At 45.5% G+C, this 115,343-nt stretch carries 91 protein-coding genes (1 of these 91 running past the window's edge); 43 read left to right on the top strand and 48 right to left on the bottom strand.

The genetic code is table 11. The annotated features are described in order from the left end of the window. On the top strand, positions 1-1,158 hold the 3' portion of the coding sequence (locus H6F98_RS11185; RefSeq protein WP_192218760.1) for an ATP-binding protein. The gene continues 2,151 nt to the left of window position 1, outside the view; the window shows 1,158 of its 3,309 coding nt (coding positions 2,152-3,309); the start codon falls outside the window, past its left edge; the stop codon is at positions 1,156-1,158. Between the two features lie 6 nt (positions 1,159-1,164). Here the strand turns inward: H6F98_RS11185 and H6F98_RS11180 are convergent, their stop codons facing one another. Genes H6F98_RS11180 through plsX form a run of 3 tightly spaced genes read right to left on the bottom strand, consistent with a single transcriptional unit; the run spans position 1,165 to position 3,342 of the window. Beyond that, on the bottom strand, positions 1,165-2,163 hold the full coding sequence (locus H6F98_RS11180; RefSeq protein WP_199348419.1) for a beta-ketoacyl-ACP synthase III: 999 nt from the start codon (positions 2,161-2,163) through the stop codon (positions 1,165-1,167). Continuing rightward, entirely contained in the window at positions 2,160-2,303 is a 144-nt protein-coding gene (locus tag H6F98_RS11175; RefSeq protein WP_192218758.1) for a hypothetical protein, read from the bottom strand. Before H6F98_RS11175 ends, H6F98_RS11180 begins: the two co-directional genes overlap by 4 nt. Then, positions 2,293-3,342 (bottom strand): phosphate acyltransferase PlsX, encoded by a 1,050-nt coding sequence (plsX, locus tag H6F98_RS11170; protein WP_192218757.1) that lies wholly within the window; start codon positions 3,340-3,342, stop codon positions 2,293-2,295. Before plsX ends, H6F98_RS11175 begins: the two co-directional genes overlap by 11 nt. A gap of 160 nt (positions 3,343-3,502) precedes the next feature. On the opposite strand from plsX, the gene H6F98_RS11165 reads away from it, so the two are divergent. Beyond that, entirely contained in the window at positions 3,503-4,822 is a 1,320-nt protein-coding gene (locus tag H6F98_RS11165) for a D-alanyl-D-alanine carboxypeptidase (RefSeq protein WP_192218756.1), read from the top strand. Between the two features lie 52 nt (positions 4,823-4,874). Here H6F98_RS11165 and lptC read toward each other — a convergent pair whose 3' ends face one another. The 3 genes from lptC to metG all read right to left on the bottom strand — a co-directional run bounded on the left by lptC (position 4,875) and on the right by metG (position 8,415). Beyond that, entirely contained in the window at positions 4,875-6,014 is a 1,140-nt protein-coding gene (lptC, locus tag H6F98_RS11160; protein ID WP_192218755.1) for an LPS export ABC transporter periplasmic protein LptC, read from the bottom strand. Between the two features lie 95 nt (positions 6,015-6,109). Beyond that, complete coding sequence (locus H6F98_RS11155) at positions 6,110-6,712, bottom strand: NYN domain-containing protein (RefSeq protein WP_192218754.1); 603 nt, start codon at positions 6,710-6,712, stop codon at positions 6,110-6,112. 110 nt (positions 6,713-6,822) lie between these two features. Then, on the bottom strand, positions 6,823-8,415 hold the full coding sequence (metG, locus tag H6F98_RS11150; protein WP_192218753.1) for a methionine--tRNA ligase: 1,593 nt from the start codon (positions 8,413-8,415) through the stop codon (positions 6,823-6,825). 425 nt (positions 8,416-8,840) lie between these two features. Between metG and H6F98_RS11145 the strand changes: the two genes are divergently transcribed. After that, a complete protein-coding gene (locus H6F98_RS11145; RefSeq protein WP_192218752.1) occupies positions 8,841-9,566 on the top strand; it encodes a 1-acyl-sn-glycerol-3-phosphate acyltransferase in 726 nt (241 codons plus the stop codon). Between the two features lie 140 nt (positions 9,567-9,706). Continuing rightward, a complete protein-coding gene (locus H6F98_RS11140) occupies positions 9,707-10,540 on the top strand; it encodes an alpha/beta fold hydrolase (protein ID WP_192218751.1) in 834 nt (277 codons plus the stop codon). A gap of 101 nt (positions 10,541-10,641) precedes the next feature. Here the strand turns inward: H6F98_RS11140 and H6F98_RS11135 are convergent, their stop codons facing one another. The 8 genes from H6F98_RS11135 to H6F98_RS11100 form a co-directional block, all read right to left on the bottom strand. Beyond that, positions 10,642-11,547, bottom strand: coding sequence for a COP23 domain-containing protein (locus tag H6F98_RS11135; protein WP_242058484.1), 906 nt, complete (start codon positions 11,545-11,547; stop codon positions 10,642-10,644). A gap of 217 nt (positions 11,548-11,764) precedes the next feature. Continuing rightward, positions 11,765-12,268: a gamma-glutamylcyclotransferase gene (locus H6F98_RS11130; protein ID WP_192218750.1), complete on the bottom strand. Its 504-nt coding sequence runs from the start codon at positions 12,266-12,268 to the stop codon at positions 11,765-11,767. A gap of 643 nt (positions 12,269-12,911) precedes the next feature. Beyond that, complete coding sequence (locus tag H6F98_RS11125; protein WP_192218749.1) at positions 12,912-14,582, bottom strand: hypothetical protein; 1,671 nt, start codon at positions 14,580-14,582, stop codon at positions 12,912-12,914. 319 nt (positions 14,583-14,901) lie between these two features. Beyond that, positions 14,902-15,363 carry a D-aminoacyl-tRNA deacylase gene (gene dtd / locus H6F98_RS11120; RefSeq protein ID WP_192218748.1) on the bottom strand — a complete coding sequence of 154 codons (462 nt, stop codon included), beginning with the start codon at positions 15,361-15,363 and terminating at the stop codon, positions 14,902-14,904. A 103-nt stretch (positions 15,364-15,466) separates the two neighbouring features. Further along, a complete protein-coding gene (locus tag H6F98_RS11115; RefSeq protein ID WP_192218747.1) occupies positions 15,467-16,102 on the bottom strand; it encodes a YqiA/YcfP family alpha/beta fold hydrolase in 636 nt (211 codons plus the stop codon). A 15-nt stretch (positions 16,103-16,117) separates the two neighbouring features. Then, on the bottom strand, positions 16,118-16,585 hold the full coding sequence (locus tag H6F98_RS11110; protein ID WP_192218746.1) for a Spy/CpxP family protein refolding chaperone: 468 nt from the start codon (positions 16,583-16,585) through the stop codon (positions 16,118-16,120). A gap of 287 nt (positions 16,586-16,872) precedes the next feature. Beyond that, on the bottom strand, positions 16,873-17,226 hold the full coding sequence (locus H6F98_RS11105; protein WP_192218745.1) for a hypothetical protein: 354 nt from the start codon (positions 17,224-17,226) through the stop codon (positions 16,873-16,875). Continuing rightward, a complete protein-coding gene (locus H6F98_RS11100; protein WP_192218744.1) occupies positions 17,223-17,831 on the bottom strand; it encodes a sigma-70 family RNA polymerase sigma factor in 609 nt (202 codons plus the stop codon). Before H6F98_RS11100 ends, H6F98_RS11105 begins: the two co-directional genes overlap by 4 nt. Positions 17,832-18,403: 572 nt before the next feature. Here H6F98_RS11100 and H6F98_RS11095 point away from each other — a divergent pair. After that, positions 18,404-18,901: a DUF4112 domain-containing protein gene (locus H6F98_RS11095; RefSeq protein WP_192218743.1), complete on the top strand. Its 498-nt coding sequence runs from the start codon at positions 18,404-18,406 to the stop codon at positions 18,899-18,901. 77 nt (positions 18,902-18,978) lie between these two features. On the opposite strand, the gene H6F98_RS11090 is transcribed toward H6F98_RS11095, so the two are convergent. Next, positions 18,979-21,927, bottom strand: a complete 2,949-nt coding sequence (locus H6F98_RS11090) for a methyl-accepting chemotaxis protein (RefSeq protein ID WP_192218742.1) — start codon at positions 21,925-21,927, stop codon at positions 18,979-18,981. Positions 21,928-22,757: 830 nt separating this feature from the next. Between H6F98_RS11090 and H6F98_RS11085 the strand changes: the two genes are divergently transcribed. The 3 genes from H6F98_RS11085 to H6F98_RS11075 all read left to right on the top strand — a co-directional run bounded on the left by H6F98_RS11085 (position 22,758) and on the right by H6F98_RS11075 (position 26,856). After that, entirely contained in the window at positions 22,758-23,957 is a 1,200-nt protein-coding gene (locus H6F98_RS11085; protein WP_192218741.1) for an aminotransferase class V-fold PLP-dependent enzyme, read from the top strand. A 281-nt stretch (positions 23,958-24,238) separates the two neighbouring features. Further along, positions 24,239-25,051, top strand: a complete 813-nt coding sequence (locus tag H6F98_RS11080) for a creatininase family protein (protein WP_192218795.1) — start codon at positions 24,239-24,241, stop codon at positions 25,049-25,051. Positions 25,052-25,119: 68 nt separating this feature from the next. Continuing rightward, on the top strand, positions 25,120-26,856 hold the full coding sequence (locus H6F98_RS11075) for a pentapeptide repeat-containing protein (RefSeq protein ID WP_192218740.1): 1,737 nt from the start codon (positions 25,120-25,122) through the stop codon (positions 26,854-26,856). A 222-nt stretch (positions 26,857-27,078) separates the two neighbouring features. Here H6F98_RS11075 and H6F98_RS11070 read toward each other — a convergent pair whose 3' ends face one another. Together H6F98_RS11070 and H6F98_RS11065 are read right to left on the bottom strand one after the other, a co-directional pair. Continuing rightward, on the bottom strand, positions 27,079-28,596 hold the full coding sequence (locus H6F98_RS11070) for an NAD(P)/FAD-dependent oxidoreductase (protein WP_192218739.1): 1,518 nt from the start codon (positions 28,594-28,596) through the stop codon (positions 27,079-27,081). Between the two features lie 168 nt (positions 28,597-28,764). Continuing rightward, entirely contained in the window at positions 28,765-29,484 is a 720-nt protein-coding gene (locus H6F98_RS11065; RefSeq protein ID WP_192218738.1) for a pentapeptide repeat-containing protein, read from the bottom strand. Here H6F98_RS11065 and H6F98_RS11060 point away from each other — a divergent pair. Then, positions 29,474-29,617, top strand: a complete 144-nt coding sequence (locus H6F98_RS11060; protein ID WP_192218737.1) for a hypothetical protein — start codon at positions 29,474-29,476, stop codon at positions 29,615-29,617. The genes H6F98_RS11065 and H6F98_RS11060 overlap by 11 nt on opposite strands. Before the next feature lie 233 nt (positions 29,618-29,850). Continuing rightward, positions 29,851-30,030, top strand: a complete 180-nt coding sequence (locus H6F98_RS11055) for a hypothetical protein (protein WP_192218736.1) — start codon at positions 29,851-29,853, stop codon at positions 30,028-30,030. 139 nt (positions 30,031-30,169) lie between these two features. On the opposite strand, the gene ribBA is transcribed toward H6F98_RS11055, so the two are convergent. Next, positions 30,170-31,840 carry a bifunctional 3,4-dihydroxy-2-butanone-4-phosphate synthase/GTP cyclohydrolase II gene (ribBA, locus tag H6F98_RS11050; protein ID WP_192218735.1) on the bottom strand — a complete coding sequence of 557 codons (1,671 nt, stop codon included), beginning with the start codon at positions 31,838-31,840 and terminating at the stop codon, positions 30,170-30,172. Positions 31,841-32,053: 213 nt separating this feature from the next. On the opposite strand from ribBA, the gene argC reads away from it, so the two are divergent. Further along, entirely contained in the window at positions 32,054-33,112 is a 1,059-nt protein-coding gene (argC, locus tag H6F98_RS11045) for an N-acetyl-gamma-glutamyl-phosphate reductase (RefSeq protein ID WP_192218794.1), read from the top strand. 236 nt (positions 33,113-33,348) lie between these two features. Here argC and H6F98_RS11040 read toward each other — a convergent pair whose 3' ends face one another. From H6F98_RS11040 to H6F98_RS34430, 6 genes are all read right to left on the bottom strand, one after another. Beyond that, positions 33,349-33,573, bottom strand: coding sequence for a hypothetical protein (locus H6F98_RS11040; protein WP_192218734.1), 225 nt, complete (start codon positions 33,571-33,573; stop codon positions 33,349-33,351). Continuing rightward, entirely contained in the window at positions 33,570-33,884 is a 315-nt protein-coding gene (locus tag H6F98_RS11035; protein WP_192218733.1) for a hypothetical protein, read from the bottom strand. The genes H6F98_RS11040 and H6F98_RS11035 overlap by 4 nt, the downstream gene beginning before the upstream one ends. A 118-nt stretch (positions 33,885-34,002) precedes the next feature. Then, the gene (locus H6F98_RS33480) at positions 34,003-35,130 is read right to left on the bottom strand and encodes a hypothetical protein (protein WP_242058483.1); all 1,128 of its coding nucleotides are present in this window, start codon (positions 35,128-35,130) and stop codon (positions 34,003-34,005) included. Between the two features lie 157 nt (positions 35,131-35,287). Beyond that, positions 35,288-35,716: a peptidylprolyl isomerase gene (locus tag H6F98_RS11025; RefSeq protein WP_192218732.1), complete on the bottom strand. Its 429-nt coding sequence runs from the start codon at positions 35,714-35,716 to the stop codon at positions 35,288-35,290. Positions 35,717-35,846: 130 nt separating this feature from the next. Then, entirely contained in the window at positions 35,847-36,893 is a 1,047-nt protein-coding gene (locus tag H6F98_RS11020; protein WP_192218731.1) for an adenosine deaminase, read from the bottom strand. A gap of 93 nt (positions 36,894-36,986) precedes the next feature. Next, positions 36,987-37,781: a GNAT family N-acetyltransferase gene (locus H6F98_RS34430; RefSeq protein WP_192218730.1), complete on the bottom strand. Its 795-nt coding sequence runs from the start codon at positions 37,779-37,781 to the stop codon at positions 36,987-36,989. Between the two features lie 187 nt (positions 37,782-37,968). Between H6F98_RS34430 and H6F98_RS11010 the strand changes: the two genes are divergently transcribed. The 8 genes from H6F98_RS11010 to H6F98_RS10975 all read left to right on the top strand — a co-directional run bounded on the left by H6F98_RS11010 (position 37,969) and on the right by H6F98_RS10975 (position 49,525). Then, positions 37,969-39,309 (top strand): adenylosuccinate synthase, encoded by a 1,341-nt coding sequence (locus H6F98_RS11010; RefSeq protein ID WP_192218729.1) that lies wholly within the window; start codon positions 37,969-37,971, stop codon positions 39,307-39,309. Positions 39,310-39,429: 120 nt separating this feature from the next. Then, entirely contained in the window at positions 39,430-40,053 is a 624-nt protein-coding gene (locus tag H6F98_RS11005) for a 50S ribosomal protein L25/general stress protein Ctc (RefSeq protein WP_192218728.1), read from the top strand. A 106-nt stretch (positions 40,054-40,159) separates the two neighbouring features. Further along, the gene (locus H6F98_RS11000) at positions 40,160-41,731 is read left to right on the top strand and encodes an AAA family ATPase (protein ID WP_192218727.1); all 1,572 of its coding nucleotides are present in this window, start codon (positions 40,160-40,162) and stop codon (positions 41,729-41,731) included. Positions 41,732-41,841: 110 nt separating this feature from the next. Next, a complete protein-coding gene (locus tag H6F98_RS10995; protein ID WP_192218726.1) occupies positions 41,842-42,465 on the top strand; it encodes an N-acetyltransferase in 624 nt (207 codons plus the stop codon). Positions 42,466-42,842: 377 nt separating this feature from the next. Then, entirely contained in the window at positions 42,843-44,750 is a 1,908-nt protein-coding gene (locus H6F98_RS10990; RefSeq protein ID WP_192218725.1) for a response regulator, read from the top strand. Positions 44,751-45,184: 434 nt separating this feature from the next. Then, positions 45,185-45,538 (top strand): FHA domain-containing protein, encoded by a 354-nt coding sequence (locus H6F98_RS10985; RefSeq protein ID WP_192218724.1) that lies wholly within the window; start codon positions 45,185-45,187, stop codon positions 45,536-45,538. Between the two features lie 378 nt (positions 45,539-45,916). After that, entirely contained in the window at positions 45,917-49,114 is a 3,198-nt protein-coding gene (locus tag H6F98_RS33470) for a PAS domain S-box protein (protein ID WP_242058482.1), read from the top strand. 33 nt (positions 49,115-49,147) lie between these two features. Next, positions 49,148-49,525 carry a response regulator gene (locus H6F98_RS10975; protein WP_192218723.1) on the top strand — a complete coding sequence of 126 codons (378 nt, stop codon included), beginning with the start codon at positions 49,148-49,150 and terminating at the stop codon, positions 49,523-49,525. 13 nt (positions 49,526-49,538) lie between these two features. On the opposite strand, the gene H6F98_RS10970 is transcribed toward H6F98_RS10975, so the two are convergent. Beyond that, complete coding sequence (locus H6F98_RS10970; protein ID WP_192218722.1) at positions 49,539-50,969, bottom strand: MFS transporter; 1,431 nt, start codon at positions 50,967-50,969, stop codon at positions 49,539-49,541. Between the two features lie 309 nt (positions 50,970-51,278). Between H6F98_RS10970 and H6F98_RS10965 the strand changes: the two genes are divergently transcribed. From H6F98_RS10965 to H6F98_RS10950, 4 genes are all read left to right on the top strand, one after another. Beyond that, on the top strand, positions 51,279-51,683 hold the full coding sequence (locus tag H6F98_RS10965; protein ID WP_192218721.1) for a hypothetical protein: 405 nt from the start codon (positions 51,279-51,281) through the stop codon (positions 51,681-51,683). Positions 51,684-52,033: 350 nt separating this feature from the next. Next, complete coding sequence (locus tag H6F98_RS10960; protein ID WP_242058481.1) at positions 52,034-52,429, top strand: response regulator; 396 nt, start codon at positions 52,034-52,036, stop codon at positions 52,427-52,429. A gap of 108 nt (positions 52,430-52,537) precedes the next feature. Further along, positions 52,538-58,045 (top strand): AAA family ATPase, encoded by a 5,508-nt coding sequence (locus tag H6F98_RS10955; protein ID WP_192218791.1) that lies wholly within the window; start codon positions 52,538-52,540, stop codon positions 58,043-58,045. 142 nt (positions 58,046-58,187) lie between these two features. After that, positions 58,188-58,487 (top strand): ferredoxin, encoded by a 300-nt coding sequence (locus H6F98_RS10950; protein ID WP_192218720.1) that lies wholly within the window; start codon positions 58,188-58,190, stop codon positions 58,485-58,487. Positions 58,488-58,615: 128 nt separating this feature from the next. Here H6F98_RS10950 and H6F98_RS10945 read toward each other — a convergent pair whose 3' ends face one another. Genes H6F98_RS10945 through H6F98_RS10935 form a run of 3 tightly spaced genes read right to left on the bottom strand, consistent with a single transcriptional unit; the run spans position 58,616 to position 61,499 of the window. Next, positions 58,616-59,524, bottom strand: a complete 909-nt coding sequence (locus tag H6F98_RS10945; RefSeq protein WP_192218719.1) for an Npun_R2821/Npun_R2822 family protein — start codon at positions 59,522-59,524, stop codon at positions 58,616-58,618. 10 nt (positions 59,525-59,534) lie between these two features. Then, on the bottom strand, positions 59,535-60,530 hold the full coding sequence (locus tag H6F98_RS10940; RefSeq protein WP_192218718.1) for an Npun_R2821/Npun_R2822 family protein: 996 nt from the start codon (positions 60,528-60,530) through the stop codon (positions 59,535-59,537). Between the two features lie 3 nt (positions 60,531-60,533). Further along, on the bottom strand, positions 60,534-61,499 hold the full coding sequence (locus tag H6F98_RS10935; RefSeq protein ID WP_192218717.1) for a glycosyltransferase family 10 domain-containing protein: 966 nt from the start codon (positions 61,497-61,499) through the stop codon (positions 60,534-60,536). A 1,412-nt stretch (positions 61,500-62,911) separates the two neighbouring features. On the opposite strand from H6F98_RS10935, the gene glgP reads away from it, so the two are divergent. Next, positions 62,912-65,107, top strand: a complete 2,196-nt coding sequence (gene glgP / locus H6F98_RS10930; RefSeq protein ID WP_192218716.1) for an alpha-glucan family phosphorylase — start codon at positions 62,912-62,914, stop codon at positions 65,105-65,107. Between the two features lie 68 nt (positions 65,108-65,175). Here the strand turns inward: glgP and H6F98_RS10925 are convergent, their stop codons facing one another. Both H6F98_RS10925 and H6F98_RS10920 read right to left on the bottom strand, forming a co-directional pair. Next, a complete protein-coding gene (locus tag H6F98_RS10925) occupies positions 65,176-65,739 on the bottom strand; it encodes a phycobiliprotein lyase (protein ID WP_192218715.1) in 564 nt (187 codons plus the stop codon). Positions 65,740-65,845: 106 nt separating this feature from the next. Next, positions 65,846-66,520: a HEAT repeat domain-containing protein gene (locus H6F98_RS10920; RefSeq protein WP_192218714.1), complete on the bottom strand. Its 675-nt coding sequence runs from the start codon at positions 66,518-66,520 to the stop codon at positions 65,846-65,848. A gap of 177 nt (positions 66,521-66,697) precedes the next feature. Between H6F98_RS10920 and rlmN the strand changes: the two genes are divergently transcribed. After that, on the top strand, positions 66,698-67,837 hold the full coding sequence (gene rlmN / locus H6F98_RS10915) for a 23S rRNA (adenine(2503)-C(2))-methyltransferase RlmN (RefSeq protein WP_192218713.1): 1,140 nt from the start codon (positions 66,698-66,700) through the stop codon (positions 67,835-67,837). 13 nt (positions 67,838-67,850) lie between these two features. Here the strand turns inward: rlmN and H6F98_RS10910 are convergent, their stop codons facing one another. From H6F98_RS10910 to H6F98_RS10900, 3 genes are all read right to left on the bottom strand, one after another. Further along, entirely contained in the window at positions 67,851-69,206 is a 1,356-nt protein-coding gene (locus H6F98_RS10910; protein ID WP_192218712.1) for a cytochrome P450, read from the bottom strand. A gap of 343 nt (positions 69,207-69,549) precedes the next feature. Beyond that, a complete protein-coding gene (locus H6F98_RS10905; RefSeq protein ID WP_192218711.1) occupies positions 69,550-70,353 on the bottom strand; it encodes an SDR family oxidoreductase in 804 nt (267 codons plus the stop codon). 303 nt (positions 70,354-70,656) lie between these two features. After that, positions 70,657-71,670 carry a hypothetical protein gene (locus H6F98_RS10900; RefSeq protein ID WP_192218710.1) on the bottom strand — a complete coding sequence of 338 codons (1,014 nt, stop codon included), beginning with the start codon at positions 71,668-71,670 and terminating at the stop codon, positions 70,657-70,659. 299 nt (positions 71,671-71,969) lie between these two features. Here H6F98_RS10900 and H6F98_RS10895 point away from each other — a divergent pair, with 299 nt between their 5' ends. Continuing rightward, the gene (locus H6F98_RS10895; RefSeq protein ID WP_192218709.1) at positions 71,970-72,806 is read left to right on the top strand and encodes an SDR family oxidoreductase; all 837 of its coding nucleotides are present in this window, start codon (positions 71,970-71,972) and stop codon (positions 72,804-72,806) included. A 7-nt stretch (positions 72,807-72,813) separates the two neighbouring features. On the opposite strand, the gene H6F98_RS10890 is transcribed toward H6F98_RS10895, so the two are convergent. The 5 genes from H6F98_RS10890 to H6F98_RS10870 form a co-directional block, all read right to left on the bottom strand. Then, the gene (locus H6F98_RS10890; protein ID WP_199348413.1) at positions 72,814-73,449 is read right to left on the bottom strand and encodes a hypothetical protein; all 636 of its coding nucleotides are present in this window, start codon (positions 73,447-73,449) and stop codon (positions 72,814-72,816) included. 141 nt (positions 73,450-73,590) lie between these two features. Next, entirely contained in the window at positions 73,591-75,303 is a 1,713-nt protein-coding gene (gene hflX, locus H6F98_RS10885) for a GTPase HflX (protein WP_242058479.1), read from the bottom strand. 219 nt (positions 75,304-75,522) lie between these two features. Further along, a complete protein-coding gene (locus tag H6F98_RS10880; RefSeq protein WP_192218707.1) occupies positions 75,523-76,254 on the bottom strand; it encodes a hypothetical protein in 732 nt (243 codons plus the stop codon). A 276-nt stretch (positions 76,255-76,530) separates the two neighbouring features. Further along, positions 76,531-77,148: a hypothetical protein gene (locus H6F98_RS10875; protein ID WP_192218706.1), complete on the bottom strand. Its 618-nt coding sequence runs from the start codon at positions 77,146-77,148 to the stop codon at positions 76,531-76,533. A 153-nt stretch (positions 77,149-77,301) separates the two neighbouring features. Next, on the bottom strand, positions 77,302-79,380 hold the full coding sequence (locus H6F98_RS10870) for an S-layer homology domain-containing protein (RefSeq protein ID WP_192218705.1): 2,079 nt from the start codon (positions 79,378-79,380) through the stop codon (positions 77,302-77,304). Between the two features lie 423 nt (positions 79,381-79,803). On the opposite strand from H6F98_RS10870, the gene H6F98_RS10865 reads away from it, so the two are divergent. From H6F98_RS10865 to H6F98_RS10850, 4 genes are all read left to right on the top strand, one after another. Then, positions 79,804-80,862 (top strand): ABC transporter ATP-binding protein, encoded by a 1,059-nt coding sequence (locus tag H6F98_RS10865; RefSeq protein ID WP_192218704.1) that lies wholly within the window; start codon positions 79,804-79,806, stop codon positions 80,860-80,862. Beyond that, the gene (locus H6F98_RS10860; RefSeq protein WP_192218703.1) at positions 80,863-81,663 is read left to right on the top strand and encodes an ABC transporter permease; all 801 of its coding nucleotides are present in this window, start codon (positions 80,863-80,865) and stop codon (positions 81,661-81,663) included. It begins immediately after the preceding gene. A 153-nt stretch (positions 81,664-81,816) separates the two neighbouring features. Continuing rightward, a complete protein-coding gene (locus tag H6F98_RS10855) occupies positions 81,817-83,574 on the top strand; it encodes a Gldg family protein (RefSeq protein WP_242058478.1) in 1,758 nt (585 codons plus the stop codon). A gap of 10 nt (positions 83,575-83,584) precedes the next feature. Then, positions 83,585-84,469 (top strand): DUF4340 domain-containing protein, encoded by an 885-nt coding sequence (locus H6F98_RS10850; RefSeq protein WP_192218701.1) that lies wholly within the window; start codon positions 83,585-83,587, stop codon positions 84,467-84,469. A 140-nt stretch (positions 84,470-84,609) separates the two neighbouring features. On the opposite strand, the gene H6F98_RS10845 is transcribed toward H6F98_RS10850, so the two are convergent. Continuing rightward, on the bottom strand, positions 84,610-84,846 hold the full coding sequence (locus H6F98_RS10845) for a hypothetical protein (RefSeq protein WP_192218700.1): 237 nt from the start codon (positions 84,844-84,846) through the stop codon (positions 84,610-84,612). A 489-nt stretch (positions 84,847-85,335) separates the two neighbouring features. Here H6F98_RS10845 and H6F98_RS10840 point away from each other — a divergent pair, with 489 nt between their 5' ends. The 3 genes from H6F98_RS10840 to H6F98_RS10830 all read left to right on the top strand — a co-directional run bounded on the left by H6F98_RS10840 (position 85,336) and on the right by H6F98_RS10830 (position 88,407). After that, positions 85,336-85,884: an SRPBCC family protein gene (locus H6F98_RS10840; protein WP_192218699.1), complete on the top strand. Its 549-nt coding sequence runs from the start codon at positions 85,336-85,338 to the stop codon at positions 85,882-85,884. 222 nt (positions 85,885-86,106) lie between these two features. Then, the gene (psbA, locus tag H6F98_RS10835; RefSeq protein WP_192218698.1) at positions 86,107-87,189 is read left to right on the top strand and encodes a photosystem II q(b) protein; all 1,083 of its coding nucleotides are present in this window, start codon (positions 86,107-86,109) and stop codon (positions 87,187-87,189) included. A gap of 357 nt (positions 87,190-87,546) precedes the next feature. Further along, entirely contained in the window at positions 87,547-88,407 is an 861-nt protein-coding gene (locus tag H6F98_RS10830) for an SPFH domain-containing protein (RefSeq protein ID WP_192218697.1), read from the top strand. Between the two features lie 65 nt (positions 88,408-88,472). On the opposite strand, the gene folP is transcribed toward H6F98_RS10830, so the two are convergent. Further along, entirely contained in the window at positions 88,473-89,333 is an 861-nt protein-coding gene (gene folP, locus H6F98_RS10825) for a dihydropteroate synthase (RefSeq protein WP_192218696.1), read from the bottom strand. Positions 89,334-89,528: 195 nt separating this feature from the next. After that, positions 89,529-90,254: a triose-phosphate isomerase gene (gene tpiA, locus H6F98_RS10820; protein WP_192218695.1), complete on the bottom strand. Its 726-nt coding sequence runs from the start codon at positions 90,252-90,254 to the stop codon at positions 89,529-89,531. Between the two features lie 296 nt (positions 90,255-90,550). Between tpiA and H6F98_RS10815 the strand changes: the two genes are divergently transcribed. The 3 genes from H6F98_RS10815 (at position 90,551) to H6F98_RS10805 (ending at position 94,939) form a co-directional block, all read left to right on the top strand. Further along, positions 90,551-93,346 (top strand): WD40 repeat domain-containing protein, encoded by a 2,796-nt coding sequence (locus H6F98_RS10815; RefSeq protein WP_192218694.1) that lies wholly within the window; start codon positions 90,551-90,553, stop codon positions 93,344-93,346. An 875-nt stretch (positions 93,347-94,221) separates the two neighbouring features. After that, a complete protein-coding gene (locus H6F98_RS10810; protein WP_192218693.1) occupies positions 94,222-94,551 on the top strand; it encodes a hypothetical protein in 330 nt (109 codons plus the stop codon). Beyond that, positions 94,538-94,939 (top strand): type II toxin-antitoxin system death-on-curing family toxin, encoded by a 402-nt coding sequence (locus H6F98_RS10805; RefSeq protein WP_192218692.1) that lies wholly within the window; start codon positions 94,538-94,540, stop codon positions 94,937-94,939. Before H6F98_RS10810 ends, H6F98_RS10805 begins: the two co-directional genes overlap by 14 nt. A gap of 368 nt (positions 94,940-95,307) precedes the next feature. Here the strand turns inward: H6F98_RS10805 and H6F98_RS10800 are convergent, their stop codons facing one another. Then, a complete protein-coding gene (locus tag H6F98_RS10800) occupies positions 95,308-96,402 on the bottom strand; it encodes an endo-1,4-beta-xylanase (RefSeq protein ID WP_192218691.1) in 1,095 nt (364 codons plus the stop codon). 626 nt (positions 96,403-97,028) lie between these two features. Beyond that, a complete protein-coding gene (locus tag H6F98_RS10795; protein WP_192218690.1) occupies positions 97,029-99,176 on the bottom strand; it encodes a polyribonucleotide nucleotidyltransferase in 2,148 nt (715 codons plus the stop codon). 184 nt (positions 99,177-99,360) lie between these two features. Here H6F98_RS10795 and H6F98_RS10790 point away from each other — a divergent pair, with 184 nt between their 5' ends. The 5 genes from H6F98_RS10790 to H6F98_RS10770 all read left to right on the top strand — a co-directional run bounded on the left by H6F98_RS10790 (position 99,361) and on the right by H6F98_RS10770 (position 107,617). Further along, on the top strand, positions 99,361-102,603 hold the full coding sequence (locus tag H6F98_RS10790) for a DEAD/DEAH box helicase (RefSeq protein ID WP_192218689.1): 3,243 nt from the start codon (positions 99,361-99,363) through the stop codon (positions 102,601-102,603). A gap of 27 nt (positions 102,604-102,630) precedes the next feature. Further along, positions 102,631-103,461, top strand: a complete 831-nt coding sequence (locus H6F98_RS10785; RefSeq protein ID WP_192218688.1) for an SWIM zinc finger family protein — start codon at positions 102,631-102,633, stop codon at positions 103,459-103,461. A 153-nt stretch (positions 103,462-103,614) separates the two neighbouring features. Next, positions 103,615-104,028: a thioesterase family protein gene (locus H6F98_RS10780; RefSeq protein WP_192218687.1), complete on the top strand. Its 414-nt coding sequence runs from the start codon at positions 103,615-103,617 to the stop codon at positions 104,026-104,028. 127 nt (positions 104,029-104,155) lie between these two features. Next, positions 104,156-106,195, top strand: a complete 2,040-nt coding sequence (locus H6F98_RS10775; protein WP_192218686.1) for a protein kinase domain-containing protein — start codon at positions 104,156-104,158, stop codon at positions 106,193-106,195. 138 nt (positions 106,196-106,333) lie between these two features. Next, positions 106,334-107,617, top strand: coding sequence for a serine/threonine-protein kinase (locus H6F98_RS10770; protein ID WP_192218685.1), 1,284 nt, complete (start codon positions 106,334-106,336; stop codon positions 107,615-107,617). Here the strand turns inward: H6F98_RS10770 and H6F98_RS10765 are convergent. The 4 genes from H6F98_RS10765 to menA all read right to left on the bottom strand — a co-directional run bounded on the left by H6F98_RS10765 (position 107,603) and on the right by menA (position 111,858). Further along, entirely contained in the window at positions 107,603-108,196 is a 594-nt protein-coding gene (locus H6F98_RS10765; protein ID WP_192218684.1) for a type IV pilin-like G/H family protein, read from the bottom strand. The genes H6F98_RS10770 and H6F98_RS10765 overlap by 15 nt on opposite strands. A 202-nt stretch (positions 108,197-108,398) precedes the next feature. Then, entirely contained in the window at positions 108,399-109,817 is a 1,419-nt protein-coding gene (locus tag H6F98_RS10760) for a 2-succinylbenzoate--CoA ligase (RefSeq protein WP_192218683.1), read from the bottom strand. Beyond that, entirely contained in the window at positions 109,802-110,950 is a 1,149-nt protein-coding gene (locus H6F98_RS10755) for an o-succinylbenzoate synthase (protein WP_242058477.1), read from the bottom strand. The genes H6F98_RS10760 and H6F98_RS10755 overlap by 16 nt, the downstream gene beginning before the upstream one ends. 8 nt (positions 110,951-110,958) lie before the next feature. After that, positions 110,959-111,858: a 2-carboxy-1,4-naphthoquinone phytyltransferase gene (gene menA / locus H6F98_RS10750; RefSeq protein ID WP_192218682.1), complete on the bottom strand. Its 900-nt coding sequence runs from the start codon at positions 111,856-111,858 to the stop codon at positions 110,959-110,961. A gap of 415 nt (positions 111,859-112,273) precedes the next feature. On the opposite strand from menA, the gene H6F98_RS10745 reads away from it, so the two are divergent. After that, on the top strand, positions 112,274-113,695 hold the full coding sequence (locus H6F98_RS10745) for an isochorismate synthase MenF (RefSeq protein WP_192218681.1): 1,422 nt from the start codon (positions 112,274-112,276) through the stop codon (positions 113,693-113,695). Positions 113,696-113,871: 176 nt separating this feature from the next. Here the strand turns inward: H6F98_RS10745 and H6F98_RS10740 are convergent, their stop codons facing one another. Beyond that, on the bottom strand, positions 113,872-114,186 hold the full coding sequence (locus H6F98_RS10740) for an antibiotic biosynthesis monooxygenase (RefSeq protein WP_192218680.1): 315 nt from the start codon (positions 114,184-114,186) through the stop codon (positions 113,872-113,874). A gap of 87 nt (positions 114,187-114,273) precedes the next feature. Between H6F98_RS10740 and H6F98_RS10735 the strand changes: the two genes are divergently transcribed. Then, positions 114,274-115,260 carry a mechanosensitive ion channel family protein gene (locus tag H6F98_RS10735; RefSeq protein ID WP_192218679.1) on the top strand — a complete coding sequence of 329 codons (987 nt, stop codon included), beginning with the start codon at positions 114,274-114,276 and terminating at the stop codon, positions 115,258-115,260. The last annotated feature ends 83 nt before the right edge of the window (positions 115,261-115,343 follow it).

Below are 115,343 nucleotides of genomic sequence, written 5' to 3'. Positions count from 1 at the left end.
CAAGCAGAGACAGCTAATCGCCTCAAGGACGAGTTTCTGGCGGTTCTCTCCCATGAATTGAGGACTCCGCTCAATCCAATCTTAGGTTGGTCAAAACTCCTGCGAACGCGCAAATGTGATGAAGCAACGACAACAAAAGCTTTAGAAACGATTGAGCGCAATGCCAAGTTACAAACTCAACTGATTGAGGACTTGTTGGATGTCTCTCGAATTCTACGCGGTAAGCTGACGCTAAATATTGCTTCCGTTGACTTGGTACCCACGATTGAAGCTGCTATTGAGACAGTACGGTTGGCAGCGCAAGCCAAGGCGATTCAAATTCAAACAGTGTTTGATCATCATGCAGGGCAAGTTGCAGGGGATGCCAACCGCTTACAGCAAGTCTTTTGGAATCTGCTCTCGAATGCAGTGAAGTTCACGCCCCAAGGGGGACAGGTGGAAATCCGGCTACAGAGGGTTGGGACGGAGGCTCAAATCCAAGTGAGTGATACAGGTAAGGGTATCAGTCCTGAGTTTTTACCCTATGTCTTTGATTACTTCCGTCAAGCCGATAGTACAACAACAAGAGTCTTCGGTGGGCTGGGTCTTGGTCTAGCGATTGTTCGCCAGTTGGTAGAACTGCACGGTGGAACTGTCTGGGCAGAAAGCGCTGGTGTTGGTTGTGGTGCAACGTTTACGGTGAGGCTTCCACTGATGGCTGTTGAGTCAGATAGTAGCCAGGAAAATGAGTTAATGAGCAGTTCTCCCAATCTTGAAGGGGTACGGGTTCTTGTTGTGGATGATGAGGTAGACACCCTTGAGTTGCTGGTCTTTATGCTGAAAGAGTATGGGGCACAAGTGCGTGGTGTTACGGAAGCTAGCGAAGCACTGTTGTTGATTTCCGAGTGGCAGCCAGATTTGCTATTGAGTGATATTGGGATGCCGAATGTCGATGGCTATAGGCTGATTCAGCAAATCAGAGAATTGGAGTCAAAGTTAGGAAGACAAATTCCTGCGATCGCACTTACTGCCTACGCTGGAGAGACTGACCATCAACAGATACTCGCTTCTGGGTTCCAGAAACACGTTACGAAGCCAGTAGAGCCAGCTAAGTTGGTAAATGCGATCGCTAGCTTAGTTGAACACCAGCAGGGTAAGGAGCGATTCTATTCACCCTAGAACTGATCACCTACCCCATTGAAAGATAGTAGCGCCCCACGTTAACCCCGCACCGAAGCCAGCAGCCGCAATAACATCACCCGATTGAATCTGACCCGCCCGCACCGCTTCATCCAATGCCAGGGGGATAGAAGCTGCCGAGGTATTGCCGTAGTGGGCAAGATTACTCAGAACTTTCTCTGCCGGAATATTCAGACGTTGGGCAACAGCATCGAGAATCCGTTGATTCGCTTGGTGCAAGAGCAGCCAGTCTACTTCATCGGTGCTAAGGTTTGCCCGGAACAGCGCTTTTTCTATCACTTCCGGCACCTTTTGCACGGCAAAACGATAAATTTCCTTGCCGTTCATGCTAATGGGCTGATAATTGCCTTGGCTAACTGTAACGCCCTCGACAAGTTCTCTTGTTTGTGCTTTGAAGGCTAACTGGAGAGATTTATTTAGGGTGCCATCGCTGCGGAGTTCAAACCCCAAAAAGCGATCGCTTTCATTCACCTGCATTACTATCGCCCCAGCACCATCACCAAATAATATACAGGTACCTCTGTCTGTCCAATCGACCCAGCGTGAGAGAATATCTGCCCCGATCAGCAAGACGTTTTGGTAAACCCCCGTGCGAATAAACTGAGCGGCTGTCACCATCCCAAAAACAAACCCAGAGCAAGCGGCTGTCATATCAAACGAAACCGCTTGAGGTGCCCCTAGAAGGTGCTGAATTTGGGTTGCTGTACCAAATAAATCATCCGGCGTTGAAGTTGCCAGGATAATCAAATCCAAGTCGGTTGGCGCAATCCCTGCCATTGCGATCGCCTTTTGAGCGGCTGTAGATGCGATCGCACTTAGACATCCTTGAGCATCAACCAAATGCCGTTCCCGAATTCCCGTCCGAGCCGTAATCCACTCATCAGACGTCTCAACCATTCGCTCAAGTTGATGATTATCGAGAGCAACTTCTGGTGTCGCCGAACCGCTCCCCGTAATGGCAATACCTAGCCCTAATTGATTCAACACTGCTCTCCATTAGTTGCTGAACGATGCACACACTCAAGGTTGAGTCGGTAAACAGCAAGGATTAATAAACCAGCCGCGAGTAATCCTGCTACCAAAAAGCAACTACCCAAGCGGCATTCTAGCTGCTTACTCCTCACTTCCCTGAGCCTTAGCTGCTGGTTGCTCTTCACTCTTGAAATCTTTAGACTGAATTCGCTCCAGTACCTGATTATCAATCGCTTCTTTCGCCAAGCGAATCGAATTAAAAATCGCTGGCGCTTGGGAGCTACCGTGACTAATAATACAAATTCCTGCAACCCCTAGAAGTAATCCTCCCCCATGTTCCGCATGATCGATGCGCTGCTTAATCCGCTTGAGGTTAGGTTTTAGAAGCGCTGTACCCAATTGACCTGATAATCCTTGGGGCAGTTCCTCTCGGAGGATTTGCAGCACTATCTCACCTACCGCTTCGGCAAACTTGAGTAAGACATTGCCGACAAAGCCATCGCAGACAATCACATCAAAATTTCCGGAGAGAACATCTCTACCCTCAGCATTGCCGATAAAGGCGACTCTCGGATTCTCTTGCAACAGTTGATGCGTGCGAATCGCTAAATCATTCCCCTTACAGCTTTCCTCACCAATATTCAGCAGCCCGACCTTGGGTTCATTAATCCCCAGCACATACTGGCTGTATATCGAACCCATTATTGCAAACTGCTCTAGATACTTAGGACGACAATCGACATTCGCCCCCACATCTAGGACAATCACGGGTTTACCCGCCACCATTGTTGGAAATACTGCCCCAATTGCCGGACGGTCAATCCCTTTTAAGCGCCCGATGCGTAGTAATGCCGCCGCCATTGCTGCCCCAGAGTGCCCAGCAGAAACCACAGCATCAGCTCGTTTCTGCTTAACCAAATCCATTGCCACATTAATCGAAGCCTTGGGCTTGCGCTTCAAGCTCACCAATGGCTCCTCATTCATCTCAACGACTCCCTCAGCCGGAACAATTTCCAGCTTGTACGAATCAGTGTGTTGCTTGAGGGAGGATTCAATGGCTTGAGGATCGCCCACTAACAAAACCTCTACGCCTAACTCCTCCTGTGCCCTAATAGCGCCAGCAACGATTTCGGCGGGGGCATGATCCCCTCCCATAGCGTCAATTGCGATCCGTGCGCGAGTCGATGCCATTACTCAAAATGATAGAAACCTTCACGCATTCTACCAGAAGCCCTCCACGCAACATTAAACCTGATGTGATCTGCCTGACATTGAATAAAACTCAGTAAAGAAAACTTTTCAGGATTGCCATCGACTCTTTAAAATAAAGCACCGGGGAGGAAGGATAGTGATGTTACAACGATTTGGCTCTGGATTACTTGCATCAGGATTTGTGGCTCTACTGCTCAAGGTCGTGGGACTCTCACCTGCGGCGCTCAAGCCCGTCCAACTGCTGGAGTGGCAAGATCTACCTGTCTTTGCCTTACCAAGTGAGCCAGACCCAGTTGCTGAGGTAGCGATGCGCCAATCGCTTAAAGATTGGAGTATTAAGGGCCCAACAGCGAGCCAAGGGGTGTGGATGCAGTCAGGGATGACAAGATTGGCAAATCATCAAGGGACTGTTCCTCTTCCTGCCGCTTCGCTAACCAAAATTGCCACAACCTTGGCAGCCTTGGATAAGTGGGGGCCGGCTCATCAGTTTGAGACTGTCGTTAGTACAACGGGAGTGGTCAAGGACGGGGTAGTTCAAGGAGATTTGGTGATTACGGGCAGTGGCGACCCCTTCTTTGTTTGGGAAGAAGCGATCGCCTTGGGAAATAGCCTTAATCAGCTCGGTATTCGCCGCGTTACAGGGAATTTAGTGGTTACTGGCGAGTTTTACATGAACTACCGCGAGGAACCAGTAATATCGGGTCAGCTACTCCAGCAAGCCCTCAACTCCAGCCTTTGGACACCCGCAATTGCCACTCAACACGCTGTGATGCCAAAAGGGACAGCAAAACCCCAAGTTGCGATCGCAGGTACAGTGAAAGTCGCAACCATTCCTCTACCCAAAAAATTCCTAATCTTGCGTCACCGTTCAGTGTCTCTGACTCAAATCCTTAAGGAGATGAACATCTACAGCAACAATGTCATGGCTGAGATCTTGGCAAAATCAGTCGGCGGGGCAAAAGTAACCGCTCAACTAGCCGCAAACTCTGCTGGTGTCCCCCTTGAGGAGATTCAATTGGTTAATGGTTCTGGGTTGGGTGTCGATAATCGAATTTCGCCTCGTGCAACCTCTGCCATGTTGATGGCGGTTCAACGCTTTTTGCAACCTCACCAACTTGATATTGCTGATATTTTCCCGGTTGCGGGACGCGATAAGCGGGGAACCATGCAAGCGCGAAACTTTCCCATTGGTACTGCCATCAAAACCGGAACTCTGCGAGATGTAAGTGCCCTAGCAGGTGTCATGCCAACACGCGATCGCGGTGAGGTTTGGTTTGCGATCATTAATCGAGGTGGTGATGTCGATGGCTTTCGGAGGCAGCAGGACGAACTGCTAGGACGCCTGTCAAAGCAATGGGGTACCTCACCCACCGTTAACGCTAGTACAACGACCGCACCCGCGCTTCTCGGCGATCCCAAGCGTAATGAAAAGATTTCTGGATTCCAAACCCAGCTTTAGACCAGAAACTTTAATCCGGAATTGCCTATCGTCCAGTCCCTAACCCTGCCAGTTAGGGGATAATCTCCGTCACCACTCTATTGCCAGTCGCACCAGTAACAACAACGCTTTGATCTTGAAGTTTCCCCACTGCCACAGGACCCGATGTATTAAAGGGTGGGTTAACTTGTTCGTAAATCACATTACCCGTCGCCTGAACGTTCTGAGTTGGGATATCCCACCGTAATTGATTGGCGTAGAGTTTAGCTTGATTCCGGCTACCAACACCTTGAACTCCACCTGTCAAATTTGCCACTTTTCTCGCTAAATCTATCTGACCTTGATTAGCCGTGAGAATGACATTTTCTTTCTGGTGGACAATCCTAACTGGCTGATCGGAGAGTACCGTTTCAGTTTTTAAGTTCCAAATCGCTGAATTGCTGGACATCAAAAGTGGCGGGTCTATTGATGTCAGTTGGATATTCTGCTTGAGTATTGCTACCTTGGTTTTCAGGTTAACCTCAGACTTGTCCGCCTCCACTCGGTCAGTAACAATTTTGGCTTTGTACCGTTCCATCTGGGTGCGCTTATCGCTACTTACCTTCTGTGCTTGGATTTGCCAGAGCAATTGCTCTGTTTTCATTTGCAAGTCTGGGTCTTTTGCAATCGCAGCAACTTGACCCAGTAATTCCACCTGCTGCTTTCGAGTGAAGTATCGCCCTTCTTTTGCTGTCGCCTGTAGTTGGGGATGGATACCCTTCAAGTTGTTGCGGACAACTAGCAAATCTTCCTTTGGACGCCACTCCAATTCATCACCTTTGAACACTGCGCCATTGCGGGTATCGATAGCTGTAATTTGTCCTTTGAGAAAGACTAGCTGACCATCCTCTCGGATTTCCCCGGTATCGGCTGACACCTGCAAGACAACTTTTCCATCCTGGTACAAATCGCCACTAGGATTATCGATCCGACCCAGTTTTTTATCTTTAGTGTAGGTAGCTTGCTTTGCCTTAACTTTCCAGAGAGGACGCCCTTTTTCATCCGCCTGATCTAGCGTGACATTTTTAAAGACAAGGCTTCCTTCGATTTCTGTTGCAGCGGTATCCTGCTTAATTTTCTGTTCTGTGCGGCTTTTCCCCTCACAAGCAGATAATGAAGCACACGTTACAAGGCAAAAGGTAAAAGCAAGAAATCGCTTTGATCTGAAAAACATTCGTCAGTTGCTAATGGCTAATAGCTAATAGTTAATGACTAACAGTTAATGGTCAATTAGCGACTAGCAATTAGCAATGACTAATGACCATTTTGTTATTCTTCCTGCTCGTCCATCAGCCCAATGCCGGACAATGGACGGTAGGTATAGTTTTGTCGTGGTGTTTTTTGGATACTTTCTTTGATGTGGTCTAGGTCAATATAGCGATCAGCAACATTGATGAGACTATCACTCGTCATCGATCGCAAGCTTACCACCTCAACCCTCACGCCTCGATAGCTGACAGCATCCACCGCATAGGCGAGATCACCATCACCACTAACAAGAACCGCTGTATCGTAGGAACCAACCAGCGCCATCATGTCTACGGCAATCTCGACATCGAGATTTGCTTTTTTTGAGCCATCTGGCAGTTGCACTAAATCTTTGGCAATCACTCGATAGCCATTACGGCGCATCCACAATAAAAATCCCTGTTGCTTTTCGTTAGTGCGGTCAACACCTGTATAAAAAAAGGAGCGTAGTAGTCTGGAACCTGCTGTCAAACGAACGAGTAGCTTAGTGTAGTCGATTTCAATTCCTAATTGCAGGGCGGCATAAAATAAATTTGAACCGTCGATAAAAATGGCGACTCGACCACGATTTTCTAAAACTTGCTCAGGTGTAAAAACAGGATCGGTACTAAAGTTATTCAACATGTTATTAAACCTCGGTTTTGTATGTAATAAAAAAGCTGATGCCTCCTTCCCTATAATCTGCATTTTGGTTAGCCGCCGATCAACCTGATGGTCAAGACGACGGAACAAAATCACGCTTGTTCCAGTCGTACAAAGACTGGTCTAGGCTCCCCCAATTGCTGCTGAGCGGGTAAGGTTCCCCAGGTGGCGTGAGTATCATAGGTTACAGAATCGTTAATGAGGGTTTTTTCGTTAAAGTTGAGAGAAAAGCCTAGTTGCTGATAAATATCGGTACTGATGCTCGGAATAATCGGTGATAACAGATAGGCAGAAAGTCTAACTGATTCCAACACGGCGTACAATACTTGTTCAACCGCTGCTGAATTTCCTTGCTTGTACAAGCTCCAGGGAGCTTGCTCATCAATGAATTTGTTACAGGATCGAACTAAAGTAAAGATTTCCCGACAGGCTTCACTAAAGGCGAGTGCTTCGTAAGCTACGCTTGTGCGATCGCTTAATCCCAAACCGATTGCCTTTAGAGGGTGATCTGCAGGAATATCTTCACCGTTGACATTAGGGACAAGAGCATTGCAATACTTCTGCACCATTTTTAATGTCCGGTTGAGCAGATTGCCCAAGTCATTTGCCAAGTCAGCGTTGACAATATCGACAAAACGGGTTTCACTAAAATCCCCATCCTTCCCAAATTCTATTTCTTTGAGAAAGTAATAGCGAATCGCATCAGCACCATAGCGATCGACTAACTCAACTGGATCTAGGGTATTGCCAAGGCTTTTCCCCATCTTTTGACCATCCTTGGTAAGAAAGCCATGCCCAAACACATGACCTGAGACTGGTAGCCCTGCTGACATTAGCATGGCAGGCCAGTAAACAGCATGAAAGCGCAGAATGTCTTTACCAATCAGATGTAAATTGATCGGCCACCACTTCTCTAATGCCTTCTCCAGTGATGGATCACTATCCGGATCGAGTAGGGCAGTAACATAGCCAAGGAGAGCATCGAACCAAACATAAATAGTGTGGTTCGGGTCAACTGGCACCGGGAACCCCCAATCCAGATTAACTCGCGAAATGGAGAAATCCTGAAGTCCTTGAGCAACAAAGCTTAAAACTTCATTACGGCGGCTTTCGGGTTGGATGAAATCAGGACGCTCCTGGTAAAGCGCTTCTAACTGGCTTTGATACTTAGACAAAGCAAAAAAATAGTTTTGCTCATCTCGCCACTCCGCTTCTTTATTCGGATGAATTGAACAACGGTGCCCTTGTAGGAGTTCGCGTTCTTCTTTGAATTCCTCGCAGGAGACGCAGTACCAACCTTTTTGTTGACCGAGGTAGATGTCACCCTTGTCCCAAACACGCCCAAAAAACTCTTTGACAATCGCTTCGTGGCGAGGGGATGTTGTCCGGCTGAAGCGATCATACTGAATATTTAGCTTTTGCCAAAGGGCATCAAACCCTGCCGCAATTTTGTCACAGTGTTCTTGAGGCTGTAAGCCGTTACTTTCAGCGGTGCGCTGAATTTTCTGTCCATGTTCATCTGTGCCAGTAATCATCAGCACAGCTTTTCCCCGTAGCCGTTCAAACCGAGCGACTGCATCAGCCGCCATTGTTGTGTAAGCACTACCGATGTGGGGTAAGTCGTTTACATAGTAAAGCGGTGTTGTTATCGCAAAGGTCTTTCTAACGGTATCGGTATAGGTCATGTAAGTGTAAAAAACGCCCTAACATAAATTACTTTGAATTTCTAGCGTATGGCCACTGAGTATTTATTTTAGTTGTTACTTTATCTAGTCAGCATCTAGTCAGCTTCACGGAGGGCTTTTACTGTAAAAAGTATCTCCTGTTACCATTGATTAATCAATATTGCTTAAGTTATTGAGCATTTTATAAAGCAAAACGCAAGGAAAAATTTATTGTTCAGTACGCGATCGCTTATTGTGATCTAGTTGACAAATAGTATCCTTTGCTCAGTTGTTGTAAAAATCTGCAAAAGAAGTACTAGTGGAAACAGACAACCCTTAGTTGTGTTGGCTGTAGGGTTTTCTGCCCTAAGGCGTTTGTCAAAAAGCGACCTTAATGAGTATTGTTAAGAAAGATTAAAAAATGGTGACGGTGATGGCTTTAATCCATGTTTTTCAATAGTCCGCTACAAAATTCTCGTTCACTGCTGGCAGCAATGGGAACGCAGATGTTTATATATCATGAGGATCGCATCCCCACTGATTCCGCCGTTGTGGTAGTGAGCAACCATCGCAGCTTTATGGATGCCCCCCTGCTGATGGCAGGACTGGGGCATTCTATCCGTATTGCTTGTCATCATTACATGGGGCAAGTCCCAGTGATGCAGGAAATTATCAAGCAATTGGGTTGTTTTCCTTTAGAAAAACCAGAATACAGGCAGCAGGCTTTCTTACAACAAGCAACTAGGTTACTTACAACCCATCAATGGGTTGGAGTATTTCCAGAAGGTGCCCAACCGATGGTGCAGTTGACGAAGCCTCATGAAGTGGGTAGGTTTCAGCGGGGCTTTGCTCACCTCGCTTTGCGGGCACCAGTAAAAGATTTAGCAATCTTACCCGTGGCGATCGCATCCCTTGAAGAAACCGTAAACTCTACCGTTCCCTTGAGACTTTTGCGTCTGTTTGACCCCTCAGAACCCCTATTTGAGCAACCGGGTCGGCATCCAATGGTTCTCCATCACCGTGTCTCGGTATTAGTGGGGCATCCCTATTGGATTACGCCAAAGCATCGAGAACAATACCAGGGGAAACAGGCAAAAAAGGTTGTCGCGCATGTGGCTGATACCTGTCGTGACGAAATTGCCAAATTACTGCATCAGAGTTTTAGTGGTTAGAAGAGTCAAGTTCCTTAACTGCTGACTGACTTCAGAAGACATTGAATGAGTTGCAAACAGACGTATAACAACCAACAACTAATCACTAAAAACTGTTTTAAAACTGAGTTGAAATCCTCGTGAGGGAATGGAATTGAGCAATGCCAGACGTTAAGAGTCGTCCTTGTTTTTTAACGCCAGTACGTATTAATCGCAATTATCCACTGTTTGTGTTTTTGCCAGGAATGGATGGAACAGGTCATCTTCTGCGATCGCAAACCCAAGGTTTAGAAAAAGCGTTTGATGTCCGCTGTTTCGCCATTCCTCCGAATGACTCAACGAATTGGGAAGACCTAGCAGAAGCTGTCATTCACTTAATCGAAGCAGAACTAGTCAATACACCCTCTCGTTCTATTTATCTATGTGGTGAGTCGTTCGGAGGCTGTCTGGCAGTCAAGGTGGCGCTGCGATCGCCTGAGCTTTTTGACCGGATTATTCTGATTAACCCAGCGACTTCCTTCAATCAACGACCTTTGCTGCGCTGGGGATCGCAATTGGGTCGTTGGGTACCAGACTACTTTTACGAAATATCTGCCTTTGCTCTTTTACCCTTTTTATCCGCTTTATCAAGAACATCCCCTAATGATCGCCGTGCCCTTTTGGAGGCGATGCACTCTGTTCCTCCAAAAACGGTTAACTGGCGATTAGAAATGGTGACTGAATTTGAAATTGATGAAACCCAACTCCGGCAGCTTACCCAACCTGTCCTAGTCATTGCTGGTGCTGCTGACCGATTGCTGCCCTCCGTTCTTGAAGCTGAACGTTTGGCTAGCCTGCTGCCAAATGCCAAGAAGGTCGTGCTACCAGAGTCGGGTCACACCTGTCTGTTGGAAATAAACGTTAATCTTTTTGAGATTTTGAAAAGCCAAAACTTCCTAGACGACTCGGTTCCCAACACAGACGTTGACTCGGCTTTGATGCCGATGGTTGAGTAGTTAGTTGTTGGTTATTGGGTGTTGGTTATTAGTTGTTAGGCATCTGGATCGCTTATTGCTAAAGCTTTTGTCGTTGGTATTAGTAATGACTAAAAGCTTAGTTAACGAAACCTGTTTGGATTTAAGCGTGGGTTTGAGCGCATTGGGATGCCGCCTTGTAGCTGGGTGCCAGTACCACCGTCAGTTCGGTCTAAGAACGGTCGCAGGTTGATGTTTCTGGAACTAGAACGTCTTGTCGGCTTATTATCAATGCCTAATACAGACAATCCTTGGTTGATTACCTGATTGAGCAATTGGGAGTCCCTATCTCCATCAACAAAAGTATTGACAGCATCGGTTGTCTGACCACTGTCAGCAACGGTTAAGTTTTCAAATACGCGATCGCGTGTTAACTGCGCGTCTTGACCCGGAGGCACTGTTAGCACAATGCGACAGGCTGGGTCTTGTTGAGTTGTAACGCAAACGATATCCAGATTATTTTCTACAGACGTTTGCATCTCTAGTAAGCCGTCAGGTCGGTAAAGTTCTAAGCGTCGGCTAATCTCATCACAACGTCGCTCAGAAGTCCAGCCACCACCTAAAGCAGTAGGAGTAGCCCAAGCGTACGCTTGACTCGGTTGACTTTCTGGGTGATACATTACCGTGTACTCACCATCCACTAACTCACAGCTAAACCGAGGTTCTTCTGACGCATCAACGTCACCTTGAGATGATTGGGGTTCTGTTTTTCCTTCAATATCAGCCGCCAACGTTGTGTTTTGAAGCCGTGGTTTTTGAAGAGTTGCTGGTTCGGGATGGGGGTTGAAGGCAAGCGCACCACTACTTGCGATTAAGATTGCTACGCCAGTGGATAAACTAACACTCTTAAACACCAAAGACATCAGACCTGAATGATGATTCAACTGCCTTAGCGTCATTGCCTTTATCCTCCAAAGTTTGACTACAGCCGCTGTTGTTGTTGAGTTAAAAAGAGCTTTTGCGATCGCACCCTGACTAAGGACTTGCAACAACGAGTGCAAATACTATCGACATCTACATTGGCATCATAACCTTTTCGGCTCAAGAACACACAGTCCACAAACTTAAGAATTCTTGCTGTTGTTGAAATATTTAATTCTTAAGGTTCATAACGGAATTTGAGTTCTCAACATATATTTTAAAGTAAATAGCCGTAGATAAACCTCCATTAAATAACATACCTTCCTGAATCTTACAGTTCTTATATTAAGCCGAGCGTAGTGTCTGCCATTGAGGTTTTTGTATCTGTTGTAACTGACGGATGTGATTAAACAATTTCCAATAATACTGCTCTGGTAGTCCACAAGTCACGGCTCCTCGTAGGACAACATTGGAATACCATTCGTTAGGAGCCAGTTCTTCAGTTAATTTGTGTACTACCACGTAAGTCCGAACATTCTTGTAGACCATACCCTTACACTGAACTTCTATCATTTCATGGCGGTAAACATTAAGAGGAACTTCTTCCCGCTCATCAAGGGCATTACTTAACCGATTGGGCAAGCGATATAAGACTCCTTCAACTGAAGCTGTTGGATCTGGAACTACATCCAGTACTCCACATTTGCGAAGTTGAGATTGCCAGTAAAAACCTAATTTATAACTTTTAAGTGTTGCGGGTCCAATGACATAGTTATGTGTGTTTTCACCCAGCGATCGCTTTAAATCTACTGGGCACATGCAGGAGCCGTAAGCGAAGTAGTAGAACATAAATTTTCAAAGATTTAGTGGATTAATAACGTTGAAGCCTTAGTCAAAACGAAAGGAAAGTCTCTATCTTTGATAAGATAATCTGATTGTTAACAATCCATTGGCTTGATGGATTTAAAATACTCTGCCTTCATCTAGCCTTTTATTGCCTAATTCTAGGTTTGGCAAAACTCTAATCAGAGTAAAATTGGTTTAGTTTTATACATAATTAAAGGTTCTAATCTTCATCTTGAGTATGAATTTTAGCAAAAGTACCTAACCAATGCAACAAATGTCGATAAAGAAACCGTAGATTTAAAATAGTGGAAGTGCTAGAGCAGGATTCACTAATCCCACGAAGCAGTGTTGTCAAGGGCTAGGAGCCAAATGAAACAGAGATTGACAAGATGTCTTCTTGTCAATCTCTTGATCAGCCTACACTTAGAACGTAGTGGCGTGGATTCTTTTCAGGTGGGGTCACAATCCCCATCAGCCAAAGCATTCTGAACTCCTGAACTCCTCCGTTCTCCCCTCCTTTCAAGGCGTGACTTTTGATTTCTGCATAGCGATACTAGTGCAACGGGGCAGAAATAAGTGACGAGTCAATAATCTCCCCATATCCCCATCCCCCTGCGAAGTGGTCAGAAACTTTTGCCTTGACGCACTAGCTACCACTAGCAATTTGATTCCAGGCTTTAACAACTTCTTGCAATGGCAGAGGGAGACGGTTTGCAGCAATATCTACATACCTGGTTGTACCCGCTTTGCCAGTAAGGGTGATGGTAATGTAGTCAGCACCTCTGGAAACTGGGTAACTTAGCTGATCGAACTGAGAAAATTCTGTTCGCTCTAGAAGCTGCTGAAACTTTTGCACATCTTGGCGAGAAATACGAGAAACCTGCATTGGTGCCATTAGACCATTGCGTATCACTTGCAATCGAATCACTTGTCCGTCATCCTGGAGGCGGGTTTCAGTGGTTTGACCTGCGATGCCACCACTTGCGATCGCACGGAAGATTGTGTTACTTGGCAAGGGGGGTGGTAACTCGCTTCTGGGAATTGGAACAGCACCACTCCCTGCATAAGTCCCTGGTTTGTCGAGTTTAACTACAGAACCAGAGTCATTCGTGCGATAGACCAAACGGCTGTCTCCAGCTTCTACAGTCACTCGCCAACCTGGTACGATCGCCATTGTGCAGAGAACATTCGGTTCATACAAACCCAAGCAGCCATCCGGCCAGCTTTGCTTATCTGCCTGGACGATCCGCAGATTAGAGGTGCGTAACCCAGTTTCTTGGGAAGCACTCTGCAAAACCCGATCAGAAACAGATTTTGGTAAGTTGCGATCGCTAATTGTGCTAGCCGCTTCATTCAGCCTGACCTGGGAACCGTTGGCATCAGAGCGATAAACTAAGCGTTGTTGTCCAGCTTCTACAGTTACCTCCCAAGCTTGCAGGGCAATCCTGGTGCAAGCTTCCCCAGGACGCGGCAGACCGAGACAGCCGTCAGTCGTAATCTGTTGAGATTTAACAATGCGTAACTCAGACGTGCGTAACCCGGTACGCTGGGAGGCAGCTTGCAAAATGGCATTGCTAGCCGCTTGAGGCAAGGTACTACTACCCATATTGCTTGCCTGTTCATCCAACCTGACGAAAGAGCCATTGCGATCGGTGCGATAGACCAAGCGTTGTTGCTTCGTTTCAACGGTCACTCGCCAACCTGGTGTAATTGCACCAGTACACCGCTCATTGTCACGGGCTAGACCCAGACAACCATCTGGCCAATTCTCCCGTTCCGATTGGGTAATGCGTAGTTGGGATGTTGAGATGTTCAACTGCTCAGACGCAGCTCGTAAAACCCCATTAGCAACAGAATCTGGCAAGCTTCCACTCGGAGGGGTTTGTTGACCTTCTAGGCGCAATAGACGACCCGTGCCATCCGTGCGATACGTCCAATTTTGCTCTCCGTCAGACATGACAATCCGCCAGCCATTCTCGATGAAGATTTCCCCACAAGCTTCACGCGGTCTACCCAAACCCAAACAGCTATTCGGCCAGCTTTCTTGACTGAAACTAGTCACTCTTAATTGACCAGGGGGAACTCTGAACTCACGCGCAATCTCACGGCGAACGGCATTGACAACGGGACGCGGTAGCTGACGGTCGTTTTGCTTTGGAGTAGTAACCGCTTCACTGCGGTTTTTCAGTGTGGAATTAACAGAACCTAAGGAGGGTTCTACAGCATTAGCGGCAACACTTAAGGACAAAATACTGGTTAATGTCAGAGCAGCAAGCATCTGCTGCCTTTGACGAGTTTTTTGGCGGAAACGTTTCATATTATTACCTAGGACGCGATACGTTGCGCTATTTAATACAGATTGCGAACGTATAGGGATATACAGCTATTTGGACGCATATCTGATACTTATAAGTTCCGTAGTCGCGTCATTACGATCTTCGTTGTGGACTACTTTCCAGGCTAAGAGCAGCGCATGGAATACGACCTCGCCTTATCGATTCACCTAACTGGGTGATTTTTGAGCAAAAATAGCAGAAAGCCGTCAGCTATCAGCTATCAGCTTTTTTGTTTTCCTTGTTCTGTCTAGGTTTGACAGATCTAAGCTATACTTCATGTTTCCCGGAAACCGCTATGGATCATATTGACCCCTTCTCTCGCTCTAGCAGTAGCGTTACGGGTCCATCATTTTCAATTGAGACTTGCATCATTGCGCCAAACTGACCCGTTTCCACGCGCAAACCACTTTGCCGTAACTTCTCGACAAATAGTTCGTATAGCTGTTGTGCTGGTTCTGGTGCGGCTGATTGAGAAAAAGATGGGCGGCGTCCTTTGCGACAGTCACCGTAGAGGGTAAACTGGCTGACGACTAATAGTTCACCACCAATTTCCTGAACAGATTTTTCCCATCGATCAGTGCCAGTTTCATGACCTGGAAATAGGCGTAAGTCTAAGCACTTTCGTGCCATCCAGTCCAATTCGGCTTCGGTATCAGTATTGGCAATCCCTACTAAGAGATTGAGTCCTTGTCCAATTTTGCCAACAACAACACCTGCCACCTCAACCTGAGAAGATTTGACTCGCTGGATGACAACACGCATAAGCGGCTAAACACTTTGGCAACTGGGAAAAATTTCCAAAAATTGGTCGAGGTTGAAGCCCCTTCCCTAATTTTTCGATTGTAAACCCAATCCCCAGTCTCCTTCACGATAGCTGGCAAAATGATTGAGTTGCCTGCCAAATCTCTAGCATTACGTCAGTCAAGGCATGGTCACTGTCGAGTTCAATTAGTTGCACCCAAGGACGCTCACGAGCATAGTCGCGTGTCGATTCAATTGGGATTACTTCATCCTTGCGTCCGTGAAAAATCAGTGTCGGTACTGATCGCAATAGCTGCGAGTCTTGATACTGATGGGCATCTTCTACAAACTGATAATGCAAGGGAAGCGATCGCCCTTCTGTGTAGTGGTAAACCTGAAGATATCCTAATGTCTGCCACTGTTGTAATTGTTCTGCTCCAAGTTTAGGCAACCAATGCGAGAGAAAGCCAAATGCAGGAGCGAACAAGACAAGTCGTTGAACTTGGGAGTGCCGTTGCCCTAGCCAAGCAGACGTTAAACCACCCAAACTTGAACCGATTAGCGTTACAGGTGTCTCGGCGTTCGCCAACATTGCCTCTACTTGAGTAAGCTGGCGCGTAATCGTCAAGTGGGAGAAGTCACCTTGGTTGAGGTCAGGAACTTCTAAAGAAATGCCAAGTTTTGTGAAGCGATCGCATAGATAGATTGCCTTCGCTGACTCAGGACTCGAAGCAAAACCGTGGAGGTAAATAAACCTCACTCCTCTAACCCTCTTCTAGTTTCGTGCGTCAGTGCGGAAATTTCCTTTTTGCTGTTGCATCAGTCGAGCAAATTGCCGACGTTGCTGTGGGGTCAGGATTTCTCGTATCGCTAACATACTTTCTAAGTGTAATTCTCCCTTCTGCTGCCGCAATACATTTACCTCACGATACTTGTCACGGATTTGCCCTTGTGAGGCTGTCCCTGCCATCAACCCACTTAATTCTTGCTGAGCTTGCTGCAATTCTTGGCGCTGTTGAGCCATCTGATCTTTATACTCTTGCTGAATAGCTTTCAGTTGCTGATCTTGCTGTGGGGTAAGATTGAGTTCTTCCACAAGGCTTTGGCCCTCCTGATTCGGACGGGCTTGACCCATAACGTTTTGCTCAATTTGTGAGGTCAACGGCTTAGGATTGACAAGAGCAACAACGCCCCCAATCGCAAGCAGGAGAACTGACCAAATAGAAACACGACGTAACAACATGGAAATAGCCTATGATTTGTTTGGAGTTGAGAAAATTACTGGAAATTTAGAGTCAAAGATTTTGACAAGGAACAAGGGAAGAAAAGGACTTTTTTCCAATCTCCGGCTCTATCCCATCCCGCTTCTTTTCACGGCACTCCTAATATTGATGATAGCGAAACCCTAGTTCAGCCCTATCTGTAGAGTCGAGCTTTCCTCTCTCCCTTCTCGTTTAACCTGTCAACTCTCAACGTTCCAAGTTCAACTCAAATACTGGATTGTTAACGTTTCATTCTTGACAAAATAGCTTATGGTGCTGTTTTGGCATATACCATCCAATCAGTTTGTGTATTATTGCTTTGCGAATACGTTGAGGTTTCTCCGACAACACCTTCCCAATTGTTCTCTAAGAAAGCTTCCAAGCTTGCTGAATTAGATAACTCTGGAAAAGGAATCAGAGTACGGTAGCCACTCCACGCCATCAGTAAACTAGCGGCAATTACGGGTGGTACTGCCCACAACTGCCGACTGACGGGCGATTGAGACTTCTCAACCGCGTTCATTAGCTGCTCCTCTAAATCAGCCTTAGCTGGAGGTGGTGTGGAACGATGTTGGCGCAGGAACTCTTGCCATTGTTTCTCATCGTCTGGACACTGAGTCATAGCGTTTCTCCTTGTTGCTGGATATATTGGCGCAGAGACATTCGAGCATGAAACAGGCGAGACTTAACTGTGCCAACGGCTATGCCCAAAATTTGTGCCACCTCCTTTTGCGGTATATCCTCCAAGTCATGCAGCACCAACACAGCACGATGTTCAAAACTCAACTGCTGTAGTCCTCGCTGTATGATGTCTTGATAGTGCAAGTGCATCAAGTCAGGCGCTTGGGATTTTGAGTTTTGTAAAGACAAGCTATCTGTTTCGGCTTTGAGCTTTGAGTTGAAGGAACGTTGCCTTTGCAAATTGCGCCGCTGATCAGAGGCAACATTCCAGCAGATGCGATAAATCCACGTAGAAAATTGGGCAGCCTGCCGCAGTTGGGGCAAACCTTTCCAGGCTCGTAAGAAAACCTCCTGTACTAAATCATCTAGAGCCTCAGCACCACAAAGCTGGTAAAGCGTTGACCTCACTCGCGAAGAATAACGTCGGTACAGTTGGCGAAAGCTATGCTGGTTGCCTTGTTGGCACTGGAGTACCAACTCAGTATCAGATTCAGACTGGTTATCAGCAAGGTCATTGTTTGACGCCTCGGCAGGTATGACTGACACCTGTGGGTTCCCCCTCACCGGTTTATTTTCTTGAGCCTTTAGACTGAAACTGGAAAAGAAAGGTTCAAGAGGAAGTATCTGTTTTTTGTTTGGAAGTTTCTTCCTTAACCTCGTAAGTGCTGCCAAACACTCTAAAACGTAAATATACTCATATCTAGGGGAACAGAACTCTTCCACAGGATTTAGGGCAAAAGAGAGAGGGCTTGAGCCACGTCTGAAGACAATATAAGCTTTATAACCTCTACTTAAGTTTTAGAACTGGCATCTTTAGAAATGTCTCAAAGTTATAGATTCCATCAGTTTATTCTCCTTGTCTTTTGTGCAGTTTTTGGGGTAGGTTTGATTTTTCTGGGATATTCCTTTGCTTTACCAACTGCCTAATTCAAAAATTTTGTTTCTTAAAATTAATAGTTGAAGGAAATTAAGGTTGGCTTTTGGGTAAGCTGAATTGAAAAGTTGGTGTGCAGCGGAATTAGATATTAGATGTCACGATTAACTATGTATGTACGGGTAGGTGTACAATCAGCAACTAATTATCAATCTGCTTCTATCTAGTCACTCTTAACTGTGTAATGTCCCAGCCTTCTCGTCAGCCAATTGATGCCCATACCCCTGCTGTTCAGCGTCTACGTCGGTTGAGCTATGTGCTTGATAATGCGATCGCCATTCCAGGCACACGTTATCGTGTAGGTCTTGACCCCTTACTCGGTCTATTACCGGGAGCTGGTGATTTTGTCGGAGCGGGTCTTTCAGCCTACATTGTTCTGGAAGCTGCACGGCTGGGTATTCCACGCTCACTGATGGTGCAAATGGTGACAAATATCCTGTTTGAGACAGTGGCAGGTTCTGTACCTGTGGTAGGAGATTTAGTGGATGTAACCTGGAAGGCTAATGCGAAAAACATTGCTTTGCTGGAAGAACACCTAGAGATTCCTCGACAAAGACAACGACGAGTAGATTGGTTGTTTCTCGCTCTATTGCTGGGAGTATTGCTGTTGATTGTGATGGCTATGGCTGCAATCAGCGTCATGATCCTAAGATGGCTGATAACAGTGATAACAGGCGGATAGCCTATCTACAATTAACAAGCTACTTGTGGCTACATCCCCCTGCTCCTTCTACTCCGCTGCTATTTCAAAGAGGACTCTCAATTCTGTTCTTCACTGCCAACCTTAAAGCGACCAACAGACATTTGTAATTTCTCGGCTACTTCTACTGTTTGTCGTAAAGAGCTAGAGACTTTACGAGAGGAGTCGGACGTGAGTTTAGAAGTTTCGGCAATCTCTTGAATCAAATCAGTAACGCCTTCAGATATTTGAGCTTGAGCTATAGTTGCATCGGAAATTGATTGTACTAACTCGTCAATCTCACGCGAAACTTCAAAAATCTGCTCTAGACTCTGCTTCGCATCGACAACCTGATTGGTACTATCAATGACTTGAGTTCTACCTTCTTCCATTGCCTCCACCACTTCTTTTGTACCTAGCTGAATCGTTTCAATCACCTGTTCGATTTCTTTAATTGCGTTAGTTGATTGAGTTGCTAGTGCGCCAACCTGTGCGGCAACGACTCGGAATCCTTCCCCTTCCTCACCCGCACGGTTCGCCTCAATACCAGCGTTTACAGCCAATAAGTTGGTTTGCAAGGCGATTTGCTGAACTAAGGAAACTACCTTGGCAATCTGCTGGGAGGAATCACCGAGAAGCCTTACCTTGTCAGCCGTTTTTACTACCGTTGTTTGTAAATTCACGATTTTATTTACTGTGCTATCAATGGCTGCTCCACTAGTTTCTGCGGCTGTGGCGGCAGTATGAGCGACAGCCGCCGCTTTGCGGGCATTGTCGGCTACGGTTTGAATTGAATACATCATCTGCTCAACAGAGTTTAAGATGCGGGTAACCTCTGAACTCTGCTTGAGTGCTGCAAGGGAGAGTTGCTCAACAGCCTGTTTATCTTCTTCAAGTGAGGTATTAACTTGAGCCGAGGCTTGTTTTACCTGCACGACAATCTCCCGCAGATTCTCAATCAACAGGTTGAAAAAGTCAGCGACTGTACCAAGTTGACTTTCGCCCACATCAGCCCGAACTGTAAGGTCACCTTGAGCTGTTGCTTCAATATCATCAAGGAGAGCAAGTACTTGGTGCTGAAGTGCTTCTTTTTGCTGGCGTTGCTCAAGGGAATTTAACTCTGCAAGTTGACAGGCTTGTTCGACTTGCTTGGAGACTGATTCCGCTTCCTGACGTGCTAATTCTGCTTCCTGACGCGATCGCTTTAGCTGTTCAAGTAAACTTGCATGGTTGAGGGCAAACCCAATCTGAGCTGCCAATTGCTTTAATAAAGCAGTTTCCTCATACGTCCAGTTTCGGGTGGCCGAGCATTGGTGAGCGCACAACAAAGCTACGAGTTCGCCACCTTGCAAAATTGGCGCAACCATGTTGGCTTTGACTTCTAAGCTTTCTAGAATTTCACAATGACACTGTGAGAAGCCCGCTTCATTAATGTTATTGCAAACGGAGACACGCTGATTTTTGTACCTGTCAATCGATTCTTTTGTGAATGGGTCATAAATGACTTGCCCAATCGCTGAACGCCAGCCAAGTACAACTGATTCTGCCGAGACTATCCCAGTATGTCTATCTTCATAGAAGCGATAGATAACCATGCGATCGGTTTGCAAAACTTTTCGGATTTCGTCAACGGCGATACTGAAGATAGCCTCTGTATTCAAAGATTTATAAATGCGGCTGGTAAATTCTGCAAGTACCAAGGAACGCTCAGCTTGGGCTTTTTGGATGTCCCTCTGTTGTACAAGAATTCTTTCAGAGGCAACGATATTGTCTGCCATTTCATTAAACGTTTGAGCCAGTTGTCCAAGTTCATCGTTGCACAGCGCTTCTGCACGGACTTGGCGATCGCCATTAGCAAATTTTTGAGTGGCTTGTTGTAGTTTTTTGATGGGTTGAGCAATTGTTTTATTTAGCAACTTCACCAAGAGTATTTCTGCTACTAATGCCAAGATGGCAATAACTAGCTGTAGCAATAAGCTTTCTCGGATCAGTGCATTGAGGGCAATTTCTGGAGTTCCTCTCACTAAAACACCAACAGGCTCACCCTTAAAATCAAGCAAGGCTTTGGCAGCCATGGTGTAAGTTTGTACTCCCGGTTGATGAACTCGTCTTGTGACTACCTGTCCGGGAGCAGCTACAGCTTGCTTTAGCAGTGTAGTGTCGTGCAAGGGGCGATGGATTTGTACTTCTGTAGAGTTATCTTGCTTGTTTTGGTTTAAAGAAGTGGCTAGGACAAATTCCCCCGTCGGTTTATGCAGATAAATGCCACTGTAGCCGCTACCGAAAGCCTTTAATGTTTCCTCGACAATTGGCAACTTGTTGTTCACAATATCTCCGGAAACCAAAGCACCAAGAACAGTACCACTCACTGGGTCTTTTATTGGTGTAACTGTATAACGAATGAGTGCATCTTGCTTCACAAAATCTTGAGACAAGGATGGTGACTCTTTAGCTAAGTCATTCCAACTGATAAGACCACTTGCTTTGATTTGCTCTGGCTTCTTAAAAACTTGACTAACTAGATTATTTGGATCGAATGTTTCTCCAATTCTATTACCATGAGCATTAACAATAATGTGCTTATCCTTGCCGACTAGAGTGGCATATTCAATATTACGAGCTTTAATTTCATTTTGGAGAATCTGTTTAACTTGCTCTTGTAGCTCTGGTGTTAGGGATTTGCCTTCAGTATTATAAGTTGCGGATGCAACAATAGCCGGATTATCAGATTGACCCCGGAAGCCAAACCCCATTTGGTTGACTTTGATGTTGTAATTAATTTCAGTAACCGCTAGTTCCGCTTTTGCTTGGTTAACTAACTGAGTACGTCCTGCTGTTATAACTATCAAAGCTCCCACACCCACAAATCCAAAGATAGAGATAAATTGAGAGGTGTAGAGCCGAGTAATTTGCTTACTCTGAATCGGTAAGTTGTAATACCATTGCAAGGGTGAGAATCGACGTTTCTTGGGGCGAGTTATGTAAGGTTGGTCTACTGACTGTTCCTTGGGCAATTTGAGTTCAATCATTCTGTAAGTTTCCGAGACTAACTAATAAATTGATAATAGTTACCACTACAATGGAAGCCCTTAATTCTAGTATCGAATAAGTGCGCGTTCTTTTCCGCTCTTAATTTGACTCCTAGATTTCCCAAGACTCTAACCTCGGAAAATCACCAGAGCGTCGAATTTATTGCCTTTGAACTTTAATAGAGGAATGGTCAGAATTACCTACTTCTTTACTGACCCTAAAGTTTTACCGACTTAAGTAGCAAGTACATTGAACAATGGGGAGATGCACTCAAGTTATACTGCAAGCATTTGTCGGCTTCCTTGACATCCTATTTTAGGTCACTTCTACTATATCTGAGTTATATCGAGTGCGTGACATTACAGTTCTTTTACAAAGGACTAGTAATTAACCGACTGGATACCAGAAATTTCACCTTGATGACCCAACCCCTATTTAAAAGGGAACTAAGAAAACTCCAAGGAATGAAAAAAACATTTTTTCCTCAGCATCTTCTACAGTAGCTCAAGATTTAAAAAGATTAATTAGGTAAAATAGCTGAATAACTTACGCATAAAAGCTTAGAAGCAGTAATTTAATTTAAGTTTTGCTTTAAAATTATTCTTGACTTCATTAACCTAAAAATTACGTAAATTCTAATTGAAAGTAGAATAATTATTACACTTTAGAAAGTAAATATTCGTTGCAAAAAGATAATAGAGAAGGGTATCAGGATTACAACAAAAGCGATCGCACGCTAAATTTCTGGTAGAACTGGCAAGCTTGTCTTGACGGTTGCGAGAGAAGCAGAACGATAAAATGAAAGGTCTTGTCCTCTCTGAATCGTTCTATGACTGGCATCTATCCGGCAACAACACAGCTCGAACGCCATCGGCAGCAATTTCCTGCCCTAGCCAACAAAGCTTATTTTAATTTCGGGGGTCAAGGCACATTGCCACAAGCCTCGCTGGAGGCGATCCAACAAGCCTATGCGTATATCCAGCACAATGGACCCTTTTCAGTAGGGGTCAATGCTTGGATTATGGAAGAAGGGAACCAAACACGAAAAGCGATCGCATCAGAGTTTGGCGCACCTGTAGAAACAATTACCCTTACTGAAGATGTCACAGTCGGCTGCAATATTCCCATGTGGGGAATTGACTGGCAAGCAGGTGACCATATGCTTCTCACCGATTGTGAACATCCCGGCATTATTGCCACGGCTCAAGAAATTGCACGTCGCTTTAAGGTAGAAGTCTCTACCTGCCCAATCATGGCAACCCTGAATGAGGGAAACCCAACAGAGGTCATTGCTCAACACCTACAACCTCGCACAAGGTTGGTGGTACTGAGTCATCTGCTTTGGAATACAGGTCAAGTCTTACCCGTTACCGAGATTGTTGAAGTTTGTCGTAACTATTCTGCGAGTACCCAATTAATCAGAGTTCTAGTTGATGCCGCACAGTCAGCGGGTTCCCTACCTTTGAATTTGACAGAACTAGGAGCAGACTTTTATGCCTTTACAGGTCATAAGTGGTTGTGTGGGCCAGAGGGTATTGGTGGCTTATATATACGACCGGATGCCTTGGAAAGCATTAGCCCCACGTTTAGTGGTTGGCGGGGAATTGTTATGGATGAAGCAGGTAAACCCGTAGGCTGGAAGCCAGATGCACGGCGGTTTGAAGTCGCAACCTCAGCTTACCCACTGTATGCAGGACTACGAGAAGCGATCGCAACTCATCAACAATGGGGAACACCTCAAGAACGTTATGAGCAAATTTGCAAAAGAAGTGAGTACCTCTGGCAGCGCTTATCGGAGTTAGATAACGTTCGCACTCTTGCTACCTCACCCCCAAAAGCGGGTTTGGTTTCCTTTGTCTTAACTAATGGACAATCCCACAAACAACTGGTAAATTCTCTCGAACAGCAGGGTTTCATGCTCCGAACTATCCTTGACCCCGATTGTGTTCGCGCTTGTGTCCACTACTTTACCCACCCCACCGAGATTGACCAGTTAATTGAGGCGATTAAGTTACAACCTAATATCTAGACAAAACACACTAAGAGGTGATTTATAAAGTAAATATTAAGAGCTTGCCTTGCTGTCTTATGTGGCGATCCCCCCCAGCCCCCCTTTTAAGGGGGGAGAATGAGTGTCAAAGTCCCCCTCTTTTTAAGGGGGATTTAGGGGGATCAGAATCTCACGGGGAAGGTAAGAAAACACGCCATAACCCTGCTTTTGAAGGGCGTTGGAGAGCAGATTTTCTTTATAAATGACCTCTAAGACAGGAAGACAAAATAGACGAACTACTCTAAATTTTGAAGCCAATGATGCACAGTTATATTCCACCTGATCGCTTTTTTCCTTATCTGACTTGGACTGATATTCAAGCGATGCCGGATAAGGAAAATGTCGTAATTATTCAGCCTGTTGGGGCAATTGAGCAACATGGGCCACATTTACCGATTATTGTAGATAGTGCGATCGCCGTTTCCGTCCTTGGCAAGGCTTTAGCGAAGCTCGATTCATCGGTACCCGCTTATGCGTTGCCACCTTTGTACTATGGCAAATCAAATGAACACTGGCACTTTCCCGGCACGATTACCTTAAGCGCACAAACGCTTTTGACTGTACTGGTAGAAATGGCTGAAAGCATCTATCGCTCTGGGTTCCGGAAGTTGGTGCTGATGAACGCCCACGGCGGACAGCCTCAGGTGATGGAAATTGCTGCACGGGATATTCATCAGAAGTATGAGGATTTCCTGGTTTTCCCGTTATTTACTTGGCGAGTACCGCACATTGGTAAGGAGTTGCTGTCACCGAAAGAGTTGGAATTGGGTATCCATGCTGGCGATGCAGAAACGAGTTTATTGCTCTCGATTTTGCCAGAACAGGTGAAGATGGAAAGAGCGGTAGCTGAGTATCCTCATGGTTTACCGGAAGACAGTTTGCTGAGTATGGAAGGTAAATTGCCCTTTGCTTGGGTGACGCGAGACTTAACCCAGAGTGGGGTGTTGGGTGATGCAACCGTGGCGACGAAGGAAAAAGGCGATCGCTTGCTAGAATCTGTCTCTGATGGTTGGGTACAGGCGATTCAAGATGTTTACAAATTCCGTCAGCCTCAAGCCTATAAATCTCAGTGATTTACCGGATTTGGGAGAGGGTGCGATTCGCACAAAATGGGAATAACCTTCCCTGGATATCAAAGAATATGCCTGACACAGAACTAGATATAACGTCTCTGCTTGCGAGGATTTCACAACTCGAAGAGCGGCAAAATATCGTGTCGAAATATATGGTAGGGCTGAAACGCCAGTTTGACGGAATGACTGAGGCGTTGCAGCAGATAGAACCTTTGAGGGAACAGGTTTCGGAGTTACAACAGCGTTTCAATCAACTACCAACTTCGAGCAACAGCTTGGACGATGCCGAAACTGCTAGCGGTGCGACTGAATCTGTGAGTGTTGATGATGCCGAAACTGAGGAGCTGTCTTTTGAACAGGTTGAACAGCAACAGCATCAAGAATTGGTAGCGTCAACAGAATCAGTGGTACATCATGCTGAAGTCGGAGTGAATGCTGAAACGGCTGAAGCTGAAAAAGATGAGGAGATTGATGCAGTTGTAGAAGAGCAAAATCCTACAGCTTTCAATGATGAGGAATTTAAGACAGAGAGAATAATGTGGCTGCTCAACAGAATTTATGCGGTTAAGGAAGAGAGCCAAGAAACACCTATCAGTGCTGAAGAATTTTTGAAGCGGTGTAAACAGGGAGAACAAGATTTTACTGAGATTAATCTCGCTGGAGTAAATCTAAGTGAACAATACCTCAATGGGAACTTGAGTAAAGCGAACCTGAGTAGAGCAAATCTCAGTTGTGTAAAGCGGGGTACGCTTAACCTGAGCGGTGCAAAGTTGAAAGAAGCTGAACTGTGTGAGGCAGAGTTAAGCACGGTAAATTTCGGTGAGGCAAACCTAAATGCTGCAAACCTTCATAAAGCAAGACTTTATGGGGCAAAGCTAGCAAAAGCAACACTTATCAAGGCAAACCTCAGCGAAGCTAATCTTCAACAAACAGATCTGAGTGAAACTAATTTGACTCAGGCAAACCTCAGTGGAGCAAATCTATCGCTACAGGCAAATTTGAGTAGCGCAAACCTTAGTGCAGCCAACTTGAGTAGGTCAAACTTGAGAAAGGCAAACTTCAGCAGAGCTAATCTGAGTAATGCCAATCTGAGTAAAGCAAACTTGTTGGATGCAAACCTTGAAGGAGCAAATCTTCAAGGAGTCAATCTTCAGCAAGCAATTTACAATGCAGCCACTATCCTTCCTCCAGGTTTTAATCCTGCCAAAGTAGGTGCTTACTTCATCGCTCCAGAGGCATTACTGATAAAGGCAAACCTAGCTGGTGCTGACCTAAGTCAAGTCAATCTGACCATGGCAAAGCTACAAGGGGCAAATCTGATCAAGACAAATTTTGCTAATGCAAAACTCCTTCAGGCAAATTTGAGTGGTGCTAACTTAAGTGAGGCAAAGTTAGAGGGAGACTTTACTGCGGCAAACCTGAGTGGCGCTAACTTAATGACGACCAGCTTGAGTGGTAACTTTACTGCGGTTGACCTGAGTAATACGAATCTGCAAAACGCAAACTTGTCTCAGCCAAATTTTAGCGGAGCTAATCTGACTGGGGCTAATCTGGTTGGTCTAAATCTTCAGTACATGAACCTGAATGGGGCGAACTTAAGCGGGGCAAACCTCTGTGGTGCTGTCCTCTATGGAATCAAGCTGAGTGGGGCAAACCTCACTTGCGCTGACCTTCGTGGTGCCGATCTAAGAGGAGCAAACTTGGAGAGGGCAAACTTGAAAGGAGCAAACATAAGTGGGGCAGACTTTGGGCAAAAAGCAAACCTCACTGGTACTATCATGCCTGATGGCACAGTTCATGAGTAGACTTTGCTGATGTTCTGAATTAGCTGGGTACGCAAAAGAGTTATGCCTTTGGTAGGCTTCGCCAACGTTTTTTGAGCTAAATTATGGTATTTTTCAAGTCAATGAAGTACAGATTGCTGGTAGGGGCGCACGGTTGTGTGCCCTTAACTGTATTGCACTGAATCGAAAATTGCTGTAAAAAGCGATCGCACTTTCTTCCTCTCGTTAACAATTGGTACTTCGTCAATTTTTACCGAGGTGTTCCAACAACTCCAATGTCTGCTGCGGTGTAACTAAAGTATTAGCGCAGAGGATGCCAGAAGCCGCAACTGCCGGAACTCCAATTCCTGGCATAGTGCTGTCACCAACACGGTATAAACCAGAAATCGGTGTTTGTGAACCGGGAAACATCCCTTTACCAGCCGCTATAGCAGGGCCATAGGTTCCTTGATAGCGGCGTAGATAATGGGAATGAGTTAGGGGTGTACCAATCAGTTCAAGCACAATGCGATCGCGTATATCCGGAATCACTCGTTCTAGAGCCTTAAATAAAGGTTGCGATCGCGTTTTTTTCTTCTCCTCATACCCCTCATCCCGATGCCAGCCTTCGTAAGGTTCCAACGTGTAAGCATGAACAACATGATGCCCCTCTGGTGCAAGACTTGCATCCCATACAGAAGGAATGGAAATCATACAGGTATTACCAGGCTCTGTAATATTTTTACTCGCATCGTGAACAACCACATGATGCCCTGTTAGATTCTCTAACCCCTCCGCCCGGATACCCAGGTGTAAGTGCATAAAGCTTTCAACGGCTGGTGTTTTTAGAGAAGATTCTCGATAAGACGGAGGTAAGTCTTCTTTGAGTAGCAACGTGTTATAGGTATCCCAAATCGTTGCATTGGAGATGACTACAGGCGCTTTGATAATTTCACCTTGCCGCAACCGGACACCAACAGCTTTACCCGATTCCACCAGAATTTGCTCGACATGAGCATTCAACCGTAATTCACCACCCCAGCGCTTCAAGCCACGCACCAAAGCTTCAACAATTGCACCACTTCCCCCCACTGGATACTCAACACCAGCACGAGTACGTTCGCCCAACATGAACGCTACCTCTGGGGCGATTGTGCCATGCGCTTTCAGTCCAGAAAGGAGAAAGCATTCTAAATCAATCAATCGCCGTACCCATGAGTCATGCACCTCTTTGTCCATGACATCACCAACAGAACCCTGGATGACACCAAGTTGCGGCAACATTTTTAACACCGAGGGGAAATAGCGTCCTAGTAAGACAGAAATAAGCTGCCAATCTGCTCTCAGGGCAATCGTTGGAACATCCCGTAAGGCTTCATAAAGCGGTAACAGGCGTTTTTCAAATTGTTCCAGTTCCCTTGCTCCAGTAGGAGTAATTTCTGCGACAGCTTCCCGGTAGTGTTCGGCGTTGCTGTAAACCGGAAACGTACCTTCTGGAAAATGGTAATGTCCCATCGGGTCATAGGGAACAACTTCGATCGATTCTCCCAGAACGTCTAGCACTTGTCGTAAAGGGTTGAGACTGGGGCGTTGCTTACCCAAACCACAGTAGAACGAAGGCCCAGAATCAAACTCAAAGCCTCGTCTATGAAAACTATGAGCGGCACCACCTGCGATCGCATGACTCTCGCACACCAGCACAGCTTTCCCATAACGAGCCAGCAAGGCACCTGCCGTTAACCCGCCAATGCCGCTACCAATAACAATCACATCAAGGCTCATATTAAGTGTTGTTGGTTGTTTGTTGTTAGTTGTTTGTTGTTATAGCGGTTGTCAGTTGGATGAGGTACAGCTAAAAGCCGTGAAACTGCGCTACTAGTCAGGAAAACAAAAAAGCTGATGGCTGATAGCTGATAGCTGATAGCTGATAGCTGATAGCTGACTGCTATATCACTCAGGCTTACCCGTTGGCGGAGTTGTCTGGTAGGTTCCTGCACCTTCTGTTCTAGTAGGTCGCCCAATGTCAGTAGGTGGTTGATACTCACTACCTCCCCTAGTCCCTCCCCGACGAGAAGGACTACCAACAGGATTGGGCGAACTTTCTCCCGTAGTTGGTTCTGAGTCAGAGCCAAGTGTAGGGTTCATCGGCAAAAGCGGCAACGATAGCCCCAAAGCACCGACTAAGTTAGCACCAAGTACCTTTGCACCTGTTAAGTCGGCTGTACTTAAGTCAACTCCGGCAAGATTTGCTGCACTAAGGTCAGCACCGCTTAGCTTAGTACCGTCCAGATTAACGTTGACTAGATTGGTATATTTCAAATCAGCCTCACTCAAGTTGGTATTGCTGAGATTGGCTTCAACCAAATTGGCACCCGTGAGATTAGCGCGGCTCAAGTTCGTACTGAGGAAATTCACCCCAGCGAGGTTGCTACTCGATAGATTTGCCTCACTGAGATTGGCATTTTCTAAGTTAGCGCCAACTAAATTCGCTCCACTCAAATCAGCACCCACTAGGTTAGCGTTCTTGAGGTCAGTACCACTCAAGTCACATCTTCGACAAGTATTGGTTGTTTGTAATTGTCTAACGTGGTCAGGGTTTGCCGCCAACGCTGGTGCAGTCAAGCAAACTGATAGGAACAAAGTAGCGAGTGAATAAGGTTTGAGTTTCATCTTTTTTACAGAGAACAATGCCTGTGATGCAGGCTGTTTCGGTTTTGGCGTAGATGTGTCCCTGAGCGAAATTAAGAACTTAAGCGATCGCTTCCAGTCGTACACAAGCGCGATCGCAACTTGCAACATTTAGGAGAAAGTCAGACTAAAAGCATCAGCCATAAACGACAAAACCCTTGCCTTGGCTTTACTTCAGAGCCAAGGCATCTGACTTTTAACTCCAAAGCTATCAAGTATACCAATCGGATGAGTAGTTGCTCGGCCTTCAGAAATGCGTCCCATGACATAAGCAGGTAGACAGAAGTAGTCATTCCTAAATTTTGCTTTCTTTTAGAAAGGATCGCATAGGATTTGGGGGAAGTTCAGATGGCAAAAGAGGTACCAGACCAAGTAGCTTATGCTGCTGGAGGCTTTTTCAGTTTTGCGATTACTTGCATTCTGATGGCTTTTCTAATAGGGGTTGGCATGGGTATCGGCGCTCGGCAGTTTTATTCGACCATATACAGCCCAGATGCAGTTTTGCCACAAGCTAATGAAAATGAATAATAAGCTGCTCTAACAGTCAGAAAAGGGCAAAGTTGAAGAAGGCAGAGGGTTCGTTGCCATTCCCTCTGCCTCCTGCCTTATGCCTTTCTGGGTCAAAGAAAATCCTTTTCTCCTTGCCTTGCGATTTACCTGTAGTCGCTTAATTGGCAAAACTATAGATTTTTTGAGTTGTTAAATTGTTGCAGATCGAGGAAGGTCGCTCAGTTAAGGGGAAGGTTTGCCGATCTAGCTGGACTTGTAAGCTAGTGAGTGGGTCAGTACCGGAGGACACAAGGAATTCCATGCGTCCTAGTTGCTGCCATTCACTCAAATTATCCAAAATTTGAGCGATCGCTTGCACGTAGGGATGGCGTTCTGATTTGAACCAATCTGGTGCAGCTAGATGGGCTTGGTCAAAGCCTAAGTGAACAATTAAGGACGGTTTGCTAAATAAAGCGATCGCAACAGGTCTTGCTTCCTCTTGCAATAACAGGTGTTGGCTATGGACTAGATGCCTTAATTTCTCCAAACGCTCGTAACGTTCGGTTATAGGTTGCGGTGCATCTTGCCACTGAATTGCGACAGTGACTAAATACGTCTGCAACAGCATATGACCCAATTTTTGAGCCTTGGTTGCAAGATAAGTTGTGTTGTAGTCGTTTGATTCAATCAGCAGTGGCACACGATCAATGACCTCAATCCCGTAGCCTTTTAAACCAGCAATTTTTCGGGGATTATTCGTAATCAAGCGAATTTTTTTGACACCGAGGTCATTGAGCATTTGCGCTCCCATGCCATAGTCCCGCAAGTCTGCTGGAAATCCTAAGCGTTCATTGGCTTCAACGGTATCTAGTCCCATATCCTGTAGCGAATATGCCTTTAACTTGTTAACTAGACCAATCCCTCGCCCTTCTTGTCGCAGATAGACAACGACACCTTGTCCAGCACTTTCAATCATTTTCAGCGCTGCTTGCAACTGCATCCGGCAATCACAGCGCAGCGAACCCAAAGCATCACCCGTTAAGCATTCAGAGTGCATCCGCACCATGACAGCATTGTCTTCAAACTCAGCCAGGTTTCCCTTGACAATTGCCACATGTTCTGAACTATCTAAGGTGTTGCGATAAGCGTAAATCTGGAAACTACCAAAGTTACTAGGTAATTCGGCGATCGTCTCTCGATAGACAAAGCGATCGTACTTGAGGCGGTAACTAATTAAGTCAGCAATGCTGATAATTTTTAGTTGATGCTCTCTAGCGTACTGAATCAACTGGGGTAGACGCGCCATTGAGCCATCTGGATTTTGGATTTCACAGATGACACCTGCGGGATAAAGTCCGGCTAGCCTGGGGAGATCAACTGCGGCTTCTGTATGACCTGCCCGTTTTAAAACACCTCCCTCTCGTGCCCGGATCGGGAAAATGTGACCAGGACGGCGCAAATCATCCGGTTTTGTTTCTGGATTGATAGTCACCTGGATTGTTCGTGCCCTGTCTTCTGCGGAGATGCCAGTTGTAACACCCAAGTGTGGAGACGCATCAATACTTACCGTAAAGGCAGTCTGGTTACTATCGGTGTTTTTGGTAACCATTAAGGGGAGATCCAGGGCATCAAGGCGATCGCCCATCATGGCTAAACAAATCAGCCCCCGTGCTTCGACCGCCATAAAATTAATCATGTCGGGCGTTGCAAACTGCGCGGCGCAGATTAAGTCCCCTTCATTTTCACGGGATTCGTCATCAACCACCACCAAAGCACGACCTGCTTTCAGGTCTGCCAAAGCCGCATCAATCGAGTCAAATTCAAACGAAACAGTTTGAGACGCTTCCACTGCAAGTGTACGAGTTGAGCAACCCGTAAAGATTTCTAAAGTTTGGTTCTAATTTGATTGTATCCCGTTTGTTTAAGCAAAGGCATTGAGGATGTTGCTCTTGAAAATTCTCGAAAAATCCCTCAAATTTATACCACCAAAGTTCACTTTTGATACTAGAATGCAGCAAATGTTAAACCCTATTCAATCTCAGCTTCTTAGGAAAAAAATATGATGGGTGATTTAAAACGCCTACCCGTAGGAATCATTGGCGCTTCAGGTTATGGTGGCGTGCAACTTGTGCGACTGTTGATGGATCACCCTGGAGTGGAAGTGGTTTATTTGGGAGGAGATAGTAGTGCTGGCAAGCCATTTGCTGAACTCTACCCCCACTTAGCCCATCGCGTTGATCTGATAATTGAGCCGATTGATCTCGATGAAATTGCTAGCCGTTGTCAAGCGGTATTTATCTCATTGCCAAATGGTTTAGCCTACCAGATGGCACCAACCCTAATCTCAAAGGGATGCAAGGTTCTCGATCTCTCCGCCGACTATCGGTTCAGTAACCTGGAGACTTATAAAAGCTGGTATGGTGGAGAGCGACAAGACCAGGAAATTGCAGCAACGGCAGTTTATGGATTACCGGAACTATACCGCGATCGCATTACTGACGCTCAGTTAGTAGGTTGTCCTGGTTGCTATGTCACGACGAGTCTACTGGCGCTCGCACCACTTCTCAAGCAAGGCTTAATCATCCCAGAAACAGCAATTATTGACGGAAAATCTGGGACATCAGGTGGAGGACGAGCCGCAAAAACCAATCTTTTACTCTCAGAAGCCGACAACTCCCTAGCGGCATACGGCGTTGCTCATCACCGCCATACCCCAGAAATTGAGCAAATTTGCAGTGATTTAGCAGGGCATGATGTCACGGTACAGTTTACGCCTCACCTAATTCCAATGGTGCGAGGCTTACATGCTACCGTTTATGCAACTATGCGCGATCCAGGACTAGTTAGAGAAGATTTACTAACAATTTATACCGCATTCTACCGAGCCTGTCCGTTCATTAAGGTGCTACCTGGTGGTATCTATCCCCAAACGAAGTGGGCTTGTGGTACCAACCTGTGTTACATCGGCGTTGAAGTCGATCGCCGGACTGATCGAGTAATTGTTATGTCAGTCACTGACAACTTGATAAAAGGTCAAGCAGGACAAGCCATACAGTGTCTGAATGTGATGATGGGTTGGGAAGAAACTATGGGATTACCGCAGTTGAGTTTTTATCCCTAGATATTCGCAGCGAAATCCCACCAGTTCTGAAAGCAGGGGAAGCAGAGGGAGAGTTTTTGCTGGTGGGTTATTTCTACCAATTCTGTCTGGTAACCAACGCAGTCCTTACCAACCAATAACCAATAACTAACAACAAAAAACCCTCAGCGTGAACTGAGGGCAGTCATCAGGGTGCATCTACTGTTTCTTAATCCGGCATCACTCCTGCGGTGTCCGGAAAAATTAAAATCCTAATATCAAATTTCTTCTGGCACTGAGCGATCGCTTATCTTACTGTTATCCTCCGGCTCTGGCATTGGATCAAAAACAATCGTGTAAGGGACTGAGGGGACAAGCCTGCCAACCACTTGCACAAGCGACTCCGCATCACTGCGACGACGACAGCGTGCGACAACAAGTCGTTGCAAATTAGGTAAGGGGCGGATAACACACCACGGATGCAGTTTTTCAAAATAAGTCATGACACTCTCCCTGCTCTACCTGTAGATTGCTGAACTAATGCACGTTGAATAACTGTTTCAAGACTATGGCGTTCAGTCTTGCCGTTCTCCTTCAAACAGTCACTATCCTCGTTTTGTGGGTGAAGTACCCAACTGCTAATTGGAGCAGGTTGATAGGTCAGCATATAAAAATTGTCATCAGTAACGTAGATGCTCCAAGAGGCTTGCTTCGGGCGCTTGCGAAGATGGTAGCCACGTTTCTTCAGTGCTGTACGAATGGCAGCAACCTCTTGGGCGACACGCAGAGCTTCGGTCGCTTTTGATTTCCTCATACCTGGTTTAATTGGGACTGTCGCCACATTAGTAGAAGATAGCTAGCTAAAAAAGTGACAGGTGAATTTGACATTATGACGTTTATGTGCTGGCTAAAATTATGCCTCCTCGGCTTCTTCACTGACCCAAATTGGCACTATATAGTAAATTTCGTAAGTTAGAAGGAATCTCCTCAAAATGTTCTAGGAGAAAGTCCATAAGAGCGAGATGACGCAAATCAGTGCGAGTCGGACGGCGATGGTTGCTACCTTTCATAAACCAGCGTCGGACTGTCGAAATTGAGCGATCGCAAATTGAGGCAAGATGCTCGTAACTCACAAACCATTTGGAATAAAATCTCCTGGGTGCCATTCCCAATTGACATTGGCTATAGAGTTCAATCAGATTTTGCTCTCGCTGAGTCAGCATCCTAGGATTGTTTCTATCCCGTCGTCCAGGATTATAGGTTCCGGGGGGTAGACGTAGATGTAGGGATTTGGGGATGAGGGGATGGGCTAATGAGCGTAAAAGCGTTGTAGAACTCTCAGATTTAGGGGGATGTTGTTCAGGGAAGAGAGGTAAGACAAGTTGCTTGCCTTCGAGACTAGGTAAAGAATTCTCTCCTTTGGTAAAGTCAGTATCGCTACTTGCGATCGCTTCTATATCTTCTTCCCACGCCGTATCAGTAACAGTCCAAGCTGCACTAGGGGAATCTTTATCCAACCGGATGAGGTAGCATATTCCCCAATCACACCGATGTTGGGCGTAGGTGTAATAGCGTCCAATTACAATTCCCCAATCTGTATTCTCACCGAGAGCTTGCCACCTAACGCGATCGCCTTCTTTATAGCTCGGCGTAACGCCATTCGGAAAGTTCACTGGTAGCTCAATTGTTGGTAAAGGAAGTTCTAAATGGCTTGGGTCACACAGCACATCCGAGTCACCGTGGCGGATAGCATTTAAATAACTGGCAATCTGCTTACCTTTCAAGCTACTCATTAACCGTTGGATTAGAGTTGCAGCTAAGCAATCGAGTTCATGCTCATTCAGATTCATCAACGCTGCATCAAAATCTTCATCAACGTAGCTGCTCAAATGTGACAGCAACTGATTGATGCAAAATGTCTCTAAAACTTGCTGTTCGGTTTGAGAGCGATAGCCTTTACAGGTCGCTGAGGCTAACGGTTCCTCCCCTTGCTGCATCGCTAACCTTACCTCCTCTGATGCAGTTTTGTTAACACTCTTTCCGCTTACGGGTTTCACCATGGTTAGAGTCTCCTGATACTGGGGAGTTAGAATAATGCATTCAGACCTTAAGATTTGCTTCAAAAATAACTACTAACCCCCTTTCCCTCGCTTTTTAAGGGGAAATGGGGGTTAAGTTTATCTTCGGTTTATTTACGCTCTGTATTTAACAAAACTTTCAAGCAATTTCGACCAACTGAATATCAAACGTCAAGTCTTCTCCAGCCAGAGGATGATTAGCATCTAACGTCACTTTGGACTCCGTTACCTCTGTAACAAACACTGGGATAGTTTGCCCATTCTCTTGCTGAACTTGTAATTGCTGACCAACTTCGGGTTCCAATTCTGGTGGGATCTGCTGTCTGCTAATCTCCAGAACCATTTCATCACGATGCGGGCCATACGCTTGATCCATCGGAATCTTTTGGGTTTTTGATTCCCCAGGACTCATTCCTAGTACCGCTTCGTCAAAGCCAGGAATGACTTGTCCTCCACTGAGAGTAAATTCTAAAGGCTCACGGTTAACCGAGGAGTCAAATACTGTGCCATCGTCTAATTTGCCTGTGTAGTGAATTTTTACGATATCACCAGGTTTTGCTTGTACCATGCTTATTTCCCTTAAATTTTGTCAACACCTACTAGGTTACCAACTGCCTCCGAAATGGTTACTTCCAATCTGAAAATAGGTGTTAGGTGGTAGGGAACCCCATTCCCCATTCCCGACTTTCAATATAGGTCTACTGATTGTTGACACCAACAGGCTGCTTCGCCCCATTTTGTAGTAATCCTGTTAACAGCGAGGTAGGACGCTGAGGATGGGGCCAAGCAAAGGCATGGTGGAATGCCGCATCTTGGCAAGCTTGCAACTGTTCAAAACCAATAATGTCGTAAGTGAGTAAGTTTTCATACTCAAATTGCAGACGGACATTGTGCAACCCGGCATTGTCTGTACAGATTGCAATATCTACACCAGCCTCAAAACAGCGGTCAAATACTACTTTTAACTGATGGATATCATCGAGAGTACCTGTTTTTAAGTACGTTGTGGGACAAACTTCTAAACATTGCCCCAGCTCTCGCACTTCTTTTAATAACTCTGGATGCTTTAAGGGAATCTGAATTCCATGACCAATTCGCATCAGGTAAGGGAGGAGTTCCGGGTAACAGCCATCAGTAGTTTCGTAGAGATGACCTGTTGTTTTTAGACCTAGCGATCGCGCATATTTGTACAATCCAACAAACTCATCTAAACGCTCTGCATAATGAGCGTCTCCTCCAGCCAAATCTACTGCACAAACATATTCTTTCGAGCCAGCCGCGAGGTCAACAATTGCCTTGTTTACCTCATACGGTAATCGCGAGTGCATACACAATATTTGGCTGGTTACAATCGGATACTCATTGACTCGACTGGCTTTACCAACAATCTCCACAATCTTCGCCATCTGGTCAATCCGTTCTGATTGACTCAACTCTTCAGATGTTCGTAGGTATGGGGTGTAACGCAATTCCAAATACGCCATATTTTCAAAAATATGAGCGCCACGAATTAGCCGATAGATGAAATAGGGTAATGTTTCTATTGTTTGAACGCTTTCTACCAGCGTGTGCAATTCTAGATATTCATCCAGAGTCTTACGCGATCGCGTGTAAAATCCCTCAAATTCTGGATATTCTGGAAACCGCTTGGCTAACTCAGGGTTTTGGCGATGGAAATAGCGCCAGAGAATCCGAGGAACGACTGAACCTCCCAAATGGCGGTGTAAATCAGCGTATAAAGTCACAATAAATTCTCCAAATAAGTTTAGGTTTGTTAAAGGTAAGCTGTTGTCGGCAAATTAGATAAGAGTAGGGGAGACAAGTTGTTCTGTGGCTCCCTAAGTGTCAATGTAATTGAGTCGTGCATCGACTAAGTAAAAGCCGATACGCTCATAAATGGCTTGTGCGATCGCATCACCTGCTGCTAGCCAAACTAGCTCACCTCCTGTCTGAAAATGGTCTTTGATTAAAGTGCTGCATAACGTTTTGGCTACACCCCGGCGCCGTTGCGCGGGTAAGGTGGCAACACCAACAAGTTCACTAATTCCCAACATCGGCAGGGTGAAACCTACACCAGCAGGTATCCCGTTAATGTAAGCTAGCGCCCCCTGCATCATCCCTTTATAAATCTGCTCTTTCAACTCATTAATTTCCTGAGTTGTCGGAGCTTGGGCAGTATTATGCAAGCTAAAGCATTGCTTTGGAATCGTCACACAGGCTGCCAGAATATCAGGATGAGCGTCTGGGGTAAGCAGTTGGACTTGTACAGCAGGCGCTTGATAAGGCTGAAAGTCAGTTGGTGTACACAGCATCATCGGGTGACGTACCTCTCTTGTGAGTCCAGCATCCTCCAAAGCGGTTGGGAGTGTAGACCACAGGGATTCGGTAAACTCAAAGCGGAGAATGCGATCGCGTTCTCTAAAAACATGACGCAGTTCGACAAGTGCTTGCGCTACCTCAGCACTAGTTCCCAAAGGCGCAATCGGCACTGCGTAATTTAGCCACGTCATATCTGTTGTTGGGTTAATCATTGCTTGAAATGACCCAACGATTATGACTTCCCGTTGTTTTGCCGTCACCTGAGTATTCGCCGCTTCAATACGACGTAACAGAGTTTTTAGTAATTCCTCCACACCTCCACCTTTTATCGTCCTACAAGCTATCAGCTATCAGCTATAAGCCTCCAAACTAATTGTTTAGAAATGTTTTTCGGCTCAAAGCTGACGGCTGACGGCTGACGGCTGACCGCTGGTTGACATTGGTTAAACCTAATGCTAATAATTATAGTTTGTGAAAACTTAAACACTATAAAAAAAACCCTTGGCTAACGTCGTTGTAATCGGTGCCCAGTGGGGCGATGAAGGAAAAGGAAAAATCACTGACTTACTAAGTCGCTCAGCAGATGTCGTCGTCCGTTACCAGGGGGGAGTCAATGCAGGGCATACCGTTGTTGTTCAGGGTCAAACCTTCAAACTGCACTTAATTCCCTCTGGAATTCTGTATCCCGATACCGAGTGCATTATTGCCTCTGGCACGGTCATTGACCCACAAGTACTTATTGCCGAACTCGATCAAATCGAAGCGTTAGGCATTTCCACCAAAAACCTACTGATTTCCGAAACGGCTCACGTTACGATGCCTTACCATCGGTTAATTGACCAGGCATCAGAAGAGCGTCGAGGTAGCCATAAGATTGGCACAACAGGTCGTGGCATTGGGCCAACGTATGCCGATAAATCAGAGCGCACTGGGATTCGGATGTTGGATCTGATGGACCCAGACATACTAAGAAAACAACTAAACTGGACAATTAACTACAAAAACGTCATTCTCGAAAAGCTCTACGATTTGCCGCCTTTAGATCCGGCGACCGTGATTGAGCAGTATCTAGAGTATGCCGAACGGCTACGTCCCCATGTTGTTGATTGCTCATTGAAGATTTACGAGGCAATTCAGCGACGGAGTAATATTCTGTTTGAAGGCGCTCAAGGGACGCTGTTAGATTTAGATCATGGTACCTACCCCTATGTGACTTCCTCGAATCCGGTTGCGGGTGGGGCGTGTGTGGGTGCGGGTGTCGGGCCAACCATGATCGACCGCGTGATTGGTGTGGCGAAAGCCTACACAACTCGCGTGGGAGAAGGGCCATTTCCGACAGAACTTGATGGTGAACTCGGAGATTTATTATGCGATCGCGGTGCAGAATTTGGAACAACGACAGGGCGCCGTCGTCGCTGTGGCTGGTTTGATGCCGTCATCGGTCGTTATGCGGTTCGGATCAATGGCATCGACTGTCTGGCAATCACCAAACTGGATGTTCTTGACACCCTAGACGAAATCAAAGTCTGTGTGGCATACGAAATCGAAGGTCAGCACTGCCATGACTTTCCTAGCAGCGCTCGCCTGTTTGCTCGATGCAAACCGATCTATAAAACTCTGCCCGGTTGGAAACAATCAACAGATCATTGTCGATCTTTAGAAGACTTACCCACAGAAGCGCTGAATTATCTCAAATTCTTGGCAGAGTTGATGGCTGTTCCAATTGCGCTCGTCTCCCTAGGTGCTAGCCGAGATCAAACCATTATCGTGGAAGACCCAATCCACGGACCCAAGCGGGCACTGTTACACGCCAACGGCACACCAGTAACATCAGGAGTCTAGGATTGAGATTTTAGATTTGAGATGTTGGATTTGAGTCCAACCCATCATCTTGGGTATCAGCAATCTAAAATCAAAGATCGGGCTATCGCTAAAACTTGAAAACCTATACAAGCTACTGAAATGGAAGTTACAGTTGAATGTCAAAAGCGGCCAGAAGGCAGCAAACCCAAAGCGCTGCGTCGGTCTGGTCTAATCCCTACTGTCCTCTACGGTCATAAAGGTACAGAATCTATTGCCCTGACCATCGGTGCCAAAGACGCAGAAACTTTACTCAAAAAAGCCACTGTCAATAACACCCTGGTTCAGGTCAAAATTCCTGACCTTCCCTGGAGTGGTAAAGCCCTAATCCGGGAAGTGCAGACTCATCCCTGGAAGAGAAGTTCAATCTACCACCTCAGCTTTTTCTCCGTAGCTGCTCAAGAAAGCCTTGAGGTAGCTGTGCCATTGCACTTCGTCGGAGAAGCGGCGGGTGTTAAAGAAGGAGGAGTCCTCGACCCTGTATTTACGGAACTTCAGGTACAATGTGCCCCTGAGAACATCCCAGAGTCAATTGAGATTGATGTTTCTAATCTTCAGGCTGGGGATAGCCTACGTGTCCAAGACCTTGTTTTGCCAGAGGGAGTCACGGCACTGAGTGAACCGGAGAATACAGTTGTTGCGATTGCTGCACCGCTCTCAGTTACACAGACAGAGGACGACGAGGTAGAAGCTACGGCAGCCGGAGAAGCTACCGAATCTACCTGAGGTTTGCTCTCATGAGATAGTTAGACCAGGGGCAATTGTCCCTGGCTTTTTTATAGGTATCTTTTGACACAACTGACTAAGCATATTTACGGACATTTGCACTGAGATGACTCAAACCGCTCTTCCTGCCTTGATTCAGCAAATGATGGAGCCAGGATTTTATCCCCACCCTGTTAAAGAACCAATTGAGCTGAAGCAGACTCACGTTTCATATGTATTTCTTACAGGTGATTATGCTTACAAAGTCAAAAAACCAGTAAACTTTGGCTTTTTGGATTTCTCCACCTTGGAGGCTCGTAAGCACTTCTGCTTAGAAGAAATCCGGATGAATCAACCCATTGCACCGGAGATTTACCTAGACGTGTTGCCAGTGACGGAAAATGGCGATCGCTTCGAGCTAAATGGGGCAGGTCAGCCAGTAGAATATGCGCTAAAAATGCGGGAGTTTCCCCAAGATGACTTGTTTATTTGCCTATTTGAGCAAGGCAAGCTGACGGAAGCTCACATGGAGGAGTTAGGGCGAATTGTTGCTCAATTCCATGCCAAAGCGGAAACAAGCGACTATATCCGCTCGTTCGGTGAAGTCTCCCAAGTCCGTCAGGCAATTGATGAGAATTACGAGCAAACACAAAAATACGTGGGTGGACCTCAGACTAGCCAGCAGTTTGAAGAAACTCAGCGGGCTACTGATGCTTTCTTTGCCACTAGGTCAGCGCTTTTTGAAAGCCGCATCCAAGATAATCAGATTCGAGAATGTCATGGGGATTTACACCTGAGAAATATTTGCCTATGGCAAGGCGAAATTCGGCTATTTGACCGTATCGAATTTAATGAGCCATTCCGCTTCGTTGATGTTATGTACGACATTGGGTTTGCGGTGATGGATTTGGAGGCACGGGGGCGTAAAGACTTAGGCAACGCCTTTTTGAATACCTATGTGGAGCAAACTGGCGATTGGGAAGGGCTAAGGGTGCTGCCCTTGTACTTGAGTCGGCAAGCCTATGTGCGAGCGAAGGTGACTTCTTTTTTGTTGGATGACCCTGGTGTGCCAGATGATGTGAAGCAAGAAGCAATGTTAACAGCCGCACAGTATTACCAGTTGGCTTGGGAGTATATGCACTTACCAAGCGTTGATGCTGCTTCTTCTCAACAAGGACGCTTAATTTTGATGTCTGGTTTGTCGGGTTCTGGTAAAACGACAGTAGCACGACATCTAGCACGACACATCGGAGCGATTCATATCCGCTCTGATGCAGTACGTAAACACCTTGCTGGTATTCCTTTGGAACAGACAGGAGGCGCCCAACTCTATACAGCAGCGATGAATGAGAAAACTTACGATCGCTTGTTAGAGTTGGGCATTAAGCTCGCAAACGAGGGATTTACTGTGATTTTGGATGCGAAGTATGACCGACAGGTGTTCAGAGAAAAAGCGATCGCTAGAGGCCAGCATCACCAACTACCAATACAGATTCTTCACTGTATTGCTCCAGAATCCGTTTTGCGCGATCGGCTAACAGCACGCACGGATGATGTTTCTGATGCGACAGCTGAGCTACTGACTCAGCAACAAGCCACGGCCGAATTCTTCACGGATACAGAACAATCTCTCGTCACCACATTAGACACGACACAAGACTGGACATCACAGTTAACAGGATGGGCAAGTGTTTCTTAGCCTCCTTGTACCAGTTCACGAAAGGCTTGATCAAATAGTTGATAAAGGAAAAGGAGAAGAGGGAAAGGCGAATTTTTCTTTAACCTTATAAGGCTACGATACACAAACCGATGCCTCCTCATCAGGCTAATGCTCATAAATTAGATGCCTCCCAGGTTGATGAAATTGCACAACTGCTGGTTCTTGCATTTGAGAATGGCTCTGGTCTTAGCCAAATTTGCAAGGCAGAAGGTGAAGAACTTCAGCGCCGACTGCACTTCTTGTTTCGGGCTGGACTCGCACTGCAAGCCGCTGCGAACCAACGGGTGTTGAGTGTCACGCAGGATGATCTCGTAACAGGTGTTGCTGTCATGCAGGAACCAGAGAGTTGCTTTCCTCTTTGGCTACAGATTCATTGGTTACTACAAGTAAGCTTTGGTATAAGCCCGGTTGTAGCTTGGCACCTATGGCAAAGCTTGAGGATTTTAGAACGGCACCATCCTCCAGAGCCTCATTACTACCTGATGCTCTTGGGCGTACACCCAAATTTTCAAAAGAAAGGATACGCTCGCGCTCTGCTTGAGGCACTTCATTCACGTTCAGAAGCACATCCTACTTCAATTGGTGTGTATCTCGAAACAGCGAAAGAGCAAAATGTAGCATTTTACAAATACTTTGGATATCAGCTAATAACGCAAGTTAATATCAATGGGGTGGAAAACTTTATTATGTTCCGTCCAAATTTTAGAGAATAAAAATAAAATTCTAAAGCTGATTTGAGCTATTCCTACGCTCTAGAAGTTTGAGAGAAAGAACAACAGAAAAAACACCAAGATGTCCTCAGGCTTTCGCTATGAGGATTTAGGGGAATAGCATCGGGAGAATGATTTATTGGGGAAAATTGCAACTAGAGTGAGCCAAACCTAGCACAACTTCTCCATCTGCTTCTAAACCATCCCGTCACTGTATTGCACTGACGTTTGTGTTAAAACCCTGGATACCCACAACGCGATCGCATTAGCGTTTGCGTAGCATGGTGCGCTAGCAGCAAAGCGCGGCGTTAGCAAGAGAGCTGCTGATCTTCAGATCGCGCACTTGTTTGTTGGCAAAAAAACTAGGGGGAATAATCACCGTGAAAATTCTGCTGGTGGAGGATGATGAGCTTATCGGTTCGGCACTTTTTGAAGCTCTCGTTGCTCATCATTACACGGTCGATGTGGCGGCAGACGGACAAGCTGGTCTAGAACTGGCGACAACCTTTGAGTATGATCTGATTTTATTGGATTGGCTCATTCCCAAACTGGACGGCATCAGCGTTTGCCGCCAACTCCGTGCAACGGGGTATCAAAAAGCCATCCTCTTGCTGACTGCCAAAGACTCCAACAGCGATATTGTCCAAGGGTTAGACGCAGGAGCAGATGACTACATAGTCAAGCCCTATGAATTATCGGCATTGATGGCACGCATTCGGGCTTTGCTGCGTCGGGGAAATTCTCCTGTCACGAGCGTTCTGGCTTGGGGAAACCTCTGTTTGAATCCGGTTTCGGGCGAGGTTACTTTTGGAGAACAACTTCTCTCTCTAACCCCCAAAGAATACAGTTTGCTGGAGCTTTTCCTGCGAAATCCTCAACGGGTTTTCAGCCGGAGTGCGATTATCGATCGCCTCTGGTCTTTGGGTGGCTCACCTGCCGAAAGTGCGGTTACAGTCCACATCAAAGAATTGCGACAAAAGCTGAAGACAGGGGGAATGACTGAAGAAATTATCGAGACAGTCTATGGCTTGGGCTATCGGCTCAAGTCTCCTCCTGAAGAGAAGGCGTTGGGCGAGAGTGGTGCGGGAGGGGGAAGCGAGGAAATAGCAACGGGGGACAAGGGGGAAAGGAGCCAGTCGAAATTGAAAGGTCTGGCTTCAATCAGCAATGTGTTGGAACGGTTCAGAGATACGTTTGCACAGCAGGTTACCGTACTGGAGCAAGCAAAGATAGCACTGATCGAAGGCAATTTGAGCGAAGTTCTGCGGCAGAGTGCAAGGCAGGAAGCCCACAAGTTAGCGGGTGCAATGGGAACGTTTGGTTATCCGGAAGGCTCGAATCTGGCACGGGCGATCGAACATATGCTGATGGATGACAAGGCTTTGGGACGGGAGGAAGTCTTACGACTCGATCGCCTGGTTACTGACCTTCAACAAGAACTGACGAAACCTCCCACCTCGCTCATTGCAGAACCAACACCTCCTGCTCAAACTCCTTTGGTGCTGGTCGTTGATGACGATAGGGTACTAACTGAGCAACTGAAAGTAGAAGCCACCGTCTGGGAAATGCGAATTGAGACGGCTCCCGATTTGACGACTGCCAGACAGAAGGTTGCCCAAACTCCTCCCGATGTCATCTTGCTAGAGCTTACCTTTCCCGATTCAGCCGAAAATGGACTAACGCTGCTGCGGGAACTAGCGGAGCAATCTTCTACAATTCCAGTTCTGGCACTCACCGGACGAGACAGATTGGAAGACCGGGTTGCTGTGTCTCGCTTGGGAGGGCGTGGATTCCTACACAAACCTGTTTTACCAGAGCAGATTTTCAAAGCGATTGCGCGAAGCGCACCAGCAAAGCTGATCGCTCGCATCCTCCCCCAAACTCAGTCAGTAGAAGCAAAGGTTCTGGTCGTGGATGACGATTCTGCAACGCTGGCAGCATTGAGCAGCCTGCTGCGACCTTGGGGATTTCAGGTGACGAACCTCAATGAGCCTCAGCGCTTCTGGGAAGTGCTGACGGCAACTACTCCAGATCTGCTGGTTTTAGATCTGGAGATGCCTACTTTCAGCGGAATCGACCTGTGTCAGGTCGTGCGCCAAGACCCGCAGTGGGGGGATTTGCCGATTCTGGTTGTGACGGCTCACACAGATGCCGAGTCAATCCAACGGGTGTTTGCGGCTGGAGCGGATGACTTTATTAATAAACCAGTGGTGGGGCCGGAGTTGGTCACGCGAGTGACAAGCCACATTGAGCGAGTTCGGTTACGACAGAAGTTAAAACAAACATAAGTTCATGGTTCATTGTCTTCTCAATCAACAATGAACTATAGCGGTTCTCCTGTGGATGAGGTACAAATTTCTAGGTTTTCGGGAATTGGGTGACGCTGGCATCCGGAGGCTCTCTCCGGATGAGGAAGCGCACCCCAAGGGAATTGGGAATTGGCAAGAAAGTTAGATGTACCTGCCTGATACGAGAATTGCTATATAAATAAAAGCAATGATTTTAGTATATTTAATCTGTCAAATATTGAAGTTATACACAAAACAAACATTAGACAAACATAATAATAATCATTGCTGTTGCAAGCATAATTCTCCACGCATTTAACAAATAAATTCATTGAATCTTTATCGAGTCTTGATGCCTAAAATAAACTTCTCAAAAAACTTTAGTTTAGTCTAAGAGTATACAAATTGAAACCAGGAACTTCGCTACTAGCGCTATGCAAACAACTCGTTTTGTGACTCAAAATGCGATCGAGCTGCGTCATACACAAACTTGCACATCTATTGAATTATCGAGAAATCTCCTTGTTATTCACATGGGTAAATTGAATGGACGGATTCCCCTAGATGTTGATTTATCAAATTTTCCAAACTCAGATATGGTTTCTCGCCTTCAGGTAAGGATTCAGAAAGAGGGAAACATCTACTTCATTGAAGACATGAGAAGTGCAAAAGGCACATATCTCAATCAGAAACGATTGGCGACAGGACAGCGTTACCGATTATATGCAGGTGACAAAATGTCCTTTGGTGAAGGCGATTTAATCTCATTTGTTTTTGGATTTTTCTAGAGATTTATTTAGAGTTTAGGAAAATTGATATGAGTTCAGTGCTACTGGTAGATGATGACCGAGTCCAATAGCTAGTCATATCAAAAATTCTATTGTTTAATGGCTTAAATGTAATTGTCGCTAATGATGGCATTGAGGCGCTCGAAACTGTTAATCAGCTTTTACTAACCATTAACGATAATGAGTCGTGCGAAAGATACCGAAATGCGATCTCCGTGAGCTTCGGCTTCTAAGTTGATTTTCAGCTCAAATTCTTGGCAACTGAAGCAGCGGTTCCTAGCAGTATTGCTCGTGATGGAGGCAAACTAGATTTAAGGCTTGCGGAGTTTGGCATCCTCCTTTGCATAGTCTTTTTTGAGAGTTTTTAAGATAGTCAGTATGGTAATAGCGGAATTTTTTATCCCCCACGGACATTGCTATCTCTGGAAGCCAGGTTTAGTAGGGTTACACATCGTATCAGATGCCTTGACGGCGCTGGCTTATTACTCAATTCCGCTAACGCTAAGCTATTTTGTCGCTAAGAGACGAGATGTACCCTTCAACTGGATTTTCCTGTTGTTTGGTGCCTTCATCATTTCCTGTGGCACGACTCACATCATGGAAATTTGGACGCTTTGGCATCCTAACTATTGGCTGTCGGGTTTGATCAAGGCGTTTACTGCTGTTGTCTCCTTGTATACGGCTAGCGAACTAGTCTCGTTACTGCCCCAAGCTTTGGCAATTCCCAGCACTGCACAACTTGAAAAGGAAATTAAAGAACGCCAAAAAGCAGAAGCTGCACTGTTGAAGGAGAAAACTCACCTCGCCCAAGCTCAAAAGGTCGCTCATGTAGGGAGTTGGGAATTCGATGTAGCTACCGAAGAAATCGCTTGGTCAGATGAAACCTTCCGCATTTACGGGCTTGCTCCAGGCCAAGCTACGCCGACCCTTACTGAACATTTGCACAAGATTCATCCAGACGACAAAACGTTATGGGATACAACGGTTAACCAGATTGCTGGAGGAAAATCTTGCCAATTAGAGTTTCGGATTGTACGACCCGACGGTTCTGTACGGCATCTGTTTGGTCAGGGAGAACCAATTTTTAACGGGGACGGTCAGATCGAGAAGTTATTTGGGACGGTACGGGATATTACCGATCGCGTAGCAGCACAGGCAAGGGAACGGTTATTCGGAGCCATTGCTCTCTCAGTTCATCAGTCCCTAGAACTCGATGAAATTCTCAACACCACCGTTACAGAAGTTCGACAACTCCTTCAGACTGACCGTGTGCTGATTTACCGCTTCAATTCCGACTTTAGTGGGCAAATTGTCGTGGAGTCCGTCTGTGCTGACTTTCCAGCAGTTCTGGACACAACCATTTACGACCCTTGCTTTAGCAAAGACTACGCTCAACTGTATCTGCAAGGTCGAGTCACAGCGATCGCAAATATCCACACCGTAGGTCTAAAACCCTGCTACCTGGAATTACTCGCACCGTTCCAAGTTACTGCCAACTTAATCGTCCCCATTCTTGCAGGTGGAAAGGTTTGGGGACTGTTGATCGTCCATCACTGTCGGGGTGAAAGGCACTGGCAGTCTTATGAGATAGAGCTATTGAAACAGTTAGCAACGCAGGTAGCGATCGCTCTTCAGCAGTCGGAACTCTATTCTAGGGTGCAGGCGGAACTGATTGAGCGCCAACGCATAGAGCAAGAGCTACGAGTCAGTGAAGAGCGTTACCGTTCTGTTGTCACGGTAATGTCTGAGGGAATTGTACTCCAGCAGGCTGACGGTCAAATTACTGCCTGTAATGCCAGTGCTGAAAGCATCCTGGGACTAACCGCCCAACAAATGCAAGGACTTACCTCAGTTGACCGTCGTTGGCAGGCGATTTACGAAGATGGCTCACCTTTCCCTGGCGAACTGCATCCGGCGATGGTTACTTTACGGACGGGAAAACCCCAGTCTAACGTCATTATGGGCATCCACAAACCGGATGGGTCGCTCACCTGGATTTCCATTAATTCCCAACCGCTGATTCACCCCGGAGAAACTAGAGCTTACGCAGCCGTTACCTCATTTTCTGACATCACCGAACGCAGGGAAGCTGAGGAAAAACTCCGCAAAAGTGAAGCCAATCTTGCAACAGCTCAAAGAGTTGCCCATGTTGGTAACTGGGAATTTGACGTACTGACTCAGGAAATCACCTGGTCAGAGGAACTATTCCGCATCTTTGGTCTTGACCCAACCGAACCCGAACCAACCTTCGACGAACACCTCCAGCAGATTCATCTCGATGACCGAGCCTTGTGGCAAGAAGTTGTCGGGCAAGCGCTTGCGTCGGGAAACTCCTACAAATTTGACTTTCGGATTGTGCGTCCCAATAGCGCAGCGGTAGCGACACCAGGAGCGTCTGGTCAAGTCCGGTACATTGAGGCAAGAGGAGAGGCTGTTTTTAACGAGCAAGGGCAAGTTGTTAAACTCTTCGGAACGTCACTGGATATTACCGATCGCAAGCGCACAGAAGCGACCCTGCAAGAAGCCGAACGACGGTGGCGATCGCTCTTGGAGAACGTGCAACTCCTGGTGGTAGGCTTAGATTCAAGGGGAAATGTGGAGTATGTTAACCCCTTCTTCCTCAGCCTCACTGGATATACCCAAGCAGAAGTTTTGGGCAAGAACTGGTTTGAAAATTTTCTTCCTCCATCCCATCAACAGCAGGTCAACACGGTTTTTCATGAAGTCTTGGAAGACAACCTTCACACCCACTACATCAACCCAATTCTGACCAAATCGGGTGAAGAACGATTCATTGCCTGGAACAACACCGTCCTGCAAGATGCAGAAGGGAACATCATCGGAACCACGAGCATTGGCGAAGATATCACCCAGCGTCAAACCGTTGAGCGGATAAAAAATGAGTTTATTTCCATCGTCAGCCACGAACTGCGGACTCCACTGACTGGCATTCGAGGTTCCCTCGGCTTACTGGCAATGGGAATCTATGACAATAAACCCGAAAAAGCGAAACGCATGGTCGAGATTGCCCTGACTGATAGCGAACGCTTGGTGCGGTTAGTTAATGACATCCTGGATTTGGAACGGTTAGATTCGGGCAAAGTGGTGTTGGTGAAGGAAGTTTGTGATGCCACGGCTTTGATACAGCAATCGGTGGATGCCATGCAAGCTCTTGCTGATTCCGCAGCGATCGCTCTGTGTGTTTCTCCTGTATCGGCTCAAGTGTGGGTTGCCCCTGATTCGATTATCCAAACCCTCACTAATTTATTGAGTAACGCCATCAAGTTCTCACCCTCCAATACCACAATTACCCTGACTGCCCAACTCCAGTCAGACCATGTCCTGTTCCAAGTTAAAGACCAGGGGCGAGGTATTCCAGTGGATAAACTGGAAGCAATTTTCGGGCGATTTCAGCAGGTTGATGCCTCGGATTCTCGCTCCAAAGGAGGTACAGGTTTGGGTTTAGCTATCTGCCAAAGTATCGTGCAGCAGCACGGTGGACGTATCTGGGCTGAAAGTACTCTAGGTGAAGGCAGCAGCTTTTATTTCACCTTGCCAGTACCACCAGCGCGATAACATACTTCATCCTTGAACCACAAACAATGAACCATGAACAAGCGAATTTTAGTGATTGACGATGAAGAACGCATCCGAGAAGTGGTTCGGGCTTGCCTGGAAGACTTGGGAGGCTGGGAAGCGATCGCAGCTACTTCAGCTCAGGAAGGGTTGCTTTTAGCACAAGCTCAAAGCCTCGATGCTATTCTTCTCGATGTATCTATGCCGGACATGGACGGCTTCGTTTTCTTTGAAAAGCTTCAGCAAAATCCCGCTACTCAATCCATTCCTGTCATTCTACTGACTGCCAAAGTACTACCAGATGACCGAGCGCGGTTTGCAAAGATGGGCGTAGCTGGGGTCATTACCAAACCCTTTAACCCTGTAACCATTTCTGAAGAGGTCGCTGAAATTTTAGATTGGAGCCTGTAGAGTCTAGTTTAGTCTAGAGGTGTTTGGAGCTATTCCTACGCTCTAGTAGTTTTAGTAGAATTTCCCCATGCACGGAGCGAGTAATTGGATAGAAGTAGGCGCAAACCAAACCAAAAACTAACACTAACGCTGGTACGGGACCGATAAGCCAACGGATTGCCAAGAGAGCTGATTCAGGTTGAGAAGGAAGCGATTGTCCGGGAGTTGTGGGTATGAATCCAGCCCAGTCTAAGATTTTGCCTACCAGGAAAAGTGCGATCGCCAAAGCCGTTTTTTGGAACTGCACAACCAAGCCACAAAAAATCCCCTCTCGCCGCTGTCCTGTATTGAGTTCATCCAAATCCAGCACATCTGGCAGCATCGACCAAGGTACCAAGTAAGCTGTGGACAAACCAACCCCTGTCATCACGGCTAAGACGTACATCAGCCCCACTTGACCCGGTTGAAGGAAACACAGCCCAACCAAAGCGCATATTGTCAAGGGAATCCCCATCCCGTAGATGGCTCTTTTTCCCAATCGAGTCGCGACGGCACTCCAGAAAAACATCATCGTTAAGGCTGTACCTTGGACGGCGATTGCTGTCTGGGTAAAGTAATGGTCTGGCAGTCTCATCCAGTTAATCACAAAGTAGGGCAAGATTGCTGCCGTTACCTGTAGACCTAACCAGGAACACAGATAAATACCAATGACGCACAAAAAAGGGAAATTGCTTAAGGCAATCTGAAGCTGTTGCCTGATTGGTAGGGATGAGGAGAGAGAAACTGGAATTCGTTGCGCTTGGATTGCCTGATAGCGTTTGTAGGTACCCCAAACACATACGCAAACCGCAGACATGGCGATAATTCCACACACGCCTCCTAGAATCAAATACTTCTTGGAAGGGTCAGCAATCTTGGCAAAGATTACCTGAGCTAAAGTCAGGGAGAGGATACTAGCGCCAATGCTAAAAGCTGCTTTAAAGCTAACCAGGCTCGTGCGTTCGTCATAACCAGTAGTTAGTTCGGCAGCGAGGGTACTATGAGGAACGGCAACGGCCGTAAAGGCTGTATAAAACAGCAGAGCTATCCCACTATAGTACGCAAACAGTAGCCATTGATTCGTAGTGGGTGGAACGAACCACTGCAAGCAGAAGCACACTCCCAAGGGAATAGCACCTGCAAGCATCCAGGGGTAGCGCCTGCCTAGAGGGGAACGGGTGCGATCGCTTAAGATTCCAATCAAGGGGTCGTTGACAGCATCCCAAACCTTACTGATTAGCAAGACGCTGCCAGCTAGGGTGGGATTTAACCCGGCCACTGAGGTGAGAAAAAACAACAGGAAAAACACCAAAATATTGTTAGGAATCTCCCCTCCGAGTTCTCCAACTCCATAGGCAAGTTTGGTTCTCAAACTCAGGCTTTCGCTACGAGGCTTTAGGGGAATAGCATCGGGAGAATGATTCATTCGGGAAGATTGCAACTAGACCGAGCCAAACCTAGCACAACTTCTCCATCCTAAATCCTTCAGGACAGGCGGGATGCCTACTCCAGAAGAATCATCCGTACAATGTGCAATACCTACTGGAAAATTGCCATGAACCATGAACGATAAACATCTTTATAAGTTCCTTATTTTTTAGGTTTAGTCTTAAAGACGAGGCAACCTCAGCACCACGGCAAGTGAGAAACTTTCGCCACGCAGATCTAAAGTGCCTTCTTGGAAGACACCCAGCATATTTAATTTACTGTTTACATTAAATCAGGGAAACGACTGATGACTGTTGATTTTAGAGATCTAGAGGCTTTAGCTTTTCAAAATCTTGACTTGCCGCTGTTTAAGGTTCTGGCGGGTCGGCAAGAGCAATATCAGGATGTAACCTCAGCAGAAATTCTTGATTTGCTTGAGGAAGCCGCACAAACCTACGCGATTGTGGCTTCGACACTCCCCTCATGCCTGCAAAAGACCGCTAGAAAAGAAATTACGTTTTTTCTTGAACTCTATGTTGACAGCCTGATAAATTCTCGGATTACACAAAATCCGCAGCCTCCTGAGAATAGGCTGATGCTGAAGTTAGCAAATGACCCAGCGTGGTTTGCACGCGGTGCGTCTACCCCGGTCACGACTAAGTCCGTTAACCCGGTGACTATTTCTGAACAGGTCGCTGAGATTTTGGCTTGAAGCCTGTAGGCAACCACTGCCAATTTATTTGGACAAAATCTTTCCGTCCTTATAAGTTCCTTATTTTCTTTTTTTAGCCTTGAGACATAGCAACCTCAGCACACTACCTGAACGACGGGGAGATCGTTAGAGTTGCTGGTTAACGATCGCAGACTAAAGACCATGAATACAGGACACTGGAAGTCTCCACAACACTGGAGCGATTGAGCAAATTCCATGCAAGGGGCACTCACTACTTTGTTGGAAAGCTGTTACCAGTCCACCATTTGGCTTAAAAGCTTTGCAACTTTCAGCTAGCCAGTACAGAAATTTAGATTCAAACCCAAAGTGAGTGAGGTTAAGGGAAGTGTATGAGCGTACTGGAGGTGGCGATGAACACCAAACTCGTTTTGCTGGTTGATAACGAAGCTAATGTTCGGGAGATAGTACAAGCCTGCTTACAAGATTTGGGCGGTTGGGATGTGCATTCAGTTGCATCTACCCAGGAAGGGTTGGACAAGGCAGTGGCAGTGCAACCGGATGCCATTGTTTTAGACATCTCCATGCTAGAAATAGACGGCTTGACGTTTCTCCAAAAGCTAAGAGCCAATCCGGTTACGCAACTTATTCCAGTCGTGTTGTTGACGGCAAAAGCGCGTTGGTTCAATCAACACCAGCTCCAATCGTTTGGTGTGGCAGGGGCGATCGCTAAACCTTTCAATCCTATTTCGCTGACTCACGAGATAACCAACGCTCTCGGCTGGTAAGCGGTAAAACTACGCACTGACTTGATGAGTGAAAGCTTTTTCGAGTTATCGATTCTAAAGAAGGGCGCATCTTAATCAGCTCAAAAGATACCTTAAAGAGTCAGAATGATGAGCGCCCTACTAGGCTACCAGATTATTGTCCAAATCTATGAAAGTACCAATTCTTTAGTCTATCGGGGTATCCGAGAGGAAGATAATAAAGCGGTTATCCTCAAGTTTCTGAAGGAAGACTACCCCACGCCGGAAGAAATCCTCAGATGCAAACAAGAGTATGAAATCACTCACAGGCTTAGTATTGAAGGCGTTGTCAGAGCTTATGGGTTAGAAAAGTATCAAAATACTCTGGTAATAATCTTTGAGGATTTTGGCGGCGAATCCTTAAAGATCTTGATGAATAACTCAGCATTCGCGCTCAAAGAATTTCTCTTCCTTGGCATAAAGCTTACTGAGATTCTAGGAGAAGTTCACAGTCGCCATATTATCCATAAAGACATCAACCCGTCTAATATTGTCTTCAACCCATATACAAAGCAGCTTAAAATCATCGACTTTGGCATTTCCACCGTCTTATCTCGCGAAAACCCGACAATCAAAAATCCGAATATTTTAGAGGGAACTTTAGCTTATATCTCACCGGAACAAACGGGTAGAATGAACCGTTTGCTGGATTACCGGACGGATTTTTACTCCCTTGGTGTTACTTTTTATGAACTACTAACTTGTCAACTTCCTTTTGATAGCACTGATGCGATGGAGTTAGTCCATTGTCATATCGCTCAACAACCCGTGCCACCCCACGAACTCAATCCAGACATTCCCAAAGCTGTTTCCGAGATTGTCATGAAGTTGCTAGCGAAAACGGCAGAGGAGCGCTATCAAAGTGCTTGGGGAATTAAAGCAGATTTAGAAGAATGTCTTTTTCAGTTAGAAAATAAAAGCAAGATTTCAAAATTTCCTCTTGGTCTTTACGATATTTCTGACAAGTTTCAAATCCCGCAAAAACTTTATGGACGTGAGGCGGAAGTAGAAACTCTCCTAGCGGCATTTGAGCGAGTTAATGGTCAGAAACAACCAACAACTAACAAAAGCGAAATGATGCTGGTATCGGGTTATTCTGGTATCGGAAAGTCAGCGTTGGTGCAGGAAATTTATAAACCCATTACTAAGTGTAGAGGGTATTTTATATCGGGGAAGTTTGACCAGTTTCAGCGCAATATACCCTACTCAGCTATTGTCAGCGCCTTCTCGAATTTAGTACGGCAACTTTTAACCGAACCTGAAGCATCTCTTGCCCAATGGCGAGAAAAGCTTTTAGCTGCCTTTGGTGCCAATGGTCAAGTGATTATTGATGTGATTCCTGAAGTGGAACTGATTGTAGGCAAGCAACCGGAGGTGCCAGATTTAGCAATAGCTGAGGCTCAAAACCGCTTCAATCTCGTCTTTCAAAACTTTATCTGGGTGTTTACCCAACCCGAACATCCCTTAGTGATGTTTATCGATGATTTGCAGTGGGCAGATGTCGCTTCACTAAAGCTGATTAAGTTGCTGATGAGTGCGCCCGATAGCCAATATTTGTTCTTCATTGGTGCCTACCGTGATAACGAAGTAAATACAGCTCATCCATTGATCTTAACTGTTGACGAGATAAGAGGAGCTGGGGTAAAAATCGAGCATATTTTCCTTTCCCCTCTGGACTTGTCCAACATCAATCAGGTAATTTCGGATACTCTAAAATACACTCCAGAGAAGACAATTCCTCTGGCTGAATTGGTATTATCAAAAACAGGTGGTAATCCTTTCTTCCTTCAGGAGTTTTTGAAATCCCTTTATGCCGAAAAACTGATAAAGTTTGACTTGAAGCCCCTTAGTCAGGGGGGTAGTCAAGGGCAGTGGCAGTGGGATTTAGAGCAGATTAAAGCGCAGAGCATCACCAATAATGTTGTGGAGCTAATGGCTAGCAAGATTCAAAGGTTGAATGCTTCTACACAACGGGTATTACAGCTAGCTGCGGCAATAGGAAATCAGTTTGACCTCGAAACGCTGGCGATTGTTTATGAAAAGTCTCAAAAAGATACAGCAGCCGACCTGCAAAAAGCGATCGCAACTAATCTGATCATACCTCTTAGCGATGCCTACAAGTCAATTGATCTAGATATCATCAGTCACTCGTTATTAGAAATAAACCAAGAACCAGCAACTATTGAATACAAGTTTGCTCATGACCGGATACAGCAAGCCGCATATTCTCTAATTCCCCCAGAAGACAAGCAAGCTATTCACTGGAAAGTTGGGCAACTTCTGTTACAAAATACTCTGCAACAGGTACGAGAACAAAAGATTTTTGATATCGTCAATCAGTTAAACTTTGGTATTGAGTTAATCGCTGTTGATTCAGAACGAAATCAGCTAGCTCAATTAAATCTCCTTGCTGGCAAAAAAGCTAAGGCATCAGCCGCTTATGAATCAGCATGGAATTACTTAAAAGTTGGCATAAATTGCCTCAGTACAGATAGCTGGCAAAGCCAGTATGACCTCACCCTAGCACTGTATGTGGAAGCAGTAGAGGTAGCTATCTTGAGGGGTAGCTTTGAGGAAATGGATAGATTTGCTTCTGTTGTACTGCAACAAGCTAAAACGCTGTTGGACAAAGTGAAGATCTATGAAATCAAAATCCAAGGCTATACGGCGCATAATCAACCCTTGGATGCAGTTAAGACTGCACTATCAGTATTGACAATGTTGGGAATTCGCTTTCCCAAAAAGTCCAATAAATTAGATATTATCTCTGAACTGGTGAGAACAAAGGTCAGGCTAGCAGGGAAACGCATCGAGGATTTAATCGATTTGTCAGAAATGAGCGATCCTTACAAGCTAGCTGCCATGCGTATTCTATCGGGTGTAGCTTCTGCTGCGTATTTCGCAGCGTCGGAACTGTTTCCATTAATTGTATTGAAGCAGGTCAATTTATCAATCAAATACGGGAATACTCCTGTGTCCTCTTATGCCTATGCTACCTACGGGCTAATTCTTTCTGGGGAAGTCGTAGGAGACGTTGAGTCCGGTTATCAATTTGGTCAACTTGCTCTCCGTTTACTCGATAAGTTTAATGCTAAAGAACTTAAAGCTAGGACACTCTTTATTGTTAATTACTTTATCAGACATTGGAAGGAGCATCTTAGGGAAAGCTTATCTCCTTTACTAGATGCTTACTTGATTGGGCTGGAAACTGGAGATTTAGAATATGCAACTTATTCAGCCGGTGCCTACTGCTACTATTCCCTTGTAATGGGCAAGGACTTGACACGGCTGGAATGCGAGATGGCAATGTACAGTAACGCTTTCAGGCAACTCAATCAAGAAACACTCTTTTATTACAATCAACTCAATCGACAAGTCGTATTGAACTTGATGGATCGGGCTGAAGATAAGTGCCGTTTAATCGGTGAAAGCTATGATGAAATAAAAATGCTGCCCATTCATTTGGCTGCAAATACTACAAATATTTGTCATTCAATCTATTTTTTCAAATTATACCTCGGCTATCTTTTTGAAGACTATCAGCAAGCCCTTGAAAATGCCGCATTAGTGGAAAAAAATATAAAGAGTGCTGTAGGATCTATTCCTCTTTCTCATTTCTACAATTCTCTTGTTCATCTTGCTATATATTCTGACGCTTCTAAGTCCGAGCAAAAAAGAATCCTGAAAAAGGTTGAACTCAACCAAAAAAAGATAAAAAAATGGGCGAATTCTGCTCCGATGACTCACCTCCATAAGTTTTATTTGGTGGAAGCAGAGCGACACCGAGTTCTTGGTCATAAGGATAAGGCAATAGACTGTTATGATCGCGCTATCGAACTGGCGAAAGAACATGAATACATTAATGATGAAGCGCTAGCTCATGAACTAGCAGCAAAGTTTTATCTAGCTTTAGGTAAAACAAAAATTGCACAAGTCTATATGCTGGATGCTCGTCATTGCTATCGCCAATGGGGAGCAATTGCTAAAGTCAAGGATTTGGAAGCGCGGTATCCACAGTTGCTTTTTAAAAAGTCTGATAGCATTACCACTCTCTCAAGAGTGACGGAAAGTGGCACTGAAAGTTCAAAAGTACTGGATTTAGCCACCATGATGAAAGCCAGCCAAGTAATTTCTGGTGAAATTATGCTAGATAAATTACTGGCAAAATTGATGAAGATTTTAATTGAGAATGCTGGGGCGCAAAAAGGCTTCTTGATTTTGGCACAAGCGGGTAAGCTGCTGATTGAAGCAGAAGGTGCAGCAAAGGAAGATAGCGTCACCGTATTGCAGTCAATTCCAATTGAACCTTTAGCCGTGTATAGCTCAACTCCCCTACTGTCATCAGCAATTATCAACTATGTTGCCCGCACAAAGGAAAGCGTAGTCTTAAATGATGCTACTCGTGAGGGGCAATTTACCAAAGAGACCTACATCACCCAAAATAAACCCAAGTCAGTTCTTTGTGTTCCTCTGATTAATCAAGACAAACTAATCAGTATTGTTTACTTGGAAAATAATCTTACCACAGGAGCTTTTACTCCCGATAGATTGGAAGTTATAAAACTTTTATCCGCCCAAGCCGCAATTGCGATCGCAAATGCTAAACTCTACTCGGAAGTCAAGGAAAGTGAGAGCAAGCTGACTCAGTTCAATGAAGCTTCCTCACGTTTTATCCCCTGTCAATTTCTCCAGTTTTTGGAAAAGGAAAGCATTGTCGATGTCAAATTAGGTGACTCGGTGCAGAAAGAGATGTCAGTGCTATTTGCCGATATTCGGGATTTCACTACTCTATCGGAAAGCATCACTCCAGAGGACAATTTTAAATTTATTAATGCCTATCTCACTCGCATGGAGCCTGTGATCGTCGCTCATCAAGGCTTTATTGATAAATATATCGGTGATGCGATTATGGCTCTATTTAGCGGGAATGCTGATGATGCGCTGAAAGCAGGAATTGCCATGCTGCACCGACTTGCTGAATACAATCAGTATCGCGTTAATTCTGGCTACGTGCCGATTCAGATTGGTATTGGCATCAATACAGGTTCTTTGATGTTGGGTACAGTTGGAGGACAAAATCGAATGGATACCACCGTCATCAGTGATGCCGTCAATTTAGCCTCTCGCCTTGAAGGATTGACGAAAAAGTATGGGGTATCGATGTTAATTTCTCACTGGACTTTTGCTCAATTAGAAGATGTAAATCAATATGCCTTTCGCATCATCGACCGAGTTCAGGTTAAGGGAAAATCAGCCGATGTGAGTGTTTATGAGGTATTTGATGCCGATCCACCTAAACTCCGAGAGGGCAAGTTAATCACGAAAACGGCATTTGAGGAAGCCTTATTGCATTACAATCTGCATTCGTTTACCTGTGCAGCAAGACTGTTTGAAGAAGTCTTGAGGCTTAACCCAGAAGATAGAGTCGCTCAAATCTATCTCAAACGCTGTCAAGGTATTCACTTGGTGGACATCAATAACTATACGAGTGTTCTTCAGACTCCTTCTGTTGGGAAGCCATGCTGTTCTCTGCCTATGGGACCCTCGAACCGCATTGACGTTTTGAACAGTTCAAAGCGCCCGTCAGCCGCATATTGAACCTGAGCTGACGTGTGCGATCGCTACCAATATCAAGATGCATCAGTGGTACCAATAAATTTTGTCTATTCGTCCATGATTGACTAAGTATATTTACTTAGATTAAGCTATAACAGAATGTTAAGGAATTTAAGAAACGCTAATGGCAACTTACAAGGTAAGGTTGGTCAACGAAGCCGAAGGGCTGGACACTACAATTGAAGTTCCCGACGACGAGTACATTCTCGACGCGGCGGAGGAACAAGGCTTTGACTTACCCTATTCCTGTCGGGCAGGTGCTTGCTCAAGCTGCACTGGTAAAATTACTGCGGGTGAGATTGACCAGTCTGATCAGAGCTTCTTGGATGATGACCAAATCAATGATGGGTTTGTGCTGACCTGTGTTGCTTATCCTAAATCTGATTGCACAATTCAAACTCACCAAGAGGATGCACTAGGTTGATGATGTCGATGCATCTGTAGCGATCGCACACTCAATCAATATCCTCTGCATATCTCTTTTAGATACAAGAAGCACCCATTTGTGGGTGCTTTCTGTATTGGCTGCTAAGCTTGTCTCAATTCGTATGATCAAAGTCTTTTTACTTTATCCACAAGCGAATCCCAGAAACTTTTAGGAGTTTGTTGAAACGAATCATCATTTGGTAAGGGTTCATTCAAATAGCGGTAATATTTCCAGATATCCCAATAAGGACAACCGGGTTCAATGCGAATGCCTGCCCAATGTAGATATTGCAAAGGTTGATTAACGTTTGGGTCAATGAGTTGATTCCCTTGAATTCGGAAATGTTTGCTGCCTGCCCAACTTCCTGGCGCCCCACCAGGTCTACGAACAATGTTAAATCGGCGTGGTATGTGCTTTAAAACCATGTAATTAATAATTGGCTGGTCTGAAGTTTTTTGAGAGAAGTCAAAGTATTCAGGATGAGCCGCACACTCGGTAAAGGTATCGTATAGAGTTTTCTCAGAGATTAGATTTTTCTTGGAACCCCAAAATCCTCCATTAAAAATATCCTGAATCTCATAGTTGCTAAAAACATTTTCTTCAATGACTTGAGACGTGAAAACATTCTTGATTCCACCCTTGTGTTGATAGTCGCAGCAGATGAAGTCATGGTCATTTAGGTGGTTCAGGCTATTGCTTAGCTTCTCAAAAACAACAATATCAGTATCTATATAAATAAATTCATCAAAAACACCAAACCAGCAAGCTTGTTTCCTAAATTGATTAGGTCTAGCGAAGAAGTTCTTACCAAAAACTTGGTGTAGCTGGTTAGAGAGGCGGTCTATAAATTCTAAATCTGGATAAAGCTGTACGCCATAACGCTCTTGTAAAATTTTTGCGATCGCCTGATAGTTGTCATCATAAGGAATCAGAACTACAGGAATATTAGAATCATGTAACCGGATGCTATTGAGTAATGCGATCGCTTGTTCGATCACCCGGTCATTAGCAGTAATATAGATACCACGGCTCATCCAAAAATCCTCAACGGGTGAATCCTAGTTTTCCTAATGCTTTTGTAAGCAGAGTAGGAGTTTGCTTGTACGGTACAGGTTTAGTTGTAAACTTAGGGCGCTTCTCTGGTTCATGCAGATAGCGATAATGAAAAAAAAGGTCACGGTAAGGAAAATCAATATTTTCTCCAGCACAAACTCTATTGAATAACTGGGATTTTATTCCGATGTAATGAAGGTACGTTAGTTGCTTTCCTTTGTCGTATAGAATACGATTTTGTTCTTGAAAGTGCAGTGATGTAACACAGCAGCCAGTTTTTTCATCCGCTGGTAAATGCAAGGCAAAGTTATAAATAGATAGGTTAGCTCTCATCATCATGTAGTTGAGAAGAGTTTGGTCGGGTGCCATTGGATAAAGAACCTCGGCTTCTCCTTCTTTAAGCTTTGAGATTAGCCAATTCTTTCTTTCTTCATCAAATAACCCTTTCTTAGAAGCATAGAAGCCTGAGCAAAAAATTTCTGTTTGCAGACGTTCAATCGGAAATAATTCTGTAAGTTTAGCTGAGGAACAATTATAAACATGAGTTGGGTCAGTATACTGAAAGTCATACACGACACAGTCGCATTCCTCCAACTGCATAAATAGAGGTGCAACTTGCCCTAGAAGTAAGGTATCAGCATCCATGTAGAGAAAGCGATCAAAGATACCATCAAAGGCACAGTAGCGTCGGTGAGTGCCGAAACGGTAATAAGGTGCATTGCTTATCTGACTCCAACGTTGTTGGGCAGTCGGGTGAGTATCCCAGACACGTTGAGCAAATTCATCCCAGCGCTGTATCGAATCGTCATCGTTGTAAAGATGCACGTTGGGACGACGGGAAATTTCAGCAGCAATTTGTGTTGTGTTGTCATCGTAGGGATAGACACAGACAGGGATTTCTGTCCCTAAAATTGCCTCAATACTATTGAGCAAAGCAACGAGTTGATTGTAAACTTTGTCATTGGCTAAGGTACAAATCCCGTCCATATTTTAAGAGAATTTATCAACAAAATCAGATAGCCAATTGAGGAGGTTAAGTTTGTGGAGGATAATTTCCCTAGCTTCTGCGATCGCAGATTTGGCTTCGTGCCAAGCATCCGGTGTCGCTGTCACCTCCTTTATATAAGATATTCCCTTTTCATCCAAGCTTGGCAAGCGTATAAAGCTACCGGGCGGTAGCAACTGATCAGCCGCACTCCCGCCATAGTAAATTGGTAAACACCAAGCCAGTAATGAATCCCATAATTTCTCGCTCACATACCAACTATTCTCAGCATAGTTTTCGATCGCTAAATTGTAATAATAAGGTGCCATCGCATACCATTTATTACTCAGTTCTCCAGACGTGCTTGTCCAATTTGGCAAGTTTCGACCATACAAATCAAATGGGATTTCACTCAATTGCAGTTGTTTTAAAAAATCTAACCGTTGACGATGATTAGCCGTGCGATTAACCCCTGATGTAATCCAACTTAAAGCCTTCTCTTTCTGAGGAGGATTCATTTCACTCAATTCTTGAAATGAGTTAGCATGATACCAAATTGCAGGCATATAATTTGGCGTAGGAGCAAAGTCATCAGGACCAGAAACATAGGTGCAATACTTTTTTGCTTCCTCGTAGTTGGCTTTGTTCTTGCCAACAATCTCTTCTAAAGGTGGTTCTCTTAATAGATAAATAGTTCGTTCTTGAGGTACCCCTCGTAACTTAGACTGAACGTCTACTAGCCGAACCTGATCGGGTTTTGGCTTTTGTAAACGAGTCAACCATGATTTCTTCCTAGGCAGCTTTTCATAAAAATTAAACTGATACATCAGTAAAAAATCAGGCTTCGGAGCGTTTGCCAGCATTTGTATATTGCCCCAAACTCCAAAAGGATGTGGCGTTTGTTGCCATAGCCAATCGCTTTGTGTTAAGCCTGAGTATCCAGTAATCATCCCAACGGTTTTTCTACCCATCGCCTAGCTAACCATTAACTAACAAAGTAGAGGTGGATGCATTGCCTCTTCTACGTGGCTTAGAATCAAGGGCGATCGCTTTTCTTCACGTATCGCTGAATCTTTAATGCTGCCTAGGCGCTAGGTTAGCATGACACAACAACTGCCAAGCGACTATTACCTCAGCAGGCTTGGCGGATAGCCACTCTTCCGGCTGATGTTGCTTTATTCTGTCGCTGAACTTACAAGCCTTCTTTACTCAACATCCTCTTGTACAGCTTTCCCTGTTAGGGACATTCTCATCCGTCAATCTAACTAACGACAGAGCTTAAAGTTTAAGCAAACATTAAAAATAGAAGAACAAGCTTTAAAAATTGGCACAATGGGTGTCTATTTTTCTAGCAAAAGTGATTTTCTCGCCAACTGCTTTGGTTGGTAGGCTGTGTTAGTGTTTTAGAGCAATAGGGGTGTAGATCAACAGAAAACTCTAGTTTTACTAGTGGGGATCGTTGAGATATGTCTTATTTGCTACATTTGATTAGCCAACAATCTTGCTAAGTTATCTTGTCAATAAGTAAAAACACTGACATACTTAAAAATAAATAAGGGCGATTCATTTTTCCATTTTTGCCTGTATCAAACAGGTAGTTTATTAATTTAGAGCAGCTAGAGATTTTACTGCAAAGTGTAAGTTTTTTGGGATTTTGTCTTTTTTAACTCACGAAATAAAAGGTTGTAAAATGCGCGTAACACAAGAAGTTCGCTGCCCTAATTGTGGCAGCTATGCAGAAAGACATTATTGCGTCAAAACTGAAATAACTCAGACGCAGTGCCCGACCTGTGACTACTTAATGATTAACTGCTCTCGCACAGGTAAGGTAGTTGAGGCTTACGCTCCTGGACTCTATGCTCGTCGTTAGAGCGTAGCTTAGGAGGATTTAGCTCTTGTATGTGCTATATCTCCACAAGTGTTAGTAGATTGAAAAGCTCTGATTGTGTACTAACACAATTTGCCAGGGACACAAGTCCCTGGTTCATAACTGAAATGCTCTTTCACAACATTAAATACTCACAATCATTGGATGAGAATCATTCTCCTAGGATTGATTTTTATCTTCTCAATAATTACTTTGATTTAAATTAATTAAAAAACGCACCATACATCATGTTATTAATAATCGAATTGTAATTTCTGCTACAGAATAAACTTTAAACTAAAGATCCACTTATGAAGCTATCAAAGTAAACTAATTGCGTCATAGCTCTTAGCTTATTTGTAAATCTCATCCTAAAAGTAGAGTTACTAAAAAAATATTTACCTTAAATTCAATTTAACTTCCTGTTAATTAGGTTTAGTGAAACTCAAGAAGTCAACTTCAGGGTGTGTCTACTTCTAAGCCTGAATAACCTATTTTTAACTATTCACCAGTAGGATGAGCAGTAAAGTTAAACCGTATCTTAGCAAGCGTTTACAAGATAAAATTCCTTACCCTCTACATCCTCTTGCAGACCTAGCTGCCAACTTTTGGTGGAGTTGGTCATCTGAGCAAATATCAATATTTCGTAGTATTGACCCTCAGTTGTGGGAGCAGCATCACCACAATCCTGTAAAGCTGCTAGCATCTCTCCCTGAAGAACGGTTAGCTCAATTAGCCACTGACCCGCATTACATCAAGCGCGTTGAGGTTTTGTCTAGTCAGTTCAAACAATATTTGGAAGCAACAGATACCTGGGCAAGTCGAGAAGCGCCTCAGTTTAATGCTCAACAACCTGTTGCCTACTTTTCAATTGAGTATGGTTTTGGCTTGTGTCTGCCGACTTATTCGGGTGGATTGGGTATTCTTGCTGCTGACCATTTGAAATCAGCTTCTGATTTGGGATTACCGATGGTTGGAGTAGGTCTACTCTACCGTCAAGGTTACTTTCATCAACGCCTCAGTATTGATGGCTGGCAAGAAGAAGATTATTGGGATTATCAGTTTGAAGAGTTGCCCCTAGAGTTATGTCAGGACGAAAATGGGGAAACACTAACGGTTGAGGTTCAAATTTGCGATCGCCCTGTTAAAGCACAACTATGGAAACTCGGTATTGGGCGCGTCAATCTTTACTTGCTGGACACCGATCGGGAGGATAATGAGCCAGTTGACCGTGAGTTAACTCACCGTCTCTACGGTGGTAGTAAGGATACTCGCCTTGCTCAAGAAATGCTCTTAGGTCTCGGTGGTGTGAGAGCCTTGCGGCTGTTGGGTTATGAGCCACAAGTTTACCACCTCAATGAAGGTCATGCTGCCTTTGCCATGCTAGAGGTTGCTCGCTCAGAAAGGGAACGCACGAATCAGGATTTTGAGAAGATAAAAGAGACTGTACGGCTTAAGGGCGTTTTTACGACTCATACACCAGTTCCAGCAGGACACGATACCTTCCAGCCTGAGCAGATGGAGCGCTATTTTTCTAGTTACTGGACTCAATTAGGGCTTTCCCAGCAGGAGTTTTTGGCTTTAGGGAAGAAGCCATCCGATGAAGAAAGCTCCTTCAACATGACTGTTTTAGCCTTACAACTATGTCGCTCAGCTAATGGAGTCAGCAGGCGGAATGGGGAAGTTTGTCGCCAGATGTGGTCAGAATTGTACCCAGATCGCTCTGTAGACGATGTTCCAATTAGTTATGTTACTAACGGCATCCATCCCACAACCTGGACAGCACCCTTGATGGCGGATTTATATGCCCAATATTTAGCGGAGGATTGGGTAAACCATGTCAAGGATGAGCAGATGTGGGCAAAAGTCGAAAAAATCCCGAATCGTGAAATTTGGTGGCGTCATCAATGCCTCCAAGAACGGCTAATTGCCTTTGTTCGTAACTATGTCAGACAAACTCGTCAAAAGCGAGGCGATAGTGCCGAGTCAATTGAGGCAGCCGCACAACTGTTTGACCCTGATGTCCTAACGATTGGCTTTGCACGTCGCTTTAGTAGCTACAAGCGGGGTAATTTGATTATGCATGACTCCGAACGAGCCAGGAAAATCCTCTGTAATCCTGAACGTCCTGTGCAGATGATTTTTGCAGGTAAGGCGCATCCGGCAGATGAGAAAAGCAAGCAAATTATTCAAGAGTTAATTGAGTGGAGTCATCATCCAGATATTAAAAACAAAGTCGTTTTTATTGAAGATTACGACATGCACGTTGCAGAAAAACTCGTTCAAGGAGTAGATATCTGGCTGAATAATCCACTTCGACCTCAAGAGGCTTCTGGAACTAGTGGTCAAAAAGCAAGTTTCAACGGTGGCATCAATTGCAGTGTTCTCGATGGTTGGTGGTGTGAAGCGTACCAAACAGCTCCAGAGGGTAAAGGCTTTAATGGTTGGGTAATTGGAGAGGGCATCCAAGGTGATGATAAGGACTTACAAAACAAAGTGGATGCTGAGTCGCTTTATCGGCTATTGGAGGAAGAAATTATTCCTTGTTACTACGATAGGAATGAGCAAGGATTACCCGATCACTGGATTGGGATGATGAAGGCTTCAATCAAAACTATTGCTCCTTATTTCAATACTCACCGCATGGTTGAGGAGTATATAAAAAAGGTCTACCTGCAACCTGTTAATACGCCTGAGCCTATAGCAGCTTAAGCGGTTTTGAGAGAATTTGTAGGGTGCGTCGTGACACACCCTACTGCTTTTGTTGAGGCTGAGTTCTTTTAGACGCTTGCAGCATCTTCAGCTTTTTTCGGTGCTTGAGTGACACCTAGGCGAATTTCTGAGGAAAGAGATGCCATACTAAATCCGCCAAACCGCTTGAGGATGCTGGTGCGTAGGCGTAAGTTAGGGCTGGCAAACCATAAGCGTTCCTCAGAATACATTGTTTCGTAGTCTGTAATCAGTGTCAGTGCCCCATCATCACCCATGATGTAGCGACCTGCAACGGGCGCTTTCTCGGCGTAACCCATTTCTCGTAGTAGCTGACCTTCATTAGGCTTGTCAGCGTCGGGAACAGGTACAAGTACGGTGGAACCCTTGTGCTGTTCTTTGTCTTCGTCCCATTCCATCGTGCCGTCCCAAGCTACTCTCGCACCACACAGAGCTAGTTGTGGGTCGATGTTGTATTGTTCACAGAGTTTAATAACCTCTGGAGCATCGGCAGAGAGCATTTCAATCGTGATGTTCGACTTACCATTCTCCGCTTGCTTGAATGCAAGATGATGGCTGCTACGTTGGGAAAACCATTTGCCAGCACTCTGCTCGAAAAACTCTTTAATATCCATGAACGTAGATGAAGGGTATTAATGCTTTAGTGAATTTACTGTTTAGATCTTAAGCGATCGCTTTATCCTTGAAGGACACTGCTCCCAAGAGGCGATCGCTTTAGGTTTAGTTCGAGGCTTCTTCCAAACGCTTTAGCGAGATGGATGCCGATTCGGAAACTTGGGGATGGTTGTCTTTTTCCAAAAATTTTAATGCCGAAATGCTTTTATCACTCCTGAGCTGACCTAGTGCTTCGGCTAAGCGTTGACGGATTAACCAATCATCTGACTGAGCAAAGCGTAGGATATCATCAACGGATTCTGTCGCTTTAATTTCACCCAAAGCTGCGATTGCTGCTTGTTGCAGAACGACTTCATTGCTATTCAAAGCTTGGGTAAGAACTTCACGAGCGCGAGGGTCTTTTATATTGCCTAATGATACTGCTGCGCTGAAGCGCACTAACCATTCTGTGTCTTCATAGAAAGCCCGAACCAGAGGTTCAAACGCTCTACCGTCACCTAAATAGCCCAAAGCACCTGCTGCATCAGCACGAATGCCGTAATCTGGGTCAGTTTCGAGTAATTTTACCAAAATTGGATAGGACTCTTCGGTTCCCTTAACCCCCAAAGCAAATACTGCCATCGAGCGAATTTGTAAACTCTTATCCTCTAAAACTTTTTTAATCAAAGGTACTGCCTCAAACGCTGGCACATCGCGCAGCGAGGCAAGCGCCACCATGCGATCGCGTAAGTTAGGGCTTTCAAGCTGAGTCGAAAGTTGCTCGATGTTGGAACGATCCATGGGCAAATATTAGCGAGTGTAAACTTTCTTAATAATATCGAAGTACCCAACTAGAGCGATAGGGGAAAATCAACCTCTGTGAGTTCGGTGATTACTCAACTATTAAACTTAGAAATTCCAATCAGCCTTGCAGTGAAGTTCTAGGATAGAGATCTATGGTGAATTTTTAATGTATATATGTCCGTTACGCCTCCTATTTCTCCAGTTCAGGCACACCGCAGCAGCAAAAGTCAAAATCCGCCAAGTGTGGCTCAGCCAGTTGAATCCCAGTCGCTAGCAACCGCTATTCCTCCCCTTTTAGGGGCTTCTGAAACTGAGTTAACGCAGTGGGTGCAGGAACAAGGGCAACCCGCGTATCGAGGATGTCAGCTACATGGATGGATTTATCAGAAAGGAGCGCGATCGCTTTCTGAAATTACCGTATTTCCTAAGCAGTGGCGTGAAGCCTTAAGCGATATTTCGATTGGTCGTTCTCAGCTACACCATCGCTCCGAGGCACCGGATGGTACAGTGAAGTACCTCTTGCGATTGGCAGATGGTCAAATTATTGAAACAGTTGGCATTCCTACGGGCAATCGGCTGACGGTTTGTGTCTCTTCCCAAGTTGGTTGTCCGATGGCTTGTGACTTTTGTGCCACAGGTAAAGGGGGATTTACACGCAACCTTGCTCGTCATGAGATTGTCGATCAAGTTTTGACGGTGCAGGAAGACTTTCAAGAGCGTGTCAGCAATGTGGTGTTCATGGGTATGGGAGAACCCTTGCTGAATCTGGATGCTGTTTTAGGGGCTGTGAAATCCCTGAATCAGGATGTTGGGATTGGCGTGCGATCGCTTACAATCTCAACGGTTGGTATCCCTGGTCGTATCCGCCAACTCGCAGAACATAAACTGCAAGTTACCTTAGCTGTCAGCCTCCACGCTTCAAACCAAGCACTGCGAGAAAAACTTATTCCTAGTGCCCGCCGCTATCCTCTAGAGGCGTTATTAGAGGAGTGCCGGGAATATGTACAACTAACGGGTCGTCGAGTAACCTTTGAATACATTGTCCTTGCTGGACTGAATGACCTACCGGAACACGCCATTGAATTAGCCAGACATCTGCGTGGATTTCAGAGTCACGTTAATCTGATTCCTTACAACCCAATTAGCGAAGTTGATTATCAGCGTCCTAGCCCTCGCCGGATTCAAGACTTTGTCGAGGCTTTGGAAAAGCACAAGATTGCTGTCAGTGTGCGGCGTTCTCGTGGACTAGAAAAAGATGCTGCTTGTGGACAACTGCGAGCTTCTAAAGTTACTCTACCGGAGCAGCTTGTTTAGGGGGATTGGGAAATTAACGCCGACTCTGCATAATCAGCCTCACACCCGTACCTGGAGCCAAAGTCACCCCACGCCGCTGGGGACGTTCTGGCTCCTGCTGGGCTAAGGTCAGTTGATAGCGCGACACAATCGTTGCTAGGACTAACTTCATCTCAAATAGTGCCAAGGCTTCACCAATACATCGACGTATCCCACCCCCAAACGGCAAGAACTCATAGGGAGAGAACTGGCGTTGTACAAACCGCTCTGGTTTAAACTTTTCCGGTTCTGGGTATAAGTCCTGGCGATGATGGATCAGGTAAATGCAGCCATAGAGTCTTGTACCTGGTTGTAGTTGATAGCCCATCAGTTCGACAGGTTCTTTCACCGCCCTCGGCACTGTTAGCATAGCAACTGGGTAAATCCGCAAGGCTTCATTGCAAACCGCAGTGAGATAAGGTAGACGGACAATCTCCATCACAGAAGGAGCCTCGCCTAAGGAATTCAACTCTTGGAGCAGTTGGCTATGAACATGGGGTAATTGGTATACCCAATACAGCGCCCAAGCGATCGCTGTTGCTGTAGTTTCGTGTCCTGCCAACAACAGCGTCATCAACTCGTCCCGCAATTGTTCATCTGTCATCGACTCCCCATCCTCATCCCGCGCCTCTAGAAGTAGAGTGAGTATGTCTGAACGAGAAGAGTCATGCTGTTGACGACGCTCACGAATTTCAGCCAGAAGCAGTCGATTGATTTGCTGCTGCTTTCGGAGAAAGGAACCCCAAGGACTCCAAGCGCCTAAATCCTTCTGGAGAGATGGAAAGAAGAGTAAGCCTGATGTAAAGGGAGACTTGAATCCATTGGTTAGGGCAACAATGGCTTCTTTCAGTTGATGAAAACGCTCTCCCTCGTGAAGACCAAAGACGACATTCAGGATTACCTCTAGGGAGATTTCCTGCATCAGGGTACGCGCAGTAAAGACTTGACCGGGGAGCAATTGCTGCATCACCTTCTCGGTGAGTTCGCAAATGAGCTGTCCGTTGGAGAGCATCCCCTCACCGTGGAATGGTGGCATCAAGAGTTTGCGTTCCTTCCGATGGCGATCGCCTTCAAGCACAAACACTGAATGATCTCCCACAATGGGCTGCAAAAGCCTATTCGGAGGAGCTGTAAATTGATTGGTCTGGCTAGAGAAAATCTGCTGAAGTGCCTGGGGGTTGCTCACAAACAACAGGCAGGGATGGTTACCAATTACGGGGGCGTTGAAGATGTCACCATACCGTTGCCCAGCAGCATCCATGTAACCCAGAGGATTAGTAGTCCACTGAATCTTCTGCAACCACTGGGGGGATTGAGGTCCATCAGGAAGTTTTTCTTTCAATTGGGGCATTGCAGTATTTACCTGGGGGCTAACACACGCCATGCAATAAAAACAGCAAAGGCTAAATAGCCCAACACGGTTACCCAATCCTGCCAGTGATCAGGAAGCATCAAAACGTTGTCATCCACAAGCAACCCTCACATTAGCCATTTCATTACCGTTATTTTAATAGCCAACGTTTTTGTGCTTCAACTACCCCAACTTACTCCGCTTCGCCTGATGGCTTCGCTTCGTTGAAGTTGGGGATTGTATCTTGGCTCCATCTGAGTCCTGAATACCTTAAGCGGTAGTTAGGTTTCGATTTGAAAATGAGTATCTAACTGAGCCTATTGAGTCGTTCTCTAGGCGCAAATTATTTGTTCGCAGAACCTGGCTCGCTGAGTTGGCGGTGCGCTTCAGCACTGACCGTATCAGGCAAAACTTTGCTCACGTTGCCTTGAATCTTCGTCATGAGCGAACCTGCGATGATGTGGTCTTTGCCTGCCATGAGTGCCTCAAAACCTTGCTTGGCAACTTCAGCCGGGTCATCCTTCTGGTTCGCACCCACATTGGTGTCGTCCATACCTGCACGGTGGAAGAAGTTGGTATCAGTTGGTCCTGGCATGAGCGCGGTAACGGTTACACCTGTGTCTTTCAATTCGTTGCGTAGTCCCTCTGCGAAAGAGTGTACAAACGCCTTGGAAGCTGCATAGACTGCCTCAAACGGCCCAGGCATGATGGCGGCGATGGACGAAGTGAAGAGAATTCGACCTTTACCCTGTTCAACCATGTCCTTCACGACCCGTTTGGCGAGGTGTACAGATGACACGACGTTCAGATTGATGAGATTAAGCTCGTCCTTCAGGTCAGTCTCGCGGGCAAAATCACCACCGACCCCGACACCTGCGTTAATTGCGATCGCATCCACGGGTCGTCCAGTTGACTTAATCTGGTTGTAGAGCGTTTCAACACCGTCATAAGTGGCAAGATCAGCTTGTACAGTCTCAACCTTGGCACCTAGCCCCTCGCAGGATTGAGCCGCTTCGTTGATACTCGATCCGGTAGCTGTTATTAAAAGATCGAAGCCGTTTTGAGCGAACTGTTTGGCGAGTTCGTAACCAATGCCGTTAGAGGCACCCGTCACGACAGCTAGGGGTCGAGTCAACGAACTGTTCATTACCATCTAAACTCCTACGTCACTGCTCCACGCTTGCTTGCCCTAGCTTGCTTCTCTCTGGCTACCAGGCCAGCTCGGACTCTGGGCTTTCAACCCCTACAATGCTAGGGAGGCAGCTATTTGATTACCTCTTTCCAACGACGTATCGCTTGTCTTCGTTGCAAATAATGTTGGTTGAGAAATGTCTTGATTACAGGTTAAGTCGATTAGTCTTGCAGGTTGCTGCGTCTAATGCCTCGGCAGCAAGATAAGCATCAATTTCGGCACGATTAGTCAGGTAAAACGCGATCGCTTCAATTGAACTCATGTGGTAATGGCTTTTTGCCAGCATGATGCCAGCACATCAGCAAAACTGTTCTCACGCACAGCAGCACGAACGTCTTTCCCAGTTAATGGCACTACAAGTGTATGTTCTCGACTTCCACGTAGCATTTCTTTAGTAAGAGTGTCTTTGAAACCATTCCATGAGATTAAGAAGCCAAGAGAACACCGATTGCTGCGGTTTTCAATCTTCTCCTTGAATAGAACGAACTCGTTCTTGCCACACTTGTCACTCCAATTTTTACACTCAGCCAACAGAACAGCCGATTCCCGTCTAAAACGAGGCTCATTGCTGTCGTTGAGGACAGCAATATCAATTTCTTCTGTCGCTGTCTTGATACGATCTGTCACGGTAAAACCTGGTATTGTCTCAAACAATCTACTAATGAGTTCTTCTAGAGATCTTCCACGCTCATCGCTAGAAGAAGCTTTTTCAACTGCATTCACAAGTGCATCTAAACTTTGGCTACCCCATCCAGACAGTCGGCTTGCAATTTCAGATAGTCGTTTACCTGCTTCATCAGCAGCTTTTTCAGCTGTTTCTTCTAACTCATGGCAGAGCCGCTTTATGTGCTGGTACGCTTTACCAAGATTCTTTTTTTCTGTGCTTATAACAAATTTCAGATGGATATAAGCACCATCATCGTCATAGTTAGTTATCTCCACATCACCATGAACCCTGTTACGCAACTCCACAGCGCGGCGTATCAAATCCAGATAGTGTTCTAGTCCAATGGGAGAGTACCAATACTTTCGTGTCCAAGTGTAGTCTGCTTCACCTTTAATCTGATCATGGTCTTTGAACAGCCTACCGCTCCAGTCAAGATGCATAATGCCATCTTTGAGTAAGCCAACCTCAATCATTACCTCATCAGGAATGTCATCTAATGTTATTTTGTCCAATACACTTGCAGGAAGGAAAACTGCTTCATCTTCGTAAGCAGCTTCCAGCAGGGCTTTAGCTTCCTCAGCGTTCATACTTAACTTAACTTCCATGCAGAATGATTGAAATAGATAACCCTAAAATATCGCCTGACCACTTACTTTGAAGTAACTTGACCCTGACATTGAAAGATGACTTTCCAGCTACCGCCGCAACCGATAAATTATCCACCTAACTCTTTATTAAGGTATGGGAAATCGAATAGATGCGAGAAACATTAGTTAGGTTGAAGGGAGGTTGCTCTCTTCTATGACAATCTGCTTAACGCCCTAATTTATTAAAGTTTTTGAAAGCGCGATCGCTTTGGTGTACGCTGCTTTGTGAGGCTCAAACCTACAGATGAGGAGGTGTCATGACTGCACAAGAAGCGACGAATGAGCGGGTGCTGGTCACAGGGGCAACAGGAGGGGTTGGGCAGTTGACGGTGGCAATGCTATTGGAGAAGGGCTATCCAGTGCGTGTTCTCACCCGTAGTGCCGAAAAAGCCCAGGAAATGTTCGACAACCAGGTGGAAATTGTAATTGGTGACATCCGCCAACCAACAACTCTCCCCTCTGTTGTGCAGAACGTTACTCATATCATCTGCGCCACCGGAACCACAGCCTTTCCCTCCGCAAAATGGGATTTTGACAACACTGACGAAGTTAAAGGGATTGGAAGTCTCATTGAATGGGGCAAGATTTATCTCGACTCACACTACCGCAGCAGCAAAGCGAAGAATAGTCCGGAACAAGTCGATGCCCAAGGGGTCAGCAACTTGGTAGCTGCGGCGCCGAAAGATCTAAAGCGGTTTGTTTTTGTATCCTCCTGCGGCATTCTACGGAAAGATAAACCACCTTTTAGTCTTCTCAATGCCTTCGGTGTACTTGATGCCAAGCAGAAAGGTGAGGAAGCAATTATTCGTTCTGGCTTACCTTACACGATTATTCGTCCAGGACGGCTGATCGATGGTCCCTTTACTTCCTATGACTTAAACACACTGCTGAAGGCTAAAACAGGGGGAAAGTTGGATGTGGTCGTGGGAACAGGCGATACTTTATTGGGTGATACCAGCCGAATTGATGTTGCCTCAGCCTGCGTAGAATGCCTAAGCAACCCAGTGACGGCAGGAAAAATATTTGAGTTGGTGAACAAGGGAACAAGACCGTCAGTGATTGACTGGACAGCACTTTTTTCTAATTTGAGTTAACAACGAGTTAACTATCTTTGACCCGTGTCCACAGTGCTAACCCACCTCCTCGACCTCTAGCCGCAAGGCAAAGGTTCTCTACTAAGAAGTAGGTGAAAAATGCCTGCTCTTTCACGCCTTGCTCATAGAAGCGAACTTCCCGCTCTTGACCCTTACGAATATAGCCGTCGTACAACTTCAATCCGGACAATGACACCCGCATCCGAGTGAAGTCGAAAGCTAGCATATTCGTCTTCGACCAGAATTGCGTCGGTCCTGTGAGAACCATTTTTAAGAGTCCAAGTTCAACGGAATTTTGAACGGTTCCTTGCTCTTGATTGGACTCGGATTGCAAGTAGGACAGATGAATCTTGACCCAAGAAGGCAGAAACCGTCCAGCTCCTAGGATAACTCCTGCTCTTTTACGCGATCGCTTTGTTCCGGTAATAAATCCCAATCGCCAAGTACCTAGCAACTGCGGGTAGGTATGGCGCACTTTGCTCTGTTTAGCCGTCTTCTCTGCCTGAAGCAGTGCCTCAACGACAGCCTCAGGCGCAGGCGGTTTGGCAGATGGCGTGGTTAAAAACGCGATCGCTTGCTCTAGTGCTGGGTCGATTGAGGGTGTCGTCTGAAGTTGGTTGCTGCTCGTCTTATAGTTATCCATCGGACGTTGCCACTGAACCCTTAGAACAAAACTTTGATTGTGTTCAGTATAAAGGACTGATGAACGACCCCTCGTTGCTTGGCTGACCGAGGGGTTTGTGACGTTTCTTTTATCCTCAGTGCATACTCCCAGCACTGCCTTCTATCTTTCTATAAGTGTTGGAGGTGAAACGCCTTTGTCCATCAATTGCACCAATCGCTGTCGTAAAGTATCTAAACCTAAGCGTTGAGTCGCTGAAATAAATACAGCTTCGCGATACTCTTGCTTCGCTAAAGCTAGGGTTTCACTATTGACCTGATCCACTTTGTTAAAGGCAATCAAAGTTTTCCCCGGAATGGCAGGCATTTCGTCTAACACCTCCATTACTGAGCGGATGTGACTTTCCCACGCTGGATGAGAAAGATCGACGACATGTAGCAAGGCATCCGCCTCTATCACTTCCTCTAGTGTGGCTCGGAACGCATCCATTAGCGGTGGCGGGAGTTCGTGGATAAACCCAACGGTGTCTGTAAGAAGAATGGTTCTCCGCTCTTGGGTTTCAGGGTCTGTAATGACCAGCTTTCGTGTTGTTGGGTCGAGGGTCGCAAACAATTGATCGGCTGTATAAACCTCGGCATGAGTTAATACATTCAGTAGGGTGGATTTACCTGCATTGGTGTAACCCACTACAGCAATCGAGGGGACTGCTTGCTGTTGTCGCTGTTGTCGTAAGCGGGAACGATGCGCTTGTAATTGGTTGACTTCCTGCTGGAGTTGTGCGATTCGCCGCTGAAGGGTTCGCCGCTCAGTTTCTAGTCGGGTTTCACCAGGGCCTCTGGTGCCAATTCCGCCTCCTAACCTAGACATACCCTGACCCCGACCTCTCAACCGAGGCAGCATATATTCCAGTTGCGCCAGTTCCACTTGCAATTTACCCGCTTGGGATTGAGCGCGTTGAGCGAAGATATCTAGAATCACCTCAGTCCGGTCTACTACAGGAATGCCAATTTCGGCTTCTAGGTTGCGAACTTGAGAGGCAGAAATGTCTCGATCAAAGACAATGAGATTAGCTCCATGCTTATGAGCGCGGAGGGCAATTTCTTCAACCTTTCCCTGACCAACGACTGTCTGAGGATGAGGACGCGATCGCTTTTGTTGCACGATTTCTACGACCTCTCCTCCTGCACTCTCAACTAACCGAGCAAGTTCTTCGAGACTATCTTGAAACCTTTGGGGAGATAGATCCTCAGTCATCAAGCCAACCAAGAGAACGCGATCGCCATCAGACTCACTCTCTTGAAATTGTGATGTTTCAAAGCCGGATTCTTGAAACTCGTTCTCCAATTCATCAACTAAGTCGTCAAAGTCCTTCTCACTTAGCTCATCCAGACTCAAGGGAGACGAAACGATCCAAGGCGTTTCTAAATCGGGTACAAGATGAGCGAGATAAGCTTCCTTAACAGAACCACTGGGTGTGCCGCCTCGTTGTTCACCCCCGTTACCCGTTGGGATTAATACCGCTAAAGCGTCTAAACGCTGCCGTGCCATTGCTGTCAGTGCCGCTGCATCTGGTGTATCTCCTTTGAGTTGAGTAGCAAGGCAACGAATACCACTCAATCGTTGAGCGCCTTGGCGAGGCAGTTCTTGGGGAGGAATTTGAGTCTGACTGGGTGTACCTACCGCAATTCGGATTACCTGTCCGCGTCGATTGATGTAGCTGCACACAGGCTGATGGATTTGCGTACTGATTGCTGCTAGCGCTTGAGCAAATTCCGGAGTCGTTATGCGATCGCCTGGTTGCCGCTGCTCGTACAGATGCTCTAGTTGCTTGATGTGGCTCGATTTTAATCCTTTAAGGTTTCCGTAAATAGTCAAGGGTAAGACCAACCAGTAAACTGGTTTCTGAATTCGTTAACTCTATATCTAGCGATCTTTGTGTGTAACTTAATCTTTCCTTTGGACTAAGTAGGCTAAGCAAACAATTCCTACTAATAAATTGCCTACCAAGCTGGGTTTGTTGGTTAGGTGTAGTAAGTTTTGGAGTAGCCTTGTAGCACTGTATACAGTCTGCTGAAAAAGGCGATCGCATTTCTCTCAAATTTTCTCAGAATCCGGCTCAGATAGCTCTGACTCAGGCTCATCAACCAGTGGTGTCCCAACCTTAACCGGGGCTTCTTCTTGCTGCTGAACAACTGCCTTAAGCTTGAGGAAAAAGCCTGAAGCATCAGGTGGGGGTGTAAATTGGTGAATGGGTTGTTTGAGTGGTTCACAGCGCGACCAATCGGCATCGTATGCCGGGTTGAAACCCATGGTAGTCAGTTCCTCTGATGGGTCATCCAACAGGTCGGGTATCTCCATATCCTCTTGTGGAATAATTGTGTCAGTAGGTGGAGTCTCCTGTTCTTCTATGGGTGCTGGGTTCTCAACAGTTGGCTCCAGCATCACGCTCTCATCAATCATGTCCTGAAAACTGGAAGTCACAGGTGGTAGACTAAACTCCTGACTCAGGTCGATGGCTGCTGAGTTGAATCGTGCCGTCAAGCTTTGGGGAAGCTTGCGAGAAATTAGCCGCTCAAACTCATGGGTAAAGCGATAGATTGGCTGTCCCCGCCGTCCCCAAACTGCTAAGATTTGTTCAACTGAAACTGCTTTGTAGCGTCCTTGATACAGCGCCTCAATCACACCCAGACGTACCCAACTTGCCTGATAATTTCTCAGCCACAGATTGACTAATTCTTGGGCAGTATAACCCCTTAGCTCAAACTTATAGTGACTGAGCAACGCAACGGCATAGGCAATGGCTGGGTCTACGGCTGATTCCCTCATCTCATGTTTGGCTTTTGGTTTTTGGCTTCTGGATTGGGGCTGAATAGTTCTTGTATACCCACTCCTGGAGTTTTCTTATCATGATTCGCGTGAGGCTAAAGATTTAGAACTGAGGTAAGACGCTACATCTAATTTTCTGAAGTATAGTTGGACACTTATGGCTAAGTCTACTAGCAAAGTCGTGATTCCCGTTGCTACCGATGTTGCTGCCAATTGTGGGTTAAATGGATATATAACTTAGTATTAATACCTTCTCATAAGATGAATATTCTTACCCTAATTTAGGTTTGACAAATAGGATTGAATAGGTTTCAAAATAATTGCCAATATTATCTCAACTTGATTGATATAATATTCTACTAAATCAATACAGACGGTGTTTTCATTGAGCGTCAAAAAACGCCAAGCCGTACCACTAGTTACAGCACCATAAATCACGGGAATCTCAATTTCTTTTTGTTGATTAAAAATCTGAGCCGCCACCATTTCTGCTACACATTGCCCCAACCCTCCAATAATATTTTCATTTTTTGCCTCAACAATAGTAATAACTGGCGCACTAATGAAAAACTGCTCCCTAGATGCACTGAGCAGAAAATCACAGTATCCGATAAGCCCCTTCTCTACATCTACATTAAAATCTGTACCAGAGAATAAGCTAATTTGATAATTTAATTGCCGTCTGACCTCAGTTAAAATTGGCGCAATTAAAAATTCAGAACGTGCCTTTTCTGTACCAATTGCCGTTGCTAAAGAAATATACTCCTGTAAAGTAACCATTAAAATTTCTGATGGCTTAACTGCTTCAATTCCAGCAAACAAATCTTGCGTTTCATCCACCGTTAAACCAAAATCTTCCTTGACTTTAGCCAGAGTAAAATTGCTATAAGCCATCGGTAGAACTCCTTTTTGCTGCCGACCTACTTATAGCAATCAGCAATCAGCAGTCAGCTTTCAGCGGTCAGCTTTGGGTTAAATAGGCTCACTTCTAAGGAACACAAGCTCCCGTTAATGTCCTAACATTCGTGGCTACTGCTATAACAAACCTCAACTTGTTGGTATCGAAACCATATAGGGTGAGTTAATCACGCTAACACGTCCGCTTCTTGCTAAAGCTTGATACACAAAAGCCACTGCCTCAGCGCGTGTTGCTTCCTGCTTGGGTTGCAGAAGTGATAGTTTCGGGTAGTTAACAACAATTCCGGCAGCAGTGGCAGCAGCGATCGCAGGTTTAGCATAAGCCGGAATCGTATCGCGATCTTCGTAAAATTCCAAGACCTTCGCATCAGCAGTAGGTAGAGAAAGCCCAGTTGCTAGAGAAGTAATTAGCTCCAGTCGCCGTAAATTCTGCTGAGGGTGGAACGTTTGGTCGGGGAATCCAGAAAGGAAGCCACCTCGGGAGGCACTGGTAATCACTGTTGATGCCCAGAAATTCGCTGGAACATCACTAAATTGAGCCGCAGGACGTATGGGATTGGGGTTAAAAATCTTCACGATCATGGCAGCATATTGCGCCCGATTTAGCGGTGCATCCGGCTTAAAGCTGCCATCAACAAAGCCAGTAACGAGGTTTAGGTTAGCTAGACGACGGATAAAATCAGTTGCCCAGTGGTTTTCAATATCAGTAAACGAGGGACTAGATAGGTCGGGGGTGACAATGTAGGGTGAAGCAATAACGTCTGCACGTCCTGTTGCAACCAAAGCTTGATAAATCAGTGCCGCTACTTCAGCACGGGTAATACTACGCATCGGTTCCAACTGATTGGTTTTAGGAAAATTCACCACCAGTCGTCGTTGCGTTGCTGTCGAAAGTGCATCTGTGGCGTAGCTGGGAATTTGAGCGCGATCGCTATAGAACTGTAACAGGTTGGGATTCCCCCCCGTTAACCCCAAACCACTAACCAGCGATACTATCGCTTGCACCCGCGTCAGATTTTGCTGAGGGCGAAACGTCTTATCGGGAAATCCGGAAATAAAGCCCATTGCAGCAGCTTGGCTAATTGCCGATGCTGCCCAAAAAGCAGCAGGAACATCGGCAAACATACCTGTACCCGTTCCCTCCTTTCGAGGCAAGTCAAACGTTTTCGCAATTATTGCCGCATACTCTGCCCTGGTAATGCTAGCTTCTGGCTTAAAGGTGCCATCAGGAAAGCCACGAATGAGTCCCCGCGTCACCAATCCCTGAATAAAGCCTGTTGCCCAATGAGTCGCAAGGTCACTAAACTGAGATGGGCCTGTTACAGGAGTTGGTACTTGTGCCACACCTAGGACAACTGACCCAGAAACTCGTGCTGGGTTGAGTTGATTTCCCACTGAAACCAACGTCAACGATGTGTCATTTTGTAAATCAACCTGACCGTTATCCCTGATGATGTTGCCTGCTGGGTCTTGAGAACTTCCCAAATCGGGTCTAGCACTCGCTGTAACCACTAAACCGCTAGCCGTATTTTTCTCAATTAGATTGCGGCGCAGTACAGGTCGTGCCTCACGGGAGAGAAAAATCCCTGCGTTGTTACTAACTAGTGTGTTATCTGATATTAGAGGTGCCGCCGAGTCGCTAAGCGCAATACCGTAACCCGTTTTCTGGCAAAGATTGCGCCGCACTTCTCCCTTGGCGTTGCGTACCAAGAAAATCCCACTAGAGGCATTTTCGCTAAAGACATTATCCAGAATTAGCGGTTTGCTGGTACCCGTGACAAAAATTCCCTCGCGGCGACTGCGGGTAAAGGTGTTGTTCGCGATTGTCGGTGATGTGGATTCCAGCCAAACGGCTGTCCCTTTTTCTACTGGATTCGTCACCGTTACGCCTCGCAATTGGGCGTTAGAATCCAACCGCATTGTGACATTTTGATTGCCAAAACTGGCACTAAGATAGGTTCCACTCCCCGATATCAAAATTCCCTTCCCCTTACTGGGTTCATCTCCCAACACCATTACCCCAGCCGGGACAACTAAGGGAAAGACTTCTCCCCCAGTTGCACTATACGTTCCAGAAGCTAGTTGAATTGTGGTTCCTGCTTTCGCTAAGGCGAGTGCCCTCGTTAAGGTTTTCAAGGGGACCGTAGAGGAACCAGCGCCGGAATCCTTACCAGTCGCTGGGTTAACGTAAAGAGTGGATTGAACCATGATTTGCGATTTTACTAAAACAGTAACAATAGAGACGTCACAAATAAGAAGAAAATGCTGTTTCCATATCTTGATTCAACGGCAACATTTATGATCCCTCTACTATCCCCCAAGATGTAGGAGGGTTGGGGAAATCGATTGTCTTTCAGCAAAAAACCTGATCAAGGTCATTCTTAATGTTGCTTTACCAAGGCTGAAGATTCCTCGTAACCGCACAAAACTCTTGGCTTGAGAGCTGTTCAGCTTCATTCGCCTCTTGATTCATGGGCGAGGGGGTACGGCAGACAAGGCAGACCGTAGTCTAGTATTTTTGATAGTCCTATCCTGACCCTAAGCAGATCAAAGCGTAATGAAATCTCAGTAATACCCTGGCTTTTCCTTTAATGCAAGCGATTCAAACCTTTATAGTGAACGACCAGCACCATGATTGAAGTTGAGCATCTCAGCAAAATCTACGGCTCTACCCCAGCGATTCAGGATGTTACCTTTAGCGTTGAGCCAGGGGAAATCTTGGGGTTTCTTGGGCCCAATGGGGCAGGGAAAACAACAACGATGCGGATTTTGGCTGGATATTTACCAGCAAGTAGTGGCAGCGCCCACATTGCTGGTTACGATGTTCATGAAGATTCGATGGCGGTTCGACGCCGGATTGGCTACTTGCCGGAGACACCGCCGCTTTATCCCGAAATGACCGTTGAGGGATTTTTGCACTTTGTCGCTCGAATCAAAGGTGTTCCAGCAGGCGATCGCACTCTCAAGGTAAAATCGGCAATGGAACGCTGCAACCTGACGGATAAGCGTAAAGTCCTCATCCGTAAACTGTCCAAAGGATTCCGGCAGCGCGTTGGCATTGCTCAGGCAATTGTTCACGACCCACCTGCAATCATTCTCGATGAACCGACTGTGGGGCTTGACCCTCGACAGATTATTGATGTCCGTAACTTAATTAAGAGCCTTGCCGGAGAACATACGATTATCCTCTCGACTCACATCCTGCCAGAAGTGAGTATGACCTGTAGCCGTGTAGCAATCATCAACCGGGGTCGAATTGTCGCCACGAATAGCCCCCAAAACTTACTGGCGCAGTTAGTTGGGGGGTCAGGGTATGAATTAGAGGTAGATGGCGACGCTGTAGAGTTACAGAAGCTTCTACAAATTTTGCCCGGAGTCTGCATGGTGGAAATCGTTCCTACTGATGATTTACCACTTGATCGTTCCTTAATTCGTATAGTTTCAGCCCCTGGTGCTGAACCGGGACGCGATATTGCCGCTGTCACCATCGGAGCAGGTTTAGGCATACATGAACTGCGGCGCACTCGTGCCACCCTGGAAGATGTCTTCTTGGAACTGACAACCCAAGAACTACCACTCACTCAGACTGACGCCGGGCGGGAGATACAAGATACAGAACAAGATCAAACTCCTGCCACTCCCCAATTCCCACTCCCTAATCCCGAATCCCCGACTGGAGGTGAATCTTAGATGGGTATGATCATTGGCAACATCTTGGCGATTTACCGCAAGGAATTGCAAGGCTATTTTGCTTCGCCCTTGGCTTATATCGTTGCGGGTGTTTTCTGGCTGCTGTCTGGCTTCTTTTTTGTGGCAATTCTTTTGAGTCCAGAAGGGGTAATTAACCAAGTAGCAGCGCAAGACCAAATGGGTGTGCCGACACCACCCGTTGATGTCGCTTATGAATTTTTGCGCTACTTCATGAGCGTTATGGGGTCTTTGGCCTTGTTTGTTTTACCAGTTCTCTCAATGGGGCTTTATGCGGAGGAACGCAAGCGTGGGACTTTAGAACTATTGGCAACGTCGCCCCTCACCAACTGGACGGTGGCAGTAGGGAAGTTATTGGGTGTACTGACATTTTTTACAGCAATGATTGTGCCATTACTGGCTTATGAAGCGATCGCACTTGGTGCCGCTAATCCGCCTGTACCCCCTGCGGTTCCCTTACTCGCTCACCTTGCCTTAATCTTACTTGCTGCTTCAATCCTCTCACTGGGAATGTTTGTTTCCTCCCTCACTGACAGCACAATTTTGTCTGCCATCCTCACGTTCGGACTCGTGTTGTTCCTCTGGATTATTGATTTAGTCGCTAAAAGCATCGGTGGTTCTGTAGGTGCCGCTTTAGGTCATTTATCCTTACTAGAGAATTACAACAACCTCGTACAGGGTGTCTTTGATACTAGCAATCTTGTGGTATTTGCAAGCTACATTATTTTGGGGTTGTTTCTCACTGCCCAGTCTATTGATGCCTTGCGTTTTCAGCGTTCTTGAGAAAGTTGTTAGTTGTTAGTTGCTAGAAGGTTATTGCTCTAACAATTTGCCAATCAATAGCTAATCACGCATCATCTTTCACCTAAAATGAAATCTATCAAAAGTAAGACTTATTTAAGTTATCTGTTTTTGCTCGGACCAGTCCTGAGCATCATGGGCATATCAGCCAGGATTGTCTCTGGCAATTGGTCGCCAGTGGCTTTAGGGTTGCTGATTGCTGGTGCTGTAATTATTGGCTTGTGGCTGCTATTTCTAGGAAGTTTGGCACCCGGTTTTTGGGGACGCCGTTCGACACAAGCTGGGACGAATGCCTTGATCGCGACGTTATCGGTGTTGGTAATTCTGGCATTGGTTAACTTTTTGGCAGTACGCTATCCACTGCGCGTAGACTTAACCGAAAATCAGCTATTTACGCTTTCTCCACTGTCGCAGCAGGTGGTGAAAAATTTGCAGCAACCCGTGAAGGTCTGGGTATTTAACCCCAACCCCAACCCTGCTGACCGGGAATTACTAGAAAATTACCGCCGCTATGGCTCAAATTTGCAGTTTGAGTTTGTTGACCCGCAGCTAAAACCTGCGATCGCACAGAAATTTAATGTTCAGTCCGTTGGACAGGTCTATTTGGAATATGGCGCTGAACGGCAGCCCTTGCAAACAGTGAGCGATGCTGAACGCCTTTCAGAAATCAAGCTAACGAATGGTATCGAACGAATCACCAACGCTCGTGCCGACCAGGTTTACTTCCTTCAAGGTCATGGAGAACGCCCTCTAGAACAGGTAGAAGGTGGACTTTCTCAAGCAATGAAGGCTCTAGAAGAGGAAAACTTTACTGTACAACCGCTCAACTTAGCTGAGCGCACAGAAGTTCCTGCTGATGCCTCACTTATTGTCATTGCTGGTCCCAAACGGAAGCTGTTTGCACAAGAAGTGCAAGCGTTAAAAAATTATCTTTCAAGTGGCGGCAGCTTACTAGTGATGCTAGACCCAGATGCCGATCCAGGACTGAATAGCATACTGAATGACTGGGGCGTAACGCTAGATGGTGCGATCGCAATTGATGCTTCCGGTCAGGGGCGTGCTGTTGGTCTTGGCCCCGCAACGCCTATTGTGACCAACTATGGAAATCATCCAATTACACAAGCCTTTAATAACGGATTTTCCGTGTATCCACTGGCACAACCTATAGTAACTAAGCCAGTACAGGGTATTGAAGAAACGCCTCTAGTACAGACGAGTGACCAGAGTTGGGCAGAGAGTGACCCCGCCAAGCAACCCTTACAATTTGATGAAGGAAGCGATCGCCCTGGACCATTAACGCTTGGTGTCGCATTGAGTCGTAAAGCTCAACCTGCATCGGCATTACCCACACCACAACCTCAACCTTCAGCGAGTCCTGGAGCGTCACCTACGGCTTCTCCTAACCAATCCCCGACACCCAACACTCAAGCGTCACCTAGTCCTAGCCCATCACCCACCACTTCTCCTAACCAATCCCCGACACCCAACACTCAAGCGTCACCCAGTCCTAGCCCATCACCCACCACTTCTCCAGAAGCGTCACCGGAAGCCTCAGCGTCTCCTAGCGGGCAACCGGGAACCTCGCCTTTCTTAGGGAATCAGCAAAAGGCAGATAACAAGCCCTCAGAGTCGCGACTTGTTGTTTATGGAAACTCAAATTTCGCGACAGATGGTTGGTTTGAGCAACAGCTAAATAGTGATGTCTTTCTCAACTCCATTAGTTGGTTAAGTAAGCGGGATGAGCAAGCATTATCTATCCGTCCCAAAGAGCCAAAAAACCGCCGTATAAACTTATCCGAAGTCCAAAGTGGAGCCTTGGGTTGGACAGCACTCTTGCTCATGCCTTTATTCGGGTTAACAACAGCAGCTTTAATGTGGTGGCGACGCCGTTAGAGAGTGAACTATGAAGCTACAACGGACAACTTTAGTTTTGGTCGTCTCAGCCCTGTTATTAGGCAGTTTTGTATATTTCTATGAAATTCAAGGTGCCCCAAAGCGGGAAGCGACTAAAACAACAAAGCAGCCGATCTTCGGGTTTAAAAATGACCAAATTCAAAGTTTGACAATTGATGGTAATCAGGAAACTTTGGAATTTGAGCGAGTCAGTGAACCAGTACCCGGTTGGCAGATGAAAAAACCAAAAGAAGCAGCCGCGAGTGATGCTGCTGTTTCCTTTTTGGTGAACTTGCTCGTAGAGGGAAAAAGCGATCGCTCTTTTCCCATATCGGCTAACCAGCTTCAGGAGTATGGCTTAGATAAGCCCCAAGCAACTGTAGAAGTAAAGCTCAAAGACCAAAAAACTCATAAGCTCATTTTGGGTAAGCCTGATTTTAATCGCAGTTTCTTATATGCTCAGGTAGACCCCCCCTCTGGGGCATCTCAACCCTTGCAAGTGCTTTTAGTACCAGTGGACTTTGAGTATGCTGTCAATCGTCCACTATCAGAATGGGAAAGCAAACTAGAAACCCCTGAACCGTCACCATCCCCTTCTGCAAGTCCTCAACCCTCAGCGACCTCTGAAAGCCCTATACCAACTCCATCCGCTTCTGTGAGTCCTAGCCCTAAGGCATCACCATCGGCTTCTGCAAGTCCTAGTCCTAAGGCATCACCATCGACTTCTGCAAGTCCCAGTCCTACGCCAACCCCATCGGCTTCTGCAAGCCCTAGCCCTAAGGCATCACCATCGGCTTCTGTGAGTCCCAGTCCTAAACCATCCCCATCCACTTCTACGAGTCCTAGCCCTAGTCCTAAGCCATCACCCTCGGCTTCTGGGGATTCCAATCGATGAAAAGATGTTGCCAGAATTAATGAAGTTGAGACGATTGCTTAACCTATAGGACTTACGCACAAGTGCCATATCTGGTAGGAGCGCACCTTAGAGCGCCCCTACAAATGGTGTTTCAGGGGTGGATTTGCGTAAGTCCTGACCTAGCTAGCACAAAAGACTGGTGCAGCAACGTTGTACATCTTGGCAATCAGTTGGTGAATCTCAAGTTGAGCCTCTAACTCGCGGATTTCTGCTTCAAGCCAAAGAATGTTATTCACCAAGATTTGGCTATCCACTTTACAGAGGTGAGGATTCGTTAAGGCTTTTTTATAGGTTCTCAGTTTGGCAGAAAGCCCCGAAATCTGCTGGCTTAATTCTTGTTCTTCAGTTTTTGCCATCTTCAGTTCTAGGTAGCGAGTTAGTCTGTTGTATTACCGCATTCTTTTTTCAGTCTCAAAGCCTCAGGGGTGCGATCGCGTTTGTCGAATGTCCAACTTCTGTATAAGTTAGTTTACAAGAACCAAACCTCAGCTAAGATGTTGTTTAGCCGGATGAGATGATAGAACATCTACCTCCAAAAGTCGATCTATGGAGTAGCTTGTTGTTTTTTGTAAGGTTAAGAGTAACCTCAAGAAAATCTGATTTAACTACAGCAAAATTAGCGAAAGTAAGTACGCATAAAAGCTGTCATTTCTCGTAATATTTAGCAAGTCTGGGAGTTATAGAACAACTTGAGACTAAATTCTCGGAAGCTTTACAGCAACTTTATGACTTCTTCAAACATTTGTTTCTATGTTTGAAACTAAGGGGAGTTACCTTGTTTACTCAAGTGTGAAACCGCCCAACTTAAACCGAACTCTTATTAATTGAGGAGTGGTTAAACTATTATGACTACACTTTCTTTCTCAAACTCGGATAATTCAACCCCAGACCTAGCATCGAATCAGCAAAAAGCACTTTTACAAGGGGAGATTTTGGTAGAAACGCGATCGCATTCAGCTTGGGGTGGTGCTGTTACTGCACAGATGTACTTACCCATAGCGCGATCGCACGTTTGGCAGCAACTAACCGATTACCCGCGCTGGGTACAATACTTCCCCGATATCACTAAGAGCGAAGTTGTGCGCCGAGGCGAGGTAAAACGTCTATATCAAGTTGCCAAAAAAGCCTTTCTGTTTCTCAGTATTCAAGTCGAAATTTGCCTGAACGTGTTTGAGGTACTTGGGCAGCACATTCAGTTCCGGCTAGAAAAAGGCACCTTTACCGATTTTACGGCAGACCTGAAACTGGAAGACTGCGGTAATGGTACTGTGCTCACCTACTCCGTGCAAGCAACGCCTAATATTCCAGTCCCAGGAGTTTTCATTCAACAGGCGATGCACATGGAATTGCCAGAAAATATGCGTAAAATGCGGCAAGTTCTGTGTGCGGTTTGAAGAATAGGCAGTTTTGGTTTCGACATCAATTCTTTATTCCTTATGAGGTCGAACATTTTATCAGTTGTTCCTGATGTACATAAGGAAACCTTATGAGATTTATAGGAATAACTGACGGCACTCGGCTTGCTTTTGTAAATAAATGTAACTATTGTTGAAGACAAGGCAAAGATAACTTGCCCTCATATCATTCCCCTTCAATTCACCGCAATCATTCAAACAATGACAACCACATTACAAAGAGAGCGCAGCGCTTCCGTCTGGGAACGCTTTTGCTCCTGGGTAACCTCAACTGACAACCGCCTGTATGTAGGCTGGTTCGGCGTGTTGATGATTCCTACCCTCTTAGCTGCTACCACCTGCTTCATCATCGCCTTCATCGCTGCTCCCCCAGTAGATATTGATGGCATCCGCGAACCTGTAGCAGGTTCCTTACTCTACGGAAACAACATCATCTCTGGTGCAGTTGTTCCTTCTTCTAACGCAATCGGCTTACACTTCTACCCAATCTGGGAAGCTGCCTCTTTAGACGAGTGGCTCTACAACGGTGGTCCTTACCAGCTCGTAATCTTCCACTTCCTCATCGGCGTATTCTGCTACATGGGGCGTGAGTGGGAACTCTCCTACCGCTTAGGAATGCGTCCTTGGATTGCCGTAGCATACAGTGCACCTGTTGCTGCTGCTACTGCAGTATTCCTCATCTACCCAATCGGACAAGGTTCCTTCTCTGATGGAATGCCCTTGGGAATCAGTGGAACATTCAACTTCATGTTCGTGTTCCAGGCTGAGCACAACATCCTGATGCACCCATTCCACCAGTTAGGTGTAGCAGGTGTCTTCGGTGGTTCCTTGTTCAGTGCAATGCACGGTTCCTTGGTAACTTCTTCACTGGTACGTGAGACAACCGAAACCGAATCACAGAACTACGGTTACAAGTTTGGACAAGAAGAAGAGACCTACAACATCGTTGCGGCTCACGGCTACTTCGGTCGTCTCATCTTCCAATATGCTTCATTTAACAACAGCCGTTCACTGCACTTCTTCCTCGCCGCTTGGCCAGTGATTGGAATCTGGTTCACCGCCTTGGGCATCAGCACAATGGCGTTCAACCTGAACGGTTTCAACTTCAACCAGTCGGTCATCGACTCACAGGGTCGTGTGATTGGCACCTGGGCAGACGTTCTCAACCGCGCCAACCTGGGTATGGAAGTGATGCACGAGCGCAACGCTCACAACTTCCCTCTGGACTTGGCTGCTGGTGAGGCAACTCCAGTTGCTCTAACTGCTCCAGTTATCAATGGCTAATTCTTAACAACTTAAGCTGAACGAAAAGCGTCTCCAATAAGGGGGCGCTTTTTGATCTGGTAGCCATCTTGGTTATACTTACCTATCAAGTATGATTAATCACTGTTCGTTGCGATATCTGGCTATAAGACAACTATTCTCACCCTAATACTTGGTCATCACAAATTGTGGCCAAGTCAAGGGCGAAAACGGTTAAATTTGAAAGTAGTTGACACTTCGATGCTTGAAGGCGATCGCTCTTTCGCAAGTTTTCTGTAGAGACACTTGTATTGAGCCGCGCTAGGGTATATAGATATTTAGAAAATTCAAGCCGCGACGCCAGTTAATTCATTAACCTCCTTCTGGAGAACGTAAACTATGGATTCGATCCTTTCCATCCTTGCCCCAATGATTTTAGTAGTCATTGGCTATAGCGTCGGTTCAACAAAAGTTATCAACGAAGGAAACGAAGCTCTTGTAGAACGAGTGGGTCAATACCACAGAAAGCTCAGGCCCGGTCTGAACTTCATCATTCCTTTCGTTGACAAAGTTGCGGTGGAGGAAACAGTTCGTGAGCAAGTTTTGGACACTCCACCTCAACAGGCGATTACCAAAGACAGTATTCCTGTAGAAGTAGATGCTGTTGTATTTTGGAAAATTAAAGAACTAGAAAAAGCCTTCTACGCCGTTGAAGATCTAGAGAGGGCGATTGAAGATTTGGTCAAAACGACAATGCGCTCAATGATTGGTCAACTGGAACTCGATCAGACTTATTCTTCCAGGGCTGATATCAACCGACATCTGTTACAGGAACTGAATGAAGCAACCGCTAACTGGGGTGTAGAAGTGCTTCGCGTTGAGGTGCAAGAGATTGCACCTCCACAGGAAGTTTTGGAATCCTTGGCGAAGGCGCGGGCGGCTGAGAGTGAAAAACAAGCCGCCATTTCTGAGGCGGAAGGTGCGAAACAAGCCTCGATTGCTGAGGCGGAAGGTACGGTGAGGTCGATTGAAATCATCTCAAAGGCTTTACAGGAGCAGCCTAATAGTCGGCAAGTTCTACAGTTTCTCGTTACTCAACGTTATGTAGAGGCGAATCAGAAATTGGGTGAAAGTGCCAACTCCAAAGTTGTCTTCATGGACCCGAAGGCTTTGACGGAAGCGATGACGAATTTGATGGATATTCCTGAAGCTTCCGATGGTGGTAATGTAAGCCACTCGGCTTCGGCTCGTGATCACTAACAGTTGGTTTTGGTTGAGCGTTAACAACCCGACCAGTAAATTTCATCCCTGAACGTACATTTGCATTAATTTCCCGATCGCCAAATAGCATCAGCAACGCGGCAGACATCGCGTAGTTCGAGAACATCGTGAACTCGGAGGATGTCTGCTGAACCCGCGATCGCACTACAGCAAGCGGCTGCTGTTCCCCAAACTCTGCTTTTGGGGTCAGGTTGATCGAGAATCCGACCAATGAAACTTTTGCGAGATACTCCCACTAAAATCGGTACACCCAAGCGACGAAATTTTGGGAGTTGCCGCAGTAGTTCTAAGTTTTGCTCCAGTGTTTTGGCAAAACCAATGCCCGGATCAATGATCAAATGCGATCGCTCAATTCCCGCCGCTACCGCTGCTGAAATTTGCTGCTCTAGAAACTCGTAGATTTCTCCAACTAAGTCTTCATAGTCCGTCAGTTTTTGCATCGTTTGAGGGGTTCCCCGAATATGCATCAACACCATCGGGACACGCAACTCAGCAACGACGGGTAACATCTCCGGATCAAACGTACCACCGGAAATATCGTTGACCATATCTGCACCTGCTTTAACCGCTTGCTGGGCTACAGAGGCTCGTGTTGTATCAACAGAAATTGGTACATCTAACACCGATCGCAGGGCAGATACCACTGGCAGGACTCGATTCAGTTCTTCTTCAAGAGAAATCTGTGCTGCCCCTGGTCGAGTTGATTGACCACCAACGTCGATAATATCTGCCCCATGGTCTACTAAGCGTTGCGCTTGTGCCAAAGCTGCTGTTGGGGCATAGAATTCACCACCATCACTAAAACTATCCGGTGTCACATTTAAGACACCCATGAGATAGGTTCGCTCTCCCCAGTTGAAAGAACGCTCTCGAATTGTGGTTTGTTCTACCTGATAGTTTGTCATTTGTTGTAGCGGTTCTCACTCTTTGTGCGGTACCCAAGAGACCTAACCCCCTAGCCCCCTTCCCTACTAGGGAAGGGGGAACCGGAGTTTTGCTCCCCTCCCCGATGCGGAGAGGGGCTGGGGGAGGGGTCGGGCTGTACCTCACTCGGATGAGAAACGCTATATCTGTTATTTGTAACAACCAACAACCAACAACTATTGATAATTGACAATCCGCGCAAAGCTAGCAGGTTCTAGGCTTGCTCCTCCCACCAATGCGCCATCAATTTCTGGTTGAGCCATAATTTCATCGATATTGTTGGGTTTGACAGAGCCGCCATATTGAATCGGAACATCAGGCACCTTGAGCTGACTCCGAATTAGACCAATCACTCGATTGGCTTCTGTTGCCTCGCAAGTATCACCCGTGCCAATTGCCCAAATCGGTTCGTAGGCGATAACGAGATTCTGCTGATCAACCTCCACAAGGTCTTTTTTGAGCTGAGTCGTAATCAGCAATTCTGTATCGCCAGCATCCCGTTGTTGCTTGGTTTCACCGACACAGAGAATTGGAGTTAAACTGTGACGTTGAGCAGCAAGCAGACGCTGGTTAACTGTTTCATCAGTTTCACCAAAGTATTGACGCCGTTCACTGTGACCAACAATGACGTAGCGAACCCCGACCTCAGTTAGCATAGAACCGGAAATTTCTCCAGTGTATGCTCCTTCGTCTTCCCAATGAACATTTTGGGCACCCAACTGTACACGGCTATTATGTAGACTTTTAGACAGAATGCCCAAGGCTGTAAAAGGAGCACATAGCAAAACCTCCCGTTCTTCAGGGGTGTTTTCCAGCTCAGGCATAAATTTTTGTAAAAACTCAGAGGCTTCCCTTTGAGTTTTGAACATTTTCCAGTTACCGGCAATGACTATTTTCCGCACAGCTTAATGAGAGTATCTCCAAACCATAACGCACCCTTTAGTTTAAAGCTTTCGGGGGTGTTTTACTGAGGGCATGGCAAGAGTTTCGAGTTATAACTACGGCATAATAGTAAATTTCGTTTGCTCACTTCGTACAAAAATTGTCGTTTTTGGTTAGTAGTCCAGAATTTGCGCCGTCAGTACTCAGTTGAAACACACAGCGGACAACGCCCAAAAAACTCAAGTCTGTAAACGAAGTAATTAACTGAACTTGATAGGACATCCTTGTTTGATGGAACAATCTAGAGGTGCAGCTGATGAGGCATAAGTTTCCAGAGTTTCGAGGCAAACTCCCCGAACGTCTTAGTCCATGGAAGTTGTCCCACTATTCATTACTTGCCTACTGGGTCTACTTTCGTCCGACAGCGTTTCACTGCTATCTCCATCAGGCATCCCCTGATGTCTATCGCTTGAGGGGTTACCAAAGATTGCTGGGGACGTGGCGGGTTGCGGCGTATCGCAATCTTTACTTAATGCTGCCACTTGCGATCGCGTTACCTGTCATTCTTGCTGGGTTGGCAGTCTTTATGTACACGCAGGGCATTATCCAAAGTAATGTTGCCTGGACGACTTCTATTTCAGTGACACCAGACGGGCAATTAGCTGTTTTAGCCTCTGGCGAACGCGATTTTGATATCAAAAGTCTCTCGGCGGATAGTACCGTCAAAGTTTGGGATTTGAAAAAAGGCTCACAACGGCATATTCTTTTGGGGCATCAAGAAGGGGTTACGGCTGTAGCTGTGACACCCGATGGACAGAAGGCAGTTTCTGGATCTCGCGATCGCACTCTGAAAGTCTGGGATATCCGGCGAGGGAAGGAACTGCAAACCCTCAAAGGTCATCAGGATTGGGTTAGTGGCGTTGCCATCTCTCCAAACGGAAAGCGAGCCATCTCTACATCGGCTGACAAAACCCTTAGAGTTTGGGATATTGAGCAGGGGAAAGAACTGCATACTCTAACAGGTCATACAGATATCATCTGGGCAGTAGCTGTCACTCCTGATAGTCAACGGGTAGTTTCTGCTTCAGCCGACCAAACTTTAAAAGTGTGGGACATTGAGCAGGGAAAAGAACTTTATACCCTTAAAGGGCATCGTGCTTGGGTTACAGGTGTTACCCTTACGCCAGATGGACGGCAGGCAATTTCAGCATCCATTGACCAAACATTGAAAGTTTGGGACATTGAGCAAGGGCAAGAATTACGCACCCTTACGGGTCATAAGAACTGGGTAACGGGTGTAACGCTCTCCCCAGATGGGCAACGGTTAGTTTCCGCATCTGCCGACCAAACCTTGAAAGTTTGGGATATCGAGCAAGGGCAAGAACTGTATACTCTTACAGGTCATAACGGTTGGGTAACAAATGTAGCCGTCACTCCTGATGGACAGCAAGCCGTTTCTGCATCCAGTGACCACAGCTTAAAAGTTTGGGATTTACAACAAGGCAAACTTGTGCATACCCTGACAGGGCATCGTTCATGGATAACTGCGATCGCAATGTTGCCCAACACAGCGCAGATTGTTTCTGCCTCATTCGACCGCTATCCCAAACTTTGGAACTTGCAGCGCGGCACCGAAGTGTTAATGACGGGAGAAATCACTAAGGCAGTTGGCTATAACCTAGGCTTCAGCACCGTCTTTACCGCCGCGTTAATTAGCACGGTAATTGGTGCCGGGATTATTTTAGCGGTCGGTGTCATGGTGTTCGGCGTAGCGGGCGGCATTCTTTCTAGCTTTATCATTAGCCTTGCTGCTAGTCCTGTGTGTGCGTTTGCCTTTCTTGTCGTGGATCGGATTGCCTCTAATCCTTTATTCAAAAATGCCAGCAATGCTGCTCAACAAAGCGCCCTCCTCACAGCAATCTTCGGTATCTTGTTTGGTCTGTTTGTTGGTGTGACCTTTGGATTAACCAATCGTAGGGCATTAAGTGTTTTTGCCAGTATCGTCTTCATTCTGGTCATTGGTGTAGCAGTTGGCATCGTTGTTGCCTGTTCGTTAACACCAACTATTAGTTTTAAGGGGCGCTTACTGCCGGGAATTCGAGCAGGTATGGCGGTTAGTATTGGCTTTAACCTGCTTGTCGCCATTGGTGCTTTGCGACTCCCGTTTTATCCAGTTCAACTGCTATTGGCATTGTTGAGTCGGTTTCGGGGAAAACAACATCCAGCGCGGTGGGACGAGTTACTTGTTTTACCCGTACCTGGAACACAAGCTTTAATGCGATCGCATTTACGAGCATCAGAACTTGAAGGGCTACAACTCATCGCCGATGTTGTTCGTAACCCGTTTCAGCGGATGTTTGCCCAACGCGCTTTGCATCAGCATCTACACTCAGTCGCTGCACCCTTAAATTTTCTCTACTACTTGCTTACATCATCTGATTTAAACACCTACGTCGCCGCACCGATTAATCAGCTTGATTGGCAAATCTTGCCCACTACTAAGCAAGTTTTACTAGGAGAATTGGCAAATCGGCAGGTGAATTTCAGCAGTGATGATGTCAATCAACTGGCAGAGAATGTAGTGTGGGGTTTAACCTGGTTTGGTCGTAACCGTAAGCAAACGCCACTAACTCGTTTTGCGGGGATGCTCTATGAGTTGTTTTATACCAAACTCGTTGAAGCGGAAGATTTCAACCTATTTAGCTACGAAAAAATCTATGCTAGTTTGACTCAATATCCAGATGGTACAGAAATTGCTGATTCGTTTGAAGCCTTGGCGAAGTTCTTAATGTATGACAAGCTATCTGATCTAACTACTGCAAGTGATGTTGTTTCAGGATTGTCTGCCAACGAAGTCTCAATTCGCCCAAACCTACTCGCTGCCCTGACGCGCTGTGGAGAAATTGGTAAGGAAGTTCGCCGCTACCAAGCTGCAACAACAAGTGTTGAGCAACTAGCAACTCTCGCTCGGCTCACCAGTTCCTTAGATAGCCTAGATGAATATGTAGTTGAGCAAGTCGTTTCGCCAGAGCAAGCCATTCTCATGCGGATTATTCGCCAATGGCGGCGACTCGTCAACGAAGCTGTTGTATCGATAGATAAGTCAACTTAATTGCTTCTCTCGCTTTACTTGCATCAATGTACTCAGCATATCAGTTGAATCGTGAAGGTCAAAAACAGCCTCTTCTTGAAAACGATGCCTAGCTTATTGCGAATCATTGATAAGCTGACTTATCACCGATTAGAAACGATGTCTTTTACATCATGTTGCTATAAAACAAAGCACCCTACTGATGAAGTAAGGTGCTTAGGTAATGGTGTACTAACTTAAAGATTGTTCTCCCTAGAGAGGAGATTTAGTAGCGGCTCTTGATGGATAGAAGCGATCGCGTTGTGTTATCTCGTGATAATCGGCGCTAACTTAGTTTGTAACAGAGCCTGAGTTACCGATGGTATTAGTGTCTGAGTTAGCAGCATTAATCACGGTTCTGACAAAAAGCTCAGTATGATATCAGATTGACGGACAAAACACAGCCGCTACTTAAGGTGCTAGTTAGGGTGTTAAATTCGGTTGACATTTAGCTAATCCCTAGTTAGTCTTTATATATGCACAGAACATCTAGCAATTTGATAGACGCACACGCAAAAAAGCCCAGTAGTATGTGGCAATACTACCGAGCCTCGTGTTGTGAAGCAACTTTACTTAATTGACGTTAAGTAGAAAGTTACTAGGTGGATAATCGGATCGACTAACTGACTGTCTTTGATCTGGGGATATCCTGTAAGGGCTGAAGTCGTTAAAAGGATAATCAGCAAAAGCAGGAAACCCCTTGCAGGGTCTTTCATACTCAAACCTCAAATTATAGAGCTCCTATAATCCTAATTCTGCTGTGGCTAGATGTCAATGCCTCAGCTAATTTTGCATATCTAGAATTTTTATTACTACAAATAAAAAACTGTTCAAGGCTATGACTAAGTGAAAAAACAATGAACAGAGGCATCGCCAACTGTCAAAATACTGACGAACAAACCTCCCAATATTCAAAAATGATAGAGGCTTATATCTTTAGAGTCTTTGCTGGTTACATAAAAGTCTCTGACTGTATAAGCCTTCATCGGCAGCATGAAAATAATCTTGGCAGCTTAACAATAGAAATTGTTTCTGGCAATAATCATCAGCATAGTGATTCACAAAAACTTAATTTGTCAGAAGAACAAAGTACGAATTCAGATTCTTTAACTATGAGAGCTATACAAGCTTTTATAGATACTGAAGATGAATGGGCAGGGGTTTACGCGAATCTTGCAAAACACTGAGTTTGTTCCAGAAGATGCAGTTTTAGCTATCCATGAGAGATTAATAAGAAAGTTTGGCGGGTCGCTGGGTTTAAGAGATAAAGGCTTATTAGAATCAGCTCTTTCCCAGCCCCAACAAACCTTTTGTGGTGAATTACTACATCCAACAATTCATGAACAAGCAGCAGCTTATCTTTATCACTTAGCTAAGAATCACGCTTTTGTAGATGGTAATAAAAGAATTGCTTTAGCAACAGTAAATGCTTTTCTTAAACTTAATGGCTATAAATTAACTCTTTCTAAAGCAAAAACTGAGCAACTGGTTATAGACGTAGTTGAGTCAAAGGTATCAAAAGAGGAGCTTTTCGTTGTGTTTGAGAACTATGTTCAACCACTCAATCTTAGCTAGAGTAAATAAAAAAACGACCAAGGCTATAGCTAGGACGAGGAGAACAAAAACGCTGTCCAACACCAATAAGAGGGTGTTGGACAGCGGCTCTTGTTGGGCAGTAGGGATCGCGTCAAGCCTCGCAGGTCAGGAAGGATTTTTTTGGGATAGGGGGGTTTGAGGAAATAGGGGTTGAAGCAAACTCTTCTAGTTACCCTTCAGTCATTGATTAATCCCTTCTAGTAGCGGGAACAGCAAGCCATCCAGCGCTGAATCATTTGGCGCTGATAACTCCACTGCTATGAGAAACGAGATCGCCCTCTGTAGTGAGGTATAGGGAGAGTTAAACAAGCTTTCTTGCTTTCTGCCTTCTGCCTTCTTGCACTAGTTCATTTAGAACTCAGCACCTTCTTGATCGCCTCATACGCAGGTTTGGGGCGATACTCTTCATCGAACAGTAAGGGTGCTTCTATCTGACCTGTCAAACTGCCAAGCCAAGTGTGGCGGTCTGTAAAGCCCCACGTAATAATTCCTGTACATTTGGGAATGCTTAAACAGGTTTTGAAGATATCACCATAACCACGTCCTTGCTCTTCCAGTCGCTCTTCTTTGCTGCCAACACCTTGAGAAATTGCGATATCCAGCTCTGTAAACTGTACCTGCAAACCCAAGTCAGCGTGCCGCTTCATGTTCCCAGCAAGAGCTTTTGCGTCGGGTGGTTCCTGTACCAGTCGATGTGCTTGTAGTCCTACCCCATGAATGGGTACCCCACGCTGTAGCATCCCTCTCACCATGTTGTACATTGCGTCTGGCTTTCGACCTTGTTCGTCATTCCCATAGTCGCTATAAAATAAGAGCGCGTCGGGGTCGGCTTCATGCGCCCACTGAAATGCCAGATCAATATATTCGGGTCCAATATTCCGCAGCCAAATTGTGTCTCGCAAAGAGCCATCCCGATTAATCGCTTCATTTAGGACATCCCAAGCAAAAACCTGACCTCGATAGCGACTGACGAGTGTTTGAACATGGTCTTTCAGGATAGCGATGAGTTCATCACGGGTGAATTTCTCTTCGTTGAGCCAGAGCCAGCGAGGGAGGGAAGAATGCCAAACAAGCGGGTGACCCCGTACTTTCATATTATTGGCTTTGGCAAATTCCATTAAGACATCAACCCGACTAAAATCGTAGCGATCGCGTGTTGGATGTACAGAAATAAACTTCCAGGCATTTTCTGGCACCAGGACATTAAACTCACTTGCCAAAACAGAACGATATTTGGCATCGTTCAGTAACGGTTCCACTTCTACTGCTGCACCAATATTAAATTCTCGCTTTTGTGCTAAAGAACGCAAAGAAGTCTCTGATATCTCAGCGGCTGGAGTTGGTGACGGTACTGATGATGAGGGTGCATCACTAGCTTTGAGGAGAATTAAAACTGGCACCAATAGGAAAGCAACTACAGCAATCAATAAACGATGCTTCATAAGTAGTCTGAAATTGTGGTTAATGGTACAAGCTGCCAAGAGCCTCTCGCGTCACCTATTTAGCTAATCGGTTTTAGGGAAAAGGGGAAGGTAGCGTCCCCTCTGGGGAAAAGGGGCAGGGTGAAAGGTCTGGACTTATGCAGAACCTCTACCTGTAGGGTGCGTCATGACGCCATTCGTGTCAACTTAAGTCAGCTTGGCGGTTGAAACCGCAGCTATACAAACAAAACCCGCCTGCGCGGGTTACAGAAACCTTGATTGATCCTTAGTCCGCGACGGCAGACTTCGTTTATGTAGCCGCGAATTCGATTCGCCTGAGCTTAAATTGGCACGGATGCCATGATGCACCCTACTACTGAAATTCCCACTATAGCCATCAGCGGTCAGCTTTCGGTCAAAGCGGCTCTAGTTAAGGAACGCTCTTCTCCTCTTAATGTCCTGACATTCGTGGCTACTGCTATAACTACTAATACCAATTTCCTAAATACTTGCTACAGATACTTTTCTTGTTCTCCCATTGATAAGGGGGTAGTGGGGGTCAATTTGTAGCGCTATTTTATGAAATTGGTATAACTCCAATCCCTCAATCATTCAATGGGGGAGCGAGTTAATAGTTTCTAACCCCTCTACTTCGCCCCTTCCCGTGCAGCCGCCGCTTCATCAGGATGAATACCTAAGCGTGTGAGATTCAGACGACCTTTGTTGTCAATCTCCCGCACTTTGACAATCACTTCATCCCCAACAGCCACTTCATCCTCTACTTTGCCAACTCGATAGTCAGCGAGTTGAGAAATGTGAATCATGCCTTCTTTTCCAGGCAGTACTTCCACAAAGGCACCAATCGGAATAATTCGAGTAACACGACCCACGTAAACATCTCCTTCATTGAGCTTACGGGTCATGCCCTGAATGATGCCAAGTGCCCGTTTCGCCTTTTCGCCATCTACGGCGGAGACAGTAACTGTACCGTCGTCTTCAATATCCACCTTTGCCCCAGTTTGCTCGGTAATGCCCTTGATGGTCTTACCGCCAGGCCCGATAATTAGTCCAATCAGTTCTGGGTCAATCTTCAGAGTCAATAGACGTGGTGCAAAGGGTGACATCTCCTCACGGGGTTTGTCGATTGCCGCTAGCATCTTCTCTAAGATATGGATTCGTGCGGGTCGAGCTTGTTCAATTGCCTTGGCAATGACATCCATGGGCAAGCCAGTGATTTTCATGTCCATTTGCAAGGCTGTGACACCCGTGTCGGTACCTGCAACTTTGAAGTCCATGTCACCGAGAAAATCTTCAATGCCTTGAATATCGGTGAGAATCCGGACTTCATCCCCTTCCTTAATTAAACCCATTGCTGCCCCACTGACAGGCTTCGTAATCGGAACACCCGCATCCATCAGAGCGAGGGTAGACCCACAAACTGAACCCATCGAGGTTGAACCATTGGAGGAAAGCACCTCCGAAACAACCCGAAGCACGTAGGGAAAGTCTTCTTGGGGAGGCAACACGGGGACTATGGCGCGTTCGGCGAGCGCACCATGACCAATTTCACGCCGTCCAGGCGATCGCATTGGCTTCGTTTCACCCACTGAATAGGGGGGGAAATTGTAGTGATGGAGATAGCGCTTATCTTCTTCTGGATTTAGGTCATCCAGCTTTTGAGCATCGCCTGGGGTTCCCAAGGTTACTGTAGATAAGACTTGGGTCAATCCTCTGTTAAATAAGCCGCTACCATGAACCCGTCGAGGCAATAAACCAACCTGACAAGCAACTGGACGGACTTCATCCAACTTACGACCATCAACCCGGACGCCATCTTCAACAATCTGACGGCGCATTAGCTTTTTGGTAAGGTCTTTGAACACCTTGCCAACTGCTTTGCTATCTTCAGTCGCTGCCACTCGGATCGAGTCTTCTTCTGGCAGTTCGGCGATCGCGGCTATGACAGAATTTTCCTTAACCTCGTCTAATGCTGTATCGCGAGCGTTTTTGTCCAGCTCAAATCTGGTGAGGATTTCTTTGATTTGAGTTGTCGTGCGATCGCGTATAAATTGCTCTAACGACGAATCTTCTTCTGGACGTTCCTCAACAGTCACCTCAATTCCCAACGCTGCCATCAACTCACGTTGCGCTTCAATCAAATCCTGTACGGCTTCGTAACCGAAGTCAATTGCCTCAATGATATCTTGCTCCGGCAGTTGGTTCGCCCCAGCTTCCACCATGATCACGCCATCGGGGGAACCAGCGACAATTAAATCCAAGTCTCCTGCCTCAATTTCTTTGTAGGTTGGGTTGATGATAAAATCATCTCCCACCAAACCCACACGCACGGCTGCCATTGGACCATAGAAGGGAATCTTGGCTTGCAAGACAGCAATGGACGCACCTGTTACCGCTAAAACATCAGGCGGCACTTGTTCATCCATTGACAGCGTAGTTGCTACGATCTGAATATCGTCTCGCAGCCAGCCGGGAAACAAGGGGCGTAAGGGACGGTCAATCAAACGACTTGTAAGCGTCACTTTCTCTGGGGGACGCCCTTCCCGCCGCAGGAAACCACCCGGAATTCGACCTGCTGCATACAGTCTTTCCTCGTAGTCAACTAACAAGGGAAGAAAATCAATACCCTCTCTGCCACCAGAGCGTGTCGCTGTCACCAAAACTGCTGTATCTCCCGACTGAATCAGCACGGACCCCCCGGCTTGTGGGGCAAGTAGACCCACTTTCAGTCGAATATCCCGTCCATCGAAGGATATTGACTTGTCTAACTCTACCATTCAGTACTTCGTCCTTCTTTATCATGTTTTTTTCTCTGTCGCAATCGTAGCACTTATGTACTGGGGCTGCTTTGAGGTCGATAAGGGTTATTTAAAATGTCAAAAAATACCTAGGTAGAAAATACTGGTTAAGCGACAAGCCACTCATTAAAACTCAAATCTCAAATCTCAAATCTCTTTAAGCATGGCAATTTTACATGGTAGTTGGATACCTCACGAGAGGGGTGGTCATCTGTTTATTTGGGGAGAAACCTGGCGAACAATGACGAAGGTAGAATCTCCATCATCTAGTGGTGCTTCTGCTCATCCGTTTGCAATGACGCAAGAAGAGTTAATTACTTTTTTGCGTTCTCATCGTCTTGCGATCGATCAGCTTCTGGAAGTGTCTGGAAGTTCTCGCCAAGGTAGCCGTAATGGTGGGCGAGAAAATCAACAACACAAATGGCAAGCTCAAGTTCTTGCCCTTCCAACTCAAGCCGAATCAACTAGCGAAGCCGCCTACCCACTACTCTCTACTAGAAATGACTTATACGGTACAGAAACTTCACCTGTGAGCCTTCAGCTTTGGGAAGTTGAGGGATTTTCTCTGGAGCCGTTAGAAGCAGTGAAACTGCTACAAGCGCTACCTCTTGGCTCTTTTAAGACCTCAGATGCTTATGTGGGAGGAGATTTGCGCTTTTGGTCTCAGGTGATGCGCTGGAGTTTGGATTTACTCGCTCGCTGTAAATTTTTACCGGGAGTCTATCGACAGATCAATGGCAATGTTGTTGCCCGTTGGCAACCCTTACTTGATAGTGCGGTTGATCAAGCGCGTCTGGACAAGTTCACCCAACTCATGCCATCAGCTTGCCGTGGTTATGAGGGAATGGGGAGTAGGGAGGGGGGACAAGGAGGAGTAGAAGACGCTTCTCTCACATCTTCCAAGTTTTCCCAATCTCCAATCTCCCCACAGGAATTGTTACTTGCCTTCTTGAGTAGTGCTATTGATGCCCAAGTCCGTAGTTGGGTAGAGGCTCAGGCAATACCCGCAGCAGAAGCTCCTATTCAGGACTGGATGCGGATGCTCTCAACACCCTCTGACACACTTGAGGCACCCACAGAGGCAGTCGCGCGACTGGAAGCTGCACTCTCTACCTGGACAACACCAGTGCAACAGAACCTAGTTGCACTAACCTCTCAAACGTTGGAGCAAAACTTATGGCATGTCTGCTTTGTGTTGCAACCGCCAAAATCGAGTGAGACGAACTGGCAGTTAAAGTATTGCTTGCAAGCGGTTGATAACCCAGACGTTTTGGTTGATGCTGGGACAATTTGGAGTCAGCCAGTCGAGCAATTGGAGTATCAAGGGCGAATTATTGAGCAGCCTCAGGAAACATTCCTCAGAGGCTTAGGGTTGGCTACCCGACTCTATCCTCCTATCGAACGCAGCCTACACGAACCACGCCCTCAATCTTGTGAGCTAACACCAATAGATGTGTATGAGTTCATCAAGGCAAGTGCATGGCGGTTACAAGATAATGGCTTAGGGATTGTTCTACCACCAGGATTGGCACCAGGTGCAGGAGCAAGACGCTTAGGAATCAGCATTAGTGCGGAGGTACCGCAGCCGAATAAAAAAGAGCGCTTGGGATTGCACAGTCTCTTAAAGTTCAAATGGGAACTCGCGATTGGTGACAAACGAATCTCGAAAAAAGAGTTTGACCGCCTAATGGCACAACAGTCTCCGCTAGTGGAAGTTGATGGTGAGTGGATTGCCCTACAGCCTTCAGATGTCCGCGCTGCCCAAGCGGTGTTTGTCGCATCAAATGACCAAATGAGTCTCTCTGTAGAAGATGCTTTGCGCCTCAGTACTGGTGATACAACTACTCTGGCAAAACTTCCAGTGGTTCATTTTGAGGCATCCGGAGCTTTGCAAGAATTGATTACTAATCTCACAGGTAATCAGTCAATTAAGCCCATTGAGACACCCGAAGGTTTTCATGGGACTTTACGACCTTATCAAATACGAGGGGTTAGTTGGCTAGCTTTCCTGGAACGTTGGGGAATGGGTGCTTGTCTCGCAGACGATATGGGACTAGGAAAAACACCCCAGCTTATTGCTTTTCTACTGCATCTAAAAGAGCAGGAGGCGTTAGAGTCACCAACGCTTGTTGTTTGCCCAACTTCGGTGCTAGGAAACTGGGAACGGGAAGTCAAAAAATTTGGTTCCTCGCTAAAAGCAGTAGTTCACCACGGAGATAAGCGACTTAAAGGTAAAGCCTTTGCTAAGGCAGTTAAGGATAAGCATTTGGTGATTACTAGTTATCCTTTGGTGTTTCGGGACGCTTCAACCCTTCAAGATGTCTCCTGGCAGGGGGTTGTCTTGGATGAGGCACAGAATATCAAAAATCCTGGGGCAAAGCAGTCGCAGACGGTACGGCAGCTACAATCGGGATTTCGCATTGCGCTAACGGGAACGCCTGTAGAAAATCGCTTGTCCGAACTGTGGTCTATTCTGGATTTTCTCAATCCAGGGTATTTGGGCAATCAGCAGTTTTTCCAACGCCGCTTTGCAATGCCGATTGAGAAGTTTGGGGATAGGGATTCGTTGCAGACGTTGCGATCGCTTGTTCAACCTTTCATCCTTCGCCGTCTCAAAACGGATAAAGAAATCATTCAAGACTTACCTGAAAAACAGGAGATGAATGTCTTCTGTGGACTCTCAGCAGAACAGGCAGCGCTTTATCAAAAGTTGGTGGATGAGTCTCTAGTTGAGATTGAAGAAGCAGATGGCATCAAGCGGCGAGGGCTAATTTTGACATTGCTGTTGCGGCTCAAGCAAGTCTGTAACCACCCGGCGCAATACTTGAAGGAAAAAGGCTTAGGGACTCCCAAACGCTCAGGTAAATTGCTGCGTTTACAGGAAATGCTAGAAGAGGCAATTTCAGAAGGCGATCGCGCTTTAATCTTCACTCAATTTGCTGAATGGGGCAAACTCCTGCAACCGTATCTAGAAAAACAATTGGGTGGAGAAACGTTGTTCTTATATGGAGCAACGAAAAAACAGCAACGAGAGGAGATGATTGACCGTTTTCAGAATGACCCCGAAGGCCCAAGATTACTTATTCTCTCACTGAAAGCAGGTGGTACAGGACTAAACCTGACACGAGCCAATCATGTCTTCCATGTTGACAGATGGTGGAATCCAGCGGTGGAAAACCAAGCCACTGACCGTGCTTTTCGGATTGGTCAAACCCGCAACGTTCAGGTACATAAATTTGTTTGTACTGGCACGTTGGAAGAACGTATCAACGAGATTATGGACAGCAAGAAACAACTTGCAGAACAAACGGTAGATGCGGGTGAAGAGTGGTTGACAGAAATGGATACTGACCAATTGCGATCGCTTTTACTCCTTGACCGGAATGCCGTGATTGATGAAGATTGACCACCCCTCAGGAGCAACCAACAACCAATGACAAATTACGAGATTGAAAGCCAAGAATGGTGGGTGCAGCAGTGGAATGATTTACTTAATTCCTACCGCTTCAAAAAACGTTTGGAAAGAGCACGTAAATATGCTAAAGAAGGCAATGTTCTCAGTATTGAGTTTAAGGGACCAGAGGTTTTAGCCAAGGTACAAGGCACAGCTCCAGAGCCGTATCAAGTTTCCCTCTCGATTGACCCTTTTACTGAGGAAGACTGGAATTATGTCGTGGAAACGATGGCAGAACAAGCGATTTACTCGGCTCAGCTATTGGCAGGAGAGATGCCACATAATATCGAACAAGTCTTTACAGCTAATGGTTTGAGCTTGTTTCCCTTTACGTTATCGGATATTCATTCGCGGTGCAGTTGCCCTGACCCCCAAAATCCTTGTAAACATATTGGGGCAATTTACTATCAATTAGGCGATCGCTTTAGTGAAGACCCTTTTGTATTATTCCAATTACGGGGACGCACAAAAGAGCAAATCCTCGACGATTTACGGCGGCGACGGAGTACCGGAGTAGCAGAACACCCAAGTCCAGAAGCACCACAACCTCCAATCCCTAGCCCCAAATCCCCAACCTCTAACCCCCAATCTTCACTCAACATTGAGCAATTTTGGCAATACGACGAACCGCTAGATTCTTCCCTGGTTGTCATTGTGCCTCCACCAGACAGCCGTACCGTTTTGGATGTTTTGGGAACGATTCCTTTAGCTTCTGCTGATGCTCAAGCGGTGATGCAGTATCTAAAAACGGCTTATCAAACTGTTAGCCAGCAGGCTGTAATGTCAGCACTTAACCGAGACGAAAGTTGAACAAAGAAAGGCAGAGGGCAGATGGCTTCTATAGATTTATCTGAGGCTGAAGAAACGAACCTTCTGGCTGAACCGTTGCGGAGCAAGGGTTACAATCCCATAAAGAACAGAACATAAAGCCCTCTGCCTTCTGAAATTAGCCCCTTTCCCTAGATGTCATTTACCTACAATCGTACAGTTCACTTTCGAGATACTGATGCTGCTGGTGTTGTCTACTTTGCTAATGTTTTGTCTATGTGTCATGAAGCCTACGAAGCCTCATTAGCAGTATCAGGCATTAATCTCAAGTTGTTTTTTACCCAACCTACGGTTGCGATTCCAATTGTTCATGCAAGTGTAGATTTCTTTCGCCCGATGTTTTGTGGTGACGAACTGCAAATTTACTTGACACCCCAAAAGTTGGGGGATACTAAGTTTGAGATTGGTTATCACATTATTGCCGCTTCTTCATCAGAACAGCCATTAGCTCAGGCAATCACCAGGCACGTTTGCATTAATCCAACTACCAGAACCAAAACTCAGCTACCTGAGGGAATCATAAAATGGCTCAGTGTTAACTCTAACTAGCAAAGGTTGCCAAGTTTATCACTAGTAGAAATTTTAGACGGTGAAAGTAATTACAGTGTGATTAAGTTAACCTTATTTAACTAAGGCGATCGCATAAAATAGATTCCCATCCGTCTCTCTTCTTGTCATGAGCAACTTGCCAGATTTTTCCCGCTACGGCTATCAAGTTATCAGAGAACTGGGTCACAATCACATTGGTGGGAGAGTTACTTACCTGGCAAGGACTATCTCTGAGGAAAATAAGCAGGGGAGGCAGGGGAAGCAGGGGGAGATTATCACTTGGGCTTGTGGTGATTCTACGCAGGCAGACTTTCTTGATAGGAGAGAAGTCGGGGAAGTAAAAGAAGTTGCAGTGGTGATTAAGCAGTTTCAGTTTGCTCAGTTTGGGACTAGCTGGGCAGAGTACGATGCTTATGAGCAGGAAATTAGCATGTTGCGTCAACTCAATCATCCTGGCATTCCTCGTTATCTCAATTCCTTCCAAACTCCTGATGGCTTCTGCATGGTTCAGGAGTACAAAAATGCTCAATCATTAAGCAAACCTCGTCACTTTTCACCCCAAGAAATTAAGCAAATTGCTATTGCTGTCTTAGAGATTTTGGTTTATTTACAATCTCAAAATCCCCCTGTTATTCACCGGGATATTAAACCAGAAAACCTCTTGCTTGACGAGGGCGATTATCCAAACTCTCTCAATGTTTATCTTGTCGATTTTGGTTTTGCTCGTGTGGGAGATGGAGAAGTTGCAGTTAGTAGTGTTGTTAAAGGCACATTGGGATTTATGCCGCCAGAACAGCTATTCAATCGGCAGCTAACCCAAGCGTCTGATGTTTACGGTTTAGGCGTAACGCTGATTTGCTTACTGACTGGCACTAAATCGATTGATATCGGTAACTTAATTGATGCTAACTACCGCCTTCATTTCCAGCATTTGGTGCCACCATTCCAACGCGGGTGGCTGAACTGGCTCTCAAAAATGGTAGAACCTAGACCACAAGAACGTTACAGCAGTGCGGCTTCTGCGCTTGCTGTCCTCAAGCCACTTGATGTTAATCGTTTACCCAAGGTTAGACTCAGCCGCGACTCTCTAAAGTTGAGTGCTTCAGAATTTGGTGAAAAGGTTAGCCAAAGTATCACGGTTAGTAATCCAATACCAGAAACGTTGCTAGCGGGGAGTTGGACTGTAGCACCACATCCGAACGACCCACCTCATACTCCAGATGGCCATGCTTGGATTTCGTTTCAGTCTAGGAGGTTTGAGGGCAATCAGGTTGAGTGCAAAGTCTTTGTAGATACGAGTAGGTTACTGGCTAGTCAAACCTACAATCGTCAGATTTTATTACGCACTAATACAACACCAGATACTTGTGCGATCGCAATTCAAGTTCAAACAGCAACTCTCCCCGAAAACCAACAACTGAATTATGAATTTCCCACGCTGTGCTTTGTATTCTGGTTTTTTAGCTGGCTACTTTGCTCAATAGGTAATCCCAACAGTCCTTTGAACTTTTTTCTTGTACCCGGACTAGTTACTGGACTCGTCGTAATCGACATGGTAGTAACTAATGTTGATGCAAATGTAAAAGGAGTACTTTCTGGTACTACTATTGGAGTTTTAGTGGGAGTTACGTTTGGAGCGTTAGTTGCGCCTACTGTTACCTTGATTGGGGCAGCAACTGGGGCTGTGGTTGGAGCTTCAATTTGGGTTGTTATTACAGATAAGTTAAGCCGTTTGAGTGCTTCTTGGTTAGTCGCAATAATTACATTAGTTGGGATTGTAGGTAGTTCACATAAATTTTTCATGTTCGTTGCAGTACCAATCTTTTCGGGTCTTTTTACTACCGTTTGGACGGTTGGTATAATGCTGCCTGTAGTAAGAAGTGTAGTTGAGCATCAAACGGCAAGAGGATTTTCTAAGAAAGATGCTACCCTTGCTGCACTTCTGTGTGCGGGGTTAGGCATCAGTTTAGGAACTGTGATGCCTGTTAGCGCTATAGTTATGTCCCAAATTAACGGGTTAGAACCATTAAAAATTGCTGCTGTAGTAGGAATACTATTTATTGCCATCACTGGAACTAGTATCCCTTTAGTAAACCTAATTTTTCTAAAGAGAGCTAGATTGATTGCTAAATATCGCCGTTCTATTGCACACCTTGTTAAACCATAATTGGTTGTTAGTTGTTAGTTGTTGGTTATTGATTACTAGTTGCTTGTTTCTTTCTCTACTGGTGTATAGCAATTCTGTTTCAGTGAGGTACACCTAAGTTTCTACCTATTCCCCATTCCCCATTCCCCAAAAACTGATATGAGTAATTTTCCTGATTTCTCAAACTACGGTTATCAAGTCATTCGAGAACTGGGACACAATCGTGCTGGGGGTCGTGTTACCTATCTCGCTAACGAAATTAATACTTCAACACCAGTTGTCATTAAACACTTTCAATTTGCTCAATTTGTTGCTAGTTGGTCAGAGTATGAAGCCTATGAGCAAGAGATTCAAGTTCTCAAAAGACTAGACCATCCTAGCATTCCTCGTTACCTCGATTCCTTTCCCACAACGGCTGGCTTTTGCATGGTGCAGGAATATAAAAATGCGCCTTCCTTACTTGTATCTCGTTACTTTTCCCCTCAAGACGTTAAGCAAATTGCTATCTCCATCCTCAATATTCTTAAGTACCTGCAAACTCAGCAGATTCCTCCAGTAATTCATCGAGATATTAAACCTGACAATATCTTGGTAGATGACCAATTAAATGTAACTCTTGTGGATTTTGGCTTTGCTCGTTTGGGAGGTGGAGAAGTTGCTATCAGTAGCGTTGTTAAGGGAACATTAGGCTTTATGCCACCGGAGCAATTATTCAATCGGCAACTGACAAAGGCTTCTGATTTATATGGGTTAGGGGCTACGTTGATATGCTTGCTAACTGGCACAACTTCAACTGAGATTGGTAGCTTGATTGATGATTCAGGTCAAATCAATTTTAAGCAGAAAATACCTAAGTTAAGTTCAGATTGGGTTGACTGGTTACAAAAAATGGTAGAACCCAACTTCAAAAAACGCTATTCTGACGCAGGTGAAGCCTTAAATGCTCTCATGCCCCTTGATGTGCTTTGTAAACCTAAGAGGAAAAATTTAGTTCTACCGATAACGTTGAGTTTAGCGACCCTTAGTGTTGCTACCTTGGCTATAGTTGGACTTGAATTTATTAGTTTTAAAACAAAAGTTAACCTACCTCAAGTTGCTATACAAAAGCTTTCTCCAACTAGTGAAGTTTTATTTACTTCAGATTTAAATTCAAACCATACTCTAAAAATTATTCCAATTAATGCCGAACGACTTTACTTTAGTGGCAACTTCTATCCTTTAGATAATCGAGATTATAATAGCGTTTGTAGAATATTAGATGGTAATAAAAAGCTTGTCTATACAGGTCAAGCAAGTCTCCGAGCTTCAAGAAATAGATTACAGACTTGGTGTTGGTATCAGTTTAATCCTGAAATTGATATTCCGGGTAATTGGACATTTGAATTTTATCTAGATGGTCAAAAAGTCGCCCAGAAATATCTTACCGTCTTACCTGTTCAATAGTCGTGAACCTGTAGGACACTGGATTTCTCCATTGGTTAGAGTTGGCATAGTAGTAGGAAGAGAAAAGGGTTGATCAAATTCACAAATATTGGCAATGGTAGTGGCTTCATAGTTACCATATTGTTTAATTGAAAAAACGGCTCCTATATAACTACTAGATTTTTTTTTAGATAGAGCTGTGGTAATAACACTCTCAAAAAATGGCTCAGCGTTTTTCGGATCGTTTGAGGTTTGAACGGGTCCCATAGGAGACGAGATTTGGTAGATATAGTAATCTGTTTCTGTTTGAATGATTAGACCTAAATCTATCCAGGAATTTGTAAATCTGCCGTTTTGTAAAAAATAGGCTTGATGCGCCTTATTGGCTGCCTCAATTTGCTGTTTTGCTTTTGCCTGTATGACTTTGTTAGTACAACTAAACCACTGATTGCAGCGAAAATCGTAAGCTGTTAAGGCTAAAGAGGTGGCAAGGCAGCTATAAAGGAGGATTCTTACCAATAGTCCTGTTCTGGTAAAGCCTTGGGATTTATTTCCCTTAAGACAACACAACAGTAGCTTAGCTTTCGATTCAAGGTTCATTGGAGGAATACTACTACAGCTAACGGAGTCATTGGCGGACTCAATGTGAGGGTTGAAATGAGTGTAACTTATACGTTGGGTTAATGTAATTTTTAATTAAGATAAATGACAATTTGGACATTTAGGAAAAGCGATCGCTTTTGAGGCTATTGGTGATAACCAACGTATAGGTGAGGCTGAAAATTTTTAGAGATAGCTTGGGTCATTTCTGATTAACCTGAAGTAACTCAACCAAGGAATTTGCTGTTAATCGCTTTAGCTGCTCATAGTTCACCTTTCCTTGAGCATTACGCGGCAGATGTTCAACCGTAACCCAATATTTAGGGCGCTTGAATTTACAGAGTTTATTCTCTACTGCCGTTTTAAGTAACGTAGGAGAAGCTTTTAAAGAACTGGGAACATAAACAGCAGTTACAGCTTGCCCCCAATAATCATCAGGTAAGCCAATCACACAGACATCAGAAACTAGCTGAGTTGAGCGAATTACGGCTTCTATCTCAGCCGGAAATACATTTTCACCACCAGTAATAATTTTGTGACTGCGACGCCCAACAATCGTCAAGTAACCTTGCTTATCAAAGAAACCTAAATCATCCGATTTTAGATTTTGGATTTCTCCGTGAGGATAATAGCCAAGTGCTAGAGAATCAGACTCAATTGTAACGATTCCTGTTTGGTTAGCACCCAAAATTTCATCTGTGGAACTGCGAATTGTCACCCTGGCATGGGGTAGAACTTGACCACAACTGTTGTTACCGCTCAAAAAATCTTCGGGTTTAAGTGTAACGACTTGGGAAGCCGTTTCAGTCATACCGTAGGTGAGGGCAACTGGGATGTTGTAGCCTCTTGCCTGTTCTAAAAGTTCTGCCCAAGCTGGTGCGCCTCCCAAAAGTACCGTCTGAAAGCGAGACAACCACGTAGAGGAACCAGGGGTGATTAATCGTGCAAGTTGGGTTGGTACTAGGGAGATGAAAAACTCTCCGGGATCGAGATGATATTCTTCACCTGTGACTAAAGCTTTGAATGGCAGAATCACCATTCGCCCACCTGTAGTAAAAGAGCGCAGAAATTGCATCAAACCGCTGACATGATATAGCGGCAAGACACAAAAGGAATTAATCGGTTTCTCTCCAAAATATTGGTGGAACCCACGCACAGAAGCCATTAAAGTTTCCCAAGTATGGATGGCAAAGCGAATCTGCCCTGATGAACCTCCTGTGGGAATCATGATTTGCAATTTGTTGTCTGTTGCTGGTTGTTTGTTGTTTAGGTGTAAGGGAGGTAGAAAGGAATTGACTAACGATTTAGGGCTGACGACTGGCAAATCTCCCAAAACTACATCGGGTTGCACTAAATTAAAGACCTGTTGCCATTCCTGTTCAACCCAGTTGGGATTACACAGAAAAACGTAGCATTCAGCAGCACAGGCAGCAATGAAGCTTGCTAGAAATCTTACTGGCTCTTGCTCTGCCACGATAATTTTTAGTGGTGCCTTTCGGTTTTTCTGCTGAGTTAAGTCTAGGAATAATTGTTCACTTAGCTTGGAAAATTGATGGCTATCATGACCAATTAACCAATCCTCGTTAGCACGCTGTTTGAGATAAACTAATGTCCCTTCCATAGTTGCTCAAGCCAAGTTTCATCGTTGTCGTCAAACCAGTAATTAATACCAAAACCGACTGCGCGATTGCGGTGGCATAGTTCAGTCGCTAATTGAAGTGCTGCCTGTCTTGCGATCGCACTTTCAAAAACAGAGGAAAATACTGTATCAATATCGTGTGCTTGGCAGAATTGACGAAGGCGTTTTGGAGAACCTGCAATGCTTGGCTTAATCACAAAAATCCCTCGCCATCCCTGCTGATAACACGCTTCTAGCTGATTAAGCGTTGCTACCGATTCATCTAAGGCAATTGGTGTCGAATAGTAGCGACTCATCTCCAGCATCGTCTTGAACTGTTCAGGAGGTAGCGGCTGTTCCAGAAACTCTACTATTCCAGCCTTGTCAGACACTTGAAGCCACTGGATTGCTTCTTGCTGAGTTAGTCCTCCATTCGCATCCAGACGCAATTGAGTTGATGACGGTAATGCTTGAATCAGTTGGTCAAATACGTTAAGTTCATCCTCAATCGAAGCCACACCAATTTTCCATTTAAAGGTGCGATATTCCTGATTCCAAGCTGTTTGCCATGACTCTAAAGCCTTCTCTCCCGTAGGCAACAGATAGCTGTAAGTGATTGGAGACTGAAGAGTAGTACCTGTTTTCAAACCCTTCGATCCCTTATTAAGGGGGACTGTGATTAAATTCTCCCCCCTTAATAAGGGGGCTTGGGGGGGATCTGAATTTAACGGGGAAGTTTGAAAATACGCTCTAGGGGGTAAGGAGTAGGAAGACAAGGAAGAAAAATCACCCTTGTCCTCTTCCCAATTCCCAATTCCCAATTCCCCATTGCCCATTCCCCAAGCACACTCAAAGCCAAATTGACAAGCAGGGAGTTCAGTTGAGATAGAGAAAATGTCGGTTGCCGTAATTTCCGGTGGTAATTGCTGGCAAAATTCCTTAGCTTGCTCTAGGGTTTCTGAACCAAACCAGGGGATGGGAGCAATTTCCCCCCAGCCAATCCGCCCATTTTCATCGGTAAGACGAAGGATAATCCCTTCTCGAACTTCCCAGTTGCCGTGACTGGTGGAAAGAACACGCGCAAAAGGACGTTGATAAGAACGAAACTCAAGTCGCATTGCGGAGTCTTTTGTCATTTGTTTGACTAACCAATGAGGAATCCTAGCCCCAGCAACATACCACTGCAAAAATGCATGGCTACGGCAATAAACTTACAGTTACTAACCTTCTCTGGTTTGTCGTGATTTTGGGAAACGTGCTGGAATAACTTCAGTGCGAGCGGTAAGCTGGCAAACACAAGTAACGTCCAGAAAGGGAACACGCCCAACAAGACGAACAAAGTAGTGAGAACGTAAATGCTACTGCCAAACCAAAGTAAGACTTGGGCACCTCGTTTCGTACCAAGGCGGACAATTGGCGACTTCTTTCCCGCCGCCAAGTCATCCTTGACTTGGTGAAAATGGGAGCAAAACAAAATTACACTAGTGGCAATTCCAACAATTGTAGAGGCAGCAAGACAGTTCATTGACCAGGTTTGCGCCTGAGAGTAGTAGGCGGCGGCTACTGCCATCGGACCAAAGGTCACAAAACAGATAATTTCCCCTAATCCCTGGTAACCTAAGCGAAAGGGTGGTCCCTGGTAACTGTATCCTAAGGCGCAGCACAGGAGGATGATGCCAATCACGGTAAAGTCTCGCTGCCACCAGGCGATCGCCAATATGCCCAGGATACCTACCGCTAAAAATAAATTACTCAACCGGAAAATTAACGATTTATTCCCTGTTAAGTTCACAAGAGAATGCGCTTTATTTTCATCAATTCCGGTTTCGGAGTCAAAAACATCATTGCTAAGATTTAGCCAAGCAATAATCAAAATTGCTGACATTAAAAACGTCGAAAATATTCCTGTGTGAATCATTCGAGTTTCTGCAAAAGCAACAGCTGTTCCTATCCAAATTGGTACGATAGCAACACTGTACATGGGTGGCTTGATAGCGGCTAGCCACAATTTACTGTTTGACTGTTCAACAAAACTTGTAGTCATCAGACAGAATTGATTAAATTACTAGAAGCTCAGAGATTCCTGAAATTTCTGTGTTTTTTTGTGAGTGCATACTCAGATACAGACAAGAACCTGAGTAAGGGATTGACTACCAGACTCAAGGGAGACTTGGAGTTCGTCGTCTCCTTACATCGCTGACAACACCACTGATCACCTAGCAGGTGATAGTTTCTTCGGTACCATAAGTAAGTTGGCATTACAGAATTGCTCATCTGTGCTGTCAGTAAGGTGTTCAGCTACCCAATCGAGGAGGCGACTGGGGGTGTAAAGCGGGAGCGAAGGTGTCAATCGACACTAGGGGTTAGGTAGGGAGCAAGTATGTCCCTTTAGACATCCCACCATTGTCAATCGGTCTTTAGAACAGAACTTCAAAAAAATTTACTTATCTCTAGCTTCTATGACAGTCACCTCATTTTGTGCCAATCTCTTTCAAGATCACAAACAGCTGTATCAAATTCTCTCAGTGGGGAAACAGCAATCTATTGCAAAAGATTGTCCACAAATTGTTAGTATTTCTCAAGAAATGCAGCGGCTTGACCCGTTGGCTGTCTTACAAGCGATCGCAAAACCGAACCAACTGCAATTTTACTGGGAAAACCGACGCAAACAAGAAGCGATCGCAGCTATTGATGCTGCTGTATCGTTGCAAGTAGAAGGATGCGATCGCTTTTCTAAAGCTCAGCAGTTCATCCAGCACTGCCTGAAAAATACAATCAGTAATGGTATCTTAAATTTACCATTCTCTGGTTCTCACTTTTTCTGTAGTTTTACCTTTTTTGAAAATAATTTAACTGTTGACACTCCTTTCCCCTCTGCCACCGTTTTCCTGCCACGCTGGCAAGTTTCCATACAAAACGATACTTGTGTCTTAGTTGCTAATGTTGAAATCAGTTCAAAAGTTAATCTTGAATTATTAGTAGAGAGCTTATGCAGACAGTTTAGAACTATTAGCTGGTCTGGACATAGCCTTGCAAACTCAAATGAGACTAAATTAGCACAGTTAATTAAGCAGGATTCAAACAATACAGAGTGGTTTAAGCTGGCTGTTTCTTCTGCTTTAAAGTCAATCCAGACGAATCAATTTAGTAAAGTTGTTCTTGCTAACGCAATTGATGTTCTTTCACCACAACCGTTTAACCTGATTAACTCCCTTAAGAATTTACGAAAGCGTCATCCAGATTGCTACATTTTTTCGACTAGTAATGGGAAAGGACAAAACTTCATTGGTGCAAGTCCTGAACGCCTGATTAGTATTCACAACAAGCAGTTAGTAACGGATGCTTTAGCAGGTTCTGCACCACGAGGCAAAACAAGAGGCGAGGATGCCGCCTTTGCTCATCAATTACTTCTTAGTCCAAAAGAGAGGCGTGAACATCAATTCGTGCTTGATTTTATCACCAAACGCCTCGCTCAGTTAGGGTTAGTACCTCAGTTACTACCGACACCTCAACTGTTACAACTGTCAAATATTCAGCATTTATGGACACCAATCCAAGCGTTAGTTCCCACTGATGTGCATCCCTTAGATATTGTGGCAAAACTGCATCCGACTCCAGCGGTTGCTGGTGTTCCTACAGATGTTGTGCTTAGACATATTCTTCACTACGAACACTTTGATCGAGGCTTGTATGCTGCCCCACTAGGCTGGGTAGACTATCAGGGGAATAGTGAGTTTATTGTAGGAATACGCTCTGCTTTAATTGAAGGTTCAAAAGCTAGACTCTACGCAGGTGCTGGTATTGTTGCAGGTTCCGCTCCAGAAAAAGAGTTAGTAGAAATTCAGCTAAAACTACAGGCGCTTTTAAGAGCTTTAGCTTAATCTAGCTAAGTAGGTAGTCATAAATATTTGTCATTGAGTCAAGGTAGAAGGCAAAGGGTAAAGGGCAGATGATAAGAGGGTTTGAACCTCGTTTATCTTTCTTTGCAGAGTTATCTTCATTTATGCCTTCCTACTCACTTTGTAGTGAGTCTTCTGGCGTTAAATACTCGTAATAGTTAGTCAAGTTGATATGAAGCCTCAAGTGCTACTGCTTCAAAATGCTCGACAATGGGGAAGGGATTATAAAAATGGTGAAGTAGTTTTTTCCACTCCTGATACTCAGGAGAAATTCTAAATCCAATCGTATGATCTTCCAAATTTTGCCATTTTACTAAGAGTAAGTATTTCCCTTTGATTTCAAGACATCGATGAAGTTCATGGGATAAATAGCCGTTCATTGACGAGATAATTTTAGAAGCGTCTTTAAAAGCTGCCTCAAAATCATTTTCTAAACCTGGCTGGACCTTCAACATTACGGCTTCAAGAATCATCACTTTAAGAGGTAGTTTTGGATGGGTAGCTAAGAAGAAGTTTGTTAAGCTTAGCGCAAGTAGCTCTTAAAGGGGATTTACTAAGCGATGAATTGGATTGTCATACAAGCACAGGAAATCTTAAAAGATTTATCTCATCTATTTACTGCTGAGCTTTTTGTTATTGGCGACAAGCATTTCTCGCTTGGTTTAATCGCCACACTAATTTTATTAGCCCTAACTGCCTTCGTTGTTTCTCGCTTTATTAGTGAGTGGATTAACCGAGGAGTATTGGCACGAATGGGCATGAGCCGGGGAAGCCGAGAAGCTCTTGCTGCTGTCATTCACTATCTCTTAGCTGCTTTAGGGTTTGTCATTGTCCTCCAAACCGCTGGGATAAACCTCAGTTCTCTCACTGTATTTGCGGGTGTTGTAGGGATTGGGGTAGGTTTTGGATTGCAGAACCTAGCGAGTAATTTTATCAGTGGCTTAACGCTACTTGTTGAACAACCGATTAAAGTGGGAGACTTTATTGAAGTTGATGATTTATTAGGAACTGTAGAAAAGATTTCTATCCGCTCTACTATTGTTCGTACTATTGATGGCGTTTTTGTTATCGTTCCTAATATCCGTTTTGTTGAGAATAATATTATTAACTGGAGCTATCAAGACCCAACTTGTTGTATTCATATTCCAGTTGGAGTTGCCTATGGCACTGAACCTGTATTAGTGACAGAAGCGCTTTTATCTGCTGCCCGGATGGAATCAGGTGTCTTATACAATCCTTCCCCAAAAGTATGGTTTAAAAGTTTTGGAGATAGTTCTTTAAATTTTGAATTATTAGTTTGGATCAATGAACCCGAAAATAGTGACCCAATTAAGAGTACCTTGCACTTTCACATTGAGCATGAATTACGTCAACGGGGTATTGAAATTCCTTTCCCTCAGCGAGATATAAATATCCGCTATTCTGAAGCCTTAGGCGCTTGGTTTGACAAAGATAACTCAGGTGAGGAAGCAAACGGCAAAGCCCGTCGGGAGACAACCACTTCATCAAGCCCTAAACTGAAGTTCCCCTTTGACAAATCGCCATAACCCATGCTGTGACTGAAGTAAGGGCAAGAAATCCCCCGACTTTACTGGGTACAAAATACACTCACGCCCAGCAAATCAAAAGC

It is taken from the genome of Microcoleus sp. FACHB-SPT15 (assembly GCF_014849525.1).
Classification (GTDB): domain Bacteria; phylum Cyanobacteriota; class Cyanobacteriia; order Cyanobacteriales; family Coleofasciculaceae; genus Symplocastrum; species Symplocastrum torsivum.
Note: the sequence above shows the minus strand (reverse complement) of the source record. Positions and strands in the feature narration are given on the sequence as shown.

Bases quoted from the DNA above. Each gene is read 5' to 3' on its own strand.
- plsX (WP_192218757.1), bottom strand. From the start codon at position 3,342: ATGGCATCGACTCGCGCACGGATCGCAATTGACGCTATGGGAGGGGAT.
- H6F98_RS11165 (WP_192218756.1), top strand. From the start codon at position 3,503: ATGTTACAACGATTTGGCTCTGGATTACTTGCATCAGGATTTGTGGCT.
- lptC (WP_192218755.1), bottom strand. From the start codon at position 6,014: ATGTTTTTCAGATCAAAGCGATTTCTTGCTTTTACCTTTTGCCTTGTA.
- H6F98_RS11155 (WP_192218754.1), bottom strand. From the start codon at position 6,712: ATGTTGAATAACTTTAGTACCGATCCTGTTTTTACACCTGAGCAAGTT.
- metG (WP_192218753.1), bottom strand. From the start codon at position 8,415: ATGACCTATACCGATACCGTTAGAAAGACCTTTGCGATAACAACACCG.
- H6F98_RS11145 (WP_192218752.1), top strand. From the start codon at position 8,841: ATGTTTTTCAATAGTCCGCTACAAAATTCTCGTTCACTGCTGGCAGCA.
- H6F98_RS11140 (WP_192218751.1), top strand. From the start codon at position 9,707: ATGCCAGACGTTAAGAGTCGTCCTTGTTTTTTAACGCCAGTACGTATT.
- H6F98_RS11130 (WP_192218750.1), bottom strand. From the start codon at position 12,268: ATGTTCTACTACTTCGCTTACGGCTCCTGCATGTGCCCAGTAGATTTA.
- H6F98_RS11125 (WP_192218749.1), bottom strand. From the start codon at position 14,582: ATGAAACGTTTCCGCCAAAAAACTCGTCAAAGGCAGCAGATGCTTGCT.
- dtd (WP_192218748.1), bottom strand. From the start codon at position 15,363: ATGCGTGTTGTCATCCAGCGAGTCAAATCTTCTCAGGTTGAGGTGGCA.
- H6F98_RS11110 (WP_192218746.1), bottom strand. From the start codon at position 16,585: ATGTTGTTACGTCGTGTTTCTATTTGGTCAGTTCTCCTGCTTGCGATT.
- H6F98_RS11105 (WP_192218745.1), bottom strand. From the start codon at position 17,226: ATGACTCAGTGTCCAGACGATGAGAAACAATGGCAAGAGTTCCTGCGC.
- H6F98_RS11095 (WP_192218743.1), top strand. From the start codon at position 18,404: ATGTCCCAGCCTTCTCGTCAGCCAATTGATGCCCATACCCCTGCTGTT.
- H6F98_RS11090 (WP_192218742.1), bottom strand. From the start codon at position 21,927: ATGATTGAACTCAAATTGCCCAAGGAACAGTCAGTAGACCAACCTTAC.
- H6F98_RS11085 (WP_192218741.1), top strand. From the start codon at position 22,758: ATGACTGGCATCTATCCGGCAACAACACAGCTCGAACGCCATCGGCAG.
- H6F98_RS11080 (WP_192218795.1), top strand. From the start codon at position 24,239: ATGCACAGTTATATTCCACCTGATCGCTTTTTTCCTTATCTGACTTGG.
- H6F98_RS11075 (WP_192218740.1), top strand. From the start codon at position 25,120: ATGCCTGACACAGAACTAGATATAACGTCTCTGCTTGCGAGGATTTCA.
- H6F98_RS11070 (WP_192218739.1), bottom strand. From the start codon at position 28,596: ATGAGCCTTGATGTGATTGTTATTGGTAGCGGCATTGGCGGGTTAACG.
- H6F98_RS11065 (WP_192218738.1), bottom strand. From the start codon at position 29,484: ATGAAACTCAAACCTTATTCACTCGCTACTTTGTTCCTATCAGTTTGC.
- H6F98_RS11055 (WP_192218736.1), top strand. From the start codon at position 29,851: ATGGCAAAAGAGGTACCAGACCAAGTAGCTTATGCTGCTGGAGGCTTT.
- argC (WP_192218794.1), top strand. From the start codon at position 32,054: ATGGGTGATTTAAAACGCCTACCCGTAGGAATCATTGGCGCTTCAGGT.
- H6F98_RS11040 (WP_192218734.1), bottom strand. From the start codon at position 33,573: ATGACTTATTTTGAAAAACTGCATCCGTGGTGTGTTATCCGCCCCTTA.
- H6F98_RS11035 (WP_192218733.1), bottom strand. From the start codon at position 33,884: ATGAGGAAATCAAAAGCGACCGAAGCTCTGCGTGTCGCCCAAGAGGTT.
- H6F98_RS33480 (WP_242058483.1), bottom strand. From the start codon at position 35,130: ATGGTGAAACCCGTAAGCGGAAAGAGTGTTAACAAAACTGCATCAGAG.
- H6F98_RS11025 (WP_192218732.1), bottom strand. From the start codon at position 35,716: ATGGTACAAGCAAAACCTGGTGATATCGTAAAAATTCACTACACAGGC.
- H6F98_RS11005 (WP_192218728.1), top strand. From the start codon at position 39,430: ATGGAAGTTACAGTTGAATGTCAAAAGCGGCCAGAAGGCAGCAAACCC.
- H6F98_RS11000 (WP_192218727.1), top strand. From the start codon at position 40,160: ATGACTCAAACCGCTCTTCCTGCCTTGATTCAGCAAATGATGGAGCCA.
- H6F98_RS10995 (WP_192218726.1), top strand. From the start codon at position 41,842: ATGCCTCCTCATCAGGCTAATGCTCATAAATTAGATGCCTCCCAGGTT.
- H6F98_RS10985 (WP_192218724.1), top strand. From the start codon at position 45,185: ATGCAAACAACTCGTTTTGTGACTCAAAATGCGATCGAGCTGCGTCAT.
- H6F98_RS33470 (WP_242058482.1), top strand. From the start codon at position 45,917: ATGGTAATAGCGGAATTTTTTATCCCCCACGGACATTGCTATCTCTGG.
- H6F98_RS10975 (WP_192218723.1), top strand. From the start codon at position 49,148: ATGAACAAGCGAATTTTAGTGATTGACGATGAAGAACGCATCCGAGAA.
- H6F98_RS10970 (WP_192218722.1), bottom strand. From the start codon at position 50,969: ATGAATCATTCTCCCGATGCTATTCCCCTAAAGCCTCGTAGCGAAAGC.
- H6F98_RS10965 (WP_192218721.1), top strand. From the start codon at position 51,279: ATGACTGTTGATTTTAGAGATCTAGAGGCTTTAGCTTTTCAAAATCTT.
- H6F98_RS10960 (WP_242058481.1), top strand. From the start codon at position 52,034: ATGAGCGTACTGGAGGTGGCGATGAACACCAAACTCGTTTTGCTGGTT.
- H6F98_RS10955 (WP_192218791.1), top strand. From the start codon at position 52,538: ATGAGCGCCCTACTAGGCTACCAGATTATTGTCCAAATCTATGAAAGT.
- H6F98_RS10950 (WP_192218720.1), top strand. From the start codon at position 58,188: ATGGCAACTTACAAGGTAAGGTTGGTCAACGAAGCCGAAGGGCTGGAC.
- H6F98_RS10945 (WP_192218719.1), bottom strand. From the start codon at position 59,524: ATGAGCCGTGGTATCTATATTACTGCTAATGACCGGGTGATCGAACAA.
- H6F98_RS10940 (WP_192218718.1), bottom strand. From the start codon at position 60,530: ATGGACGGGATTTGTACCTTAGCCAATGACAAAGTTTACAATCAACTC.
- H6F98_RS10935 (WP_192218717.1), bottom strand. From the start codon at position 61,499: ATGGGTAGAAAAACCGTTGGGATGATTACTGGATACTCAGGCTTAACA.
- glgP (WP_192218716.1), top strand. From the start codon at position 62,912: ATGAGCAGTAAAGTTAAACCGTATCTTAGCAAGCGTTTACAAGATAAA.
- H6F98_RS10925 (WP_192218715.1), bottom strand. From the start codon at position 65,739: ATGGATATTAAAGAGTTTTTCGAGCAGAGTGCTGGCAAATGGTTTTCC.
- H6F98_RS10920 (WP_192218714.1), bottom strand. From the start codon at position 66,520: ATGGATCGTTCCAACATCGAGCAACTTTCGACTCAGCTTGAAAGCCCT.
- rlmN (WP_192218713.1), top strand. From the start codon at position 66,698: ATGTCCGTTACGCCTCCTATTTCTCCAGTTCAGGCACACCGCAGCAGC.
- H6F98_RS10910 (WP_192218712.1), bottom strand. From the start codon at position 69,206: ATGCCCCAATTGAAAGAAAAACTTCCTGATGGACCTCAATCCCCCCAG.
- H6F98_RS10905 (WP_192218711.1), bottom strand. From the start codon at position 70,353: ATGAACAGTTCGTTGACTCGACCCCTAGCTGTCGTGACGGGTGCCTCT.
- H6F98_RS10900 (WP_192218710.1), bottom strand. From the start codon at position 71,670: ATGGAAGTTAAGTTAAGTATGAACGCTGAGGAAGCTAAAGCCCTGCTG.
- H6F98_RS10895 (WP_192218709.1), top strand. From the start codon at position 71,970: ATGACTGCACAAGAAGCGACGAATGAGCGGGTGCTGGTCACAGGGGCA.
- H6F98_RS10890 (WP_199348413.1), bottom strand. From the start codon at position 73,449: ATGGATAACTATAAGACGAGCAGCAACCAACTTCAGACGACACCCTCA.
- H6F98_RS10880 (WP_192218707.1), bottom strand. From the start codon at position 76,254: ATGAGGGAATCAGCCGTAGACCCAGCCATTGCCTATGCCGTTGCGTTG.
- H6F98_RS10875 (WP_192218706.1), bottom strand. From the start codon at position 77,148: ATGGCTTATAGCAATTTTACTCTGGCTAAAGTCAAGGAAGATTTTGGT.
- H6F98_RS10870 (WP_192218705.1), bottom strand. From the start codon at position 79,380: ATGGTTCAATCCACTCTTTACGTTAACCCAGCGACTGGTAAGGATTCC.
- H6F98_RS10865 (WP_192218704.1), top strand. From the start codon at position 79,804: ATGATTGAAGTTGAGCATCTCAGCAAAATCTACGGCTCTACCCCAGCG.
- H6F98_RS10860 (WP_192218703.1), top strand. From the start codon at position 80,863: ATGGGTATGATCATTGGCAACATCTTGGCGATTTACCGCAAGGAATTG.
- H6F98_RS10855 (WP_242058478.1), top strand. From the start codon at position 81,817: ATGGGCATATCAGCCAGGATTGTCTCTGGCAATTGGTCGCCAGTGGCT.
- H6F98_RS10850 (WP_192218701.1), top strand. From the start codon at position 83,585: ATGAAGCTACAACGGACAACTTTAGTTTTGGTCGTCTCAGCCCTGTTA.
- H6F98_RS10845 (WP_192218700.1), bottom strand. From the start codon at position 84,846: ATGGCAAAAACTGAAGAACAAGAATTAAGCCAGCAGATTTCGGGGCTT.
- H6F98_RS10840 (WP_192218699.1), top strand. From the start codon at position 85,336: ATGACTACACTTTCTTTCTCAAACTCGGATAATTCAACCCCAGACCTA.
- psbA (WP_192218698.1), top strand. From the start codon at position 86,107: ATGACAACCACATTACAAAGAGAGCGCAGCGCTTCCGTCTGGGAACGC.
- H6F98_RS10830 (WP_192218697.1), top strand. From the start codon at position 87,547: ATGGATTCGATCCTTTCCATCCTTGCCCCAATGATTTTAGTAGTCATT.
- folP (WP_192218696.1), bottom strand. From the start codon at position 89,333: ATGACAAACTATCAGGTAGAACAAACCACAATTCGAGAGCGTTCTTTC.
- H6F98_RS10815 (WP_192218694.1), top strand. From the start codon at position 90,551: ATGAGGCATAAGTTTCCAGAGTTTCGAGGCAAACTCCCCGAACGTCTT.
- H6F98_RS10810 (WP_192218693.1), top strand. From the start codon at position 94,222: ATGAACAGAGGCATCGCCAACTGTCAAAATACTGACGAACAAACCTCC.
- H6F98_RS10800 (WP_192218691.1), bottom strand. From the start codon at position 96,402: ATGAAGCATCGTTTATTGATTGCTGTAGTTGCTTTCCTATTGGTGCCA.
- H6F98_RS10795 (WP_192218690.1), bottom strand. From the start codon at position 99,176: ATGGTAGAGTTAGACAAGTCAATATCCTTCGATGGACGGGATATTCGA.
- H6F98_RS10790 (WP_192218689.1), top strand. From the start codon at position 99,361: ATGGCAATTTTACATGGTAGTTGGATACCTCACGAGAGGGGTGGTCAT.
- H6F98_RS10785 (WP_192218688.1), top strand. From the start codon at position 102,631: ATGACAAATTACGAGATTGAAAGCCAAGAATGGTGGGTGCAGCAGTGG.
- H6F98_RS10780 (WP_192218687.1), top strand. From the start codon at position 103,615: ATGTCATTTACCTACAATCGTACAGTTCACTTTCGAGATACTGATGCT.
- H6F98_RS10775 (WP_192218686.1), top strand. From the start codon at position 104,156: ATGAGCAACTTGCCAGATTTTTCCCGCTACGGCTATCAAGTTATCAGA.
- H6F98_RS10770 (WP_192218685.1), top strand. From the start codon at position 106,334: ATGAGTAATTTTCCTGATTTCTCAAACTACGGTTATCAAGTCATTCGA.
- H6F98_RS10765 (WP_192218684.1), bottom strand. From the start codon at position 108,196: ATGAACCTTGAATCGAAAGCTAAGCTACTGTTGTGTTGTCTTAAGGGA.
- H6F98_RS10760 (WP_192218683.1), bottom strand. From the start codon at position 109,817: ATGGAAGGGACATTAGTTTATCTCAAACAGCGTGCTAACGAGGATTGG.
- H6F98_RS10755 (WP_242058477.1), bottom strand. From the start codon at position 110,950: ATGACAAAAGACTCCGCAATGCGACTTGAGTTTCGTTCTTATCAACGT.
- menA (WP_192218682.1), bottom strand. From the start codon at position 111,858: ATGACTACAAGTTTTGTTGAACAGTCAAACAGTAAATTGTGGCTAGCC.
- H6F98_RS10745 (WP_192218681.1), top strand. From the start codon at position 112,274: ATGACAGTCACCTCATTTTGTGCCAATCTCTTTCAAGATCACAAACAG.
- H6F98_RS10740 (WP_192218680.1), bottom strand. From the start codon at position 114,186: ATGATTCTTGAAGCCGTAATGTTGAAGGTCCAGCCAGGTTTAGAAAAT.
- H6F98_RS10735 (WP_192218679.1), top strand. From the start codon at position 114,274: ATGAATTGGATTGTCATACAAGCACAGGAAATCTTAAAAGATTTATCT.